This window comes from Paraburkholderia sp. DD10 (assembly GCF_049177125.1).
Classification (GTDB): domain Bacteria; phylum Pseudomonadota; class Gammaproteobacteria; order Burkholderiales; family Burkholderiaceae; genus Paraburkholderia; species Paraburkholderia terricola.
Genome location: NZ_CP185393.1, coordinates 1,719,238 through 1,834,580 on the forward strand (window position 1 = coordinate 1,719,238; position 115,343 = coordinate 1,834,580).

Below are 115,343 nucleotides of genomic sequence, written 5' to 3' on the forward strand. Positions count from 1 at the left end.
AGATCTCCACGCTCCGAACTGGATGACGCCGCTGCTCAAGCTGTTCTTCGTGCTGTCGTACGTCGTTCTTGCCGCTTTCGTGGGCGCCTTCGCCGACTCGCGTCCCAAAGGGCACGTGATGTTCATCACCAACACCATCAAGGTGGTCGGCTGTCTCACGATGCTGGCGGGCGCGCATCCGCTGCTCGCCTATGGCATCGTCGGCTTTGGCGCGGCGGCCTATTCGCCGGCCAAATACGGCATTCTCACCGAACTGCTGCCGCCTGACCGGCTGGTCGCCGCGAACGGCTGGATCGAAGGCACCACGGTCGGCTCGATCATTCTCGGCACCGTGCTCGGCGGCGCGCTGATCAGCCCGCACATTGCAGCACCGATCCTCAGGCACCACATTCCCACCGTCAACACGCCAGCCGAAGCGGCCATGCTGATCATCATGGGAATCTACGTGATCGCCGCGCTGTTCAATCTGCGCATTCCCGACACCGGCGCGCGCTATCCGAAACAGGAACGCGGCCCGATCAAACTGGTCACCGATTTCGCCGACTGTTTCGTCGTGCTGTGGCGTGACAAGCTCGGCCAGATTTCGCTCGCCGTGACGACGCTGTTCTGGGGCGCGGGCGCAACGCTGCAATTCATCGTGCTGAAGTGGGCCGAAGTGTCGCTCAACATGTCGCTCTCGGAAGCGGCGGTCCTGCAGGCGGTGGTCGCCGTCGGCGTGGCGGCGGGCGCAATCTTCGCGGCCTCGCGCGTGCCGTTGAAGAAGTCGCTCTCGGTGCTGCCGGTCGGGATCATCATGGGCGCCGCCGTGATGCTGATGGCGTTCTATACGCGCGATCTGTTCCCCGCGCATTGGGGGCTGTATTTTGGCCGCATGCACGTGCCGGGCTACCTGATCGTCGCGTACATCTTCCTGATGATCGTCGGCGGCCTCTCGGGCTTTTTTGTCGTGCCGATGAATGCGCTGCTGCAGCATCGCGGCCATGTGCTGTTGTCGGCGGGTCACTCCATCGCCGTGCAGAACTTCAACGAAAATCTCTCGGTGCTCGTCATGCTGTGCCTGTACGCGGTGCTGGTGTGGCTCGACGTGCCGGTCGCGGCGGTGATCGTGCTGTTCGGCACCTTCGTCTGCCTGATGATGTGGGTCGTGATGCGCCGTCACCAGGCGAATCAGCGCGCGTTCGACTCCGTCGCGCTGATCGGCGAAGTCAAGCATTGACCCGCGGCGGGGGCCCCGCTCCCGTCATGTCCGCGCCCTCCACCTTCCCCGCCTTGCCATGACTCAACCGATTCCGAATGTGCTGACGATCGCCGGTTCCGATTCCGGCGGCGGCGCCGGCATTCAGGCCGATCTGAAGACCTTCTCGGCGCTCGGCGCCTACGGCGCGAGCGTGATCACCGCGCTCACCGCGCAGAACACGCGTGGCGTCACGGCGATTCACGCGCCGGACTCCGCGTTCGTTACCGCGCAACTCGACGCGGTGTTCGACGATATCCGTATCGACGCCGTGAAGATCGGCATGCTCGCGAATGCGCCGATCGCGCGCGTGGTCGCCGATGCGCTGCGCCGGCACAAGCCGAAGCACATCGTGCTGGACACGGTGATGATCTCGAAGAGCAATCACGCGCTGCTGCTGCCCGATGCGGTCGCGGTGGTGCGCGACGAACTGCTGCCGCTCGCCGACCTGCTCACGCCCAATCTGCCGGAAGCCGCCGCCTTGCTCGGCGTGCAGCCCGCGGCCGACGAAGCCGGCATGGTCGCGCAAGGCGAAGCGCTGCGCGCGCTCGGGGCGCGCGCGGTGCTGATGAAGGGCGGTCATTTGAACGCGGCGGATAGTCCCGACTGGCTCATCGAGGAGCACGGCTCGCTGCGTCTTGGCGGCCCACGCGTGCCGGTGAAGAACACGCACGGCACGGGCTGCACGCTGTCGTCGGCGATCGCGGCGCTGATTCCGCAACGCGGCGACCTGGCGAGCGCCGTGGCCGACGCCAAGCAGTATCTGACAGGCGCGTTGCAGGCGAGCGATCAGCTCGACGTCGGCAGCGGCGTCGGGCCGGTGCATCATTTTTATCGGTGGTGGTAAGGCGACTGGCGACATGGCGCGCGTCGGCGCCGAGCGCGCCTTGCGCGGGTGCTGTCGCTATCGCTATTGCCGCGCGTAGTTCCGCGCCTGCTCCGGCCACTCGTCCGGCACGATGAATCCACGCGAGCGCTCGATCGACGCGCCCGTGCCGTCGGAGACAAACGCGGCGACCATCGTCGGTCCAGGCTGATGCGAGATTTGCGCCGCGAGTGATTCGGCGTCGACGAAAGCAGCACCCGCGGACCGCGCCTCATCTCGTTCGTGATGCCGCGGCGCGAGCCATTCGAGCCGCGACAACACACGCCAGCTTTGTCCATGCGCGGCCGCGAAAGCCGGCCAATTGCTACGCGTCACCCACCAGCCGCGTCCATGCGCCGGATCGAGCTCCACGGGATCGGATGGCGTCTCGCCATGCCGGTAAAACAGCCAGCCTTTGATGAACATGCGCGGCGCCCACGGCCCTTCGTGGCCGACCGACGCGAACTCTTCGCGCGCGCTCAGCGGCAACTGATGATTGAGCACATGCGCCAGCTTCAGATCGAAGCGGTCTTTCAGATTCGGGCCGACGTAATCCGCGAGGCGCGCGCGCCCTTCGCCGGCGTGCAGATAGCACTTCACGGCCAGTTCCCAATGCTGCCGCGCGCCCTGTTGCGTCTGCACGAGGAAATCGCATTCGCCGAGCGTGACGCCCGCGCGCCGCAGCGGCACACTCGCCGCGACCAGCCGCGCCGCCGGTCCATGCTGCAAAAACCAGGCGAGCAGGCGTTCGGCGTAGCGGCCCAGACGCGTGACGCGCGTCGCCGCGAGGTCGCGATGCAAGGGTTCTGGCGCGACGTCGAGCGCGCGCAGCCAGTCGACGGTGGCAGCGGCTTCGAGCGGCGTTTCGAAAGGATTCGCGAGCACGCCCACTGGCGGCTGTGCGCGCAACAGATCGGCGCTCAGCAGCAGCCACGCGAGATCGCGCACCGCCGCATCACGCAACGAAGCGAGCAACGGATCGAGCAGCGCGGCATAAGCGCCGGGCGCGGCGGCGGGGGCCGCCGTCGGCCCGTCCGAGGCCATCACTGCGCCACGTTCGACGACGCGCCGCCGGCCGCGCGCCACGTATCGCGCGCGAGGCACAGGTCGGCCCACGCCTTCGCCTTGTCGGGCAGGCTGCGCAGCAGATACGCCGGGTGATAGGTGACGATGACCGGCACGCCCTCGTATTCGTGCACGCGGCCGCGCAGCGACGAAATGCTCGCGTCGGTTTTCAGCAGACTTTGCGCGGCAAAGCGGCCCAGCGCGACGATCAGCTTCGGCTTGACCAGCGCCACCTGGCGTTGCAGATACGGCTCGCAACGCGCGACCTCGTCCGGCTCGGGATTGCGGTTGCCGGGCGGGCGGCACTTGATCACGTTCGCGATATAGACGTTGGCGTCGCGCGCGAGCGTGAGCGATCGCAGCATGTTGTCGAGCAGCTTGCCGGCCTGGCCGACGAACGGCTCACCGAGGCGGTCTTCGTTTTCACCGGGCGCTTCGCCGATCAGCATCCAGTCGGCGTTGCGATCGCCGACACCGAACACCGTGTTCGTGCGCTTCTCGCACAGCCGGCAGCGTTGACAGCCGGCGACGCGCTCGCTCAACGCGTCCCAGTCGAGCGTGTGGATCGCGGGCGGTTCGGGGGTTTCATGGCGGGCTTCGGCGGCGACGTGCGCGTCGGTGGGCAGATCGTCGAACCACGCGAAATCGTCGTCGGGCGGCGCGTCGAATTGCGCCCGCTCGGCAGCGCCGGACCGCGGTGATTGCGGCTGACGCGGTTCCGCCAACGGCGCGCGACGCTCGGCCTGCCCGCCAGCCTGCGTCGGCGGCGCCGACTCGCTTGTGCGTGCCGGAGCCTCGCGGTCCAACCGACCGCGCGGTTCGCCCGACTGCGACGACGGCTCCGCACGATTCGCCCCGCGCCGCTCGACCTCCGCTTGCGCGGAGCCGACGGGCCGAGTTTCGCCCGCGCGCATCACGGGACGCTCGGCGTTCTCCGTGCGAGCGGACTGGCTGCCGCCCTGCTCGCGCCCAACCGAAGCCGGCTCGCGCGCCGCGAAGCGTTCATCGTCACCGCGCGCGCCGTGCTCCGCTAACGCCGCGGCATCCGGCTCGACGCCGGCCTCGGCGACCGCTTCCCGCGCCGCCGCCATTCCGCGCCGCACCCACAGCGGCGTCAGCCCACACTCTTCCAATACCGATTCATGCAGCGCCATCTGCGCCCTCCGTGGCAAACGAGTAACGCATCACGATGGCGTCCTCCCGGCTGCGATGCCGCGCCGGATAATAATTCTTGCGCCGGCCGATCGACGCAAAGCCAAAACGTTCGTAAAGCCGGATCGCCCGATGATTCGACGGCCGCACTTCGAGCAGCAGGCCTTCGAGTTTCTCGGCGCGCGTGATGCGCACCGCCTCGCGCAGCAGCGCGAGCCCGGCGCCGGCGCCCTGCGCGGCGGGCGTCACACATAAGTTGAGCAGATGCATTTCGTCGACCACCGGCATCAATACGCAATAGCCGATCAGCGTACCCGTGACGTGCCGCAGACAGACGCCGAAATAGCCGTTGCGCAGCGAATCGCCGAAATTGCCGCGGCTCCAGGGGAATTCATAAGCAAGCTTTTCGATGGCCGCGACCTCGTCGAGATCGCCCTCGGTCATCGGCGACATATAGCGGTCCGCCAGCAACACGCCGCTCATTGCCCGGCCTCGCCCTGCCGCGCTTCGTGCGCGAGCCTCGCGGCTTGCCCGGCTTTGGCCGCTTTATCGGCGACGCGCTCCGCCGTGGTTTGCGCGACCTTGTCGCGCACGTATTCCGGCGCGGCCTGATCCGCGGGCACCGTGCGACCGGCGCGCAACGCGCGCAGCGCCGCGTGCGCCAGAGGCACGGCGTGCGGCAGTGCTTCGCCGTCGACGGTTCGCGCGGCGGCAACGGCGGGTAGCCGCGCGCCGAAGGCCGCCGCGGCATTGCCCGCGAGTGTGAAGGGGACGTCGGGCAAGACCAGCCGGTCCGGCGTATCCAGCGAAGCCGCCTGAAGCGTGCGCCATTCGCCTTGCGCGTCGTCCCACGCGTAGTCGGCCCAATAGATTTCGTCCATGCGGGCGTCGAGCGCGGCCAGCACGCGCGTGGCCGACGGGTCGCGCAGCCTTGCGCTCTCCGCGCAGGCCAGCAGCGTGCCGATCGGCACCACCGGCAGGTTCAGGCCGAATGCGAGACCTTGAGCGACGCCGGTCGCCGTGCGCAAACCCGTGAACGAGCCGGGACCGGAGCCGAACGCAATGGCGTGGCAATCGGCCAGCTTAAGGCCCGCTTCGTCGAACAGTTCGCGGATGGCGGGCAGCAGACGCGTGCTCGAGACCGCGCCGGTCTGCTCATGGCGCAACCAGATGTGAGGCTGCGCGGACGAGTGGCCCGGCGCGCCGGCGGCGGCCGATAACAGCGCCACCGAGCAGAATTCGGTCGAGGTATCGAGGGCGAGGAGCACAGTTTGAGTCATGGACGGTATTGTAATCGGCACCGCGCACGCGGATGCGGTTTTGGGACGCCCACGCGCGCCTGGCATCGGCCGGTGTTTGGAGTGCGCCCTCGGGCACGCGGCGGTATCCAGTTGTTATGATCGTCAGCCCAACCTACCCCCCAACCCGCCCCGGAGGCAAAACAACAATGGCCGACATCAACGCGCAATTCACTCAAGCCCAGGAAGACGTCAAGCAACTGCCCGAGCGTCCTGGCAATCTCACGCTGCTGCGTCTCTATGCACTCTTCAAGCAGGCCACCGAAGGCGACGTGCACGGCGACAAACCGGGCTTTACCGATATCGTCGGCAAATACAAGTACGAAGCCTGGGCGGCGCTCAAGGGCACCGATCAGGACGCCGCGAAGCAGCAATACGTCGAACTCGTCGAATCGCTCAAAAACGGCGCATCGGCGTAAGCCGGCCGCATCGACAGAACGGCGTCGTGTGATCAGCCCGCTCTGACGGGCCGATTCGCCAGCCAATCGGCGTCAGGCGACAACCCGCTAGCAGCCCGAGCAAACTTTTTCAGTAAGAAACGTCCTAACAGTGGCGCGGTGCAACAAAAGTCGATACAATGCCGCCTGCGCTTCACTGCTTTGCCCGGCTTTCTCCTAGCGGCCCTTGCGGCGCAGCGCCTCGTAGCGTTTAGCTCCAATCCAGTTTAGAACCTGTCCCCTCCTGCCTAGCCCCCTACGGGCGATCATGTCCCAGGCTGGCGGCACGCCGTGTTGGCATGTCGCATCCGATACAGCTTCTAACGAAAAGCTCGCCTTCATTGCTGCGAGCTGCCCCCGTTTTTCGATTTGCTCGCTGCTTCTTTGCTCGCTGAATCCGACGACTTGGGTATGCCGATTGGCGCCGACGTTTTAATTCCCTGTGTTTTAAGGATTCACATGACTTCGAGCAATACCTCCAGCAGCCCGTTGAACGCCATCGCCGATCAAGCCCTCGGTCTCGCCGACGCACCCGTGCAAGCCGCAGCCGCTGCTGCCGCTCCGGAAGCCGTCGCGGCTGTCGCGGCTGAGCCCACCGGCCCGACGTTCGCGTCGCTCGGTCTGTCCGCGGACGTCGTCTCCGCGCTGACCGCCGCTGGCTATCAGAACCCGACGCCGGTTCAGCAACGCGCCATCCCGGCCGCTATCGCCGGCCGCGACCTGATGGTTTCGAGCCCGACCGGTTCGGGCAAGACCGCCGCGTTCATGCTGCCCGCCATCGAGCGTTTCTCGCAACTGCAAAAGGCGCAAGCCAGCCAGCCGCGCGAACCGCGTCCGGCTGACGGCGCCCGCACGCGCCGTCCGCAACCGGTTGCCCGTCCGACCATGCTGGTGCTGACGCCGACTCGCGAACTGGCGATGCAGGTCACGACCGCCGCCGCCACGTACGGCAAGCACCTCAAGCGTCTGCGCACCGTCAGCATTCTGGGCGGCGTCGCTTACGGCCAACAGTTGATGCTGCTGGCGAAGAACCCGGAAATCCTGGTCGCCACGCCGGGCCGTCTGATCGACCACCTGGAGCGCGGCCGCATCGATCTGTCGCAACTGCAGATCCTCGTGCTCGACGAAGCCGACCGCATGCTCGACATGGGCTTCATCGAAGACATCGAAACGATCGTCGCGGCCACGCCGGCCACGCGTCAAACCATGTTGTTCTCGGCCACGCTCGACGGCAAGATCGGCTCGCTGACCGGCCGCCTGCTGAAAGATCCGGAGCGTATCGAGATCGTTCAGCGCCTCGAACAGCGCACCAACATCGCGCAAACCGTCCACTACGTGGATGACCGCGATCACAAGGATCGCCTGCTGGACCATCTGCTGCGCGACGCCGGCCTCGATCAGGCTATCGTCTTCACGGCAACCAAGATGGACGCCGACCAGTTGGCCGGCCGTCTGGCCGACGCCGGTTTCGAATCGGCCGCGCTGCACGGCGACCTGCCGCAAGGCGCACGCAACCGCACGATCCGCGCGCTGCGCGAGCGCCGGGTGCGCGTGCTGGTGGCAACGGACGTCGCCGCTCGCGGCATCGACATTCCGGGCATCACGCACGTGTTCAACTACGATCTGCCGAAGTTCGCTGAAGACTACGTGCACCGTATCGGCCGTACCGGCCGTGCGGGCCGCTCGGGTATCGCGGTGAGCCTCGTGCATCACGCGGAACAGGGCGCGTTGAAGCGCATCGAGCGCTTCGTGCGCACCCCGCTGGCGGTCAACGTCGTCGAGGGTTTCGAGCCGCGCAAGTCGGCTCCGTCGGGCACGGGTCGTCCGGGCTTTGGCGGCCGCGGCCGTCCGGGCGGCGGCAACGGCGGCGGCCGTCGCTTCGGTAGCGGCAGCGGCGCGGGCAAGCCGGCCGGCAACGGCGGCGGTGCACGCAGCGGTAGCGGCAACGGCGGCGGCTGGGCCGGCAAGTCGGCTGGCGGCGGTTCGCGTGAAGGCTACGGCGGTTCGCGCGACGGCGGCTTCGGCGCACGCCGCAGCGACGGCCCGCGCACGGCGCGTCGCGGCAGCTAATGGCATGAGGCCGGGCGCCTTCGGGCAACCGGCCATTGCATGGCCCTGCGGAAAGCAGCATGAGAAAACCCGGACGGCCCCGCGCCTTCCGAGGAGTCAAAAGAAACCGGTGCTCAGGCGCCGGTTTTTTTTCGTCCGCGTTTGGGTGGGCGCCCGAATTTCACGATGTGGAAAATTTTTTTGCGTCGTAAAAAATCGTGCTGCAAAGCACAAGACAGGCTATTGCAAGATGGAAAAAGACGTTTCTTAATGCGGAACGATTCGTGCAAGCCGTTGATTTTAATCATAAACAAATATTCCAAAAACACTTCACCGCGACTGTCGCGCGACCAGCGGTTTGCCTAGACTCTTATATAAGACTTCACGAAACGGAATGGCGGAACGTCCCCGCCTCCGGCCAGCCGCTTCGAGAAGACAGAGTCACCCATCCATTACAGGCAACCAAGGAGCACACCATGTCCCGTGAAGAACAAGCCAGGCAACTTCAACAGCAATGGGCCACCGATCCGCGCTGGAAGGGCGTCAAGCGCACCTACACCGCTGAAGACGTGGTCCGCCTGCGCGGTTCGGTTCAAGTGGAGCACACGCTTGCCAAGCGCGGCGCGGAAAAGCTGTGGGAAAGCGTCAATAACGAGCCGTTCGTGAACTCGCTCGGCGCGCTGACCGGCAACCAGGCGATGCAGCAGGTCAAGGCGGGCCTGAAGGCAATTTATCTGTCGGGCTGGCAAGTGGCGGGCGACGCGAACGTCGCCGGCGAAATGTACCCGGACCAGTCGCTGTATCCGGCGAACTCGGTGCCGCTCGTCGTGAAGCGCATCAACAATACCTTGACGCGCGCCGACCAGATCCAGTGGTCGGAAGGCAAGAATCCGGGCGACGAAGGCTACATCGACTACTTCGCGCCGATCGTGGCCGACGCTGAAGCCGGTTTCGGCGGCGTGCTCAACGCCTTCGAACTGATGAAGGCGATGATCGAAGCAGGCGCCGCGGGCGTGCACTTCGAGGACCAGCTTGCGTCGGTCAAGAAGTGCGGCCACATGGGCGGCAAGGTGCTCGTGCCGACCCGCGAGAACATCGCCAAGCTGACCGCCGCGCGGCTCGCCGCCGACGTCTCCGGCGTGCCGACCGTGCTGCTCGCGCGCACCGACGCGGAAGCCGCCGATCTGATCACCTCGGACGTCGATGAAAACGACAAGCCGTTCCTGACTGGCGAGCGCACGGTCGAAGGTTTCTATCGCACCAAGCCGGGTCTCGAGCAGGCGATTTCGCGTGGCCTCGCCTACGCGCCGTTTGCCGACATGATCTGGTGCGAAACCGGCAAGCCCGACCTCGAATTCGCGAAGAAATTCGCCGACGCGATCCACAAGGAGTTTCCGGACCAGCTCCTGTCGTACAACTGCTCGCCGTCGTTCAACTGGAAGAAGAATCTCGACGACGCCACCATCGCCAAATTCCAGCGCGAGCTCGGCGCGATGGGCTACAAGTTCCAGTTCATCACGCTGGCCGGCTTCCACGCGCTGAATTACTCGATGTTCAACCTCGCGCACGGCTATGCCCGCAACCAGATGACCGCGTTCGTCGAAATGCAGCAGGCCGAATTCGCCGCGGCCGAAAAGGGCTTCACCGCGGTCAAGCATCAGCGCGAAGTCGGCACCGGCTACTTCGACGCCGTCACGCAAACGGTCGAACGCGATGCCTCGACCACCGCGCTGCACGGCTCGACCGAAGACGAGCAGTTCTTCGACAAGAAAGTCGCGTGATCGGACACCGCGTCTGATCGCGGCAACGGCAAGGCAAAGACGAAAAAGCGGCCCCGTCAGAGGGCCGCCGTCAGGGAGGAAAAGCCACGAGGCGTGAACGGATCGCGCCTTGTGACTGAAATCTGGGAACGTTGGGAAGAGCGGAGACCAAGCCGGCACGGCGCATCGTGCGGCGACCAGGGGCGCGCCGGCCTGGACGGCCGGCGCGTTTCCTTCAGGCCGCGGAAAGCGGACCTCGCCCAAGCCATTCAGCGATACACGATCACCGGAATCTTGGTATGCGTGAGCACCCGCTGTGTTTCGCTGCCAATCAGCAGACTGCCGAGACCGCGACGCCCGTGCGACGCCATGAAAATCACGTCGCAGCGGCCCTGCTCGGCCGCCTCGATGATGCCGAGATACGGCGCCGGGTGCACGCTGGTGCGGCTGTCGAATGCGACGCCGACCCGCCGCGCCGCCAGTTCCACCTCGCGCAAATGCGCCTGCGCTTCGCGCTCGCTGCGCTGCAGGAACTCGGACGGCGGCTCGACCACCACATCGGCGAAAGGCGAGTACGGATATTGCGGCAGACACGCGTAGGCCGTGATGCGCGCGCCGACCGCCTGCGCGAGATCGATCGCGCCGTCGATCGCCTTGCGTGACAGATCGGAACCATCGGTCGGAACCAGGATGTGCCTGAACATGATGCCCTCCGTCGCCGGCTGCGCGCAGCGCGGCGTCAGCGCCAAACGAAGCGCGGCAGACGAACCGCTTCAATCGATTGTAGTGCGCGGAAACGCGCACACGCGTTGGGTTCAGGGTCTGTTCGCATATCGGAAACCCCTGCGCGGGTATGCCAGGTGCGCGACACGCCGCCCGGCGTCAGCCCCAGTAATCGGGATGGCCGTATGTATGCTTGAGAAAATCCAGAAACAGCCGGACCCGCAGCGGCAGATGGCGACGCTGCGGAAACACGGCGTGGATGCCGATCGGCGGGGCGGCGAATTCGTCGAGCACGCTCACGAGGCGCCCGGCGGCGATGTCCGTGCCGACCTCCCACCACGAACGCCACGCGAGCCCATGGCCTTCGAGGCACCAGTCGTGCAGCACCGCGCCGTCCGAGCATTCCATCGTGCCGGACACCTTGATCGACACCACCTTGTCGCCCTGCTGGAACATCCAGCCGCGCTGCTGATTGGCGCTCGCGCCGAGCGCGAGACAGTTGTGATGCGCGAGATCGGCCAGTGTGTGCGGCGCGCCGCGCCGGCTCAGATACGACGGCGAAGCCACACAGACGCGGCGGTTTTCACCCAACTTGAGCGACACCAGCGACGAATCCGGCAATTCGCCCAGACGCACCGCGCAATCGAAGCCCTCGTTGACGAGATCCACCAGCCGGTCGGAGAGATCGAGCGTGATCGAGACGTCGGGATGCGCGACGGTGAAAGCCGGCACCAGCGGCGCCACGTGCTTGCGCCCGAACCCGGCCGGCGCCGACAGCCGCAAATGGCCGCTCGCCTTCACCCCGCCCGCCGACACGCTCGCCTCGGCGTTCTGCATATCGTGAATGATGCGCTGGCAGTCCTCGAGAAAGGCGGAGCCTTCGAAGGTCAGCGTGATCTTGCGGGTGGTGCGCACCAGCAATTTGACGCCGAGGCGCTCTTCGAGCGCGTCGATGCGGCGGCCGATGATCGCCGGCGCGACGCCTTCGGCCGACGCCGCGGCGGAGAGGCTGCCCTTGGCCGCGACGGCGGCGAAAGTTTCGATCTGCTTGAAACGGTCCATGAGGGCTGGGTGCAGCGGTGTGGAAAGTGGTCGATGCGCGTGAGATTAGGTGGGTGAAAGTAAAAGATCAAGCGATATTCCGCCTCTTTCTTAGCGCGGAGCATCACTAATACAATCCGTCTCGACCTCTGACAGGAGTGCACGGCAATGTCGGCCACAACGACACTCTCCCCAAAAGCAGTGATTTTCGACGCCTACGGCACGCTTTTCGACGTGCATTCGGTGATCGCCGCCGCGGAGCAACTATTCCCCGGCCACGGCGACGCGCTTTCGCAGTTGTGGCGACAAAAGCAGATCGAATACACGCAGTTGCGCACGCTGGCCGCTCCGGCCGACGCACCCGGTGCGCACTACCGGCCGTTCTGGGACATCACGCTCGATGCGTTGCGCTTTTCCGCGCGCAAGCTTCAGCTCACGCTGGGGCGCGCGGCCGAAAAGCGTCTGATGGACGAATACGCGTGCCTGTCCGCCTTCCCCGATGCGATGCCCGCGTTGCGTCAGTTGCGCGACGCGGCTTCGGCATCCGTATCGCCGCCGACCCCGGGCGCGCAAGCCGGCTCACGCGCCGGGCTCGCGATCCTTTCGAACGGCAACCCGCAAATGCTCGACATCGCGTTGAAGAGCGCCGGCATGACGGGCTTGTTCGATCACGTTCTTTCCGTCGACGCCGTGCGCGCCTACAAACCCTCGCCCGCCGCTTATGGCCTTGCCACGCAAGCGTTCGGCGCGCAGCCGCGCGAGATCGTCTTCGTATCGTCGAACGGGTGGGACGTGGCGGGCGCGGCGTGGTTCGGCTTCACCGCGTTCTGGCTCAACCGCCAGAACGCGCCCGCTGAGGAGTTGGGCGTCACGCCGCATGGCGTCGGCGCGGGCATGAACGATCTGCTCGCTTTTCTGGCGACGCTCGCGCCGCCCGCTCGCACGAGCGGCAGTGGCAACCCCGGCACCCGCACGCGCCACGGCCCTGGCGCATGACGGGCGCCACCCGGACCCACGACACCCGCATTTCAAACGCACGCAACCGCATCTGAACATCCGCATTTTTGCAATCTGACCGACCAAGGAGAAATCATGGCGAATCCGCTGTCATCGTTGTCGCTGCCCCAGGGCATGGAAATCACGGCTGAAATCAAGCCGGGCTATGAAGCGATTCTCACGCGCGAGGCGCTCGAACTCGTCGCCGCGCTGCATCGCACGTTCGAACCGCGCCGCCAGCAGTTGTTGCAGGCGCGCGCGGAGCGCACCAAGCGGCTCGACGCCGGCGAGCGTCCGGACTTCCTCGCCGAAACCCGAAGCGTGCGCGACGGCGACTGGACCATCGCGCCGCTGCCGCAAGACCTGCAATGCCGGCGCGTGGAAATCACCGGGCCGGTGGAGCGCAAGATGATCATCAACGCGCTGAACTCGGGCGCCGATTCATACATGACCGATTTCGAGGATTCGAATGCGCCGAGCTGGGATAACCAGATCACCGGTCACATCAATCTGCGGGATGCGGTGCGCCGCACGATCTCGCTCGAACAGAACGGCAAGTCATACAGGCTGAACGACAAGGTCGCCACGTTGATCGTGCGTCCGCGCGGCTGGCATCTGCACGAGAAGCACGTGAAGGTGGACGGCAAGCGCGTGTCGGGCGGCATCTTCGATTTCGCGCTGTTCATGGTGCACAACGCGAAGGAACTGATCGCGCGCGGCTCCGGCCCCTACTTCTATCTGCCGAAGATGGAAAGCCATCTGGAAGCGCGTCTGTGGAACGACATCTTCGTCGCGGCGCAGGAAGCGGTCGGCGTGCCGCGCGGCACGATCCGCGCGACCGTGCTGATCGAAACGATCCTCGCCGCGTTCGAAATGGACGAGATCCTGTACGAACTGCGCGAGCATAGCTCGGGGCTGAACGCCGGGCGCTGGGACTACATCTTCTCGGCGATCAAGAAGTTCAGAAGCGACAAGGACTTCTGCCTCGCCGACCGCTCGCGGATCACGATGACCGCGCCGTTCATGCGCGCGTATGCGCTGCTGTTGCTGAAGACCTGCCATCGCCGCAATGCGCCGGCCATCGGCGGCATGAGCGCGCTGATCCCGATCAAGAACGATCCGGCGGCGAACGACAAGGCCATGGCCGGCGTGCGCTCCGACAAGGCGCGCGACGCCGGCGACGGTTACGACGGCGGCTGGGTCGCGCATCCGGGTCTCGTGCCGATCGCGATGGAGGAATTCGTCAAGGTGCTCGGCGACAAGCCCAATCAGATCGGCAAGCAACGCGACGACGTGCTCGTCACGGCGACCGACCTGATGGACTTCCGTCCCGAAGCGCCGATCACCGAAGGCGGTCTGCGCAACAACATCAATGTCGGTATTCACTACCTGGGCTCGTGGCTCGCGGGCAATGGCTGCGTGCCGATTCACAATCTGATGGAAGACGCCGCCACCGCGGAAATCTCGCGCTCGCAGGTATGGCAATGGATTCGCTCGCCGAAGGGCAAGCTCGACGACGGCCGCAACGTGACGGTCGAACTGGTGCGTGAGCTGTCGGCTGAGGAGCTCGACAAGGTGAAGCAGGCGGTGGGCGGCGACACGAAGCCCTATGAACGCGCCGCGCAGATCTTCGAGCAGATGTCGACGTCGGAGCAGTTCACCGACTTCCTGACGCTGCCGCTGTACGAGGAAATTTGAGGCGGTTCTCGAACTTCGGCAGTAAGCCCGCTTTCGCCATCGGGTACGACATGAAAGCGGCTTGAGCCGTGAGACCGACCCGCCGACGGCCCGCCAGGCGCATGCCTGTCGGGCCGTTTTTTAACTTGCCATGCACGCGTCGTGCGCCCGCGCTATCGCGTGTTGCGGTACTCGACCCAATCACCCGATCTGATTTCGGGAAGCCCCTTCACCGCATTGGGCGCGACCGGATAGAAGCGGCAGTTCACCACATTGCCGTCCACTTTCACCATCACGTCGCGCGCGACGAAACGCTCTTCCACACCGGGATAGACCGCTTCGATTTCGTCGAGCACGGCGATGAGCTCATCGTCGATTTCGTAGACGTCGCCCTTGACCTCCACGCCCGCTTCGTCGACGACGAGGCCGGGATACAAACCAAAGTCGAACAGATGGCCACGGACCGTGGCGCTGCCGAGCAGATTCGGCTCGGCAATGTCGTTACGCGCGGCGGCGGCGCGGATGTCGTTCACCTCACCGGCCCGCAACGTGCCGTATACGAAGACAGTCTGCATCGTCGTGTGCTCTCCTTGAATGGTTCGGGTGGTTTGCGTTGGGCGGCGACCCATGCAATCGGCACATTATGCAACGGCGGGCCGCGAGCAACACCTACAATGAGAAGCTCGCACGGTTCCGGGTTTGCATTCGCTCACGCTTCGATGGGTGTCGCGCTTGCTGATTTCGCGCTTCTTGAGTTTCGTCATCTGGATCGATCTTTGTCATGACTTCGTCCGCCGACTCCGGTCCGTCGAGCCTCGTGCACTTCGCCGACATTCCGCCCGAATTCCAGCCGACGCCAACGCATCCGATCCGCGTGCGCTCGCGGCTGATGCCCGCGGGCTCGCTCTTCGCGCGTCATACGCATGCGTGGGCGCAGGTGGCCTATGCGTCGCGCGGCGTGCTGCGGGTCGCGACGACCGGCACGACATGGATGGTGCCGCCCTCGCGGGCCATCTGGGTGCCGCCGCACGTGACCCATGAAGTCGTCGCCGTCGAAGACGCCTTCTTGCGCACGCTCTACATCACCGACAGCACGGTGCCCGCCGGGCTCGACACGCCGCGCGTGGTGGAAGTGTCGAATCTGCTGCGTGAAGTGATTGCCGCGCTCGACGCGCCCGATATTTCGGCAACGCGCGAGCAGTTGCTCGGCGCCCTCGCTCTGGACGAGCTAACGCGTTCGGAGCCGCTGCCGCTTTCCGTGCCGATGCCCAACGAAAAGCGTCTGCGTGCGCTGTGCGAGGCGGTGATCGCAGACCCGACTCACGGCGAATCGCTCGAGTATTGGGCGTCCAGCGTGGGCGCGAGTACGCGCACGATCGCGCGGCTGTTTCGCCAGGAACTCGGCGTGAGCTTTTCGCAGTGGCGTCAGCAGGCGATCCTGGCGCGGGCGATTCCGCTGCTGAGCCAGGGGCGGCCGCTCTCGCATGTCGCGCTGGAGTTGGGCTATCAAAGCCAAAGCGCGTTTTCGGCGATGTTCCGGCGCGCGTTCGGCGCGAGTCCGCGCGCGTTCATCGAGCGTGGCTCGGAACATCGCTTGAAAAATGGCGAGCACGACGAAACGGAAGAAGACGACGAGGCCGCGCAAGACCGCGCGGATGCGTCAAACGGTTTCGCCCGCTGAGCACAGGCGTCGAATCATCTGCCTTAAACCCGCCGCGCCAGATGACGGATGGCGCCGAGTTGCGCGAGACGCGGGCCGGTCAGCTTGTAGCCCTTGCGCTGATAGAGCCGCGCAGCGGGATTGTCGACGAACACGCGCAGCTGCAACTCGCGCAAGCCTCGCTCGCGCGCCCATTGATGTGACATATCGAGCAGATAGGTGCCGGCACCGAGCCGCCGATGCCCTTCGGCGATCTGCACGTCGCGGATATGCAGCGAATCGCCTTCTTGCGTGATACGCAGCACGCCGATCGGCGTACCGTCCACTTCGAGAATGAAATTCTCCGATTCGCGCCAACTGCCCAGAAACAGATCGCCACGCCAGACAAGATGATGACGGCGATAGTAGCCGCCCATGTTGTTGCGCGTCAGCGCCTCGGCGAACTCGAAATCGTCCATGCTGGCCTGGCGCAAATGAAACGGCGACGGAGCTTCGGTGGGATCGAACATGGCGGAACGACGAAGAGGAGTCGGGTCAACGGTAAAACAGGCCGCGCGCGCTGGCAATGGCTGTTTGTCCCGAGCATACCCAGGCCAGGCAGCGGAAATAAAAAAAGCCCACTTCTTGCGAAGTGGGCTTTCCTGAATCTGGCGGAGCGGACGGGACTCGAACCCGCGACCCCCGGCGTGACAGGCCGGTATTCTAACCAACTGAACTACCGCTCCAGATTTCCGCACCGTTCAGATTTTCAACCGAACGACGCCGATGACTTGGCGTCCCCTAGGGGATTCGAACCCCTGTACTCACCGTGAAAGGGTGATGTCCTAGGCCTCTAGACGAAGGGGACAACGTACTGCTTACACCTTTAATGAAAAAGCCCGTTCAAGTTTGCATGAACGGGCTTTGTCTGGCGGAGTGGACGGGACTCGAACCCGCGACCCCCGGCGTGACAGGCCGGTATTCTAACCGACTGAACTACCACTCCAGTCTTTACACCCTAGCTTGCGAGCGTCGGTTATTTCTCTGCAAGCCGCATTGCTTTACTGTTACTTCGAACACTAAAGCGACGCTGATGTTTGGCGTCCCCTAGGGGATTCGAACCCCTGTACTCACCGTGAAAGGGTGATGTCCTAGGCCTCTAGACGAAGGGGACATAATCTTTTCAAATCATGTCTGACTCGCTGCCAACTCACGATAACTTGCTAGTTATTCGTTTCATCAACTGCGAAGTCCGCTATTTTAACTACGTCGCAACTGTTTGTGAAGTCTTTTTTGCTACAAGTTCCAAGCTTCAGAACGACTTCACCTGGCTACCCGGCTTCAGCATATCTGGCTCATAAAACAGCTTCTTGAACCTGCGCCGAAGCGCCCAGCAGCGAAGAACGAAATTATACGCACGCCTCTTCGCAGCGCGCAAGAATTTTCTATCACTGCGCTGCCTCACTGCTGTGTCACTGCCTTGTCACTGCAACAGCGCGGCGGCGGCGCGAACGATATCGTCTATGACGGGCGCGCAGGCCCGCTGCCCTTGCGAATTCCTGCTTGCCGCGGATCCGAATCGCGTCGGCCGGGCTCATCGGCTGCGACGTTCTCGCGACGCAGTTGCGCATTGGGACTCGATGTGCGCGCCTTGCCGCGATCGGGCTCCGCCTCGGTGTTGGTGCCGGTCTTGCCGTTGCTTCTGTTGACGACTTCGCCGGTCCGATCAAGCTCGTCGTCGAGATCGTCGCTGTCCAGATCGTCGTCGGGGTTCATCGCTCGGCCTCCGTCAGATCATGTGCCAACACATAGGTCAGCAACGCGCGGGCCCGCTAGTTTCGACTACCCCGACGCCGACATCTTTCAGTCCGGCTTGCGCGCCACGACAGTCGGAAACATGCGGGCACGATCGTCGACGAACGTGATGTCCGTAAAACCCGCGCGCTCGAGTTGCTCGCGCGTTTGCGCGTGGGTACGGAAAGCACTCCACTTCGCCTCTATCACCCGCACGAACAGCACATGCTGAAGCGCGAGCGCAGCCGTGGACACCGCGCTCATATCCCACGGCGATTCGGGCGACAGCACCGGCGGCGGCGTCAGAAAGCTCGTCACCAATTGCCCGCCCGGTTTCAACGCATCGAGGAACTTGCGATAGAGCGCGACCACGCGCTCATCGTCGGGCTCGTAGATATTGAGGCCGTTGCTCGTCAGCACGTCCGCCTCGGCATTCAGATCCATCGCCCATGCGTCGGCCTGGCGAAGCGACAGCCGCTCAGTCAACCCACGCTCGGCCGCGAGCGCACGCGCGCCGTCCAGAGCCCGCTGATCGAGATCGACGCCGACCAGCCTGACATCGGCACACGCGGTGTAATCGAGCAGCAGCAAATCGCCCATCAATCCGCACGGCACCGATGCAAGCACGAAACCGGGCTTGAGCCGCGCCTGCACTTCGCGACGAAACAGCCCGAAGCGCTCGCGCGTGGCAAGCACGGCCGGCATCTCCTCGAAGACCCGATATTCGAGTTCGGACACCGCGCCACGCTGCAAGGTGCCCGGCTCATAGGTCACGAGGCGGTGCGTCCAGTACGCATCGAGTCCGCGATTGGCGAGCAGGAAGCGGCCAAGCTCGAACGCGGACAACTGATCGACGAGCGCGACCTGCTGCTCGATCGTCGCGCCAGGAAGATCGGCGCCGGCGCGCAGCCGCGCTTTGGTGGTCTCGACGGTGTGTTCGTGCGAGAGGTCGGGACGGCTATCGTGCGAAACATGCGAAATCAGTCGATCGGAATCATTCATCAGGAATGTCGATGGGTTGGTGAAATGGAAGCGTGATCATAGCCCGCTTATCCAGCTCGGACCAACGCGTAACGCCGCGTTCCCGATCGCAAGAAGCCTTCTCGAAGCGAGCGCGGCAGCGGCGCGCGCAAGCCACCGCCACGCCGCCGCCCCGCCCTGCCGACGAATCGCTACGTGCGCGCCAAAGCCTGCGCCACCAACCGCTGCTGCTCCTGCAAATGCGCCTGCATCGACGAATGCGCGCCCGATGCCGTCGCGTTCCTGCATACATTGCCGAGCCGGCAACGCGCCGGCATCGCTTCGTCGATCTCGTCCCGCACGAAGTGCCACGCGCCGTGGTTCTTTTCCTCTTCCTGGGCCCAGACCACTTCCGCGACGTTCGGGAATCCGGCCAGCGCATCCGCGAGTTCCCGCGTCGGGAACGGATACAACTGTTCGATGCGGATCAGCGCCGTGCGCGTATCGCCGGACGCGTCGCGCGCGGCCTGCAAGTCGTAAAAGAACTTGCCGCTGCACAGTACGACGCGGCTCACCGCATCCGCCGACGCGATCCCGGCATCGCTCAGCAACGGCGCGAACGAGCCGCCGATCAATTCGTCCAGCGCGGCGTGCGAACGCGGATTGCCGTGCAGTTGCCCTTTCGGCGACATCACGACGAGCGGTTTGGGATCGTCGCTCAGCGCCTGCTCGCGCAGCATGTGAAACCACTGCGACGACGTGGAAGGCATCACGACCTTCATGTTGCCGTCGGCGCACAGTTGCAGGAAACGCCCGAGGTAGGCGCTCGAATGCTCGGGGCCGAAGCCTTCGTGACCGTGCGGCAAGAGCAGCGTCAGCGCGGACGGATAGCCCCATTTGTCATGGCCCGCCGCGATGTACTGATCGATGAAGACCTGCGCGCCGTTCACGAAGTCGCCGAACTGCGCTTCCCAGATCGTGAGCCGTGTCGTCGACTGCACGCTGTAGCCGTATTCGAAGCCGAGCACGGCTTCCTCGGTGAGCGGCGAGTTGACGATGTCGAAGTCCCCTTGATGCGCCCCGATGTTTTGCAGCGGCACGTAGCGCTCGCCGGGATCCGCCGTATCGGTCTGCGAATGCCATACGGCATGCCGATGCATGAACGTGCCGCGGCCAACGTCCATGCCCGAAATCCGCACGCTGCCGCCGTCGTCGAGCAGGCTCGCATAGGCGAGATTCTCGGCGAAACACCAGTCGATCGTTTGGCGTTCGTCGGCCACCGCCGCCTGCCATTTCGCGATCAGGCCGCGGACGAAATCGTGCACCTGCAAGCCCGCCGGCGTGCGCGTCAGCGCCGCCGTGAGCGACTGCAAGCGCGCGAGCGACAACGGCCGGCCGGGCCTTGCCGTGACCGCGCGGTGTGGCGTCGGCGTCGGCGTGGGCTTGGCACGCGTTTGCAGGTTCCTCAGCGCCTGGGCGCGCAATTCCGCAAGCGGCGTCTCGTCCGCGAGCGCCGCGTGATACATCTCGGTGACCGTCGGGTGCGAGGCGATCGTCGCTTGCTGAAACGGCTGCGTGATGGCGGGCACGTCATGCTCCGAGTGACCGAGACGCCGGTAGCCGATCAGATCGATGACGACATCCGCGCCGTATTTCATCCGGTATTCGAAGGCGATTTTCGCGGCCCGCACGACCGCGTCGGGGTGATCCGCGTTGACGCGGATCACGGGCGCGTCGATCATCCGCGCGATGTCGGTGCAGTACGCATTCGCTTCGACGTCCATCCGGTTCGGCGTCGTGAAGCCGATCTGATTGTTCACGATCACGTGGATCGTGCCGCCCAGCGCATAGCCCTCCTTGCGCGTGAGGTTGAGCGTCTCCATCACGATGCCCTGGCCGGCGAACGCCGCGTCGCCGTGCATGACGAGAGGCAGGCAGCGGATGTCGGGATGCTCGTCCTGGTAAGCGCGCGCCATGCCGCTGACCACGGGATGAACACTCTGCAGATGCGAGGGATTGTGCGCAAGCACGAGCGCCACGTCGCCGTCCGGCGTCTCCTTCGCCACCGCGCCGCCGAAGTGATACGGCAGGTCGCGCTGAAGCGCCGAGAACCGCGATTGCTGGTCGAGACAGTCCACGATTTGCGCGGGATCGAAACCCATCACGTTGACGAGCATGTTCAGCCGGCCGCGATGCGGCATGCCGGCGAAAATCTGCCGCACGCCATGCTGGCCGGCCTGCTCGACGATGGCTTCGATCAGCGGTATCAGGCTCTCGCAACCTTCCAGCGAAAAACGCTTGGCATGCTCGAAACGCGCGGCGACGTGGCGCTCCCACATTTCCGCGGCCAGCAGGCGCTGCAACACCTTGTGCCGCTGATCGTGGGCCGGCAGCGGCGCGAGTTGCGCGGACTTCAGGCGCGCGCATAACCAGGCGCGCGGCGCCTCGTCGCGGATGCCCGTCACGTCGAGCCCGATCGCCCCGCAGTAGACGTGCCGCAGTTGCCGTTCCAGTTCGTGCACGGTGGCCGATGGCGGCAGCAATGCGTTATCGGCGGCGATCTGCTGCGTCGGCTCGAGGCCGTGAAACTGCGGCTGCAACTGCGGCACCTCGGGCAGCGGCGTCAGATGCAGCGGGTCGAGCTGCGCCTGACGATGACCATGCAGGCGGTACGCCTCGATGAAATGCTTGATCCGCAGGGAGCCCGCTGTCGTCGGCGCATGGGCAGCCGGCTCGAGAGGTGCGCTAAAGGGCTGGCGAGAAAGGGTAATCGGCTCGGAGTAGGCGTGTGACATGTTGATTAGGCATCCGGGGAGAAACCGTCAATCGGATCTCGCAGTCCGCATTCCGATGCGCGAGCGTGGCCCCTGCAACGGCAGTACGACGATGTGCCACGATCTGGCGGCAGACGGCGAGACAGGAAGCAACGCAATGCGGTACGGGCTTGCATTGCATGCCGCGTTTTGTTTCATCGAGCCGGCCTGTCGGCAGGCTCGTGTCTCCGTCCGTTTGCTGCTTCACCTCTTGTTGTTGGGTCGATAGATGCGGGGCGGCTAGGCGGCCACCCAGGCGCCTTGCGCGCTCATGTCGCCGGCGTGGCGCGCGTGCGTTTCGCGCACGCTGCCGCGCTGTTCCTGCGACACGTCGCCGTGCAGCGTGAATGCGCTGACCGTTTCCGTGAGCTGGCGTGCCTGATCCTGCAGCGCCTGGGCCGCCGCGGCGCTTTGCTCGACGAGCGCGGCGTTTTCCTGCGTGACCTTGTCCATCTGCGTGACGGCCTGGTTGATCTGCTCGATGCCTTCGCTCTGCTCCTGGCTCGACGAACTGATTTCAGCGACGATGTCGGTCACGTGCTTGATGCTCTGCACCACCTGGCCGATGATCTGCCCGGCTTCCTCGACCATCTTGCCGCCGGTGCCGACCTGATTGACGGAGTCGGCGATCAGCTCCTTGATCTCCTTCGCGGCGACCGCGCTGCGCTGCGCGAGACCGCGCACCTCGCTCGCCACCACCGCGAAGCCGCGGCCGTGCTCGCCGGCGCGCGCGGCTTCCACCGCCGCGTTCAACGCGAGAATGTTGGTCTGGAATGCGATGCCGTCGATCACGCCGATGATGTCGACGATCTTGCGCGACGAGACATTGATCGCGTTCATCGTGCTGACGACCTGATTGACCGCCTCGCCGCCTCTCGAAGCGACCATCGACGCGTTCGACGCAAGCTGGTTGGCTTCGCGCGCGTTATCCGCGTTCTGTTTCACCGTGGAGGTCAACTGCTCCATCGCGGCCGCGGTTTCTTCGAGCGAGCTCGCCTGGTGTTCGGTGCGGCTCGACAGGTCCATGTTGCCGCTCGCCACCTCGCGCGATGCGTGAGTGATCGTGTCCGTGCCCTGCCGTACCTGCGCGACGATGCCATGCAGGTTTTCGATCATGCGTTTCAACGCGGTCAGCAGCCGGCCGACTTCGTCGGTCGTGTCCACTTCCAGACGATGCGTGAGGTTGCCGCTCGCGACCGCTTCCGCGAGACTCACCGCGCGATTGATCGGCCGCGTGATGGTGCGGGTAATGAACAGGCCGGTGGCGATCGCGATCAATGCCGCGCAGAAGGCGAGCACGATCATCTGGATCTTCGCGTAGTGCGCTTCGCCGACGGCGTCGGCGACGTCGCGCTCCATTTGCGCGGCCTGATAGTCGACCATCTTGTCGACCAGCACGTAGTAGCTGTCCTGCAAGCGCGCCATGTCGCCCTGATAGAGCGCGCGCGCCTGCTGCTGATCCGTCTTGACCAGTTCGAAGAATTTCCTGACGCTCACGCCGTACGCGGCGCGCGCATCGAACTGCTCCTTGAAGAGCGCCTTGCTCTGCTCGTTCAGCAGATGCTTTTCGAGTTGCGCGTAGGCGTCCGCGTTGAGCTTGCGGATCGCCGTGTAGTCGCTCATGTACTTCGCCGCTTCATCGGGCGACGTGGCCAGCAGCAGATTGCTGAGAATCCCGTTCGCCTTGTAGCCGTTACCCTTGATCGTGTTGCTCAGCGCGATCAGCGTATAGCGCTCGCTGACGATCTGATCCATTTTCGCGTTGCTGGAGTCGAGGTGGCGGATGCCCACCACGGCGGTGCCGATCAATAGCGCCACGACCAGGGCGAACGCGGAACCGAGACGAACCCCGATTCGCAAGTTGGAAATCTTCATGTTTTGCAATTCCTGTGTATCAACGCCGCAGTAAAAAGCTGTCGTGAAGCGGGCGACCGCGCGCTGTGCGTCGGGCAAGCACACCGCTCGGCGCGCCTGCCTTTCTCGAGGCGGCGCATCGCTTCACGACCATCGCCACTTGAACCTGGCAGACGTAGAGCCCTCGCAAACCTTTGCGTACGCGGGCGCGCGCCAATCTTCATACGATATGTCGGCCACGATTTGGGAATCTTGAGTGCTCGACCGTCGAAAATTGCGAAGCGTCGCGGGAGGGGCGTTTCTGGCGGGGGCTGAGACCACGAGACGAGATGGGCGTGGCCGGCAGGAGACGAACACCGCGGGGTGCTGCGCCACCCGCGGGTTGTTTATTACGTTTTGCTTTCTTGGCGAAGACGGGTGACGCCCGGCATTTTCGATTCGCGTCTAGTCACCATCGGCGTCGGAAACCGCATTGCGCTGCGCATTGGGCGGTTTCCCGTTCCTCGATGCATGACGACGCCCGCTCTCGCATCAACGCTTCACGACATTGAAGATCTTCACGGCGTTCGCGAGCGTCTGCGACTGTTCCTGCAACGAGCCCGCCGCCGCGGACGCCTGCTCCACCAGCGCCGCGTTCTGCTGGGTGACGCTGTCGATCTGCGCGATAGCCTCGTGAACCTGTTCGATGCCGGCGCGTTGATCGGCGCTGGCCGTGCTGATCTCGCCCATGATGTGCGTGACCTGCTCGACGCTTTTGAGAATTTCGTCCATCGTGCTGCCGGCCACGTCGACCAGCCGCACGCCGGTTTCGACTTTCGTCACCGACTGGCTGATCAGCGCCTTGATTTCCTTGGCGGCTGCCGCGCTGCGCTGCGCGAGTCCGCGCACCTCGGTCGCCACCACCGCGAAGCCTCGTCCCTGCTCGCCCGCGCGGGCGGCTTCCACCGCCGCGTTCAGCGCGAGGATGTTGGTCTGAAAAGCGATGCTGTCGATCACGCCGATGATGTCGACGATCTTGCTCGCGCTGCCGTTGATCTCGCTCATCGTCGTGACGACTTCGTTCATCACCTGGCCGCCCTTGACCGCGACGTCGCTGGCCTTCGCCGCCAGGCGGTTGGCCTCGTGCGCGTGGTCGGCATTGTGCTTGACGGTGTTGGTCAGCGAGTCCATCGAATGCGACGTGCGCTGCAGGCTGATCGCCTGCTGTTCGGTGCGCACGCTGAGGTCGTTGTTGCCGGACGCGATTTCGCTCGATGCCTGCGCGACCATCTCCGCCGACTGCCGCACGTTCGAGATGGTCGTCTGCAGTTGCTTGCGCATCTGATTGAGCTCGTAGTTCAGCCACGCGATTTCGTCGCGGCCATGCGATTCGATCTTGCTCGCCAGATCACCGCCGGCAATGCGTCCGACCGACGCCACGACGCGCTCCACCGGCAATTTGATGCTGCGCTGGATCGCCCAGCCCAGCACGATGCCGATCGCCGCCGCGACCGCCGACGCGGCGCCCACGGACCACACCATCCTGTCGATCCATGCGTGCAATTCCGGCGACGCGTGAACGTCGACCGAACTGCGCATGGCCCAGATGGCGACGGTGCCCACCGCGATCACCAGCGCCACCATGACCGCGAAGCCGGCCGTGATCCGGGTCGTCAACCGGAAATTTGAAAGTTTGATCATAGTCACCACGCTTGGCCTGCTGCCTCTGGAATTCATACCGATGAACCCGCCGGCTGACTGCCGGAACGATTCATGTCGACGAGGCGTGCGCGCCCGCATGGCGAGCGGCCTGGATATCCGGTCCGATATCTGTCGCCTCTGCCGGTGTTTACGGCTTTTCGCGCGGTGCGCTTTAAGGGGGTTTACGCGATTCCAGCCATGTTTTTTAAGGGTTTTTCCGGGCCGGAAATAAACGATCCGTTAACTAACCAGGCCCAGCATCAGCCCGTCTCACGCTCGACGAGATGAAAACCCACGTCGGTCACCCTCGCCTTGTCGATGCCGGCCAGCCGGTCCAGCAGGCAGCGCGCGGCGCTCAGGCCGATGCGCGTGCCGTCGACGCGCACGGTGGTCAGTTGCGGCGTCGTTTCCGTCGCGAACTCGAGGTCGCCGAAACCGCAGATCGCCAACTGCGACGGCACGGCGAGGCCCATGCGTTTGGCCGCGCCGAGCACGCCGATCGCGAGCAGGTCGGAGCCGCAGAACACCGCGTCGAGAGCGGGCGCCTGCCCGATCAGCGTCGGCAACGCGGCCTTGCCGACGGCCACCGAACTCGGCGGCGCGACGAGCACCTCGGCGATCTCGCGGATGCCCGCCTGCGCGAGCCGCTCGCGAAAGCCGTCGCGGCGCGCGAGCGCGCGGTCGTCGTTCGCGGACACGAGACCCGGCGCGCGCACCTTGCGCCGCAGAAAATGCTCGGCCACCGCCGCGCCGATCTGATGATGCGAAAAGCCCACCAGCATGTCGATCGGCGTCGCGGTCATGTCCCACGTTTCGACGATCGGCATGCCGACGTTGCGCAAGCGCTCACGCAAGGACTCCGTGTGCGCGACGCCCGTGAGCAGCACGCCTTCCGGGCGGCGGCTCAGCACCGCGTCGAGCAGCGTCTCTTCGTTCGAATCGCTGTAGCCGCTCAATGCCAGCAACACCTGATAACCGGCGCGCGACATGGTCTCGCTGAACACCTGGACCGTTTCGGAGAAAAGCGAATGCGCGATGGTCGGCACGATCGCCGCGATCAAGCGCGAGCGTGACGACGACAGGCCGCCTGCGAGACGATTGGGCACATAGCCGAGCTTCTGCACGACTTGCCGCACGCGTTCGAGCGTTTCCGGCGCGACCGTCTCGGGGCTATTGAATACGCGCGACACCGTGATCGGCGCGACGCCCGCCAGCGCGGCGACGTCGGTGATGCGCAAGCCTTTGGGGCCGCCGCGCATGCGCCTCGCGGGCGTGGCCGCTTCCGGCGCCTCGGGGCTCGCGGCGGCGCTCGGCTCGTCATTCGGCATGATTCAGTCAGGGAAGTAACGTATCGCGCTCATTGTAGTCCGGGCCTCGTCACGAGCGCGGCCGGAGCACCCGCGGTTCACGCGCCAATGGCGCTTCATTCGGTCACCGGCACGCGGCTCGACGCGACGCGAGCGCCCCGCTCGCGACGCAGGAGCAGCAACGTGACGGTGGCGAAAATCAGCAGACAGGTCGCCGGAATCAGCATCGGCGCCTTCACGCTGCCGGAGGTTTGACGGACCCACGGCACCAGATTCTGCGCGATGAATCCGCCGATGTTGCCGAGCGAATTAATCGCCGCAATGCCCGCCGCGGCACGCGCGCCGACGAGGAACTTCGGCGGCAGCGTCCAGAAACAAGGCAGCAGCAAATACATGCACGGCGCACCGAAACACAGCGCGATGAAACGCAGCGTGTTGGTCGGCAGAAACACGGCGCTGAGAAAACACGCGACGCCGAGCAAGGCGGCCACCAGCATCGCGACGAGCGCGCGATTGCCGCCGCGCAGCTTCGAGGGCAGCCACGCCAGCACGAGCGTCGCCATCAGCCACGGAACGATGTTGAGCAAACCGTTCGTCGTATTGCTGACGCCGAAGCCTTTCACCAGCGTCGGCAGCCAGTAGCTCACGCCGTAGACGGACATCGACAGCATCATGTAGTAGAGCGCCATGCCGATCACGCGCGGCTCGGTGAGCACGCGCAGCAGCGACGAATGCGCGCCGACGCTGGACTGAATCCGCGCGCGCTCGGCGTCGAGCGTGTGCGTGAGCCAGCTTTTCTCGTCGGCGGACAGGAAGCGCGCCTGTTTCGGCGACGCGGGCAGCAGGAACAACACGACGACGGTCAGCAGAATCGACGGCAGCCCGGTCACGATGAACACCAGTTGCCAGCCCTCCAGACCGGCGAGTCCGCCCTTGTCGAGCAGCCACCCGCAGATCGGCGCGCCGAGCATGTTGCCGAGACTGCTGCCGAGCGTGAAATAGCCGAGCATGCGCACGCGGTGCCGTGACGGAAACCACAAGGTCAGGTAATAGATCACGCCGGGATACAAGCCCGCTTCCGATGCGCCGAGCAGGAAACGCAGCACGTAGAACGTCGTCGCGTTCTGCGTGAAAGCAAGCAGCACCGTGACCACGCCCCACGTGAACATGATGCGCGCTATCCAGCGCGGCGCGCCGTACTTGTGCAGCAGCACGTTGCTCGGCACTTCGAAAATCAGATAGCCGATGAAGAACAGCGACGCGCCCAGCCCATAAGCGACCTCGGACAAACCGAGGCTGCCGAGCATCTGCAGTTTGGCGAAACTGATATTCGAGCGGTCGATGTAGGCGACCAGATAGAGCAGCCCGAGCAGCGGCATCAGGCGCAGGGCGAGGCGGTTGATCAGACGCGATTCGTCGATCGCGGGGGGCGTCGCTGGTGTCGTACCTGGTGTGGTGATGGTCACGGTGTCTCCTGCGCTCGCGTCGAATGCGCGAGCTGTGGGTGTGCGATGGATCGAAACCGCTTCAGCGCATTATTGTTTTTGTGCGCGCCACTGCGTGTAAGCCGCCAGGGTTTCCTCGTTCGGCGGATAGGTGCCGCGCAACGGACGGCCTTCCTCGATACGCTGCGTGATGAACGCTTCGAGCTGTTCCTGCTCGGCGGCGTCGCGCGCGACCTCTTCCGCCATCTCGCGCGGCACGATCACGACGCCGTCGACATCGGCGACGACGATGTCGCCCGGATAGACCGGCACGCCGCCGCACGCGATCGGCACGTTCATATCGACCGCATGGTGTTTCGCCAGATTCAGCGGCGCGCTCGCGCCGGCGCACCAGATCGGCAAGCCCAGTTCCGCGATCGTGCCGCTGTCGCGCACGGGACCGTCCGACACCATGCCGGCCACACGGCGTTTCGCGAGACGCAGCGCGAGGATCGAGCCGACCGATGCGACCGCGCGCTCGCCGCGGCAGTCCTGCACCAGCACGCTGCCAGGCGGCGCCGTCTCGACGGCTTTACGCTGCGGATGGTCCGGGTCCTGGAACACGCCCACGTGATCGAGGTCCTCGCGCGCCGGAATGTTGCGCAGCGTGAACGCCGGGCCCACGACATTGGGTGCGCCCGGCACGGGTTTGACGAGCGGCGCGACGCCTTGCAGAAAGACATTGCGCAACCCGCGCTTGAAGAGTTGCGTGGTCAGCGTCGCCGTGCTGACGTGGCGGAGTTGTTCGAGTGTCGCGTCGCTGACGCTGATTTCGGATGCGGTCATGACAGGGTTCTGGTTGAGTTAGTGGATCTCGGGCTCGCTGCGCGGCGTGAGCGGCGCGCCGTCCGGCGCTTGGCCGCCCGGCGTGACTGGTGTTTGATTCTGCTGTTGCACGGCCTGGTTCAGCGGCTCTTCGAGGAAATCGAAGTCGCAGCCCTTGTTCGCCTGCGTGACGTGCAATTGGTGCATCACGCCGAAGCCGCGCTCGAACGGAAGCTTCGGCGCTTGCCACGCGGCCTTGCGCGCGCCGAGTTCCGCGTCGCTGACGTCGAGATGCAGCCGGCGCGCGGGCACGTCCAGTTCGATCAGGTCGCCGTCCTTCACCAGCGCGAGCGGGCCGCCGACAAACGACTCCGGCGCAACGTGCAGCACGCAGGCGCCGTAGCTGGTGCCGCTCATGCGCGCGTCGGAAATGCGCACCATGTCGCGCACGCCCTGCTTCAGCAGCTTTTGCGGAATCGGCAACTGGCCCCACTCGGGCATGCCGGGCGCGCCGACGGGACCGGCGTGCTGCAGCACGATCACCGAATCGGCGGTGACGTTCAGTGCCTCGCTGTCGATGCGCGCGGCCATGTCCGCGTAATCCTTGAACACGACGGCCGGACCGCGATGCTTGAGCAGATGCGCTTCCATGGCGGCCGGCTTGATCACGGCGCCGTCCGGCGCGAGATTGCCGGTGAGGACCGCAAGCCCGTCGCTGGCGACGAGCGGATTGCCGCGTCGGCGGATCACGTCGTCGTTGAAAATCTCCGCGCCGGCGATGTTCTCGCCGAGGGTCGAGCCGTTGACCGTCAATTGCGAACCGTCGATCAGTTCGCCCAGTTCGAGCAGCAACGCGCGCAGGCCACCCGCGTAGAAAAAATCTTCCATCAGATACTGGCCGGCCGGACGCAGATTGCCGAGCACCGGCGTGATGCGCGCGAGTTCGTCGAAGCGCGCGGTCGTCAGATCGATGCCGGCGCGCCGCGCCACCGCCACGAGGTGGACGATCGCATTGGTCGAGCCGGACATCGCCAGCACGGTGGTCACCGCGTTATCGAAGGACTTCGCGCTCAGGATGTCCAGCGGCTTGAGATCGGTCCACACCATCTCGACGATGCGCTGGCCGGTCAGCGACGCGAACTGCGCATGCCGCGAGTCCACCGCGGGAATCGACGAAAAGCCGGGCAACGTGAGGCCGAGCGCTTCGGCGGCGCTCGTCATCGTCGAGGCGGTGCCCATCGTCATGCAATGGCCGGGCGAGCGCGCGATGCCGCTTTCAATGCCCTTCCACTCCTCTTCCGTAATCTTGCCCGCGCGCAATTCGGCCCAGTATTTCCACGTGTCCGACCCGCTGCCGAGCGTGCGGCCGTTCCAGTTGCCGCGCAGCATCGGGCCCGCCGGCAGATAGATCGCCGGCAGATTCATGCTGATCGCGCCCATCAGCAAACCGGGCGTGGTCTTGTCGCAACCGCCCATCAGCACGCAGCCGTCGAACGGATAGGACTTGAGCAGCTCCTCCGTTTCCATCGCGAGGAAGTTGCGGTACAGCATGGTGGTCGGTTTCTGGAAAGGCTCGGCCAGCGTCATCACCGGCATCTCGACCGGAAAACCGCCGGCCTGCCAGATGCCCCGCTTCACTTCCTCCACGCGCTGCTTGAAATGCGTATGGCACGAGTTGATCTCGCTCCATGTGTTGACAACCGCGATGACCGGCTTGCCCATGTAATCCGACGCGTGATAGCCCATTTGCGCGGTGCGCGAACGATGGCCGAACGAACGCAGGTCGTTCACGCCATACCAGCGATAGCTGCGAAGCTCTTCGGGTGTTTTGCGGTTCGATGACACTGACGTCTCCGTGGTAGCGCTACCATGCCGGCCCAAGCGTTTGGGCCGTCGGTAGCTTTCTCAATGGATGCGATGGTAGCGATACCATTGCGCGAGGTCAGCCAGGGTTTACCTCTCAAAGAACCTGACCGGGGATTATTGGCGGCGCAGCAGCCACATCAGATACGGCCCGCCGACGAGCGTCGCGATCACGCCGGCCGGCATCTGCTGCGGAAAGATCATGTTCCGTCCGAGCCAGTCCGACAGCACCATCAGCAAGCCGCCGATGAGCGCCGCGACGAGCATCTGCGAACGCGCGCGCGGGAAGCCGACGAGCCGCGCGAGGTGCGGCGCCATCAGCCCGACGAACGACATCGGGCCGATCACGACCGTGGCGCCCGCCGTCAGGATCGCCGCCACCACGAGCAGCATGAGCCGCGCGCGTTTCGCGCCGACGCCGAGCGCATTCGCCACGTTCGCGCCGAGCGGCAGGATCTCCAGCCAGCGCGCGCCGAGACCGGCGACGAACACGGCGGCGACCGTGCAGAGTGCGACGGCGATCGCCGTCGCGGGCAGGATCATGTAGGTCGAGCCGTACAGCAGCGGGCGCAGCAAGTTGCCGTAGGCGCCGCCGCTCGACGTCGCGAGCATGACGACCGCCTGCGAGAACGCGCTGATCGCGATGCCCGCGAGCAGCACGTGGTCCGGCGCGAAACCGCTGCGGCGACCGAGCGCGACGATCGTCAGCAGACACGCCAGCGCGCCCGCCGACGAGCCCGCGAGCAACACGGGCGTCGAAGGCGTGCTTGCGACGACGGCCGCGGCCAGCATGCCGAGCATCGCCCCGCCGCTCACGCCGAGCAGATCGGGGCTGGCCATCGGATTGCCCGTCACGCGTTGCAGGATCGTCCCGGCGAGCGCGACCATCACGCCGGCGCCCAGCGACGCGACGAGCCGCGGCACGCGCCAGAACCACACGTCGTTCCATTGCGCGGCGTTGGTCCATTGCCAGCCGTGCAGCGTGACAGAAAAGCGCAGCGATACGACGACGCCGACGATAAGCAAACCGCCGAGCAGCAGCGCCGGCACGGCCAGCGCGCGGCGCGGCGGCGCGCTTTCCGCCGACGCCGGACGCGGCGCCTCGATATGCATGCGGCGCAGCATCCACAGCAGCAGCGGACCGCCGCAGAGCGCCACCGCGGCGCCCGTCGGCAGAAGCTCGCCCAGTACGCCGGGCAAGCTCTGCACGGCCTGATCCGCGATCGCGAGCAGCAGCGCGCCGACGAGCGGCGCCCACAGCAACTGATCCTTCAGCCGGCGCGCGCCCATCAGGCGCGCGAGCACCGGGCCGCCGAGCCCGATGAAGCCGATCACGCCGACCGCGCTCGCCACGAACGCGCTCAGGATCACCGCGATGCCGAGCGCGACGGGCCGCGTCCATGCGAGCGACACGCCGAGCTGGCTCGCGCTGCCGTCGTCGAGGGAAAACAGCGTGAGCGGGCGCACCAGCAGCGCCGCGGCGACGCCGCACGCGAGCACGCGCGGCAGCAGCCAGACGACGCTCGCCCAGCCGTTCTGCACCAGCGAGCCGCCGCCCCAGATGAACACGGACGTGAGCGAGCGCTCGAAGACGATCGTCAGCAGCACCGACAGCGCGCCGCAATACAGATTCACGATCATGCCGGCCAGCACGATGGAGACGGCGGCGAAGCCCTTGCGCCAGGTCATCGCCAGCGTGGCGAGCATCGCCAGCGCGGCGCCGGCCAGCGCGACCGTGAAGCGCATGTCGGCGACGAGCGCGGGCGCGACCACCGCGGCGATCGTCAGCGCGAGATACGCGCCCGCCGACACGCCGAGCGTGAGCGGTTCCGCGAGCGGATTGCGCAGCACCTGCTGGAACACGACGCCGGCGAGCGACAACGCCGCGCCGGCGATCAGCGCGATCGCGACGCGCGGCAGCCAGCCATAACGCACGACCAGTTGCGGCAGCGTCGCGTCGGCGCCCGACAGTATGACGCCGGGCCATTGCGCGACGGGCAGCCGCGCCGACAGCGTGTGATAAACGAGCCACGCGGCCAGCATCAGCAGCAGCGCGGGTAGCCGCCAGGCGCGCGGCGCGGCGGTGGCGGCGACGGTCGCCGTCGAGCGGTTCATACGGTGACTCCTTGCAGCGCCTGCGCGAGATGGTCGGCGAAGCGCATCGACGCGACGACGCCGCCGAGCGGCGGCAGCGGACGGATGTGCTGCACGCGGTTCTGCCTGACGAACGGCAGCGCGCGCCACAACGGGCTTCGCGCGAGTTGCGTGGCCACGGCGGGCGGCACGCCGATCGTGACGACCTGCGCGTCGGCATGTTTCGCGAGCGCGCCGAGGTCCGCTTCCGTCATGCCTTGCGGATCGGCGTAGTCCTGCCACGCGTTGTCGATTCCGAGCGCGTTCAGCACGCCGCCGAACAGGCTGTTTCTGCCGAATACCGCGATGTGCCGGTCGTCGATCGGGCGAAGCAGATAGACAGGACGCCGTGTCGCGCGAAAGCCCGCGAGACGCGCGGACGCGTCGGCCAGCCGCGCGTTCGCGCGCGCGAACAGCGCATCGGCCGCGGGGCCGCGGTCGAGCGCATCGGCGAGCTTGCGGGTGGCGGCGTGAACCGCCGGATAGACGTCGATACCGGGGCCGAACAGTTGCACCGTGAGCGTCGGCGCGATCCGTTCGAGCAAGGCGCGCAGCGGCGCGTGCCACGGCGTGATGACGATGAGATCGGGCTTGAGCGCCGCCAGTACCTCGAAGTTCGGCTGGTACAGCAGGCCCGTGTCGACGACCGAAGGCGGCAGCGGCGGATCGCCGTCGAGCTTCGCATACCACGAGGGACGCGACACGCCCACGGGCGTCACGCCGAGCGACAGTACGACTTCGGTCAGCGGCCAGTCGAGCACGACGACGCGCGCGAGCGAAGCCGCGGCGCGCCCCGCCGCCGGGTCCGCGAGCGGCGCGGCAGCGAACGCCGGGCGGGCCAACGAAGCGCCCGATGCCGCGAGCGCCGCCGTGCTCAAACCGGCGAGCGCGAGACGCCGCCGCCTGTTGCTAAACCGCGTGCCTGCCGTCATGACGACGTGTGCCGCGTGCCATCCGCCCGGCCCTTCCTCATCCGCATCACCATTGGTAGCGTGCCGTCCCGAGCACCGTACGCGTCGCGCCCCAGTAGCAAACGGCCGCCGTCGTGCAGTACGAGATGTACTCGCGGTTGAACAGGTTGTTCACGTTGAGCGACAGGCGCCAGTTCTGGATGTCGTAATGCGCGCCGAGATCGACGAGGACGCGCCCCGGCACCGTGAACGTGTTGGCCGCGTCGCCCGCCGAGCTGCTCATGTAGCGCACGCCCGAACCCATGCCGAAGTTGCGCAGCGGTCCGCGGTGGAACGTGTAATCCGCCCACAACGACGCGGAGTTGCGCGGCGCGATGGTCGGCCGCTTGCCGAGGCTGCTGGACGCCGTGTTCCGCGTCACCTCCTGGTTGACGAACGTGTACGACGCGATCAGCTTCACGTTCTCGCTCACGTTCGCATGCGCTTCCAGTTCGACGCCGCGCGAGCGGACCTGGCCGGTCTGGATCGCGTAGCCCAGGTGTTGCGGGTCGGTCACGGAGACGTTGTCCTGCGTCAGGCTGAACGCGGCGAGCGAGAAGAAGCCGTCGAACCACTTGGGCTGATAGCGCACGCCGGCTTCGACCTGCTTGCCCCTGGTCGGCGAGAACGCGGCGCCCGAGTACGACGCGCCGAGCACGGGCTGGAACGAACGCGAATAGCCGATATACGGCGCGATGCCGTTGTCGAACTCATAGGCGAGACCGGCGCGCCAGGTGAACGCGTGGTCGTTCGAGTGGTAGGTCGTGCTGCTTCCCGTGGTGAGCGATCTGGTCTGCTGGTTGCCGCCCGTCCAGTCCTCGCGAACGCCGAACGTCAGCACCCAGTTGCGCCAGCGCGCCTCGTCCTGCGCGTACACGCCGACCGTGCTCAACGAATAGTCGAGACGCGTGTTGGCCCGCTGCGTGGGCAGCGACGAGAAGTTCGGGTTGTACAGGTCGACCGTGCCGAGGACGGAGTTGCCCTCCGTGTCGCCGAGCATCGAGCGCTGATAGTCGAGACCGAACAGCAAGGTGTGCTGGACGGAGCCCGTCGTCACCTTGGCCTGCGCGTGGGTATCGACCTGGAACTGCGAGTAGTGCTCGTTGTCGACGTTGCCCCACATCGACACCGTGCGCTTATCGGCGCCGAGCGCGCTCGTCACCGAGGTCTGGTAGTAATGCTGGTCGATGTGCAGGTAGCGCAGGTTCTGCGAGATGCTGACCTTGTCGTTGATCGCGTGATCGAACTGATAACCGAACCAGTACTGGGTGCGGTGCATGCCGTCGCGGTCCGGATCGCCGAAGTATTTATCGGGGCCGAGCTGGCCGTTCGGATTGGCGAACAGCGTCGCGCCGGCCGGCACGGGATTGAACATGCCGCCGTTCGGATCGCGCTGGAAGCTGCCTTGCAGCGTAAAGGTCGTATCGCGGTTCGGGCGGATCGTGACCGACGGCGCGATGGCGAGCCGCTGGTCCTTGATCTCGCTGACCTGCGTCTCGGCGGTGCGGGCCACGCCCGTCAACCGGTAGAGCACGGTGCCGTTCTTGTCGACGGGGCCGCTCAGGTCGAAGCCCAACTGATAGTTGTTGTGGTTGCCGATCTGCATCATCACTTCGTGGTACGGCTGCTCCATCGGCAGCTTGCTCACGTAGTTGACGAGGCCGCCAGGGCTGCCTTGTCCGTAGAGCACCGAGGCCGGACCATGCAGCACTTCCATCCGCTCCATGAAATACGGATCGATGCGCGGCGTCGCGAAGCGCGGCGACTGATACAGATGCAGGCCGTCCAGATAGGAGTCGAGCGGGAAGCCGCGGCCGTAGAGCTGATCGAAACGGATGTCGGTGCCGTCCTGCGAATAGACGCCGGACGAGTAGCGCAACGCCTGGTCGACAGTCTGCGCGCCCTGGTCGTCCATCTGCTGACGCGTGACGACGGACACGCTCTGCGGATTCGTGAGCAACGCGGAATCCGTCTTGGTGCCGGTCATCGACCGTTTCGCGACGTAACCGACGCCAGGTCCCAGCGGATCTTCAGCGGCGCTGCGCACCTGGACGGCAGGCAATTCCTTCGCGGCATCAGCGCCGGAGGCGGGTGCCGGCGACTCTTGCGCGTGCGCGCCGAAGCCGGCCAAACCTAGCATCAACGCGACGTAAATCGGACGCAGGTGCGGCAAGCCGCGCTCCTGCAGAGAACTGCGCTTCCCTGCTTGCTCAACCTTCATTCTTCTTGTTCCCCTTTCTTGTATCCCCGAGTCAAGGCCGGCGATCGGGCGCCAGCCTTGGTGCCCGCTGATTCTCTCAAGACGCGATATTAATGTAAACAATAATCAATCGCATTCAATGACCGAATTGCTCGGTACACGGGACAGAAAGCTCCGCTCGGGCGCGCGCAGAACGCGCCCGAAACGGAGATCGAAGATGAACGATGGTCACGACTTGAACAGCAACGGCTCGGCCATGTCGACGACGGGTCGAGCGAGCAACTCCCCGAGCTGCGTAGCGAGAACCGGATGGTGGACGATGCTGGAGTGACTCGCGTCGACCTCGAACGCGTGCAGCCGCCCAAGCGTGTGATGCGCCCAGGCCATCCTGCGTCGCGGGTCGGCGATACGCAGCGCGCGCCACACGTGCAGATCGGCGACGATGCGCGGCAGCGTATGCCGCGCCATCAGCGCCGCGTGCAGCGAGTCGGCGGCGAGCGCCTGTCGAAGCAGCGACGGCTCCGCCTGCTCCAGCAATATCAACTGGGGCGCCGCAGTGTCCGCATTTTCGGCCACCGGTTCGGGGCCGTCCTCGCGATGCGTCGCCGTATCGACGATGCCGACGAACGACACGCGCTTGCCGCGCCGCTCGAAATAATCCGCGATGGCGATGGCGAGCCGGCCGCCGAACGACCAGCCGAGCAGCGCGTAGTCCCCGTCAGGCTGTAGCGTCTCGATGCACTGCGCGTAGTGCGCGGCGAGCGCCTCGAACGTGTCGCCTTGCCACGGCTCGCCCCGCACCGCGGGCGCCTGTATCGCGATCAGGCTGACGCGGCCGTTGAGCGCCTGCGCGAGCGTCCGATACTCGCCGACCATGCCGTAGCCCGGATGCAGACAGAACAGCGTGGCGGCCGTCCCAAGCGCGTTCAACGGCACGGCCGGCAACAGCGCGGCACGCGACGGCGCATCACCGGCGCAAGCGCTCGCGCCATGCGACCGGCGCCGCGCGAACCAGCTCAGGAGCGCGTCGGAAGGCGGCACCGGCAGGCTTGCCTCGTAGGCGGCGCGCGCGGTCCAGCTTGCGGCGACAGCATCGTGCCGGGCCAAGGTTTCGAGCGATTCAGGCACGGACCGCAACCGCGCCGGAGCGTCGGGCAGCGGCGCGGCGGCACGCAGATGCTCGAGCAACTCGACGAGCGCACGCTCGAACGACGCGGCGAGATTGTCGGCCAGCGCAGCGGGCACGCACTGCGGCGCGTAGCCCCAGTTGAACGTCAGCGAGTCGCCGGCAATCCAGCCGTTGATGTCCAGCGCGCGATCGGGAAGCCGCGCGCGAGGCGCGATCGCGTCGCCCGACGACTCGCTCGCGAAGCCGAAGCGGCTGGCGTCGTCGAACGTCTGGTCGAAGCGGCCCAGGTAGTTGAAGCCGATCTCGGACACCGGCAGCGCGCGCATCGTCGAGCGGCTCGCCGCGTCCGCGCAGCAGGCGAGCAGTCCCCAGCCGAGGCCGCGCAGCGGCACGTCCGCGAGCCGCTCGCGCACGCGCAGCAGCGCGTCGGCGGGCGTCGTGCCGCGCGGCAGCGCGAGCGGGTATTGCGTGGTGAACCAGCCGACCGTGCGGCTCAGGTCCGCGCCGTCGATCACGTCCTCGCGGCCGTGGCCTTCGAGTTCGATCAGCACTTCGTCGCGCGAGACCGCCTCGCCGATGGCGAGCGCCAGCGCCGCAAGCAGCACTTCGTCGACACGCATCCGGTACGCGCGCGGCGCTTCGCGCAGCAGGACGGCGGTCAGTTCGGGCGAGAGTTTTTTCAGCAGCGTCTTTTGCGGCTCGGGATGCGGACTGCGTGCCGGAAAGAGCGGACCGGCGCGCAGCGCGGGGACGTCGAGCGTGGTTTGCCACCACGCCAGTTCGGCGATGCGGTCCGATGATTCCGCGTATTGATGGAGCGCGCGCACCCAGGCGCGCCAGGACATCGACGGCGGGGGCAGCGCGATGGGCTCGTCCTGCTCGGCCTGGGCGTAGGCGGTTTGCAGTTCCTCGAGCAGCACGCGCCAGGAGACGCCGTCCACCGACAGATGGTGGATCGCGATCAGCACGCGCGTTTCGTCCGGGGTCTCGAAGTGGCCGATGCGCCATAGCGGGCCGCGCCCGATGTCGAGGCTCGACTGGAGGCGCTCGCAGGCCGCGGTGAGCGCTGACAGTGAGGACAGGTGTTCGTGGTGGACGATGGCTGTCTGTGTTGCCTGCGTTGCCTGTGTTGCCTGCGTTGCGTGTGTTGGCTGTGTTGGCTGTGTTGGCTGTGTTGCCTGCGTTGCCTGCGAGCCCGCCAATGCTTGCGTCACGTGTGCCGCGTCAGCCACTTCAACCGCCCCTGCCGCCTTCACCGCCACCTGTTTCCATCCCCCCGTCTCCTTCACGAACCGCAGCCGCAACGCGTCGTGCCGCGCCTCCAGCGCCCGCGCCGCGCGCTCCAGCGCCGCGGGTTCCAGACGCCCCCGCACCTTCAGCAGCACCGCCTGGTTCCAGTGCGACTCGCCCTGCGGATAGCGCTCGAAGAACAGCCGCTGGATCGGCGTCAGCGCCAGCGCCGCGCCATCGTCGACCTCCTGCGCACCGCCCGCTTCGAGCCGCTGCGCGCGCTGCGCCAGGCCCGCCACCGTCGGATGCTCGAACACCTGTCTCGGCGTCAGCCGCCATCCCGCCTCGCGCGCCCGCGCGATGATCTGCAGGCTCTGGATCGAGTCGCCTCCCGCCTCGAAGAAGTTGTCCGTCACGCCCAGATCGTCGCGCCCGAGCACCGCCGTCCAGATCGACAGCAACGCCGACTCCACCTCGCCCGACGCCGCCACCCGTTCGCGCGCGCCCGCCTGCGGCGCCGGCAGCGACCCGCGGTCGAGCTTGCCGTTGGGCATCCACGGCAGCCGCGCGAGCACCGTCACCGACGACGGCACCATGTAGCCCGGCAGCTTCTGCTCCAGTTCGCGCTGCAGATGCGCGGCGTCGAGCGTGGTTTGCGCCGCGCCCTGCGCCGGGCGAGGACCGTTGCCTCGTTCGTCGCGTGATCGATCGCCCGGCACATCGCCTGGTGCCTCGCGTGATTGATCACGAGACGCCCGGCCTTTCAGCTCGCCGGACACATCGCCGGATACGCCGTCGTCATTCCCCGACTGGTTGCGGGATGCATTAGCCGATATGTCACCTGACAAGCCGTCGCCTGACACGCGACCCAGCGCATCGCCAGAAACATTCCCCGTCATTTCACCGGATACATCAGCGAGCACATCACCTGATACATACGCCGCGAGCCGCTGCTTCTGCCCCTCGCCCACCACGATCACCGCCGCCTCGCGCACGCCCCCGCACTGCCGCAGCACCGCCTCGATCTCGCCCAGCTCGATGCGCTGGCCGCGCAGCTTCACCTGCTGGTCCAGCCGACCGAGGAACTCCACCGTGCCGTCCCCGCGCATCCGGCACAGGTCGCCGCTGCGGTACATCCGCGCGCCCGGCGCACCGGACGGGTCCGGCACGAACCGCTCCGCCGTCAGGCCCGGTCGCCCCAGGTACCCGCGCGCCACCGTCGGCCCGCCGATGCACAGCTCGCCCAGCCCGCCCACCGGCGCCTCGTCGCCGAACGCGTCGAGCACGCGCGCGGTGCGCCCCGGATACGGATGGCCGATCGGCACCGTCACCTGCCGTGCGTCGTCCGCCTCGGTGCGACGGTACAGCGCCGCCACCGTCGTCTCGGTCGGCCCGTACAGGTTGTCCAGCCGGATGTCCGCGAGCGGCCCCGCGCGCCAGTGCGCGAGCGCGTCGCCCGGCAGCGCCTCGCCGCCCACCGTCACCTGACGCAGCGCGAGCCGCGCGCGCGGCGGCGCATGATGCTGCCACTGCTGCCACAGCGCGGTCGGAATGCGCGCGAACGTCACGCGCCGGTTCACGAGGCGCTCGCTCAGGCTCTGCAGGTCCCACGGCTGCACGCCGCGCATCTCCACCGTCGCGCCGCGCAGCAGCGCCGGCAGCGTCTCGTGCAGCGCGACGTCGAAGCTGATCGTCGACGAGTGCAGCACCGTGTCGCGGCCGTCGATGGCGTAGGTCGCGAGGAAGTCCTGAAGATGGGTCCACAGCGCGCCGTGGCTCACGCCGACGCCTTTCGGGCGGCCCGTCGAGCCGGAGGTGTACAGCACGTAGGCGAGCTGGTCCGGGTGCAGCGGGGCGTCGATGTGGGCGGTGAGGTTGTTGTGGTGTGCTGCGTCGCTCCGGCCTGCTGCATCGTTCTGACCTGCTGCTTCGTTCTGACCTGCCGCTTCGTTCTGACCTGCCGCTTCGTTCTGATCTGCCGCTTCGTTTCCGCCTGCTGCTTTGCTCCAGCCTGCTGCGTCGCTCCAGCCTGCTGCGTCGCTCCAGCCTGCTGCGTCGCTCCAGCCTGCCTGACCCCGATCGCTCGCACCGTTCTGCATCGCCAGGCCGATACGGCGCTGGGCATCGCTGTCGTTCGCCGCATCAGCACGGCTTGCCGCACCAGGTTGGCTGGCCGCATCGATGCCGCCAGCCACCTCGCCCTGCCTGACTCCATCCGTGACAGCCAGCGGCACCGAACCCACCTCAACCACCTCACACCCCGCGAGCACCTCCCCAACCTGCTCCGCACTCGCCCGATCCGCCACCACCTCGGCAATCCCCGCATCCCCGATCATCTGCGCGAGACGCGCCACCGGATACCCCGGATCCAGCGGCACGAACGCCCCGCCCGAGCGGATGATCCCCAGCAGCGCCGCGACCAGCGCCGGCCCGCGCGTCACGCACAAGCCCACGCGCCGCTCCGCGCCCACCCCGCGCGCGACCAGCTTCGCGGCCAGCGCCGCCGACCACGCATCCAGTTGCGCATAGGTGAGCGACGCGTCCTCGCAGCGCAGCGCCACCGCCTCCGGCGTGCGCCGCGCCTGCGCCGCCAGCGCCGCGCCGAGCGACTCGAACGGATACCGCCGCAACGCCACCTCAGGACACCCCGCCGGCAACGTCAGCGACCCCACCCGCCGCTCGATACCCTCCGCCATCTGCGCGAGCACCGCTTCATACTGCGACGCGATCCGCTCCACCGTCCCGGCATCGAACACATCGGCCGCATAGTTGAACATCAGCCGCAACCCGCGCCCATCGTCGACCACGTTCAGCACCAGATCGAACCGCGCCGTATCCGTGCCGCCCGCCTCCGGCTCCACGACGAGACCCGGCATCGCCACCGCCGCCTCGCTCGTCGCCTGCTCCAGATTGAACATCACCTGGAACAGCGGCGAGCGGCCGAGATCGCGCTCGATGCGCAACGCGTCGAGGACACGCCCGAACGGCGCCGCCTGATGCGCATGCGCTTCGAGCACGCGCGCATGCAGCCCGGCCAGCAGCGCGCCGCACGGCATGCCGCCGTCGACGTCCACATCGATCACGAGCGTATTGACGAAAAAGCCGATCAGCCCTTCCGTCTCGCCGCGCTGTCGTCCCGCCGACGGCACGCCGATGCGCACGCCCGGCTGTCCGCCATAGCGGTACATCAACGCGGCATAGGCGCCGAGCAGCACCGTGAACAGCGTCGTGCGCCGCGCGCGCGCGAGTTCGCGCAAGCGGCCGGCGAGTTGCGCGTCGACATCGCGCCGGCAGCGTCCGCCCTCGATGCCGCGCACCGCCGCACGTGGCCGGTCCAACGGTAATTCCAGCGCGGGACGCTCGACACCCAGTCGCTGGGTCCAGTACGCGAGATCGTCGGCGAGCGCGCCGTCCCGCCACTCGTTCTGCCACGCGGCGACATCGCCGAAATGAATCGTCAAAGGCGGCAATGCGCGCGACAACGCCGCGCCTTCGCCCGCGAGCGCCGCGCGATACAGCGCCGCGAGTTCGCGAACGAGCAGCGACTGCGACCAGCCGTCCGACACGATGTGATGCACGACGATCGACAGCGCGTGACGCTCCGCATCGAGCGCGATCAGATCGACGCGCAACAGCGGCCCTTGCGTGAGATCGAACGGCTCGCGCGCGGCGGCACGCAGCGTGTCGCGCAATTGCGCGGGATCGTCGAGCGTGCGTTCACGCCAGAAATAGCCCGCCTCGTCCGCGATACGTTGAACCGCGATGCCGCGCGTCTCGACGAAACGCACACGCAATGCGCCATGCCGGGCGACGAGCGCATCGAACGCGCGGCGCAGCGCGTGAACGTCGAGGCGGCCCGTCAGACGGATCGCGCGCGACAGGTTGTACGCGGGGTTCCGCGGATCGAGTTTCCATAGGAACCACAACCGCTCCTGCGCGGGCGCGAGCGGATAACACGCCGAAGCATCGACCAAGCCGCCGGCTTCATCCGCTTCTGCCGCATCACGCGACAACGGCACGATCGGCAAACGCGCGGGATCGACGCCCTGCTCGCGCGCCTTCTCGCGAAAGCGTCGTCGGCGTTCCGGCGACAGGGCGGCGTATTTGCGCGAGATCGCGAGCGCCTGGTTCGCCGCATCGGTGGAGGCATTGGTATTGCCACCGGCGTTGGCATCGACATTGGCATCGACATTGGCACCGACATTGGCACCGACATTGGCACCGGCATTGGCACCGGCATTCACACCGGTATTGGCACTGGCATTCACACCGGTATTGGCACCGGTATTGGCACCGGTATTGGCACCTGCACCTGCACCGGTAGCGGCATTCGCACCGGCATCGGCACCGGCATTGACACCGGCACCGACATCAGCACCGGCTACTGATGAACCCGGCACGGCGGCCGGTCCGTTAGAGGTCGTGGTCAGCATGTTTTCAATTTGCATAGATAGGCATAGGCACGCGGTTCAATCCAGCGCATCGAACAAGCCATCGAGCGCTTGCAGTTCATCGTTCGCGGCCGCGCGCGGCGACGCGTCGCCATCCGCGCCGGACGTAAGCAGCGCGGCCAGCAGCGCCGGCGTCGGGCTATCGAACAGCGCGCCGAGCGCGACCTTGCGGCCCAGCCGCTCCGACAGCCGCGCGATCAACCGCACCGCCGCTAGCGAATGTCCGCCGAGCGCGAAGAAGTCATCATTCGCGCCGACCCGCGCGAGTCCGAGCACGTCGCCGAACAGCCGCGCGATCAACGTTTCGGTCTCGCCCGACGGCTCGACCCACGCCGCGTCGCTTGCCGGCGCCGCCTCGAAGCGCGCGAGCGCGTTGCGGTCCAGCTTGCCGTTCGCGGTGCGCGGCAACGCCTCAAGCTCATAAAGCGCCGCCGGAATCATGTAGCCGGGCAGGCGCGCGGCGAGCGTCTGCCGCCAGCCGGCCGGCACCGCACGCGACGCGCCGACCACATACGCCACGAGCCGCGCCTCGGCATCGCCCGCGCCGGGCACGAGCGCGACGGCCGCGTCGAGCACGCCGTCGCAGGCGCGCAGCGCCGCCTCGATTTCGCCGAGTTCGATCCGGTAGCCGCGCAGCTTCACCTGCTGGTCGATCCGGCCGAGGCATTCGAATTCGCCGTCGGGCCGCTCGCGGCACAGGTCGCCGGTGCGGTACATCCGCGCGCCGGGCGGCCCGTACGGGTCCGGCACGAAGCGCTCGGCGGTGAGGCCGGCGCGGCCGAGATAACCGCGCGCGAGGTTGTCGCCGCCGATGCACAACTCGCCGACGCCGCCTTGCGGCGTCAACTGCCCGCTCGCGTCGACGATGCGCAGCGCGTTCGCATGCAATGCGCGACCCACGGTGACAGGGCCGCCCTCGGCCACGCGCGCGCAGCTCGACCAGATCGTCGTCTCGGTCGGGCCGTACAGGTTCCACAAATCGACGCCGCGTTGCGCGAGTTGTGTCGCCAGGTCGGCAGGCAACGGCTCGCCGCCCGCGATGCCGACGAGCCTTCCGCGCGACGGACCTTGCCAGCCCGATTCGATCAGCAGGCGCCAGCCGCTCGGCGTGGCCTGCATGAAGCTCGCGCCGCTGTCGTCGATCAAACGCGCCAGGGCGGCGCCGTCCGCGACCGTCGACGCGTCGGCCATCTCGATGCAAGCGCCTCGCGTGAGCGGCAGACAGAATTCGAGCAGCGAGATGTCGAACGACGGCGTCGTGACCGACAACAGCACGTCATCGCGATGCAGTCCCGGCGCGATGCCCACGCTTGCGAGCAGCCGCGCGAGCGCGCCGTGCGAGACCGCGACGCCCTTCGGCCGGCCGGTCGAGCCGGACGTGTAGATCACGTAGGCGAGTTGCGCGTCGCTGCACGGCAACGCGGGCGGCAGGATTGCTGGTGCGTCGCTGGCGTCGGCGGCATCGCGTGTGGCGGCGCGCCGAGCGTCGGGTCCGACGTCACGTGTGGCGTCGAGTCGCGCGTCGCGTCCGACGTCGTTTGTGGTGGCGAGCCGCACGTCACGTTCGACGTCACGCGTGGCGTCGGGTCGCGCGTCGGGTCCGACGTCGCCTGTAGCGTCGAGCCGCGCGTCACCTCCAACGTCGCCTGTGGCGTCGAGCCTTGCGTCGATCGCGATACGGCCGTCCAGCCAGTTGCCGAGCCGCGCGCGACCCTCCGCATCGGCGATGACCCGCGTGATGCCCGCGTCGTCCAGCATGCCGCGCAGGCGTTCGGCCGGGAACGACGGATCGAGCGGCACATACGCCGCGCCGCTGCGCCACACGCCGAGCATGCTCGCGATCAGTGCCGGCGAGCGGCGCATGCAGACCGCCACGCGCTCCTCACGCGCGACGCCGCTCGCGCGCAACCGTGCGTCGATCACAGCGGACCAGCGCGCGAGCGTCGCGTAATCGAAGGCTTCACCGTTTTGCCTGACCGCGATGCGTTGCGGCGCGCGTGCGGCCTCTGCTGCAAAGCGCTCGTGACACGCGCGCAACACGGGCCCGGTCAAGAGTTCGGTCAAGGGCTGGGTCAAGGGTTCGTCCAAAGGCTCGGTCACGCGCTCGGTCAAAGGCTCGGCCAAAGGCTCGTCCAAAGGCGCAGTCAAGGTGTCAGGCAAGGACAACGTCAAGGACACTGGCAACGGCTCCGCGCGCGCCGCACCGCGCCGCGCAGCGAGTTCCCCGACAAAGCGCGGCGCACGCTCGCCGTCGTCGGCCAGTTGATCGAGCAGCGCCAGGTATTGCCGCTGCAATTGCTCGACCTGCGCGCGCGCGAGTCGTCGGCTGTCCCAGTTCCATTGCAGTTCGATGCGCGTCGCCGGCAGGATCGTCAGCGTCAGCGGATAGTGCGTGCGCTCGAACGAATCCACGCGATCGACGCGCAACGCGTCGGCCTCCGTGGATGCCGCGCGAGCCGCGACCGGATAGTTCTCGAACACGATCAGACTGTCGAACAGCGCATCGCCGCTGCGTCCCGCCCACTGCTGCAACGACGACAGCGGCGTGTGCTCGACCTCGCGCATGTGCAGGTTGTACGCCTGCAATTCGTCGAGCCAGGCCGATACCGTCATGTCGCCGGGCACGGCCGCGAACACCGGCAGGCTGTTGATGAAAAGGCCGAACATGTCCTCCGATCCGGCCAGCGACGCGGGCCGCCCCGACACGGTGACGCCGAACGCCACCGACCGCTTGCCGCTCAGCCGCGCGAGCAGCACGGCCCACGCGCCCTGCATCAACGTGTTGAGCGTCACGCGATGACGTTGCGCGGCGCGGCGCACGCGCGCGTCGAGGGGCGCATCGAGTTCGACCGCGAGCTTGCGCGGCACATTCGCGGATGCGTCGTGCGGCGCGGCGAGGCTCGCGGTGAGCGTGCCCGCATCGTCGGCGGCGGCGAGCCGCTCGCGCCACCAGTCGCGCGGATCGGGCTGCGCCGCGAGCCATTCGACGTAGCGCCGGTACGGCGGCGGCACGCCCGCCGCGCCGCGCGCCGCATCACGGGGCGTCAGGCCGAGCGCGCGCTCGTAGTCGTCGAACACTTCGGCGAGGAGCCGCGCGCCGCTCCAGCCGTCCGTCAGCACGTGATGATGCGTGCGCACGAGATCGAAGCGGCCGTCGGGACGGCGGAATACGTTCACGCGCATCAGCGGCGCGCGCGACGCATCGATGCCGGCGGCGAGGTCGGCCGAACGCCAGGCGGCGAGGCGCGCATCGTAGTCCGGCGCATCGCGCCAGTCGCGCACCGCGAACGGCAGCACGGCTTCGCGCTGGACGATCTGCAAGGCCGCTTCGCCATGACGCCACTCGAAGCGCGTGCGCAACATGTCGTGCCGCGCGATGGCGGCCTGCCAGGCGGCGCGCAACGCCGTGTCGTCGAGGCGGCCGTCGAGCGTCAGTTGCAACTGGTTCACGTAGACGCCCTCGCCCTGCTGCAACTCGCTGTGATACAGCAGGCCCTGTTGCAAGGGCGTGGCCGGATAGATGTCGGCGACGCCGCCAAGCGGCAAGCCGAGCGCGCGCAAGCGCGCCTGATCGAGGCCGGACAACGGGAAGTCCGACGCGGTCGCGCCCGGCGGCGCGGCCACGCAGTGCGCGACCAGCGCGTCGACCTGCTGGTCGAACGCGGCGACGATGCGCTCGACGGTTTCGCGGTCGATTCGCGCCGGGTCGAAGCGCCAGCGCAGCAGCAAGGTTTCGCCCGTGACGATGCCGTTCAGGTCGAGCGCATAGTCGAGGCGCGCGCCCGCTCCGTGGCTGCTGCCCGCATCCTCGGAACTGAAGGCGAAGCGCGAGGCCGGATCGAACGACTGATCGAAGCGCCCGAGATAGTTGAAGCTGACGGCCGGGCGTGGCCGTGTGCGGCTCGCGTCGAGCAGGCCCCAGTGCAGACCCTTGTTCGGCACCGCGCGGATGCGCTCCTTCACGGCGATGAGCGCATCGCCCGGCGCGGCCGATGCGGCGGGCAGCGCGACCGGGAAGCGCGTCGTGAACCAGCCGACCGTGCGGCTCAGGTCCGCGCCGTCGATCACGTCCTCGCGGCCGTGGCCTTCGAGTTCGACGGCGATTTCGCTTGCGCCGCTCCATGCGCCGAGCGCCTGCGCGAGCGCGGCGAGCAGCAACTCGTCGACGCGCGTGCGATAGGCGCGCGACGCGTTCTGCAACAGGTCGCGCGTGCGGCCGGCGTCGAGCGTCCAGTCGATCGTTGCGCTTTCGACGACGCGCGTGCCCGCGGCGGGGCGCAGCGGGAGTGCCGGAGCGGTGTCGAGCACGCTGAGGGCTTGCTGCCACCAGTTGGCTTCCGACTGGACCGCGTCGGAGGCGGCATACCGGTGGAGCGCGCGGACCCAGGCGCGCCAGGACATCGACGGCGCGGGCAGCGCGATGGGCTCGCCTTGCTCGGCCTGGGCGTAGGCGGTTTGCAGTTCCTCCAGCAGCACGCGCCAGGAGACGCCGTCCACCGACAGATGGTGGATCGCGATCAGCAGGCGCGTTTCGTCCGGGGTCTCGAAGTGACCGATGCGCCATAGCGGGCCGCGCCCGATGTCGAGGCTCGACTGGAGACGCTCGCAGGCCGCGGTGAGCGCTGACAGTGAGGACAGGTGTTCGTGGTGGACGATGGCTGGCTGTGTTGCCTGTGTTGCCTGTGTTGCCTGTGTTGCCTGTGTTGCCTGTGTTGCCTGTGTTGCCTGTGTTGCCTGCGATGTCTGCGAGCCCCGCAATGCTTGCGTTGCTTGCGTTGCTTGCGTTGCTTGCGTTGCTTGCGTTGCTTGCGTTGCTTGTGCCACTCCAGCCACTTCAACCACCCCTGCCGCCTTCACCGCCACCTGTTTCCATCCCCCCGTCTCCTTCACGAACCGCAGCCGCAACGCGTCGTGCCGCGCCTCCAGCGCCCGCGCCGCGCGCTCCAGCGCCGCGGGTTCCAGACGCCCCCGCACCTTCAGCAGCACCGCCTGGTTCCAGTGCGACTCGCCCTGCGGATAGCGCTCGAAGAACAGCCGCTGGATCGGCGTCAGCGCCAGCGCCGCGCCATCGTCGACCTCCTGCGCACCGCCCGCTTCGAGCCGCTGCGCGCGCTGCGCCAGGCCCGCCACCGTCGGATGCTCGAACACCTGTCTCGGCGTCAGCCGCCATCCCGCCTCGCGCGCCCGCGCGATGATCTGCAGGCTCTGGATCGAGTCGCCTCCCGCCTCGAAGAAGTTGTCCGTCACGCCCAGATCGTCGCGCCCGAGCACCGCCGTCCAGATCGACAGCAACGCCGACTCCACCTCGCCCGACGCCGCCACCCGTTCGCGCGCGCCCGCCTGCGGCGCCGGCAGCGACCCGCGGTCGAGCTTGCCGTTGGGCATCCACGGCAGCCGCGCGAGCACCGTCACCGACGACGGCACCATGTAGCCCGGCAGCTTCTGCTCCAGTTCGCGCTGCAGATGCGCGGCGTCGAGCGTGGTTTGCGCCGCGCCCTGCGCCGGGCGAGGACCGTTGCCTCGTTCGTCGCGTGATCGATCGCCCGGCACATCGCCTGGTGCCTCGCGTGATTGATCACGAGACGCCCGGCCTTTCAGCTCGCCGGACACATCGCCGGATACGCCGTCGTCATTCCCCGACTGGTTGCGGGATGCATTAGCCGATATGTCACCTGACAAGCCGTCGCCTGACACGCGACCCAGCGCATCGCCAGAAACATTCCCCGTCATTTCACCGGATACATCAGCGAGCACATCACCTGATACATACGCCGCGAGCCGCTGCTTCTGCCCCTCGCCCACCACGATCACCGCCGCCTCGCGCACGCCCCCGCACTGCCGCAGCACCGCCTCGATCTCGCCCAGCTCGATGCGCTGGCCGCGCAGCTTCACCTGCTGGTCCAGCCGACCGAGGAACTCCACCGTGCCGTCCCCGCGCATCCGGCACAGGTCGCCGCTGCGGTACATCCGCGCGCCCGGCGCACCGGACGGGTCCGGCACGAACCGCTCCGCCGTCAGGCCCGGTCGCCCCAGGTACCCGCGCGCCACCGTCGGCCCGCCGATGCACAGCTCGCCCAGCCCGCCCACCGGCGCCTCGTCGCCGAACGCGTCGAGCACGCGCGCGGTGCGCCCCGGATACGGATGGCCGATCGGCACCGTCACCTGCCGTGCGTCGTCCGCCTCGGTGCGGCGGTACAGCGCCGCCACCGTCGTCTCGGTCGGCCCGTACAGGTTGTCCAGCCGGATGTCCGCGAGCGGCCCCGCGCGCCAGTGCGCGAGCGCGTCGCCCGGCAGCGCCTCACCGCCCACCGTCACCTGGCGCAGCGCGAGCCGCGCGCGTGGCGGCGCATGATGCTGCCACTGCTGCCACAGCGCGGTCGGAATGCGCGCGAACGTCACGCGCCGGTTCACCAGCCGCTCGCTCAGGCTCTGCAGATCCCACGGCTGCACGCCGCGCATCTCCACCGTCGCGCCGCGCAGCAGCGCGGGCAGCGTCTCGTGCAGCGCGACGTCGAAGCTGATCGTCGACGAGTGCAGCACCGTGTCGCGGCCGTCGATGGCGTAGGTCGCGAGGAAGTCCTGCAGATGGGTCCACAGCGCGCCGTGGCTCACGCCGACGCCTTTCGGGCGGCCCGTCGAGCCGGAGGTGTACAGCACGTAGGCGAGCTGGTCCGGGTGCAGCGGGGCGTCGATGTGGGCGGTGAGGTTGTTGTGGTGTGCTGCGTCGCTCCGGCCTGCTGCTTCGTTCTGACCTGCCGCTTCGTTCTGACCTGCCGCTTCGTTTCCGCCTGCTGCGTCGCTCCAGCCTGCCTGACCCCGATCGCTCGCACCGTTCTGCATCGCCAGGCCGATACGGCGCTGGGCATCGCTGTCGTTCGCCGCATCAGCACGGCTTGCCGCACCAGGTTGGCTTGCCGCGTCGATGCCGCCAGCCACCTCGCCCTGCCTGACTCCCTCCGTGACAGCCTCCGGCACCGAATCCACCTCAACCACCTCACACCCCGCGAGCACCTCCCCCACCTGCTCCGCACTCGCCCGATCCGCCACCACCTCGGCAATCCCCGCATCCCCGATCATCTGCGTCAGACGCGCCACCGGATACCCCGGATCCAGCGGCACGAACGCCCCGCCCGAGCGGATGATCCCCAGCAGCGCCGCGACCAGCGCCGGCCCGCGCGTCACGCACAGCCCCACGCGCCGCTCCGCGCCCACCCAGCGCGCGACCAGCTTCGCGGCGAGCGCCGCCGACCACGCATCCAGTTGCGCATAGGTGAGCGACGCGTCCTCGCAGCGCAGCGCCACCGCCTCCGGCGTGCGCCGCGCCTGCGCCGCCAGCGCCGCGCCGAGCGACTCGAACGGATACCGCCGCAACGCCACCTCAGGACACCCCGCCGGCAACGTCAACGCCCCCACCCGCCGCTCGATACCCTCCGCCATCTGCGCCAGCACCGCTTCATACTGCGACGCGATCCGCTCCACCGTCTCGCGATCGATCCGCTCGCCGTCCCACGCCCATTCGAGCGCAACCGTCTGCCTGCGCGGAATGATCGCGAGCGCGAGCGGGTAATGCGTCGGGTCGACCGAGTCGATCGCCTCGACCTTCAGGCTCGCATCGCCATCGCGCGCGGCTTCGACGGGATAGTTTTCGAACACGACGATGCTGTCGAACAGCGCGTCGCCGCTGCGCCCGCTCCACTGCTGCACGCGCGCGAGCGGCGTGTGCTCGTACTGCCGCAGTTCGGTCAGCTCGCCTTGCAGCTTGCGCAGCCATGCGCCGAGGTCCGCGCTCGCGTCCACGTCGACACACACCGGCAGCGTATTGATGAACAGCCCCAGCATCCGCTCGACGCCCGGCAGATGCGCCGGCCGTCCCGCGACCGTCGTGCCGTAGGCGACGCCGCGCCGATGTCCATAGCGCGCGAGCAGCACGGCCCATGCGCCCTGCATCAGCGTATTGAGCGTGATCTCGTGACGACGCGCCGTCGCCTGCAAGCGCGCGACGAGCGTGTCGTCGAGCGCGCGGCGGCGCGCATGCGCGCCGGGCTCGGCGGCGCGCGGTGCGCCGAGGCTCGCGGTCAGCGTCGCCGGATCGTCGACGCGCGCGGCCCACGCGCGCCACCATGCTTGCGTCGCGGGATCGTCAGCCGCCTCGCGAATCCAGTCGACGTAACCGCGATACGGCGGCGCCGCTTCGAACGTCGCGGCCGCGCCGCTCGTGCGCGCCCGGTAGTCGCGCAGAATTTCGGCGAACAGCAGCGACACGCTCCAGCCGTCGAGCAAAAGATGGTGGTGCGTCCACACGAGATCGGCCGTCCGCGCATCGCGAATGAAAAGCGCGATGCGCATCAGCGGCGCGGCGTCGGGCGCGATGCCATCGGCGAGATCGCGCGCGCGCCAGTCGGCGAGACGCGCGTCGTAATCCGGCGCGGCGGACCAGTCGTGTGTCTGGAACGGCAACGCGATCTTGCGATGGACGATCTGCATCACCGCGCCGCCGTGCTGCCACGCGAAACCCGTGCGCAGAATCGCGTGACGTTCGAGCGCGGCCTGCCACGCGGCTTGCATCGCGGCGACGTCGAGCGAACCGGACAGCGTCGCGCGCATCTGGTTGAGATACGCGCCCTGCCCCGGTTCGGCGAGCGTGTGATAGAGCAGGCCGCCTTGCAGCGGCGTCGCGGGATAAACGTCCTCGATATGCTCGGGCGTGAGGCCGAGCGCGCGCCACAGATCCGACGATGCCGGGCCGCTCGTCTCCGTTAGCGGTTCCGTTACGGCGGACGATGTCGAGGTCGAGGTCGATACCGGCCGCGCCGCGCGCGCGAGCTGCTGCACGGTCGGCGCTTCGAACACCATGCGCGGCGTGACGTGCAGGCCGGCATCGCGCGCCTTCGAGACGATTTGCAGACTCAGGATCGAGTCGCCGCCGATCACGAAAAAGTTGTCGGTCACGCCGATGTCGTCACGTCGCAGCACGGCGCGCCACACAGCGAGCAACGTGGCCTCGGCGGGCGTCGACGGCGCGACGGCCAGCGTGGCGTTCGCCACGGCTTCAGGCGCCGGCAACGCGCGACGGTCGAGCTTGCCGTTCGGCGTCAGCGGAAAACGCGCGAGTTCCACATACGACGAGGGCACCATGTGTGCGGGCAGACGGGCGCTCAGCCAGGTCTGCCAGCGGGCCGCGTCGCCGGCATCCGCTTGGCCCCGCGGCACCACGTAGGCCACGAGACGCCGGTCACCGGTTTCACTATCCGACACCAGCACCGCCGCATCGCGCACCTCGGGATGACCCAGCAGCGCCGCCTGGATCTCGCCCAGTTCGATGCGGAAACCGCGGATCTTCACCTGATCGTCGTTGCGGCCCAGGTATTCGAGGTCGCCGTCCTTCAGCCGTCGCGCGAGATCGCCCGAGCGGTACAGGCGCGCACCCGGCGCGCCATGCGGGTCCGGCACGAAGCGTTGCGCCGTGAGAGCCGGGCGTCCCAGATACCCGCGCGCGAGACCCGCGCCGCCGACATACAGCTCACCCACCGCGCCCGCCGGCACGCGGTTCAGGTCCGCGTCCAGCACGTGCAGCGTGAGGTCGTCGAGCGGCGCGCCGATCACGCTGCGCGCATCGCGCAGCGCGGGTTCATCGAGTGCGCGATGCGTCACGTGGACCGTCGTTTCGGTGATGCCGTACATGTTCACCAGCGCCGGCAACACGCCCCTGCGGCGTGCGCCGTCCGCCCATCGGGCAAGCGACGCCGGCTCCAGCCGTTCGCCGCCGAAGATCACCGCGCGCAGCGCGTCGAGCGTGTTCTCGCCATCGGCCTGCGTGAGTTGCGCGAACGCCGAGGGTGTCTGGTTCAGCACCGTCACGCGTTCGTCGCGCAATAGCGCATGGAACGCCGACGGTTCGCGCGCGGTCCAGTGCGGCACGATCACGAGCCGTGCGCCATGCACCAGCGCGCCGAAGATTTCCCATACCGAGAAGTCGAATGCGTAGGAGTGGAACAGCGTCCAGACGTCCTGCACATTGAACGCAAAGCGCGACCGGGTCGCATCGAACAGCCGCGCGACGTTCTCATGCGTGACGCCGACGCCCTTCGGCGTTCCCGTCGAACCGGACGTATAGATCACGTAGGCAAGCTGCTGCGGATGCGGTTGTTGCACCTCCGCATCGCTCGCCGCGGCGGGCACGGTGTCACGCAACGCAGCAGCATCGAGCGTGGTCCGCGACCCGAACAGCGCCGCATGCTGCGCGACGCTTGCCGCATCCGTCACGATCAGACCAAGCTGCGAATCCGCGACGATATGTTCAAGGCGTTCCGCCGGATACGACGGATCGAGCGGCACATAAGCCGCGCCCGCGCGCAGCACGCCGACGAGCGATGCAACCAGCGCCGCCGAGCGCTGCATCGCGACGCCGACCCGCATTTCCGCCGTCGCGCCGAGCCGTCGCAGTTCACGCGCGATCGCACGCGACCACGCATCCAGTTGCGCATACGTCACCCGCTCCTCGCCATCGACCAGCGCAATCGCGTCAGGACGCGCACTCGCCTGCGCGGCGATGCGAGCCGTCACCGGCTCGTAGGCAAACGCGGCAGGCAAACGCCGCACCGCTTCATCGCGGATCTCGGGCAATTCGAACGACGCGATCCGCGCATCCGGCGCCGCGCTCCATTGCTCCAGCAGCCCCGTGAAATTGCGGGCAAGCCGTTCGATGGTCGACGCGTCGAAGACATCGGTCGCGTAGGTGAGCGTCAGATCGAGCGCGTCGCCGGCCGTTTCCGCGATGTTCAGCATCAGGTCGAATTGAGCCTCGCCGTTGTCGACGTCCTGCACCGTCACGCTCAACCCTTCTCCGAACGATGCGCCGAGGTCGTGGCGCTGCTGCTGGTTGACGAGCACCTGGAACAGCGGCGTCTGCGTCGGATCGCGCTCGGGCTGCACCGCCTTGACGACGCTCGCGAACGGCACGTCCTGATTCGCGTAGGCGCACAGCAATCGTTCGCGCACGTCGTCGATCAGTTGCGCCGCGCGCATCTCGCCGTGCGGCGCGGTGCGAATCACGACGGTGTTGACGAAGAAACCGGCGACGTCCGCGGCGCCCGGCAGATCGCGGCCCGCGAGCGGCACGCCCAGGCGGATGTCGGATTGCCCCGAGTATCGGTAGAGCAACGCGTCGAAGGCGGCGAGGAGCGTCATGAACAGTGTCGCGTGACGCGCGCCCGCGAGCGCACGCAGCGCGTTCACGGTGACGGCCGGCACGCGGGCGCGATGGCGCGCGCCCGGTGCCCGGCGCGTGCCGGTACGTGCGCGGTCGTAGGGCAGCGCGAGCGTCGCGGCGGAGTCGCTGTCGCTGGCGAGCGCGGCGCGCCACCAGTCGAGTTGCGCGGACTCGCGCTCGGGCGTCAGTTGCGCGGCGCGCGCCGCGATCAGTTCGCGATAAGCCGCCGCCGATGCGGTGGCGAGGTTCGCATCGCGGGTGCGATCGTCGATCGACGCGGCGTGGTCCGATGCGCAATATTCGCGATACAGGCGCGAGAAGTCCGCGAACAGCAGGCCGACCGACCAGTCGTCGCTGATGATGTGATGCAGCACCAGATGCAGCACGTGGCGATCGGCGGCGACGCGGATCAGCGTCGCGCGCACGGGCGGCTCGGCGGTGAGGTCGAACGGTGCGCGCACGAGCGCGGCGAGACATGCGGCGAGGGCTTCGTCGTGGGGCGTGGTTTCGGTCGTGGTTTCTGTGCGCGGCAGGTCGAGTAGGCGGATGTCGTTGCGACTCGCGGCTTCGATGCGCTGATAGGGCACGCCCGCGACTTCGGCAAAACGCATGCGCAGCGCCGGATGCCGATCGCCGAGCGCGGTGAATGCGGCGCGCAGAGCGTTAACGTCGAGTCGGCCGTCGAAACGCAGCGCACCGTTCACATGGTACGCAGCGCTCTCGGGATCGAGTTTCCACAGGAACCAGAGGCTTTGCTGGGACGCGGATAGGGGGATGGGTTCGGCTTGTGTGGCTTGTGTGGCTTGTGTGGCTTGTGTGGCTTGCGTGCCTTGCGTGTCTTGCGTGTCTTGCGTGTCTTGCGTGTCTTGCGTGTCTTGCGTGGCTTGCGTGGCTTGCGTGCCTTGCGTGCCTTGCGTGCCTTGCGTGGCTTGTGTGGCTTGTGTGGCTTGTGTGGCTTGTGTGGCTTGTGTGGCTTGTGTGGCTTGTGTGGCTTGTGTGGCTTGTGTGGCTTGCGTGCCTTGTTCAACCAGCGCCGCTTGTCCGACTTGCGCAGCCCGCGTGGCTTGGGCGACTTGTCCAACTTGTGCAGATGGCGCAGCAGCTACAGCAGCGTCAGCGTTCGCGATAACCGCGGCAGTACCCGGCACACGCATACCGCCAGCAGCCGATTGCGCCCCACGCAACAACCCCGCGAAGTCTTCGAGCAGCGGATGTTCGAACACCGCGCGCAGCCCCGGAGCGTCGCCGAAAACCGTCCGCACGGCTGACATCACCCGCACCGCCAGCAGCGAATGACCGCCCAGCAGGAAGAAATCATCGCGTGCGCCGACACGTTCGACGCCGAGCACGTCTTGCCAGATCGTCGCGAGCCGGGTCTCGATTTCATCGCGCGGGGCAACGTAGGCCGCGCGGCCCGATGCCTTCGCCACGGCTTCAGGCGCGGGCAACGCGCGACGGTCGAGCTTGCCGTTCGGCGTCAGCGGAAAACGCGCGAGTTCCACATACGACGACGGCACCATGTGCGCGGGCAGACGGGCGCTCAGCCAGGTCTGCCAGCGGGCCGCGTCGCCGGCATCCGGTTCGCCCCGCGGCACCACGTAGGCCACGAGCCGCCGGTCGCCGGCTTCACTGTCCGACACCAGCACCGCCGCATCGCGCACCTCGGGATGACCCAGCAGCGCAGCCTGGATCTCGCCCAGTTCGATGCGGAAACCGCGGATCTTCACCTGATCGTCGTTACGGCCCAGGTATTCGAGGTCGCCGTCCTTCAGCCGTCGCGCGAGATCGCCCGAGCGGTACAGGCGCGCACCCGGCGCGCCATACGGGTCCGGCACGAAGCGTTGCGCCGTGAGAGCCGGGCGTCCCAGATACCCGCGCGCGAGACCCGCGCCGCCGACATACAGCTCACCCACCGCGCCCACCGGCACGCGGTTCAGGTCCGCGTCCAGCACATGCAGCGTGAGGTCGTCGAGCGGCGCGCCGATCACGCTGCGCGCATCGCGCAGCGCGGCTTCATCGAGTGCGCGATGCGTCACGTGGACCGTCGTTTCGGTGATGCCGTACATGTTCACCAGCGCCGGCAATACGCCCCTGCGGCGTGCGCCGTCCGCCCATCGCGCAAGCGACGCCGGCTCCAGCCGTTCGCCGCCGAAGATCACCGCGCGCAGCGCGTCGAGCGTGTTCTCGCCATCGGCCTGCGTGAGCTGCACGAACGCCGAGGGTGTCTGGTTCAGCACCGTCACACGTTCGTCGCGCAATAGCGCATGGAACGCCGATGGTTCGCGCGCGGTCCAGTGCGGCACGATCACGAGCCGTGCGCCATGCACCAGCGCGCCGAAGATTTCCCATACCGAGAAATCGAATGCGTAGGAGTGGAACAGCGTCCAGACGTCGCTTGTACCGAACGCAAAGCGCGACTGCGTCGCATCGAACAGCCGCGCGACGTTCTCATGCGTGACGCCGACGCCCTTCGGCGTTCCCGTCGAACCGGACGTATAGATCACGTAGGCAAGCTGCTGCGGATGCGGTTGTTGCACGTCCGCATCGTTCGCCGCGGCGGGCACCGTGTCACGCAACGCAGCAGCATCCAGCGTGGTCCGCGATCCGAACAGCGCCGCATGCTGCGTGACGCTTGCCGCATCCGTCACGATCAGACCAAGCTGCGAATCCGCGACGATATGTTCAAGGCGTTCCGCCGGATACGACGGATCGAGCGGCACATAAGCCGCGCCCGCGCGCAGCACGCCGACGAGCGACGCAACCAGCGCCGCCGAGCGCTGCATCGCGACGCCGACCCGCATTTCCGCCGTCGCGCCGAGCCGTCGCAGTTCATGCGCGATCGCACGCGACCACGCATCCAGTTGCGCATACGTCACCTGCTCCTCGCCATCGACCAGCGCAATCGCGTCAGGACGCGCATTCGCCTGCGCGGCGATGCGCGCCGTCACCGGTTCGTAGGCAAACGCGGCCACGGCCGTCGCCGCATCTTCCGCGGCGTCGTCGCCTGCAATCTCACGCAAGCTCACGTCCGCATCGCCCGCTTCCACCAGCGCCCTCGCGAGACGATCCAGCGTCCGCTCGAAATAGTCGGCGACGCACGCCACGCCATCCGCGGACACCCGCGCCGCATGCCGATGCCACTCCAGCCTGAGCCTGTCGCCGCCGCCCACATGGCGCGGCGCGACCACCAGCATCAGCGGCAAGTGACTCCGGTTATAAGCCTCGACGGCGCGCACCCGCGGCACGCCGCCGAGCGCGCCCAGCGCATCGTCGAGCGGATAGTTCTCGAACACGATGAGGCTGTCGAACAACGCGTCGACGCTCGAATTCGCCCATTGCTGCAAGTTCGCGAGCGGCGTGTGCTCGACCTCGCGCAACTCCGCGTTATGCCGCTGCAACGCGGCGAGCCACGCGCGCACCGTCGCGGCGGATTTAACATCGACCCACAGCGGCAGGCTGTTGATGAACAGACCGACGATCGCTTCCGCGTCGGGCAGATCGACCGGCCGGCCCGACACCGTCATGCCGAACGCCACCTGCGAGCGCCCGGAAAAACGCGCGAGCACGAGCGCCCACGCGCCTTGCACGAGCGTGTTCAGCGTGACTTGCGCGCGCTGCGCGGCGTGCCGCAGCCGCGCGTGCGACGCGCCGTCGAGTTCGCGGACCATCACGTGCGCCGGCCCGCTGTCGGCAGCGTTCGCGGACGACGGCCGGAACGCGTTGCCGAGCGCATCGGCGAGGCGCGCCGGCTGGTCGAGCGTTGCGAGGCGCGCGCGCCAGAACGCGCCCGTGTCGGGTTGATGCCGCAGCCAGCGGACATAATCCGCGTAGCGCGCGCCCGGCGTCGTCTCGGGCATGCCGCCGGCCGCGAGCGCCGCATATGCGCGCGTCACTTCGGTCACGACCTGCGCGGTGCTCCACCCATCGGTGAGCGCGTGATGGTGGGTCCACAGCAGATCGTGCGCGCCATCGGGACGCTCGAAAACATCGACGCGCATCAGCGGCGCGACGCCTGCATCGAAGCCACGCGCAACGAGCGCTTCGCGCGCGGCTTCGTAGGCCGCTGCGTATTCGTCGTGCGTGTCCTGCGCGTCCTGCGCGTCCTGCGCATCCTGTGCGTCCTGCGCCGAGGCGATGCGCGCATGCGACTCGAACGGCATCCGCACCTGCCGCTCGACGATCTGCAACGGCTCGCCGCCGGCCGGCCACACGAAGCGCGTGCGCAAAACCGGATGCCGCGCGATGACCGCGTCCCACGACGCGCGCATCGTCTCGACGTGCAGCGCGTCGATCGTGAGGCGCAATTGCGAAACGTACATGCCGGGCTCGCCGTCGAGCATGCCGTGAAACAGCAGGCCCTGCTGCATCGGCGTCGCTGGATAAACTGCTTCGACGGTGTCGCGCGAGACATTGGCTTGGGCGAACCATTGATCGTCGTCGGTGGTTTGCGTTGCCGCTGCTGTTCCCGCTGCTGATGCCGTTGCCGGTTCTGTGGTCGCTGGTGTTGTCGCTGGTGTTGTCGCTGCTGTTGTCGCTGCTGTTGTCGCTGCTGTTGTCGCTGCTGTTGTCGCTGCTGTTGTCGCTGCTGTTGTCGCTGCTGTTGTCGCTGCTGTTGTCGCTGCTGTCGTCGCTGCTGTCGTCGCTGCTGTCGTCGCTGCTGTCGTCGCTGCTGTCGCTGTCGTCGCCGCTGCCATCGCCGCGCTGACGCTCGTCGCTCGCTGAATCGCGCTCGCGCCCGCACGCGCCGGTGATGCCGCCACTGCCACCGCCACCGCGACCCGCGCCGCCGCCTCGATCGTCGGGTAGTCGAACATCTGCTTCGGCGTGAGCTTGAGTCCCGCGCCGCGCGCTTTCGCGATGATCTGCAAGCTAAGGATCGAATCCCCGCCGATTTCGAAGTAGTTATCCGTCACGCCGATGTCGTCGCGCTTGAGCACCCGCTTCCAGATTTCCGCGAGCGCGCGCTCGGTGTCGTCGCGCGGCTCGACGCGCGTCGCGTGCGCCACGTCGTCCAAGCGCGGCGCGGGCAGCGCCGCGCGGTCGATCTTGCCGTTCGGCGTGAGCGGCAGCGCGGCCAGCACCTGCAACGACGACGGCACCATGTAGTCCGGCAATTCCGCGGCAAGATGCGCGCGGATCGCGTCGACGTCGAGCGGTTCGGCGGCCGTCAGATAAGCGGCGAGACGCAGCGCGGCGCCCTCGCCGTCCGCATGCGCGATCACCACCGCGTCACGCACGCCGTGCTCGGCGCGCAGGCGCGCGGCGATTTCCTCCAGCTCGACGCGAAAGCCGCGAATCTTCACCTGGTCATCGAGACGGCCGAGGAACGCGAACTCGCCGTCCGGCAGACGGCGGCTCTTGTCGCCCGTCCGGTAGAGCCGCGCGCCGTGACCGTCGGGATCGGGCACGAAGCGCTCGGCCGTGAGCGAAGGCCGGTTCAGATAGCCATACGCGACGCTCGGGCCGCCGATGCACAACTCGCCCGCCGCGCCCTTGGGCACGGCGTTGCCATCGGCGTCGACGATGCGCGCGTCCACATGCGCGAGCGGCTTGCCGAGCGGCAGCGTCGCGGCGCGGCTTTGCGCGCCGGCGCGCGTCAGCACGCCGACTGCCGTCTCGGTCGGGCCGTAGTGGTTGATCAACCGGCACTCGGGCCGCAGCGCCGCGATACGCTCGGCCAGCCGCGTCGGCGCGGGCTCGCCGCCCATCAGCAGGCAGCGGCGCGGCAGCACCCGTTCGGGCGACTGCGCCTGCAAGAGCGCATCGAGATGGCTCGGCACGATCTTCAGCAAATCGACCGAGTGGTCGTGCATGTAGGCGGCGAATGCGTCGGGGTCGGCGGCGATCCGCGCGTCGATCAAATGCAGCGTCCAGCCGTGCCACAGCGCGCCGAACAGCGACGTGTGGCCGAGGTCGGCGGCGGGCGTCGACAGATACGCCGCGCTCGCGACGCCTTCGGGCAGCCGTTCGGATACGCCGCGCAGATACGCGGCGAGCGCCATGTGGCTGAGGACGACGCCCTTGGGTCTGCCGGTCGAGCCGGACGTGTAGATCACATAGGCGGGCCACGCGAAGATGCGATCGTCGGATTGCGGTGTCGGGCCGGCGTTAGGGATGCCGTCGATGTTGTCGGCGGCATCTATCGCTGCGCGCGACGCGTAGGGATCGAGCGTGGATACGCCGTGGGGGAGCCAGAGCGTGGATGATTCGGTTGTTGCATTGGACGCCGCGTCGGCTACTACACCGCTCTTCACGTTAGACGCTGCATCGGCCAGCACGCCGCTCCCCGCATTGGCCGCTGCATCGGCCGCTACACCGCTCTCCGCGTTAGGCGCTGCATCGACCCGCACGCCACTCCGCGCGTTGGCCACTGCGTCGACCCGCACACCGCTCCACACATTGGCCGCTGCGTCCGCGACCGCGCTGCCCACCCCTCCCTCCATCACGACCACACGCGCCCCGCAGTCCTCCGCCTGCCAGCGCAGCCGCGCGGCGGGCAACGCCGGGTCGAGCGGCACGTAACACGCGCGCAGCCGCCAAACGGCGAGGATCGTCGCGACGAGCGCCGCGGAGCGCGGCAACGCGAGCACCACGTGATCGCCGGGCCGCACGCCCTCGGCGGCGAGCGCCGCCGCGAGGCGGCCGGACCATGCCCACAGTTCGCGCCAGGCGAGCGGCCCCGTGCTGTCGACGAGCGCAACGGCGTTCGGCCGTTCGATGGCAAACCGCGCGACGCGGGCAGGCAGAAAATCGGTGTCGAAATGAATGGCTTGCATGGTGTCCGTGATCTGATCCGGGTGTCGGGCGCCCGCGCGGCAAGCGCGGGCTCGATGCATCTGGTGGATGAAGTCAGGTGGAGGAAGGCGCTGTGCTCAAGGCGCGTAGGCGCTCGCGACGGGCGCTATTTCGTCCACCGCTTCGTCGTCGAGGATGAATTCGCCGAGCGCGCGCTGCGGAGTGTCGGCGAGCTGTTCGAGCAGATCCACGTAGTGCCGCGCGAATTGCGCGGCGAATGCATCGTCGTAGAGTTCGGCGGCGTAAGCGAACACGCAGCGCAGTCCGTGCGCGCCCTCGCGCCATACGTCGAGCGCGAGTTCGAAACGCGCGTCGCTCGCGTCGGCGTCGATCAGCGCGCAACGCACGCCGTCGATATCGAGCGCGGTGTCGAATTCGTCGTGCAGCACGAACTTGAGCTGCGCGAGCGGCGTGCCGCCCGCGCGGCGCGCGGACGGCAACGCGGCGACGACGCGCTCGAACGGCACATCGGCGTTCGCCTGTGCGTCGATGCTGTCGTCGCGCACTTCGCGCAGCAGCGCCGCGAACGGCTTCGCGCCCTTCACGGACGCGCGCATCGCCAGCGTGTTGACGAAAAAGCCGATGAGCTCTTCGGTCTCCAGCCGGTCGCGGCCCGCGACGGGCACCGCGATCACCACATCCTGCGCGCCGCTGTAGCGGGACAGCAGCGCGGCGAACGCGGCGAGCAACACCATGAAAAGCGTGGCGTTTTCCGAGCGCGCGAGCGTCTCCAATCGAACAGCGAGCGCGGCGGGAATTTGCGCGGCGATGCGCGCGGCGTGCGGGTCGTAGGGACGGCCGCGCTCGTGCAGGGTCGGCAGATCGAGCGGCGTGTCGTAGCCCGCGAGACGGCTGCGCCAGTAGTCGAGTTGCGCATCGAGTTGCGCGGCGCCGGCGCCGCTGAACCGCTCGCGCTGCCAGGCGGCGTAGTCGGCGTATTGGACGGCCGGCGCGGGCAGCGTGGGTCGCGATGAAGTGCCGCTGCGCAGCGCCGCGCGATAACCGGCCGCGAAATCGCGCAGCAACACGTTGATCGACCAACCGTCGGAGACGATGTGATGCATGACGAAATGCAGCACATGACGTCTGGTGTCATGTTTATCGCATTCACCGCGTGCGCCATGTTCACCGTCTGCACCGCATTCACCACGTGTGCCATGTTCACCGTGTGCATCGTATTCACCACGTGCACCGTGTTCACCGCGTGCATCGTATTCGCCACGCGCACCGTGTTCACCGCGTGCATCGCATTCACCGCGCTCACCACGCTCACCACGCTCACCGCATTCAAACAGCGTCGCTCGAAACAGCGGGCCGCGCGTCAGATCGAAAGGCTCGCGAGCGCGTCGGCGCAACTGCGCATCGAATTCCGCGGGGGTGGCGTCGCGCGCGTCCACGGTTTCCCAACGCCATGCATCGGCGGCCTGCGCAGCAGGCGCGATGATCTGGCGCGGCGCGTCACCCATATCGTCGAAGCGCGTGCGCAGCATCTCGTGACGACGCACCAGCGCATCCAGCGCGCTTTTCGCGGCGGCGGCGTCGAGCGGGCCGGTCAACGAGAGCGCGGCGGAAATGTTGTAGGCCGGGCTGTTCGGTTCGAGTTGCCAGAGCACCCACAGACGTTCTTGCGGCAGTGAGAGCGGCGCGGCGCTTTCCTCACGCCGCGTCAGCGCCGCGACCGGCCCGGCGGCATGCGACGGCGCGGCCCACCAGGCATCGAGCGCGGCGGCGAGACTCGCGAGCGTCGGATGGCTGAACAGCAGGCCGACCGGCACGTCGCGCCCCAAACGCGCGCGTAAGCGCGACGCGACCTTCAGCGCCAGCAGCGAACGGCCGCCGAGCGCGAAAAAGTCATCCGACGCGCGCGCCGCGGGCGCGTCGAGCACTTCGCTCCACACTCGCGCGATGGCTTGCGCGGTCGGCGTCGAGGTGTCGCCGGAAGCGGCCGTCGCCGGTGCGTTCGCGACGCCGGCTTGCGGCTGCGACGATCTTGCGTCGCGTATCGCGAAGGGCACGATCGCGCCGCTTTGCCACGCGCTCACGCAGGCGCTGCGCTGCAATTTTCCACTCGACGTGCGCGGCAGATCGCCGGGCTCCAGCAACAGGATCAACGCCGCTTCGTATTGAAACGCCTCGCCGAGCGCCGCGGCGATCGCGGCGAAAATCGTTTCGGGCGCCACCTGGCGCGCCCTGCCGCGCGGCACTTCAGCGGCCACGCCGATCGCCTCGGCGCCATCGGCGGTCTCCACCGCGAACGCGGTGACGCGGCCACGGCGCAGCCATTCGACGCGATCCGCCAACACCGTTTCGAGATCCTGCGGATACACGTTCTCGCCGCGCAGCACGATCATGTCCTTGCGGCGTCCGCAGAAAAATAGCTGGCCGCCGTCGACAAAAGCCAGGTCGCCGGTACGCAGCCAGCGCCCCGGAAAACCGGGCGCGTCGTCGAGAAACACGGCGGCCGTCGCCTCGGGGTTGCGCCAGTAGCCTTGCGTGATGCTCGGGCCGCCGCACCAGACCTCGCCGACGCGGCGCTCCGGCAAACGCTCGCACGTATCGGGGTCGACGACGGCGAGCGCATGGCCCAACGCAATCGCGCCGCAACCGACCACTGCCTTGCCGTCGTCATCGCCATCGTTGGCAGGCCGCGCGACAGGCGAGCGCTGCGCGAGCGCGGCTGCCGAAAAGCGTGTTTCGGGCGCGCCCGCGCCGACCTCGACGCCCGTGAGGAACAGCGTCGCCTCGGCCAGCCCGTAGCACGCGTACATCGCGCGCGGATCGAGGCCGTGCTTGCCAAAGCGCGTGGCGAATCCATCGAGCGTGGTCTGCCGGATCGGCTCGGAACCGCAGAACGCCACGCGCAACGAGGAGAGATCGAGTCCCGCGAGTTGCGCGTCGCGCACGCGGTCGGTGCAGAGGCGATAAGCGAAGTCCGGGCCGCCCGTCACGGTCGCGCGTTCGCGTGCGATGCCCGCGAGCCAGCGCGCCGGGCGTTCGAGAAAATGCAGCGGCGACATCAGCGTGACCGGAAAGCCGCACAGCACCGGCATCAGCACGCTGCCGATCAGCCCCATGTCGTGATAGAGCGGCAGCCAGGAAAACATACGGCCGCCGATGCGGCAACCCATGCCGCGCGACATCGCGCTGACGTTCGCGCACACGTTCTCGTGGCTCACCATCACGCCCTTCGGCGACGAGGTCGAACCGGAGGTGTATTGCAGAAATGAAATCGCGTCGGGGTTCGCGTGGTCGATGCAAAAACCGGCGGCGTCGCCGGCCTCGTCGGGCGACACGAGCGTCGCGCCGTTGAGCGGCAACTCGGATCCGGCATCGGCATCGGCACCGGCATCGCCGCAAAAAGCGTGCGACGCCTGGTCGAGCACCGCGATGCGCGCCATGCAATCCTGCGACATGCGCCGCAACCGTTCGATGTGCCCGCTTTGCAGCGCTTCCGGTGGATAAGCGGGGACCGCGATCATCCCCGCGTATTGGCAAGCGAAGAACGACACGATGTAATCGAGCCCGCTCGGCAGCATCAGCAATACGCGGTCGTTCGGCGCGCCGTGCCGGCGCAGCACGGCTGCGAAGCGGCGCGCGCGCGCGTCGAGCGCCGCATACGTCAGCTCGCGCGCGTCGGCGTCGCCGTCGGCCAGGAAACGCACCGCCAGTTGGTGCGGGCGCTGGGCGACATGCAGCTTCATCACCGACACGAGGTCGGTCGCGGGCGCCACGGCGATGTTGGCCGCGTTGGGCGCATTGGCCGTCCGCGCGTTGCTTGCGGCACGGGCCGTCGCATCGTCCTGAGCAACCCGGTTCGCCGCATGTGACTCCGCGCCATCGTGGCGCGGCGTATTGATAACAGACATCCTCGCCTCCCGAGATTTGCCGCGCGCTGCGCGGCCATCATCGCCGTGCGGCGCCTTTGAACGCGGCGCACGGCAAGCCGTCGCCGTCGCATGCGCTGCGCCGGCGGCGTCAATTTCGTCATTGCGGGGAAAGCAAGGCGTCTCTTGGGAACGCCGTTAGGTCTGTGTCGTATCGATCGCGGCGCGCCGCCGGCCTTGCATCGTGTGGATGCGCGGAGCCCGACGACGCCTGCCGGTCAATACGCGAAGCTGATCGGCGTGCCGCCGCGCGGATGCGCGACGGTGCCCATCGGCACGCCGTAGATCGCGCCCAGCATCTGTTCCTCGATCAGTTCCGGCGCGGCGCCGCTTGCGAGCAGGCGGCCGCCCTTCAGCGCGATCAGGTCGTCGCAGAAACGCGCCGCCATGTTGACGTCGTGCAGCACCACCACGACGCCCAGACCGCGCCGCTGACTCAGGCCGCGCACGAGATCCAGCACCTCGATCTGATGCGCGATATCGAGCGCGGAGATGGGCTCGTCGAGCAGCAGGCACTGGCTGTCCTGCGCGACGAGCATCGCGATCCACGCGCGTTGCCGCTCGCCGCCCGACAGGCTGTCCACGGCGCGGTCCGCGAAACGCGTGATGTCGGTCAACTGCATCGCCTCGTGAACCTTTTCAGCGTCGACGCCGGTGAAGCGGCCCAGCGCGCCGTGCCACGGATAGCGGCCGAGCGCGACCAGTTCGCGCACCGTCATGCCGCTCGCGGCGGGCTGCTGCTGCGGCAGATAGGCGACCTGACGGGCGAACTCGCGGTTCTCCCAGTCGCGCAACGGGCGGCCCGCGAAACGCAGCGTGCCGGCCGTGGGCGGCTGTTGACGCGCGAGCAGTTTGAGCAGCGTCGACTTGCCCGAGCCGTTATGGCCGATCAGGCCGCATACGCGCCCCTTCGGGAGCGCGAGCGCGAGCGGATGCAGCAGCACGCGCTCGCCGATGCTAAACGACACGCCGTCGAGTTCGTACATGGGTTCGCCGTGCGCGACGTGAGCGGAAAAAACGGACGGGTTGGCGTTCATGTGAATTGAAATCCTGATCAGGAATAAGCGGACGTGAGGCTGCCCGCATGCGCGGCGCCGGAGCCGTCCTCGACGATCTGGCCGACATCGAGCTTGATGAAGCGCTCGGCAAGATGGAAATAGCGGTCGTCGTGCGTGATGACGAGCACGGTCTTGCCCTTCGCCCTCAGTTCGGGCAAGAGGCGCTTGTAGAACACGTCCTTGAAGAGCGGGTCCTGGTCGGCGGCCCATTCGTCGAACACGTAGAACGGCCGGTCCTCCAGATACGCGACGACGAGCGCGAGCCGCTTGCGCTGCCCTTGCGAGAGATCCAGCGTCGAAAACGCGCCGTCCTTCACGGTGACCTTGTGGTCGAGGTGGAGGTCGACGAGCAACTGCTGCGCGAGCGCGTCGAGTCCGTCGCCGTGCATGCCGAGCAGCGTGTCGAACAGGAAGAAATCGCTGAACACGACCGAGAAATGCTGGCGGTAGGCGTCGCGCCGCGCCTCGTCGACGGGTTCGCCGTTCAGCAGCACGCGGCCGCTCTCCGACACGTACAGGCCGACCAGCATCTTCGCGAGCGTGGTCTTGCCGCTGCCGTTGCCGCCGATCAGATAGACGAGCTCGCCGCGCCGGAACGTGAGGTCGATCGGCCCGAGCGTGAACACCTCGTTTTCCTTCTCGCGGAAATAACGGTGCGTGGCGCCGTCGAGCGCGATGGTGTCGAACGACGCCGCGACGGGCGGCTCGAGCATGACTTCCGGCGGCAACTCCGCGTTGACCTGCTCGATGCGCTCGAGCGCGACGCGCGCCGAACTGAGGCCCGGAATCGCGGACAGCACCGCTTCGATCGGCATGATCATGTAGACGAACACGATCGCATAGCCCGACATCACGTGCGAATCGACCTTGATGTAGCGCGCGAATACGAACAGCGTGAGGCCGATGAACGCGAACAGAATGAAGTTGCCCCAGCTCGTCGCCGCCGCGTACAGCATGTAGCCGCGCGTGCGCTGCACGCGCACCGCCTCGACGTTGGTGGCGAGCGTGTCCTCGACGAACGCGCGCCTGCGGGCGCGATGCAGCTTGAGTTCCTTCGCGCCGTCGAAGAGCGCGCGGAAGTGCTTGACCAGATCGTCCTCGCGCTTGCGGGACGCGCGCAGATGAAACATCGCGCGACTGTGAGCGTAGCGAAAGCCCGTCATGCCGAGCACGATGGTGACGATCGCGACCGCGAGAATCGGCCACGACATATAGCCGAGATACGCGAGGCAGCCGACGATCACCGCGCTTTGCATCGCGAGCGACGGCAGGCTGACGAAGAACACGACGATCGTGTCGAGGTCCTGGGTCAGCACCGCGAGCGACCTGGCCGCGCCCTGCTTTTCCAGATGCGCAAACGCCGCGTCGCCGATGCGGCGGATCGTGCGCATGCGCAGCGTCGCCTTCGCCTGCTGGCCGAGCCACATGAAGAGCGACTGCGCGAGAGCGCGCATCGCGAGCACGGCGAGGCCGACCATGAGGAACTGCCAGCCGAGCCGCGCGAGTTCCGCCGACGACGCGACCAGCGCCTGATTGATGAGGGCCAGCAGCGCGGCATTGCCGAGGCCGCCGAGCACGCTTGCAACGAGCGCGGCGGCGAGCATCCAGCGGGACTTGCTGACCAGTTGCAAAAGTACGGACATGAAGCTCCTTTCGTTGCGGCGTCGGTGCGGGAGGACCGCGGGCCGGCTCATGGTAGCGAATGCCACCGGCGCCAGCAAACATCCTCGCGCGCCGGCCGCGTCAGTTATCGTCGCCTCGCGCGGCGCCCGCATGCGCGAAGGGTCTTTCGTGTTCGTTGCGCCCGTCGTGCGGCGGGTGCGGCACGTGCGGCTCATGCGGCCTGTGCGCGACAGGCGCCATGTGCGCGCCCGAAGCCTCGTCCCGCGACGCATGCCGCCAGGCTGTCTGCGCCGGCTGTGCGTCGGCGGGCGACGCCTGCTGTGCCTGCCTGCGCCGTTTCAGGAACGGGCAGCGGTCGTCGATGGGCGCGTTGGCGTCGTCGAGGAAATACTGCTTCCATTCGAGATTGCCGGGATCGCCGTAAAAGCCGAGATCGGGATGCGCGGGAATCTCGTCCCACGTTTCCAGACGCTTGCGCACCTGATTGCGCGCCTCGCGGCCGATGACCTTGTTCGTGATCGTGTCGACGAACACGGAGCGCGGCTGAAACAGCAGCACCATGCCGGGACCGAGGTTGCGGCTATGGCGCGCGCGAAACGACGGGCACGCGCACACCACGAACATCTGCACGCCGGCATATGAAAACTCCCAGGCTTCGTCCATCGGGTCCGGCTGCTGGTCCGCCGCCGGGTCCGGGTCGACGTCGTGCAACCGCTGCAGGATGCGCCAGAAAAGCGCCTGGTACGCCTCGTGCGCAAGCGGCTCGGGATCGGGCTCGAAGAACACGGCGATGTTGTTTCTCCTGTATTCCGGTTGCAGCGCGAGCTCCGCGAAGGTTTGCATCGTCGCGGGCAGATCGCGCAGATCGCGGCCGTCGACGAACGAGTAGAACATCTCGCCGCGCCGCTCGGCCATCGTGCCGAAGAAGCACGGATAAGCCGGATCGAGCACCTGCTCGCGCAGCGTTGCATATGAAGCGTCCAGCCACGCGGGCGCGGACACCGCCGCACCCGTCGCCCTGCCGGCGATGATCCGGCTTTTCCAGTCGCTGACCTCGAATCGATCGGCCTGCGCGATAGCACTATTGCCTGCTTCCATCGTTCGCTCTCTCTTCCTGACCCACTGTTGCGCGCGTCGAACGCGCGAGGCATCCCAGGCCGATCGGCCGGGACGTCGATACTGCTGTCGTGGGGAAGAGGCGCCTTTGTTGTCGATCTCCGTCGTGAGCGCCCGCGTTGTGCCGCGTTGTGCAACTTGCAACCAAACCGCGCCTGCTATCAGGTCGAGGCTGCCACCGGTTCGTCCAGCTCGGCGACGAGCGCCTCGATCCAGTCGTCGGGAATGATCGGCTGGTGATACGTGCATTCGCCCGAGACCACCGTCGAGCCGTGCAGACGACCATCGGGAATCAGCACCATGTCGCCTTTGTGCATCGCGAGCTGCATGCCGACGTTGCCCCAGAAGAGCATGTCGCCCTCCTCGATCGTGACGAGACGGTGATCGTTGTGAACGTGCGTCGTCGAGCACATTTCGTGCGGCTCGACGAAGGTCTCGCGGTCGATGCCGGGACACTCCGCGTCGATGCGCGAGCTGATGCGGTGCGCGAAAGCCACGTAGTCGCGAATCGACGAGAGCCAGCGCAGTTGCTCGCCGAGATCCCAGCGCCCGCGTTCGGCAAGCCGCCCGCCCGCGACGATGCCTTGCACGCACTGAGCGCGCGCGGCGTCGCCGGAACCGTCGGCAATGCGCCGCAACGCGCGCGCACAGCGCTGTTCGAGCGCGGCTTTCAGTGCTGACGGATCAGCCGGGGCTCGGCCGGCCGGTTGCAGATGCGCGCAGGCGCGCTCCAGCGCGAGGCCGAACGCGAGCCACTCGGCCTCGGCCGCGAAGGCCGCGCCGATCAGGCCGAACGCGCGATCCGGACGGCGCGCGAGCGCATACAGCAGGTTGCATTTCGCGGTGCTGGTCGGCAGATAGAACTGCCAGTAGGCGTGCTGCCGGCGCGTGACGCCGACCGCCGCCGCGACGCGTTCGAGCAGCGCGTCGTCCGGCGCCTCGCGGTGCAGGCTCGGGCGTTCGTCGGGCGCGAGCATGTCGAAAAAGCCGCTCGCAGCGGCGCGTGCGAGCGCGCGCCGCTTCGACACGGCGAGCGACCAGCGCTGCACCATGCTGAAACGCAGCCCTTCCTCGAGGTAGTCGTTGCGCATCAGCCGCTCGAATGTGGCGGACCAGAAAGCGAGTTCCTCGTCGACGATGTGCGCGAGACGCGCGCTCACCGCATCGACGCTTTCGTTGGTGTCGATGTCGTTCGTCAGATATTCGAACGCGTAGGCTTCAAGGAACGGCGCGATCTGCGCGCCGAGCACGCGCGTCGCTTCACGATAGAAATCGGCGAAGCGTTGCCATTCGGCCGGCTCGCCGCTCGCGGGGGCACGCGCGACGTCGAGCTCGTAGATCGACATCAGCGTGCGGCCCGACGCGAGCGCCGGAAGACGGCTCACGTTGTGCCGGCGCACGGGCTTCATGAACTTGAGGAACTCGAAGTCCTCGGGACGCAGCGGGCGGCGATGGAAATCGTCGTCGAGCAGCAGTTCGTCGACGGTCGCGCTGCGGAACGGCTCCGCGGCGGCGAACTGCTTGATGAGCGCCACGTAGCGCTCGCTCTGGCCAACGAACGGTGAGAAATCGAAGATCGGCAGCGAAGCCTGGCTCATGGTGCTCATGGTCATTCGGTCCTTATCCGGGTTGCCTCAATACTGCGAGTGATGGTTGCGAAGCGGCTCGCGCGAGGAACTCACGCGCATGCGCCGGTCAACGGTTTCGTCATGATCGGCGCTCGGCGTATGTCGTACATGTTGCGCGAGCGCGTTTGCAACGACGGCGAGTACGGCTTCGCGCGCTGTGTCGATGAAGAAATGCCCGCCGTCGAACTCGTGCACCGCGCATGCGCCGCGCGTCTGTTGCGCCCATGCGCCGACGTCTGTGGCGTTGGACGTGGCGGGGTCGTCGCGGCCAACGAATACGTCGATGGGACAGTCGAGCGCGGCTGATGCGCAGGCCTCTGCGACGACGCGCCCGGCGAGCCGCGCCGGATGCGCGCCGCACAAGTGAAAGTCGGCGCGCAGCAGCGGCAGCATGAAGTCGATGAAATCGGCGTCGTCGAGCAGTTCGGCGGGCGTGCCGCCGCGCTCGCGCAGGCAGTCGATCATTTCGGTTCGCGAACAGGTGAGCCAGTGTGTTTCGTGCTTGCGCCGCGCCGGCGATACGGTGGCCGATGCGCCGAACCAGACGGGAGCACGCGCGCCGCGTTGCCGCAGCGCATGCATCAGTTCGAGTCCGACGAGCGCGCCCATGCTGTGACCGAACAACGCGAACGGCGCGCCGCCGGCCACGAGCGCGAGCAGTTCATCCGCGAGTTGCGCGATGAGCGCGGGCCATTCGGTATGCGGCGGCGCCGAACGGCGCATGCCGTGGCCGGGCAATTCGAGCGTGCGCACCTGCACGAACGGCGGCAGCCGACGCTGCCAGTCCCGATACAGCGCCACGCTGCCGCCGGCGTGCGCGAGGCACACCAGGTTTAGCGCGCTCGGCGCGTGCGTTGGACGATTCGGCGTGGTCATCGGCTGGATGCGCGCGGCTCACGCATTAGTGACGCCTTGCGCCGCGCTGTCGGCCAGCGCCTCGCGCAAGCTCAGCGGACGCATATCCGTCCATACCTCGTCGATCCATTGCAGGCATTCGTCCTTCTTGCCGGACTTCCCCGCCTCGCGCCAGCCGGCCGGAATGGCCTTGTAGTCCGGCCAGATCGAATACTGTTCTTCATGATTTACAACGACAACGAAATTGCTGTTTTCGTCACCCCAGCTCATTGCGCCTCCGAGTGGAAATTGTCTGCGTCTGGTTGATGGATGAAGGCACTTCAGCCGCCTTTTTGCCGCTCCGCTTTGCGCAAGCGCCACCGATTCGCCACCGGTTCGCGTTGATTCACGCGTCATTCAACACGCATGCAAATGCGGATCTTTTGTGCCTGCCGCAATCGAAAACGAAGCTTAAGACAAAATCTTTCGTCAGACAAGCAAATAAGAATCATTTGCATTATCGCGGGTTTGTCGTCATGATTTCGCTGATCGAAACTCGGAGCCGACCGTTATGGATACCTCGCAGATCCGCCCTAGCGGCGACACCGCTTCACCATCGCAGCAAGCTTTCTTCGACACCTTGCTCTCGCGCCAGTCATACTGGCCGCTGGCCGAACCGGGCCCGAACGATACCGAACTGGATCTGATCTTCGATGCCGCGATGCGCGCCCCGGATCATGGCGCGCTGCGTCCGTGGCGCTTCGCGCTGATACGCGACGACGCGCGCGCCGAGTTCGGCGATGTGCTCGTCGATGTGGCGGCACGCCGCGAGCCCGGCAAACCCCGCGCGGAGCACGAGCATCGTCGGCAGCTCGCATATACGGCGCCGCTCGTGATCGTTATTGCCGCGGCGCCTTCGGCGCACTCGCACATTCCGGAAACGGAGCAGTTGCTTTCGGTCGGCGCGGCCGCGATGAACATGCTCAACGCGATTCACGCGCTCGGCTATGGGGGCTTCTGGGCAACGGGCGCCGATGCTTATGACGCGAACTTGCAGGCCGCGCTCGACTTCGAACCGTCGGAGCGCGTGCTGGGCTTTCTATTCGTCGGCAAGCCGAAGTCTCGCGAGCACGCGGCGGTGCGGCCGCCGCACTCCCGCTACGTTCGCGAGTGGCTTGGCCGAACGTCAGTCTGAACGCCTATTTGATTTTTTGTCGGCTCAGGTGGTCGCAAACAAACCTTGAGCGATCGCTCAGGTTTCACTCCAGGCCCGCAAAAGATTGTGATAGCAACCGACGAGACTGCGGCGCGCAATGTCGTCGGCCTGAGTGGCATTCAGGCGTTGAATCGCCGTGTCCATATCGAACAGCAACGCGCGCTGCGTATCGCTGCGCACGAGGCTCTGCACCCAGAAAAAGCTCGCGACGCGCACGCCGCGCGTCACCGGAGTGACCTGATGCAGGCTCGTGGCCGGATAGACGATCATGTCGCCGGCCGGCAATTTCACTTGCTGCACACCGTAGGTATCCTCGATCACCAGTTCGCCGCCGTCGTATTCATCGGGGGCGGAAATGAAGAGCGTGACCGATACGTCGGTGCGCAGCTTCACGCCGTTGGGCAGCACCCGCACCGCACCATCGACGTGGCTGCCGAACTGCATGCCGCCTTCATAACGGTTAAAGAGCGGCGGGTACACCTGGTTGGGCAGCACCGCGCTGATGAATAGCGGATTGCGTTCGATCGACGCGACGATCACGTCGCCAAGTTCACGCGCCACCGGGGAGTGCTCGGCGATCTGCTGGTTGCGCTTGACCGGCGCGCCCTGATAACCCGCCGTCGCGCGGCCGTCGACCCACGCGTCGCCCGCCGTGTCGAGCCGCTCGCGCAGAAAGCGCAATCGCCCGGCATCCAGCACATTCGGTATATGCAGCAGCATCTTGAGTGTCCTGTATGCGGGCTTGCCCATGCAGCGGCGCAAGCCCGCGGTTTCAATCGAGCCGGGTCAGAACCGGTAGTCGAACGTCGCCAGTAACGTGCGCCCGATGCCCGGCACCGAACGGCCGCCATCCGATGGAATCAGTGCGTCGTAGTATTGCTTGTTGGTCAGGTTCAGCAGATTCAGCCTGACGTCGAATTTCTTCGCATGATAAGCGGCGGTCGCGTCCCAGCGCGTATAGCCGGGAACCCGCACGTAGTTCGTGTTCGACGCATAACGCGGCGACATATAAATCGGCCCGCCGCCGATCTCCCAATGCGGCGTCAATGCATACGTGGTCCAGAACGTCAGCGTATTGCGCGGCGTGTTCGCCGGGACATGACCTTGGTTGCCGTCGCGCGCCTTGAGAATGATCGCGTCCATGTACGTATAGCCGCCGAACACTTGCCACTTGTCGGTGAGGTGCCCCGTGACGCCCGCCTGGAATCCGTCGACGCGCACATTGCCGTCGAGCTCGTATTCGGTCGGCGAGACCTGGGTGCGCGCGTTGGTCTTTTCCTCGCGGAAGAACGCGGACGTCACCGAGATATTGCCGCCGAGCAGATCCCATTTCGCACCGACTTCATATGACCGGGTCGACTCGGGCGCGAGGTTCTGCGTCAGATTGGTCACCGTCAGCGCCTCGAGCGACGGATTGAACGACGTGCCATACGACACGTAATACGACTGCCAGTCGGTCGGCTGATAAATCGCGCCGGCGCGCACGCTGGTGAAGAAATTGGTTTGCGTCGCGTAGCCCGGCAAGCTGACCGTGTTGTGAATCTGCGCCTGAAAGCGATCCCAACGCAGCCCGCCGATCAGCTTCCAGTCGTGGCCGATCGAAACGGTGTCGTTGAGATAGGCGCCGATCTCGTTCGATCCCGAGTCGGCGTGGTTGGCGGTGATCGTGGTCACGCCGGCGGGCGACGACAGATACGCCGGATTCACCATCGACACGACCGGCAAATTGTTGCGCGTATACGCCTGGTTCGAATAGCTGTCGTGGCCGAGTTCGAAGCCGGCGATCAGATCGTGTTTGAGCGGGCCGGTGTCGAACTTGTATTCGAGCATCGTGTCGTTGTACACCGAGCGGTTCTGGATCACGCGATCATGGCTCTGCAACTTGATGAACAGTTGCGACGGCGACAACGTCGTGTAATTGCCCTTGCTCAGCGCGGGGCTGGTGGCGAGCGGACCGGTCAACACCGCTTGCGGCGCGGTTTCGCGCGCGTCGGTCGTCGAATGCGAGAACTGCGTCTGGTTGCTCAGCGTGAGACTGTCCGAGAACTTGTGCTTGATGCCGGCGGTGAAGATCTGCACGTCTTGAACGGTGCGGTCGGTGGTCAGGCCGTAGAAGGTGTTTTTCGGCACCGGCGCCGGATGGCCGTTCAACGCCTGCACGCCGTAATCGGGCATGTCGCGGTTGTGCTGGATCAGCGCGGACAGCGTGATTTCGGTCGGCGTGCCGATGCCGAAACGCACTTGCGGCGCGATGCCATAGTCCTTGTTCTTCATCGCGTCGCGCGTCGAACCCAGGCTTTGACCGAATGCGTTGACGCGAATCGCCGCGGTGTCCGTCAGCTTGTGATTCACGTCGACGGTCGTGCGATAGCGCTCGTCGGTGCCGATCATGGCCGACACTTCCGCCGAGTCCTTGAGATTCGCCTTCTTGCTCACCTGATTGATCACGCCACCGGTCGAGCCGCGGCCGAACAGCATCGACGACGGACCGTACAGCACTTCGAGTTGTTCGAGATCGAACGTGTCGCGGTAGTACTGGTTGCGATCGCGAAAGCCGTCCAGGTAGATGTCGTTCTGCGCGGTAAAGCCTCGCAGATTGACGTTGTTGCCGATCTGCCCGCCTTCGGCCGCGCCGATGGTCACGCCCGGCGCATTGCGCAGCGCATCCTGGAACGAGGTGGCGCCTTGCGATTGCAGCACGGCTTTGTTGATCACGGTGACGGTTTGCGGAATATCGCGCAAGGCCGTCGGCGTCTTCGCGCCCACGGTCGAGCGTTCCGCCTGGAAATCCTGTTGTTCGGCTTGGGCGGCGACGCCGATGGCGGGCAGCGTCGTAGTGTCAGCCGCCTTGGTGGACGGAGACGATTGCACGGGAGAGGGTGAAGCGGTCTGTGCGAGTACAGGCGAGGCGAATGGAACGGCAAAAGCTAGCGCTAACGCAGTCGCGAGCGGCGTGTGGTTGAACATTGGAAATCCCGTCAGATGTGTGCTTGCCAGATCCGCATGAAAAGCACGGTATCGATGACAAGTCGGCAGTTTGGCTGGCTGCCGGTCTTCCACAAAGTTGAGGACGACGGGATGGCTGGCTGGTGTCTAAATGAGAGCCGCTATCATTCCATACGCATAACGGCGCATCAATTGCGCGTTGCGTTACTGGCCGTAATAAATTTGTTTCTGAATATTACCGATGAAGGGCAAACGTAAACAACTCGCGCCTCGGTCAAGGATTAGGTGAACGCACGTCATGCGCCAAGGCGCCCTTCGCAAATAATGGCCGCAATAATCGGATGATTATCAAACGAGGCGCAAGGTCCCGCATCCAATCGTTAGTTCGGGCAACGCAATGAAACGTGAGCGAGTCGATACGATTGATCGAGCCTTTGGGCGCGAGGCATACGCCACATCGCAAGTGCGTTCAAGCGCTCCGCTCAAGCTTTCTAAAAGCCGACACAGCGCGAGCGCACGGCCTCGGTAATCGGCGAGAAGTCACGGCACGCGAACCTTTTTACAACACATCGGCTTTCATTAGACACGCCAACGACCGGCAAGGCACTTCCCCGCTCAACCAGGATTGCTTTCGCAGTCCGTCCATAACCGCAGCGGATCGCGATGAAGCGGATAGTGCGAGTCGAGCCATGCGGAGAGCCTCGCCCAGTCCGGATGATGGGTGCCGGTCTGCGCCGACCACTGCGACGACCGTTCGAGAATCTGCCCAGTCTCGCGGTCGCGAACAAGCAAACTGCCGAGCCCGCTCGAACTGTTCTCCTGCGATTCCACCCGATACCTCGGCAAGATCCTGAGTTCGGCGTCTTCCGCCCAACCATGGACGCCTCGAACGATACCGGCCGGATCGCGCAACTCCACGGGTCCGCTTTTCGGACGAACGGCGGACCAACCCTCGGGGAAATCCGCAACGACTTCATTGCTGGTTTCCCTAAGCCATTTCACCCGCCATACGCGCGCCATCACGTCGCGCACATGAGACACCGACTTATAGCCAGGGGGCAACTCGATCGCCATGGGCAGCGTGATGAGATTGTCTTTCCAGAGTGAGGCCTCGTCACGATCGGTGCGAGCGGCCCGCTGCAAAGTTTCAGTTCCGAACGGGTTATCAGGGCGGCTCGCCCGATTGGCGCCGCTCTGTTGCAAGTCGGGGAACAGATCGTCCGCATCCCGACGAGTCCGTTTTGGTTTCCCTGTTTTCATTGACCTCTCCGCTGAAAGGCGCTCTCGCGAACGCCTGATCGCTATGACTCGCTATATGACTTGTAAACGGGAAGCCGAAGCGCGCGGCGTGAGCATGGCCGCGTCGACGTCTTCTGTCGTGCTCGGCGCGGTCCTTCCGCATTGCCGTGCCCGAACCACAACCCGGTGTTTTGCAGCGCAAACGTATCGACACGGCCCCCCAGCCAGGTGCTTACCACCAGCAATGCCTCCGCATTCCTTGGCGGGCGCAACTCAACTGTCCTGCTGGCGAAGTAGCGTTGCGTCAGATCGTGCGCCGAGATACGACGTGAATCGCGGGTCCCTCTCTGCGCGGCTGCGCCAGTCCTCGTCCGGTGACAGCAACGCGAGGCCGATCCGGTCTTCCAGCACATGCGGCGGCGGATCGGCCTCGACATGCAGCGCGCGCCACAACGCGACGCGCGCTGCCGTGCTGTCCGGCGCCACATCTCGCTTGTCGTGCATCACTTTCAATCCTGTGTTGGCGTTCGCCTTCGCTTCGAGTCGACGCATCGCGCCGTGCCGCGCCATGCGGAAAAGAATGAGGATGTCGCGCCTCGCGAGCGACTGACGAAGGGATGTTCCACACAGCATCCACATGTGGAAACGCGGTGAGCAGAAAGAATATCACCTGCCCGAACCCGGCGCCGGACCGCATCCGTCTCAGGTCCGCCGACAGCGCTCGAGCGGATCTTCATGCGCGAGGCCGATCGACACGCAAGTGTCGCTATCTGACGGTCTGCTTTTTCGCCACCACCAATGCAATGCCGCCGAGGACGGCGGCCGAACCGACCAGCAAGCGCGGCGTCAAGGGTTCGCCGAGCAACGCGATACCGCCCATCGCCGTGATGACCGGTACGCTCAATTGCACGGTGGCCGCGGTAGCCGCTTTCAATTCCCGCAAGGCGGTGTACCAGACGACATAGCCGACGCCGGAGGTGACTGCCCCAGAAAGGATCGCGTACATCAGTCCGGATTGTTCGAACGAGGTGTGCGCGAGCGTGAACACACTCACCGCCGCCGCGAACGGCACGGCGCGCAGGAAGTTCCCGGCGGTCGTGGTTGTCGGATCGCAGGACCGTCTGCCGCGCAGCGAATAAACGCCCCACGCGACGCCCGCGCCCAGCATCAACAGGGACGAACCCAGAGGCGGCGCCGAGATGCCCGGCAGAACGAGCCCGACCAGACCGCCAAGCGCCAACACCAACCCGGCCCACTGCGGCACGCGCAGGTGCTCTCCCGTCCAAAGGCCGTAGCCGATCATCGTCGCCTGCACGGCGCCGAATAGCAGCAACGCGCCGGTGCCGGCCGGCAGGCCGAGGTATGCGAACGAAAATCCGCCTGCATAGACAAAAAGTGCAAATGCCGAATACCAGTTGCCTGCGATGCCGCGCGGCGCACCACGTATTCGCAGGATCAACCAGAGCGTGAGCGCGGCGGATACCACCCGCACCAACGTGAACGTCGCCGCATCGATCCCGGCGCCTTTCAGCGCCAGGCGGCACAGCAACGAGTTCCCCGCAAACGCGATCATGGCGAGCGTCGTGAGCGCGGCGATTCGTGTACGCGGCATGGACCGCTTCACTGTCAACAGGCCGTCAATAGGTCTTGTAAGGCAGGAATTTGCCGGACAGCAGCACCTTCACGCGATCGCCCTTCGGATCGGCTTCGCGCTGGATGTCCATCGAGAAATCGATCGCGCTCATGATGCCGTCGCCGAATTCCTCGTGGATCAATTCCTTGATCGTCGTGCCGTAGACGTTGACGATTTCATACCACCGGTAGATGAGCGGATCGGTCGGCACGGCGGTCGGCAACGCGCCCTTGTACGGCACGATCTGCAGCCACGCCACCGCCTCGTCGGACAAACCGAAGATCTCGCCGGCGATCTCCGCTTGCTGCTTCGTGAACGTCATCTGCCCGAGACACGCGGCCGTCGTCCATTCCTTGCTCGCGCCGATGCGCTCCGCGATCCCGCTCCATTTGAGACCTCGCGCGACTTTCGCCGAAACGATCATCTGCGTCACTTCACTGCGGCTGGAAATCATGGCGTGCTCCTGTTGAACATATCGGACGGTTGTCTTCATTGCCGGCACGGTCGTGCCGATTACCTCGTCTGTCGTCACGCTTCGGGCGCACCTACGTCGATTCGAGTATGACACCCCGCAATCACGATATCAGCGGCAAGGTCACACTAACCTGCAATCCTCCGCATTCCCGGTTGCGAAGCGCGATATCGCCGCCATGAGCGCGGATGACGGCGCGCGCCGATGTCAGTCCCAGGCCCATCCCTCCGGTGCTGCGGTTTCGCGATTGCTCGAGGCGGAAGAACGGCGCGAATACCTGCTCGAGCGCGTGAGGCGGAATGCCGGCGCCTCGATCGCTGATCTCGACCACGATTTCCGTCGCGGAATGGTTCAGTTGCAGTTCCGCCCTATTGCCGTATTTCAGCGCATTGTCGACGAGGTTCATGCACGCCCGCCGCAGTGAGAACGGCCGCCCGTTGAACGCGAGGCGATCGGGGCCGGCATAAGAGACGGGCTGCCCCTGGTCGCCATAATCGTCGGTGATGGTGCGCAGAAGTCCCGCGAAATCGAAAACCGTGGTCTCCTCGTCCTTGTAGTCGTCCCTGAAAAAGGACAGGGCCGAGTCCGCCATCGCCTGCAAGTCGTCGACGTCGCGAAAGAGGCGCGCCCGTTGCTCGTCGTCCTCGATGAACTCGCCGCGAAGCCGGATCTTCGTGAGCGGCGTGCGCAGATCATGCGACATGGCGGCGAGCATCACCGTTCGGTCCTCGACGAATTTGCGCACTTGCGCCTGCAATGCGTTGAACGCCGCGATCGCCGCGCGCAGTTCTCCCGGCCCGGTTTCGCGGACGGGACCGGCGCGCGGATCGCCGCCGATGCGGCGCAGTTCGTCCGCGAACTGCCGGATCGGCTTCGAGAGAAAGTAAGTCGCAAGCACCGACGCCGCGAGAATCGACAACCCGACACATCCCAGTGCCACGGCGATCTGGCGGGGTTGCAGCAACCCCCAATCACGCTGTGTGGCGATGAAGACAACCCAGCTTTCGTCGCGCAGTTCAACGGCAAGAAAATAGGCGCGGGAATGTTGACCGCGATCAAACTGGATGCCGGCGGAGAGCGGATCGTCCGAGCTGAAAAATACGCGAGGACGCTGGCGACCCTCGATCAGAAACCACCTGGACAGATCGGAATCCGCATCGGGCGGTTGCGCCACGGCCAGGCGGCGAGCGACCGTCGAGTTGGCCGCATACCATTCGGCCCGGTTGGATTCGATCTGCACGGCGCGGGCCAGTCGCGGGCGATCGATCGCCGACGCCGCATCGATCATGCGGACCGTGTCGTCGGCCCGGTCGAGCAACGCGGTCTCTCGGGCCGTCGGACCGGCAAGCTGGTTAAAGAGCACGGTGAGCCCGAGCACGCCGATGATGGCCGCGCCGACCGTGAGCGCAATCCGCCACGCGATGGTGTCCGGCGGACGCAACCGGATGCTCATCCGCGTCGAACCGCTGGCGTGAACATATAGCCGCCGCCGCGAACCGTGCGAATGACGGAAGGCGTTTCGGCGTCGGCGTCGAGTTTTCGGCGCAGACGGCCGACCTGCACGTCGATGCTCCGATCGTAGACCTCGTGCGACGACCCGCGCGTGAGGTCGAGCAGTTGATCGCGCGTCAGCACCCGCTGAGCATGCTCGGCAAACACGAGCAGCAGATCGAATTCGCTGCTGGAAAGAATGATCAGTGTGTTGTCGGCCGAGCGCAGTTCGCGCCGGGCGATATCCAGACGCCACCCGCCAAACGACAGTACCGGTCTGGTATGGGTGCCCACCACCGCGGCCCCGGTTTGCGTCGTCCTGCGCAGCACGGCCTTGACTCGCGCGAGCAGTTCCCTTGCATCGAATGGCTTGACCAGGTAATCGTCGGCGCCCATCTCGAGACCCACTACCCGATCGACGTGATCCGCCACCGCGGTGAGCATGATGACCGGCACTTTCGAGGTTGCGCGTATCCGCCGGCACAGGCTGAAGCCGTCCTCGCCCGGCAGCATGACATCCAGAATGACGATATCGACGTGCTGGACATCGAGTGCCGCGAACAGGCTGTGTCCGTCGGTCGCGATGCTCACCTCGTGGCCATGCTTGCGAAAAAAGCCCGTCAGCAAGGACCGGATGTCCTCCTCGTCGTCAACCACCAGTACGTGCGGCATATCAGTCATTCCCAAATGCTAACCGGAGCGGCCCGACGATTGATGTCAGCCGTTCATCCCCAGTATTTCAGGGGCGACACATTGTATCGGCGCCGTAAAAAACCGCACATCATGCCGTTGAATCTCCTGCGTAATCTCGGGCTCCCCGACTGGAGGTTCCTGAATGGCAATTTCATCGAAAACGGCGCGGCGTGAAGGCGCCGCATTGGCGCATGCCGCGAGAAAAAATCGTCGCCGCGAATACCGGGCACTGCTGGCCGCCGCCTCGCTTATGCTGGGTTCCGGCAGCGTCCGGGCGCAGAACGCGACCAACCCCGACGATTCCGGCTTCACCGTCCTGAGCAATGCCACCAACGTCACCCACTGGGGACTGGGCGCGGGCGTCGGTATCGAACCCTCGCCGTACAAAGGCGACAGCGCGAGGATCACGCCGATTCCGCTTTTCTACGTCGATAACAAATGGATCAGCGCGTTCGCCACGACGCTCGATCTGAAAGTCGGGCAATGGAACGGCGTCACCTTGGCCCTGCGGGGCAAAGTGGGCATTCTGGAGGGCTACAAGGGCTCCGACGCGCCGATCCTCAACGGCATGGAGAACCGGAAGAGCGTCACCTTCTGGTACGGCCCGGCACTCGGGTGGCAGAGCGGATTCGGCACGCTGACCGCCAGCTACCTCGTCGGCGGAAACAAAGGGCAGCAGGCCGCCGTCGACTTTAGAAAAGCCTTCGAATTCGGCAAATGGACCGTCGAACCGCATGTCGACACCAAGTGGCTGAGCGACAAATACGTCGACTACTACTATGGCGTGACGCAGTCGGAGGCGCGTGCGGGACGGCCGGCTTACGACGGGACATCCACGCTGAACACCACCATCGGGACGCGGGTCGCTTACCGGCTCACGCAGCAGCAGTCCGTCAGCCTCGATCTGCAGGTCACCCATCTCGGCGGCGGCATTTCCGATAGCCCGCTCGTCGGCAAGCGTTTCATTCCCGCGGCCCGGCTGGGCTACATGTATCAATTCAAGTAAAGCCGGTCATGTCGCGTGGTCCGGCGCTTGGGCCGCCGGAGCACGCTCGTTATCGACTCAAACCCGCTCAGACTCGCTCAAACCCGGCCAAACGCAGCCGCTTGCCTTTAGCGGCCTCGCGCCTGGCTTCGCATTTCACAGGAGCAGCTCGATGCTGTTTGGTCCGTCTCGCTCAGCACAGCGTTGCCACGCCACCTTCGACGCGAGCGCGGAAAGCGACCGCATGGACAGCCGGAATGTTGCTCGCGGGGGCTTGCGGCCCAACGAAGTCCCTGGCTCGGGTTCGGCGGGCAGCGTCCTCTCCGGCTGGAAAGCGTGGACGTCGAACCTGGACCAAACAGATGCGCTGCGGAGCAACGATCTGGCCGAGAGTATGAATCTATTGGAAGCGCTTCAACAGAATCGGCTGCTTCGCAAGAAGCTCGATGAAACACGGCAGGAAGTCGAGGTGCTGGTCGAGGCGCTGGAATACGCGCGAAGCATTGCCCCCTGCCAAAAGCTCAGGTCAGCCTTACCGGAATAGCTGGCGACACCCCAAAGAAATACATTACAAAAACCAAACTAGAATTCAACGCCATTAATACGATAATTACATCTCTCCGACATTCACCCTGCATTGAGATTGTGTAAGTCAATTGCGCTGCGATTAATCCGGATATTCGCCTGTTCGATTCAATGCAAGCGCTTGACAGTCGGCGTACACTCGCTCGAAGCCAATGCCACAGGCATACGGCCCGCATAGCCGCCCGCGGTTGAACGGGTATCTGGGGGACTCTGGAGAACAATCAATGAGTTGGACACGGGAACAAAGAAACGTCACGATCGCCGCCTATCTCGGCTGGACACTCGACGCATTCGATTTCTTTCTCATGGTGTTCGTATTGAAAGATATCGCGGCGGAATTCAATACGAATATCCCGGCGGTCGCGTTCGGCATCATGCTGACCTTGATGATGCGTCCCGTCGGCGCATTGATCTTCGGCTGGCTCGCCGATAAGTATGGCCGTCGCCCCACGCTGATGGTCAACATCGCGTGCTTCTCGCTGCTGGAATTGCTGTCCGGCTTCTCGCCGAATCTCATCACCCTGCTGGTGCTGCGCGCGCTGTTCGGTATCGCGATGGGCGGCGAGTGGGGCGTGGGCGGCGCACTGACCATGGAGACCGTGCCGCCGAAGTCGCGCGGCGTGGTCTCCGGCCTGTTGCAAGCCGGTTATCCGAGCGGCTATCTGCTCGCGTCGGTCGTGTTCGGCGTTTTCTATCAATACATCGGCTGGCGCGGCATGTTCTTCGTCGGCGTGCTGCCCGCGCTGCTCGTGCTGTACGTGCGCGCGCACGTGCCGGAGTCGCCGGCCTTCCAGACGCTCGAAAAGCGGGCGCGCCCGGGCCTCGTCGCCACGCTCAAGCGCAATGTCGGGCTGTCGCTCTATGCGATCGTCCTCATGACCGCGTTCAACTTCTTCTCGCACGGCTCGCAGGACCTGTATCCGACCTTCCTGCGCGTGCAGCATCAGTTCGACGCGCATACCGTGTCGTGGATCACGATCACGCTGAACGTCGGCGCGATTATCGGCGGATTGTTCTTCGGTTTCGCGTCGGAGAGGATCGGCCGCAAGCGCGCGATCCTCATCGCGGCGCTGATCGCGCTGCCGGTGCTGCCGCTGTGGGCTTTCTCGAGCACGCCGGTTCTGCTCGCGGCAGGCGCCTTTCTCATGCAGATTTCGGTGCAAGGCGCATGGGGTGTTATTCCGGTGCACCTGAACGAAATCTCGCCCGACGAAATTCGCGCGACGTTCCCGGGCCTCGTGTATCAACTCGGCAATCTGATCGCCTCGGTCAACGGCCCGCTGCAAGCCAGCGCCGCCGAAGCGCACGGCAACAACTACGCGCTCGTGATGGCGGTGGTGATCGGCATCGTGGCGCTGGTGATCGCCGCGCTGATTCCGTTCAGCCGCGAGCGCCGCGGCATCGACATGACGCAGTCGGCACGACAGGTCGCGGCACGCGTCACCTGAAACAGTCCGCCTGGGAGAAGCAAGCCCCATGAGGCCGTTCCGATTACGATCGGAACGGCCTTTTTATTTCCGCGCGCTCCGACGCGCCGCGCGTCACGACAAGACCGGCCTTCGTCGGGTCCTCTAGAGGAGTTAGTCCACGGACGGCCTTGATCGCCATCGTCATCCTTCTTATCCTCAAAAAAACGCCTGTTTCAAATTCGCACTTGAATCGCTTGTTCGCGGGCCGCACGGCCGGCAACCAGGAGACGCCCATGGCAGTTCGCACGACAGGCCGGCATGCCGGCGACACGAAGTCCCGCATCCTCGACGCCGCCGAAACGCTCTTCATCGAATGCGGTTATGAGGCGATGTCGCTGCGTCAGATCACTTCGCGTGCCGAAGTCAATCTCGCGGCGGTCAACTATCACTTCGGCAGCAAGGAATCGCTGATTCACGCGATGCTGTCGCGCCGGCTCGACCGGCTCAACCAGGAGCGGCTCAAGCTGCTCGACCGCTTCGACCAGATGCTCGGCGCGCGGCTCACCTGCGAGCACGTGCTCGGCGCGATGTTCATTCCGGCGCTGCGGCTCTCACGCGATCCGCGCGCCGGCGGCAAGGCGTTTCTACGGCTGCTGGGGCGCGCTTATACCGATCCGTCGGCGTTCATCCGCGACTTTCTGAAGGCGCACTACGAGTCGGTGGCCGTGCGCTTTTTCGATGCGTTCCAGCGCGCGTTGCCGCATCTGCCGCGCGAGGAACTCGGCTGGCGTCTGCACTTCGCGATTGGCGCGCTCTCCGGCGTGCTGGCGGGCGCCGATACCGACGACCTGATTGCCGAGTTCTCGCAGCGCAAGTCGATGAACGACCTGCAACTGATCGCGCGCCTCGCCTCGCTGATGGTCGCCGCGCTGAAGGCGCCGTTGCCGGACAGCACGCAACTGGCCGCGTTCGCGGCGGTGCTGGGCGACGCCACCGAAAGCGGCCTGACGGATACAGGCGAATGCCCGATTGCGGGTGCGGCGGGTGCGGGTGCGGGTGCGGGTGCGGGTGCGGGTGCGGGTGCGGGTGCGGGTGCGGATGCGGATGCGGATGCTGGTGCTGGTGCTGGTGCGGATGCCGCCGCTGCGGCTGCGGCGGCAGACGCGCAGCAGACGCAAGGCGGTAAGCAACCGCCACCTGCTTCCATGCCGGAAGCCGAGCGCCCTGGCGGCAATCTTCCGGCGAACTCGTTTCATCATGCGTCGCAAGGGGCGGCTTAGCGAGGAAGCGGCACGGAGAATGCGGGCGATATACCTTAAGGAACCCGCCGGTCCACAGCCGAACGCCGTGAGCGCCATCTACCCGCGCCGCACATCCAGGTCCCGCATCTCAGCGATGTCACGCTGCCGAACTGGTGATTGGACGCGAAGCGCAAGCAGGCGCGACCCGAAGCCGCGAGCAGGCCGCCCGGCAAAGTCGTCGCCCAGGCGTCCAGGCGAAGCAGCCGAACCGAAGCGTCAGCTTTAAAAAAACAACATGACGGCGAACACATCCGCGCCCGTCGATGCGTTCGCACGCAGCGAAAAGACCCAGCGAAAAGGGAGGAAACGTCATGCCGTGGTTCATCCTGGTGCTCGTCATTGCGGCGCTCGCGCTCGTCTACGTTCAGGCGCGCGCGTCATGGTGGCTCGCCTGCATGCTCGTCTGGGTAGCGGCCGCGCAGGTCAGCGGAGCCGCGGGTCCGGCCGCGACGGTCTTGCTTGCCGTTCTGTTCGTCCTCCCCGCCCTCGTGCTGACCATCAAACCGCTGCGCCGCGCATGGCTCGCGAAGCCGCTGCTCGAGCTCTTCCGCAAGATCCTGCCGGAGATGTCGCCGACCGAGCGCGACGCGATCGAAGCCGGCACCGTCTGGTGGGACGCCGAACTGTTCTCGGGGCGCCCGCATTGGGACACGCTGCTCGGCTACGGCCCGGCCACGCTCACCGCCGAGGAGCAAGCGTTTCTCGACGTCGAATGCGAGCATTTGTGCGACCTCGCGAACGACTGGGAAACCACGATGGTGTGGCAGGACCTCTCGCCGCAAAGCTGGCAATACATCAAGGAGCGCGGCTTTCTCGGCATGATCATTCCGAGGCAGTACGGCGGCAAGCAGTTCTCCGCCTACGCGCATTCGCAGGTCATCATGAAGCTCGCCACGCGCTGCTCGGCCGCCGCCGTCTCGGTGATGGTGCCGAACTCGCTCGGCCCCGCCGAACTGCTGATGCACTACGGCACCGAAGCACAAAAGAACCACTACCTGCCGCGCCTCGCGCGCGGCGAGGACATCCCCTGCTTCGCGTTGACCAGCCCCTACGCGGGCTCGGATGCCGCGGCGATTCCCGACGTGGGCATCGTCTGCAAGGGCGCCTTCGAAGGCCGCGAAACGCTCGGTTTTCGTGTGACGTGGGACAAGCGCTATATCACGCTCGGCCCGATCGCGACCGTGCTCGGCCTCGCATTTCGCGCGCTCGATCCCGACCATCTGCTCGGCGCCGATGACGAACCCGGCATCACCTGCGCGCTGATTCCGACCCGCCACCCCGGCGTCAATATCGGCCGCCGTCACTGGCCGCTGAACGCGGTGTTCCAGAACGGCCCGAACTCGGGCAAGGACGTCTTCATTCCCATCGACTGGGTGATCGGCGGACGCGCGCAGGTCGGCAACGGCTGGCGCATGCTGATGGAATGTCTCGCGGCGGGCCGGGCGATTTCGCTGCCCTCGTCGAACGTGGGGATGGCGAAGATCGCCGTGCGCGGCACCGGCGCCTACGCCGCGATGCGCCGCCAGTTCCGCACCGCCGTCGGCAAATTCGAGGGCGTGCAGGAAGCGCTCGGCCGCATGGGCGGCAATCTGTACGTGATGGATGCCGCGCGCCGCCTGTCCGCGCAGGCGGTGGACCTCGGCGAGAAGCCCTCGGTGATTTCGGCGATCGCCAAGTATCACATCACCGAACGCGCGCGCACGGTCATCAACGACGGCATGGATGTCGTCGCCGGCAAGGGCGTTTGCATGGGGCCGTCGAACTTTCTCGCGCGCGCCTATCAGCAGGTGCCGATCTCGATCACCGTCGAAGGCGCGAACATTCTGACGCGCTGCCTGATCATCTTCGGCCAGGGGGCGATTCGCTGCCATCCGTATGTGCTGAAGGAAATGGCCGCGACGCGCGAAACGGATCGCGCCCGCGCGCTGCGCGATTTCGACGCGGCGTTCTTCGGCCATGCGGGCTTCACGCTCTCCAACGTGGTGCGCGGTTTCGTCCACGGCGTGACGGGCGGCGCGTTCATCGCGAGGCCGCGCGCGGCGCACGGTCCGCTGCTGCCGTATTACCGCGCGGCGACCCGCCTCTCGACCGTGTTCGCGTTGCTCGCCGACGTCTCCATGTTCGTGCTCGGCGCCGATCTGAAACGGCGCGAACGCATTTCCGCGCGTCTCGGCGACGTGCTCTCGCAGCTCTACCTGATCTCGGCGACGCTCAAGCGTTTCGAGGACGAAGGCCGTCAGGAAGAAGACTTGCCGCTGGTGCGCTGGGGCGTCGAGGATTCGCTGTACAAAGCGCAGCACGCGCTCGACGGCGTGCTCGCGAACTACCCGAACCGCTTCGCCGCCGGCCTCGTGCGCGCGCTGGCATTTCCATTCGGCCTGCCGTACCGCGAGCCGTCCGACCGGCTCGGCAGCGACATCGCCGAATTGATGCAGACGCCCGGCGCGGCGCGCGAACGTCTCGTGGCCGATTCGTATGTACCGCGTCCCGATGTGGATGCGCTCGGCTACGGCGAGCTGGCGTTCCAGTTGAACCCGCGCTTCATGCGGATCGAGCAGAAGCTGCGTGAAGCGGTCAAGCAAGGGCTGCTCGAACCGATGCCGCAGAGCTTCGTGCAACTGCCCGGGTGGACCGCGTCCGCCGAGCAGAAAGGCTTGCTCGACGCCGACGAGCGCCGCGTGCTCGACGACTATGCGCGTTACGGCGCGGAAGTCGTGAAGGTCGACGATTTCGCGGCCGACTTCGACATGCTCGCCGGTCTGCAACAACGCAAGGAGGCGCTCGACAAGGCGTTGGAAGCCGCAGCCTGACAAGGTTGCGAGCGTCTTGACGAGCGCCTGCAAAAAACATCCCGGCGAGGCACCCCGGATGCGTCCAACTCAGTGCACACTGACACACGTCCGACGCCCGCAAGGGGCACTTCCCGCGGCGCGCTGTCAGCGGAGCAACGACCGATATGAACGACTCTTATCTGAACTTCGTCAACTCGCCGCTCGGCGCGCGCCTCGCGCGCTCGCTCGGCTTGCCGAAGCCCGAGGTGCTGCGCCGCCATCGCGCGGACGAGCCCGAGTTCGGCGGCGTGGTGGCGATCGGCGCGGGACGTGAACCGCAGTTGCTCGATGCGCTCGCGAATCTGGTGGCGAGCATCGGCGTGACGAGCGTCGCGCATGAAAGCGCCGGGCTGTGGGTGCCGCTCGCGACTCGCCACGGCTTGATGACGGGCCGTTTCGAACCGGCGGATTCCGGCTCGCCCGGCAGGCTCGCCGCACTGCTGTTCGATGCAAGCGGCATCGACGACAGCAGCCAGCTCGAACCGCTGCACGGATTCTTCCACGACACCTTGCGCTCGCTCGGCAAGTGCGGGCGCATCGTCGTGTTGGGGCGTCCGCCGGAAAGCTGCGCGAGCCCGCGCCAATGGACCGCGCAGCGCGCGCTCGAAGGTTTCACGCGTTCGCTCGGCAAGGAAGCGCGGCGCGGCATCACCGCGAATCTCGTCTATGTCGAGCAAGGCGCGGAAAGCGGCGTCGAAACCTCGCTGCGATTCTTTCTGTCGCCGCGTTCCGCGTATGTGTCGGGCCAGGTCGTGCGCATCGGCAGCACTGCCGGCGCGGACCCGCAAGCCGCCGCACCCGCGTTCGACTGGAAAGCGCCGCTCGCGGGCCGGCGCGCGGTCGTGACGGGCGCCGCGCGCGGCATCGGCGCGTCGATTGCGAGCGTGCTGGCCGCCGAGGGCGCGCATGTGATCGGCATCGACATTCCCGCCGCGCGCGACGCGCTCGATCTGACCATGCGTCAGTTGAGCGGCACGGCCCTCGCCTTCGACATCGCAGCGCCCGAAGCGCCCGCGCAAATCGCGGCGGCGCTCGACGAACAGGGTGTGGATATCGTCGTGCACAACGCCGGCATCACCCGCGACAAAACCATCGCGAAGATGACCGCCTCCGTGTGGCAAAGCGTGATCGACATCAACCTGTGCGCGCAGGAACGGATCGACGACGCGCTGCTCGCCGCCGGCATCGTGCGAGACGACGGGCGCATCATCGGCGTGTCGTCGATCAGCGGCATCGCGGGCAATCTCGGGCAAACCAATTACGCGACCTCGAAGGCCGGCGTGATCGGCCGCGTGCAAGGCATGGCGCCGCATCTTCGCGCACGCGGCATCACGATCAACGCGGTCGCGCCGGGCTTCATCGAAACGCAGATGACCGCCAGGATGCCGTTCACGCTGCGCGAGGCCGGCCGCCGCATGAACGCGATGAGCCAGGGCGGCCAGCCGGTCGACGTCGCGCAAACCATCGCATGGCTCGCGCATCCGGGCTCGGCGGGCATCACCGGCCAGGTCGTGCGCGTGTGCGGACAAAGCCTGATTGGAGCGTGACCATGCGTGAGCCGGGTGATCCGTTCGGGGGCGGTCTTACCGTGAGCGCGGCGCGCCCGAAAACCGTGGTCGTCGAACCCTTGCCCGCGCCGGCCAAGCTCTATGCGCGCGCGTTGACCGGCATCGTCAAGCGCGCTCGGGCCACGCAACTGCCCGCGCTGCGCCTCGTGCGCCCCGCCGTCGCGCTCGACCCCGGGCCGATCTGGCGTTACGCGCGCGTGTGCGGCTTCATCCCCGAGCACGGCGTACCGCTCACCTATCCGCATCTGCTTGCGTTTCCGTTGCATCTGCTGATGCTGACCGACCCGGCGTTTCCCTGGCCCGCGCTCGGCCTCGTGCATCTGGCCAATCATGTGCGGCTGCGCCGGCCGCTCGCGTACAAGGACGTATTGCGCGTCGAGGTGGAATTCGGCGCGCTGCTGCGGCACGACAAGGGCCAGGCGTTCGTGCTGCATACGCGCATGTATCGCCGCGGCGAAGCGGTGTGGGACGGCGACAGCGTCTATCTGAAACGCGGCGTGCCGGCGACCGGCAATCCGCTCGATCCGCTCGAACTCGGCCCCGCCGCGCTGGAGCGCATCGCGCGCTGGCAACTCGCGCCGCAACTCGGCCGCGACTATGCGGGCGTGTCCGGCGACTACAACCCGATTCACCTCACCGCGCTATCCGCGAAGGCGTTCGGCTTTCCGCGCGCGATCGCGCACGGCATGTGGACGCTCGCGCGCGCGGCCTCCGCGCTGCAACCGCCGAAGCCGCTCGCCGAGGCCACGCTGAGCGCCGAATTCAAGGTGCCGATGCTGCTGCCGGGCGAAGCGTCGCTGTGGAGCGCGTCGCCCTCGCTGATCGAACGCGACATCGAGGTGCGGGATATCGCCGGAGACAAACCGCATTTGCGCGGCCGCATGCAGTGGCGGCTGCAATGACGCACGCAGGCGTGCGCGGGATTTCATCCATGCATGGAATTCGCGCCGCCGCGAATCGTTGTTGAATCAGGACGCCTTGAACCGATCGCCGTTCGCATCATCGAACCACCCGGGCACGACCCAAAGGAGCCGAGCATGTCCAACCCGCTGCCAGCCGTGCGCCGCGTCGCCATCGTGGGGGCCAACCGGATTCCGTTCGCCCGCTCGAACACCGCTTACGCGAGCGCGTCGAATCAGGACATGCTGACCTTCACGCTGCAAGGCCTGGTCGACCGCTACGACCTGCATGGCGAACGTCTGGGCGAAGTCGCGGCGGGCGCGGTCATCAAGCATTCGCGCGACTTCAATCTGACGCGCGAGTCCGTGCTGTCCACCACGCTTGCGAAGGAAACGCCCGCCTACGACGTGCAGCAGGCCTGCGGCACGGGACTCGAAGCAGCGATTCTGGTCGCTAACAAGATCGCGCTCGGGCAGATCGACGCGGGCATCGCGGGCGGTGTCGACACGACCTCCGATGCGCCGATCGCCGTCAACGAACGGATGCGCCAGATCCTGCTCGAAGCGAATCGCGGCAAGAGCGCCGGGCAGCGCATCGGCGCGCTGGCGAAGCTGCGTCCCGGCATGTTTTTCAAGCCGCTGCTGCCGCGCAACGGCGAGCCGCGCACCCGGCTTTCGATGGGCGAGCATTGCGAACTGATGGCCAAACGCTGGAACATCTCGCGCGAAGCCCAGGACGTGCTTGCTTACGAGAGTCACCGCAAGCTCAGCGACGCGTATGCGCGCGGCTTCGTCAACGATCTGATGACGCCGTACCGGGGCCTCGCGCGCGACAACAATCTGCGCCCTGACCTGACGCTCGAAAAACTCAGCGGCCTGAAGCCGGCATTCGACCGCGACGCCGGCACGCTCACCGCGGGCAACTCCACGCCGCTCACCGACGGCGCCTCGGCCGTGCTGCTCGCGAGCGATGAATGGGCCGCGCAACACGGCTTGCCGGTGCTCGCCTATCTGAGCTGGTCGGAGACCGCCGCGGTCGACTATTTCGACAAGCAGGAAGGGCTGCTGATGGCGCCCGCCTACGCGGTGCCGCGCATGCTGGCGCGCGCCGGGCTCCGGTTGCAGGACTTCGATCTGTACGAAATCCACGAAGCGTTCGCGGCGCAGGTGTTGTGCACGCTCGCGGCGTGGCAGGATGATGAATATTGCCGCACGCAGCTCGGTTTGCCGGGTCCGCTCGGCGCGATCGACCGGACGAAACTGAACGTGAACGGCGGTTCGCTCGCCACGGGTCATCCGTTTGCCGCGACGGGCGGGCGCATCGTCGCCGGCCTGGCGAAAATGCTCGCGCAACTCGACAAGCCGGCCGGCGCCGCGCGCGGGCTGATCTCGATCTGCGCGGCGGGCGGCCAGGGTGTGGTGGCGATTCTCGAACGCTGAGCGTCGCTCCGTTTCAACCTTGTTTTAGCACTTGTTTCACCGCATGTTTTCGCTTCGAACGCTATCACGAGATTTGCCTTGATTGCTTCAATGACTGGCCGCGAGACCAGCACACGAATAGACGAAGCCACCGCTTCAGGAGACGACCGATGACCCAGCCCAACCCAGCCCCGCCCTCGACGCCGACCAAGTCCGCGTCATCGGCCAACGCGGCGAGCGAGGTTCCCCCTCAGGCGCCGAATCCGGCATCGGCCAACGCGCCCGCCCAGGCGCCCAACACCGACGGCATCTGGTACGCGTCCTACCCCGCCGACGTGCCGCACGAAATCGACGTCACGCAATACGAGTCGCTCGTGCAGTTCTTCGACGAATGCATCGCGAAGTTCCGCGAGCGCGTGGCGTATGTGAGCGTGGGCGCGAGCCTGACCTACGGCGAACTCGGCCGCAAGGCGACCGCGTTCGCCGCGTATCTGCAAAGTATCGGCGTGAAGCCGGGCGAGCGCGTCGCGATCATGCTGCCGAATACGTTCCAGTATCCGGTGTCGCTGTTCGGCGTGTTGAAGGCCGGCGCGGTGGTGGTGAACGTGAATCCGCTCTACACGGTGCGCGAGCTCGCGCATCAACTGAAGGACAGCGGCGCGCAAACCATCGTCGTGTTCGAGAACTTCGCGAAGGTGGTCGAGGAGGCGCTGCCGGGCACGAAGGTGCGGAACGTCATCGTGACGGGTCTCGGCGATCTGCTCGCCGACGGGCTGAATCTGAAGGGACGTCTGCTCAATTTCATGCTGCGTCACGTGAAAAAGATGGTGCCCGCGTATAACCTGCCGAAAGCGGTGCCGCTGCTCGAAGCGCTCGCGATCGGCTACTCGCGGCCCTTGACGCCCGTGCGCCCCACGCATGACGACATCGCCTTCCTGCAATACACCGGCGGCACGACCGGCGTCGCCAAGGGCGCGATGCTCACGCACAGGAACATCGTCGCCAATCTGCTGCAGGCGAAGGCGTGGGCCGAGGGGCAATTGAGCGGCGACGCGGAAACGGTGCTCACGCCGCTGCCGCTCTATCACATCTATTCGCTCACCGTGAACGCGCTGATTTTCATGGGACTCGGCGGGCGCAACATCCTGATCGCCAATCCGCGCGACATGAAGCGCGTGATGATGATCATCCGTCACGAGAAGTTCACCGGCATGACGGCGGTGAACACGCTCTACAACGCGTTCCTCGAAAACGAGGAGTTTCGCCAGCGCGATTTCTCCAACCTGAAGCTCGCGATGGCGGGCGGCATGGCGACGCAAAAGTCGGTGGCCGAGCGCTTCAAGGCGGTGACGGGCAAACCGATCATCGAAGGCTACGGGCTCACCGAATGCTCGCCGATCGTCTCGATGAATCCCGTCGACCTCATCCATCTGCGCGACTTCGAAGGTTCGATCGGCTTGCCCGCGCCCTCCACCCAGGTGCGCTTCAGGAAGGACGACGGCACGTGGGCGAACATCGGCGAAGCGGGCGAATTGTGCGTGAAGGGTCCGCAGGTGATGAAAGGCTACTGGAACCGCCCGGAAGAAACCGCGAGGACGATCGACAGCGACGGCTGGCTCGCCACCGGCGACATCGGCGTGATGGATTCGCGCGGCTACATTCGTCTGATCGACCGGAAGAAAGACATGATCCTGGTGTCGGGCTTCAACGTCTATCCGAACGAGATCGAAGACGTGATCGCGGCGCATCCCGACGTGCGCGAAGTCGCGGCGATCGGCGTGCCCGACGCGGCGCAAGGCGAGCGGGTGAAGGTGTTCATCGTCAAACGCAACCCGTCGTTGACCGAGGAACAGGTGATCGCCCATTGCCGCAAGAATCTGACGGGCTACAAGATACCGAAGCAGGTGGAGTTCCGCGATGAGTTGCCGCAAACCAACGTCGGCAAGATTCTGCGCCGCGCGCTGCGAGACGAGGAACTCGCGAAGCAAAAACCTGCCTGACAGGTAAGGCGCTGCTTGCACAAGCTTCATGCACATTGGCGCTCTATTCGTGGAGAGAGACTCGTGAAGCAGAGTATGTCCGTGAGCTTGCGCCGATTGAGCAACATGCGTTCATGGCGGCCGTTGCTTGCCGGCTTGTCGCGGCAATGTTTGCTCGGCGCGCTGGGGGCCTGCCTCGCGGCGTTGGCCATGCCGCCGGCCCTCGCGCAAAACGACGACACGCCGCCCCCGCTGGAAACCGCGAGCGCCGTCAAGGCGCCGGCCACGCCGGCTTCGCAGGTCGGCAAGCTCACGCTGGATCAGCAGGTCAAATGGCTGCGCGCCGCGCAACAAAGCGGCGCGCTCGCAGCGCTTGACGACGCGCAACTGGTCGCGCTGTTCCAGTCGCTCGATCCGCTCGCGTTGCCGCGCTACATCAAGGCGGGGCCGAACGGCTATGCGTCCTACGAGTTCACGATGTCGCGCTCGGAACGCATTCGCGGTCAATGGCCCGATAAGCCCGATCACATGCTCGTGCGCCTCGCGCGCGACCCGCTGCGAATCTACGCGAAGTGGCTGCCCGACGGCGCGCACGCGGGCCAGGAGATCATCTACGACGAGTCCAAACGCGCCGACGAAATGTATGGGCACCTCGGCGGCATGCTGAACGTCATGCCGCTGTGGACCTCGCTGAACGGCGCCCTCGCCCGTTCGCAATCGAATCATCACGTGCGCGATCTCGGCACCGAGTACATCGCCAGGCAGTACCTTGCCGAGGGCAAGAAATACATCGAGGCCGGCTTGCCGCGCTCGGTTCAGCTCGAAGTCAAAACGATCGAAGGCGTGCGCGTGGTGGCCTTCACGTTCGAAACGCCGATCGGCCAGCCGCGCTTCTACGCGAAGAAAGAGACGCTCGGGCTCGATCTGCGGCATCCGTATTTCCGCAGCGTCGAGTCTTACGACAACGACGGCAAGATCTTCGAACGAATCGTTTTCGAAACCATCACGCCGAAGACTTTCGACGACTCGACCTTCGATCCGAAGAACAAGGCGTACAAGTTCTAGCGGATCGCGCGCGGGGCCAGCACGAATGCGACGTGGGGTGCTTGCGCGCCGCCTGCCCGATGGTCTACCCGTTGGTCCACATCACGCCCCGCGCTCTGTTCATGGCTGTGCTCCACCATCTGCCCGGCGCGCACGGCGAGTTCCTTGAGCACGAAGTAATCCGACGCGCGCGTGAGGCCGATCAGCGATGCGGGCGCCGGCGCGAGCGTGCGGCTGAGAAGCGGCGCCAGTGTCGTGTACCAGAGCGCGCCGATGTCGTCGCCGGTGTCGAACGCGGGCAGCTTCATGCGCGCGGCGTATGCGGCGAACGCGGGGCCGCACGCCAGCGTCGAATCGACCACCGCCAGCGTGTTGATGCGCGCGGCCGCCTGCGCGAGCCACGGCCATGCGCCACCCGCCGTGGTGGACAGCCATGCGCCTGTCAATACGAACGTGCGTCGGTCCATTGTTCGATCCGCTTGCCGTTTCAGGCCGCGCGTGCGTTGTGCCACGCGCGGACGCGCCTCACGTATAACCGCGCCGGTCGCGCCACGCCGCCGGCCAGATGCCCTGCTTGCCGGGCGCGAGAATGCCGTTCGGGTCGAGCGCGTCCTTGATCGTTTCCGAGAGCCGCAGCAACGCGCCGTCGTTGAAACTGTACTGCGCCGCGGCCAGATCCATGTACGCGAGATGCGCGCGATATTCGCCGTAGCCGGCCGCGCGCGCGTCGCTCATCAGCGAGCGCAGCAGCAAGCCGGCCTGCTCGACCTGGCTGGCGTCGTCGCGGTCGAAGATCGCCGCGAAAATATGATGCAGATGACGCACGCCCGCCGTGAAGCCGCCGTAGTAATCGAAGCCGTATTCCGCGGCGCGCGCCTTGACCATCGTGTATTGGCGCAGCGCGTCGCGGCCGGTCGCCGGACAGATCGGCGCGAAGTCCACATGCGCGCCCGCGCCGCCGCGCCAGTCGAGCATGCGAAACGCGCTCATCGCCGGAATGCCGGCGAGGTTGCGATCGCCGCCCGCGGTGGGCTCGGCGTCGCCCGCGTAACGCGCGGCGAAGAGCCTTGCCTGCGGCACGCGAGCGAACGCGCGCTGCACGATCGCATAGCGCGCGTCGATCAGTTCGGGCGTGCCGTACAGCGCGAAATGCAGGTTCCAGCGGCCGACGTTCAGCTTCTCCAGCATCGCCGTCACCGCGCTCTCGGGCATCGCGCCCTTGCCCTCGTACCAGTGCGCGCGCGCCGACAATCCGGCGGCACGGCGCACGCCGCCCTCGATCACCGCGTGATTGCGGATCGTGTCATCGAGCCGCAAGGGCCGCAGGATGTCCACGATCGCTTCGAGATCCGCTTCGTGGCGAAACTGGATCTCGCCGAGCAGATACGCGGGCGGCGCGGGCATCAGCCAGACGCCCAGCTTGGTGACGATGCCGTAGTTCGACTGCATGAACATCGCGTCGAACGACGGCCCATAGCCCGGCTGATACAACTGCCATGCCGTGCCGATGTCGATCCCGCCCATGCCGGTGCGCAACACGTCGCCGTTGGCGAGCACCACTTCCATGCCGCATTGCGTCGCCGCGTGATCGCCGTAAGCGGTGTAACCGAAGCCGCGCTCGAGCGTATTGCCGACCACGCTGCCCCAACCCGCCGCCGGCGGATCGACCCACAGCCTGTAGCCCTTCTCGCGCAGATGCACGTGCAGCTCGAAGTAGCTGACGCCCGGCTCCACCAGCGCGTAGGCCAGCGTCTCGTTCACCTCGATGATGCGGTTCATCCGCTGCAGATCGAGCACCACCGAACCCGGCAGCCGTGGCGCGGCGCCGCCATAGGCGAAGTTGCGTCCGGTCGAGACCGTCCACAACGGAATGCGGGATTCGTTGGCGATCCGTAGCACCGCGCGAATCTCGTCGACGGAGGCGGGCAACACCGCGGCGCTCGCCGAAAACGCGGCGGGCTCGCCAGGCGCGAACGGATCGAGATACGCGGCAAGTCCGGCCGCGGAGCTCACCACCTGCGCTTCGCCGACGATCGCGCGCCAGCCGGCGAGCGCGCGGTCGAACTGAGCGGCGGAGACGTTCGGCGGCAGGCTGCGGGTCAAGGTGTGTCCCTCGTGAGATGTCGACGATGCATTGGCGTGCGCCTCACTGCCACGCCTCCGGCTTGCCGCCGAGCGCGCTGCATACCTCGACGGCGATCGAGCGCAGCTTGCCTTCCGCGATCGGCCCGGACAACGCGTAGCCCATGCCGTCGTTGACCCAGTAGAAGGTGCGCCGGTTGCCGTCGCGCAACAGGCGGAACGCGGTTTCGTCGCGCGCGCTGCCGGTCACGTACAGCGTGAGCCGCGCGCCGCTCTGATTCTCGTACATGAATTGCGCGGCCGGTCCCGCTTCGCCGGGCAACAGACGCCCGCCCACCAGCGAATAGCCGTACTCCTGCAACGACGGCACCGAGAGCGGCCGGTTCAGGCGTTTGGACAGCCAGCTAATCAGATGTTCTTCCTCGCTCGCGGCCACTTCCACCGGATGACGCCGCTCCGGCGTGTACACCGCGTAGGCGATATCGGCGCGCTCGGCGAAGCTCGGCGGCTGCCCGCCCAAGCCGCTCCACGCGCCGCCCGTCAGGCGCGGCGCGAGCGGCCCCAAGGCAAGCGCAAGCCCCGCGCCGGCCGCGAGCCAGCATGCCGCGATGCCGGCGCGCTGCCACCACGGCGCAGGCCGGCGCACCACGATGAAGGCCGGCTCGTCGGCCTCGTTGCGCTCTTGGCGCGCGTCGGCTTCGCTGTGCCGCGGCGCGCCGCACAGCGCCCGCAACGCGGCTTTCTGCGCGCGCCACGCGGCCACGCGCGCGGCGGCCTGCGGGTGCTCCCGCAGTTGCGCCTCGACCGCGGCACGCTCCGCGTCCGGCAATTCGCCGTCGATAAACGCCGACAGCGCTCGCAGATCGAGCCCGCCGGGCAAGCTGGAATCGTGGTCGTCGTTATTCATCACGGATTTCTCACTACTTTTAACGGCGCGCTCTTACGCGCCGTTCCCGCGGCCGCCCCGTCGGCCGGCCCCACCGTCAGCAACACGCGCATGTGCTCGCGCGCGCGCGAAAGACGCGACATCACCGTGCCGATCGGCACGCCGAGCGCCTTCGACGCTTCCTGATAAGACAGTTCCTCCACGCACACCAGCAACAGCACTTCACGCTGCTCGACCGGCAGGCAATACAGCGCGCGCTGCAGATCGCGCAGCACCAGACCGTCGACTTCGCCATGCGGCGCTTCGAGATTGCGCCACGGCGCGCTTTCGTCGTCGACGGCGATCTCGCGGCGGCCGCGCAACTGATCGATATACAGATGCCGCAGGATCGTCAGAAGCCAGGCGCGCAGATTGCTGTCGGGCCGGAACGCCGACCAGCGCGCGAGCGCGCGCTCCGCCGTGTCCTGCACGAGGTCGTCGGCCCACGCGCGGTCGCCCGTCAGTGCGCGCGCATAGCGGCGCAACTGCGGGAGCCACGCAACCACTTCCGCTTCGAAGCTCACCCGGCGCGCAAACGCTCAGTAGCCGCCGCTACTGCTGCCGCCGCTGGTGCTCGACGCGCTGTTGTCCGCCGTCGTGCACGCGCTCGTCGCGAGCGTGCCGAGTGCGAGCGCCATCATCACGAAGAGGGTGGAAAAAATGCGGGATGCGTTCATATGAGTCTCCTGATGAGCGCCCGGCTCGAGGCGGGCGCGTGAAGGGAGTGTGGGCCGCCGGCTGCAATCCGTCCGATTGCGTGCGGGATGCGAAATGCGTTATGCGTTATGTGCGATGTAACGCCGCCATGCCTGACTTAACGCTGGCACGTGGTGATTTATTCCGCGCGAACGTCACGCCGGCTATCTTTTTCCGCCACACCTATTCCGCCGGCCCGCGCATGGCGGAAGAAAGCGCGATTCGTCGGCAGATTCGTAACTCAACGTTACAGTCAATAGTTATCAGGTGCTTCCCTGCGCACAAGCCGTTATAGTGGTCGCAGTTCGCCCGCCGACGCGTTCCACCCTCATACAGGGTAGAATCGCGGCGAACAACCGTCTTTCTAACCTGAATTGTCCATGGCTTCCGCAGAATCGCATCCGCAAAACGACTTCATGAACGCTGCGCGCAAAGAACGAAAGCGCGTCGAGATCTATCTGGTCAACGGCATTCGCCTGACCGGGTGCATCGAGTCGTTCGATCAGTATCTGGTGATGCTGCGCACGCCTGTCGGCCTGCAAGGCATCTACAAGCGCGCGATCTCGACGATCCAGCTCGACACCGGCACGCGTCCGGCACCGCGCGCGGGGCGGCCTTCGCACGGCGAGCACACCACGCGTGGTCCGCATGGATCGCGCGAACCACGCGATCATCGTGAGCCGCGCGAACCGCGTGAACCGCGCGAGTCGTATGGCGCGCCGTCTTCGGAGCGTTCGTCGTCCGAGCGCGGCAACAGCACGTCCGACGGCCCCGTGGTCGTCACGCGCCGTCGGCGTCTGTTCGGCACCGGCGGCGACGGTAATCACGGCGGCGGCAATCATGGTGGTAACGGCGGCAATGGTGGGAACGGCGGTAACGGCGCCAACGAATAAACGGCCGCCGCGGCGGCCCGCTAGTCCGCCGGATGACCGAGCCGCTGCAAGATCTTCTCCAGACGCATCACCTGTCGTTCCGTCAACTCAAATCCGCTTTTAACCGCCAGCACGCGGCGCCGCCAGTAACCGGCGCTCAGCATGCGCAGCGCCGGTTGTCTCGTTGCCCACTCCAGGTGTTCCAACTCAGCTTCCACGACGTGTGACGCGTTAAAGCGCCGCGTGCGTGCGGGGTCCTTTCGATTCATGCTGTTCGCTGCCTTGTCGTTCGCTGGTCCTTTCCTGCTCCCTTCCCGACTGGACAACCCCGGGTTCACGGCATGCGGCGGATGTATAGGTCTTCCCGCTCTGCTTTCCCGCGACACTCGGAGAACGAGTCAATGCAGCATGCTTTTAACTCGCCGCGACTCGCTTTGCGTTATGCTGAAATCATTGACTCGCGTCCAACGGAGCATGTCATGACCAGGCAGAAACAGCCCGTACCCCGCAATCCCATGAAAGCGCGGCCGTCCGCCGAGCCGGTTCAGTCCGCCGAGAGCCGGCTTGACGAAGCACTCGAGGAAAGCTTTCCCGCCAGCGATCCGATCGCCGTCGATATGACGGATCCGCATCACGTGTCGGTGAAAGAGGTGTCGTCGGCGGGCAAGAAGCGGCATTAGAGTCGGCGAGTCGGCGAGTCGCCGCCTCTCGCGCACAGCGTGTGCGCGCTGGCGAGACGAGCACGAACCCGGAAGATGATCCGCCGTAAGTTGAGGGGAATTATTCGGAGCCGCAGCGGAAAACCAGCGGCTCACGCTCACGCGCTATCGTTCATCCGGCAAACCTGCCGCGCCGATTCGTTGTGGGATGTGTGCCGCGGAAAACAGCGGCGGTAGCCGCTTATGGACCCGCGATTCGAGCGCGGCTAGAAACAGCCCGCGCGAAGTGCATCCGCGGTGACTCGAGCGGCGGCGATCGATGCCGCCGCCTTACCTCTGGCAGCCTTCAAACCATCGCGCTCAGTGCGAGGGCAAGCCGCTTTCCAATTGACGTTGCAGATCGCGCACCTGGCGTTGCGCGGCGCGCAGTTGCTCCTGCGCGGCGGCCTTTTGCTGCGCGAGCGCCGTTGCTTCGGCGCGGGTCTGCTGTTGCTGGCTCGCGACGATGGTCTGCTGCCGGTGCGCCACGTCGAGGTCGGCTTGCAGGCGGTTCGCGCGGTCTTGCGACAATGCGATCATCCGGTCCGTGAACGCCTTCTGCGCCTCGAGTTGCGTGCGGCGAATCTCGACGTCCGACAGTTGCAGCGTCTGACGCACGAAATCCTTGTAGATCATGTCGGCGCGCGTCGCGTCCTGCGTCTTGATGACGCGCCAGAAATTCTTCTGCTGGAACAAGGCTACGTAGTACGTCATCTCCTTGCCGTGAAACAGCAAGCTCGCGCCGTAACTGCCGTTGTATGTCGTGCGCAATTCGCTCACGTCCGAGCCACGGATCATCTGCTGCAATTCCGCAACGTTCCCCGCGGCGGATTGCTTCGCTTCGTCCGGCGTCAGCGCGGTGGTCTGCGCTTGTCCAGACTGAGCAGGCTGGTCAGCCTGTGCGGTGCCCGGCTGGGAAACGACGCCAGCGCTCGCGCCGTTATCCGTCATCGCCTGCGCGGCGACGCCTTGCACGGCCCCCATCGTGACCAGTGCGGCCAAGGCAATCTGTCGTAGTTTCGACTTGTGGTCCATGTAAATCCTGCTTAAACAGTTTTTGTTTTAGTACAACCGTCTCATTATTACTCAGTTTCGCGTGTTTCGGGCTCTTCGTCAAAAATTTGGTACTTGCGCATTTTTCCCCACAACATCTTGCGGCTGATGCCCAGATTGAGCGCTGTATCCTGGCGGCGCCAGCCGTTGCGTCGAGCGGCGCAAGCACGCGGTTGGGCTCCGCCATGTCCCATTTGCCGCGGTCCACCCACGCTTGCGCGGCGCTTTCGGCCGGCACCGGCTGGCTTGCGCTCGCAAGCGCGGGCGATGCAATTGCAGGCCGACTACATCAGTGTGCAATCGGGTTACGTGCGCCTGAGAGTTTCAATGTGGCGAAGGCGTTCGATATTCCGAGGGCGTCGAATCCGACGACTCGAACGTTCCGGACTTGGCGGGTCATCAATCCGGCGTCGATCGACTTCGTGCGTACAGGTGCAAGCTTTTCGCTAACCAACGAGTGGCCGCTGAAAATCGGCACCGCCATCGCACTCACCGGTCAATACAGCGCGGTCCCGCTCGCGACCTTTGAACAGATGTCGTTCGGCGCGCAGCGTTTTGCGCAAGGCCATCAACCGGGCGAAGCGTCAGGCGATTCCGATTGGGAGCGATGTTCGCAGGCAACCGTTCGTTCACGCCGAGCTTCACGTATCGGTGCACATTCACGCCCTATGTTTCGTTCGACACGGCGCGTGTCGGTGTGCATGCGAGTACCACTTCGCGGTCGAGGCTTGCGTCGATTGCGCTCGGTTTAAGGATCTCGGACGCGAAGTACTACAGCCTGGGATCTTGCAGTGGCCAAAGCGATCGGCGACGCGTCTTTGGAAGGCGCATCGCGCAGCCCGCGCATCAACGCGACCTTCTCGTACCAACTGAATCGATGCGCACGGCGCGGCGTGCTGATTAGAGGTTCCACTATCAAACGACGCACGCGCTTTCACGTATTCTGCGCAAACGCTCTCGACCGGCGGCGTGCAAGCCGCGAGTCGCGAGTTGCAAGTGGCAAGTCAATACCCCTGAAGCAAAAACCCAAGCGCCATATCAGGCATCACGGCGGCGAGTGACTCAAGTCCGCCCGAGATGCCAATCACGCCGCGCGCTCATGATCGCGCCGTCTTTTATCAAGGAGGAAGACAATGACGCAGTTCACCCAACGCACCCGTGCAATCGCGCTTCGCGCAGCCAGGCATGCGGCGCTCGCCGGCGTACTGCTCGCCGGCGCCGTCACGGCAATGGCGCAGACCGACAGCCCGGTCGGCACCTGGCAAACCATCGACGATCACACCGGTCAGCCCAAAGCGCTCGTGCAGATCGCTCAGGACGGCGACGGTTCGCTCAACGGCAAGGTGATCAAGGGACTAGGCCCGAACGACCAGCCGGGTCGCCGGTGCACCGCATGCACGGACGCGCGCAAGGATCAGCCGATTCTCGGCATGACGATCATCAACGATATGAAAAAGGACGGCGACGGCTGGGACCACGGCCAGATTCTCGATCCGGAAAACGGCAAGGTCTACAAGTGCAAGATGCACCTGGAAGATGGCGGGAACAAGTTGGTGGTGCGCGGCTATATCGGCGTTTCGCTGCTGGGCCGCTCGCAGACCTGGGTACGTCAGCAATAGCCCACGGACAATCCAGGCGCCGACGCCTGATCGCCTGTTAAGACGGATTGGCAGCCAGTTGGACGTTGGAGCCGCCTACGTGCCGCAGCCCCGATAGAAAAGAAAACGGCCGACGATCATTATCGTTCGGCCGTTTTTTGTGCCTGAAATCGGCTAGGTATAGTTGTCATGCAGCGTGCTTGAAGGGCGACGCATACGCGAACGGCGAGGACGGCTGTGGTTTGGACGGTGCCGGACTGTACCCCGCGGGGGCCGCAATCTGGGTCGTAGCCTCTTGTGCTTCAACGCTCTTCTGTTCCGCGCTCGCGTGGGTACGCATGCGGGCTTCCATCAAATTGCAGAGTTCTTCGCTTGCCGCGCCGAACAGTTGCTCCATTACACGCTTGAGCACGCCGGATTCGTGCCAGGCCTTGAAGCGGCGATGACAGGTTTGATACGACGGGTACTTGCGCGGCATGGCCGACCAGGTAGCGCCACTCCGTCTGGCGCGGGTTACAGCTTCCCGCGCCCTCCTGTATTACCCACAGCTTTCGACGCCGAAAGGCGCTGCAATCGGTCTCTGTACCAAATCTGTACCAATTGGAGACCGTATGGCCACGATTACGAAACGAGAAGACATGCGGCATGAGCGTCGCTGGCAGGCCCGAGTGCGGCGCACCGGCTTCCCAACGCAGACCAAGTCATTTCCGACGAAGTCAGCAGCCGAGGCATGGGCACGCGACGTTGAGGTCGAGTACGACAAGGGCCACGCCATCGACCAACGCGACGCCCGCGAGATGATGCTCGGCGATGCGTTGCGGCGTTATCTCGCTGAGGTCACTCCACTGCACAAGGGCGCTGAGACTGAGGGCTACCGCATCCGCCAGCTACTCACGCATCCGATCTGCGGCTACTCTCTGGCGAACCTCACCCGCACCGCTGTCACCGGCTATCGGGAAGAGCGTCTGCGGACTGTTAGCGGCTCGTCGGCCCGGAAGGAGATGCAGCTACTCGCCCTCGTCATCGACCACGCACGGCGCGACTGGGGCGTGTACCTCGCTGAGAATCCACTGCGGTCGGTCCGGCTACCGAAGGAGAACGCCGCACGCGAGCGGCGCCTACATCCCGGTGAGGAGGCCATCCTGTTGACCAAGTGCCGCGCTGCCAGAGCGCCCTATCTGGAGCACGCAGTCATCGTCGCCATTGAGACGGGCATGAGGCAGTCCGAGATGCTGGCTCTTACGTGGGATCGCATCGACTTGGATAAGCGCGTGGCTAGGCTCACGGACACGAAGAACGGGGACGCTCGCGCAGTGCCGCTTACCCGGCGCGCTGTCGCATCCCTAGAGGCCATGAAGCAGGTACGCGTGTACGAGTGGACGAAGCACACGACGGAAGGCCCGTTCCACTGGGTCGGGGCGACGGTTATCCGCCATGCCTTCATGCGGGCCAGAAACAAGGCCGGGATGCCCGATCTGCGATTCCACGATCTGCGCCATGAAGCCACGTCGCGGCTGTTCGAGAAGGGATTGAACACGATGGAAGTTGCTTCGATCACAGGGCACAAGACACTCGCGATGCTGCGGCGGTACTCGCACCTGTCGATGGATCACCTGCTCGCCAAGCTCGCCTGAGGTTCGCACGGCTCGCGTCGGCTTCACCTCGCTCGGCTGACGCCCGTGCGCAACAGATGGCATTTACACTCCCTGCCGCTTGCCGAAGCCGGGTCAGTGAAGGAACAACTTCACGACCGTAGCAATGCCGATCACGAGCGCACAGGCCGCGCCGAACAGGGCCGCGCCGTAGGTGACGGGTATCCAGTGGTTCTCGCGATTCGTCTTATAAACGTCGGCCAAGAGCTTGCTGATCTCGACGCGCATCTTCTCGATCTCGACTTCCATCTTGATTGTGTCCACGGTCGGCCCCCGTCAGCGAAGTGTCTCGTGAGAGCATTCTACGCCGTGAGATTCGGCACGACAGCGGCTCCATCTACCGGCCCTGTCCGACCCTACAGCGTTAGCTTGAGAGCCTTGCCTGCCTTCAGTAGCTCGCCTGACGGGAACAAGCAGCAGATGAGAGATACCTATCATGGCATACTGCTCGCTCCTGAGGAACGGCGGCCCTGATCGCCCAGTACCTGTGATTCCGTTATGGAGGTACAGGTATGGGCAGCATCCAATTGCGCGACGACAATCGCGGCGCAGCCATGTATCAAGCGAGGATTCGGATAAAGGGTTTTCCGACTCTGTCGCGCACATTTCTGACCCGTGCCGAAGCAGAGGCGTGGGTTCATGAGCAAGAAGGGCTGATGCGAGCCCGGAGACACGCTGCTAAGAAGGAAGCCGAGCGGCTTCGAATAGCGACCGAATGCGCGCCCGAGTACCACACGCTGGGCGACCTGATGCGTCGCTACCTTAGTGCTGTCACGCCGCATAAACGCTCCGCAGCACAAGAAACACTGCGACTGAAGGGACTGCTAAAGCACGAAATCGCAGACTGCCCTCTCATTGGCCTTAATCCACAACGGGTGGCGGAGTGGCGTGATGCCCGTCTACAGACGGTTAGCGGCTCGACCGTCAAACGCGACATGACCGTGCTTGCGCACGTCCTGAAAATCGCAACTGATGAATGGGGCGAATCTTTCGCGCAGAACCCCTTCCGCCTTGTACGCCGCCCCAAAGAGTCCTCTCCTCGAAACAGACGGCTCAACGCCGGAGAAGAACCGGCTTTACTCGCCGCATGCGATGAAGCCAGAGCGCCATACTTGCGACCTGTGGTTGAACTCGCGCTAGAGACAGCGATGAGACAGTCAGAGATAGTCGGGCTTGAATGGGAAAACATCAACCTAGCCGGTCGCGCTGCGCTCCTTCCCATGACGAAGAATGGCACGTCACGCGGTGTGCCCCTGTCGTCCCGCGCCATCGAGATTCTTGAAGGGACGGCCGCCAGTCGTGACATCGCAGGCAACCGGATCGGCTTTGTGTTCTCAGGAGTGACCGCCGAAGCGGTAAAGCGCTCGTTCATCCGCGCTGTCAGACGTGCAAAATTGGCAGACCTCCGCTTCCACGACCTGAGACATGAAGCCACATCCCGGTTCTTCGAGCGTAAACTGACGGTTCCCGAAGTCGCCCGGATCACCGGGCATAAGACGTGGACAATGCTTGAACGGTACACCCATCTGCAACTGGAGGATGTGGCCCGACGTCTAGACGGGCCGATAGACGGCGCAATCAACGCAGGGGCAATTGAACACCTGACCGATGAACTACGGCGACTAATCGAGCGTGCGATCCGACATACCCCGACGCCCCCCCCGTCCTGACGACACAGCTACGGACAAGCGCGTACGCGCTACCGTTCAGTCAACGGACCAGCCCGCCCGTCGCATGATCTCGACTAGCTCCGGATTTGCCATGCCTAGCTCGAACAGTCGAGCTTTCGGAACCGTACGCAAATCCGGCGTCTCGATGTGCAATCTAGGGCAATGTACCGCCAGCCTGCCGGTCGGATACACCTGTGCCGACCAGTCGCCCGCATCAATGCAGTAAGACTCGCCAGCGGTCTCCCTGCGCTTGGCGTCCAGGATAGCCGCGTGGCCGTCCCGAGAGCGTACCGACAGCCACCCCTTCGCCAGCCGATTCCTGTAGTCCAGCACAATCGGTCGCATCGCCTGTTTGCATGACCAGCATCCGCAATCGAACACACGGCGCTTGACGCTGCTACACCGTTCGCATGGCTTGCCGATGAAATACGTACCGCCTGCAATCAGCGCGTCAATCCGCTGCGGATAATGCGTCTGCGCCCGTAACGCCTGCTCGAAAACCGTATCAGCCCGCGCCGCGTCCCTGTGCCTGCGTGTCAGCTTCTTGGCGAATGGCGATAGATGCCACGCCCCGCCCTGCAATCCCTTCTTGTAACCTGTTGGGCCTGCCACTATCGCCACTCCCGATCAAGCGTTAAAGGCTCCCGGTACCCACTGCGCCCGGTCAAAGACTCTGCGAATGGTGCGTTCGTCATTCTGCACTCGCCTCGAATTCGTCTGTGTCACCGTAGGGATTGGCGTACACGTCGATCTTGGTCAGCGCGCCGTCGTGCCCATCGACGTAAGCGCCGCCCCTCTTCGCCGGTTGCAAGATTTCGGCATGCCACGCGGTCTGACGCTCCGCCCACACGTCTAACCAGCGCGCCGCATCCGCTGCCGTTTCCCGGTCGCCCGATTGCGAGCGGAGGTAATGCGCCATGTCCCAGAATCCAGCGGTGGACTTCTTCGCGGGGCTCAACTCGTGCCACCAAATTCGCGCCAGCGCGATCAATCCTGATGCGTCCGTCGGCACCGGCTCGATGCGTGACGGCGCGGCCTGCGCTGCGCGCTGGAGTGCATTCCGGCGAGCCAGCGAGTCAGGATCGGCATTCGCAAGCGCCATCTCGTCAGCGGCCTGGAATTCACCAATCGACACAGCACGCATGCGCAGCAGCACCGTCAGGCTAACCAAATCACCGGCGATTTTTACGCAGAAGTCCTGCCACGCGTTGCCAGTGCAAGTCGCACGCGGTCGCAGCATGTAAGACAGCTTGGACCTGTCGATCCGCACACCGTCTGCATAGAATTCAGTGTTGCCCGCGAATGGAATCTCAGCCGACTTCCTGATCCCGGCCACGGCGCGCTTGATGTCGGTTCCTAGCTGCACGTTGGAGCCGTCATAACCTGCATCGGTCAGTTTGCGTGACACGACGGTGCGAACCCGATTCGGCAGTTTGCGCGACAAGCGCTGTTTATCGAACGCGACGCCTAGCTTCTGACCGACAAGCATGCAAAGCGTGGCGTTGTCCTTTGAAGCCAACTCCGGCGACTCAATCAGCAATTCCGTCAACACGAACTGCCAATTCTCGGAACCATCCAGCAACTTCACAAACTGCCGGACCTTGATCCTCGTACCTTTGTCGGCTGCTGACTCACGCTCGATGCGCCCCGCTTCTACGAGATTGGCGGCAGCGATTGCCGCGACCCATTTATCGCCCTCGCTACCGGCTGCGGCTTGCTCAATCACCGATCGAGAATTCCACGATTGCTCCATAAACCTCCTACGATCAAAATGCCTAAATTGACTCAGCTAAACAGATAACCACTGCACATTTTTTGGGGCTACCCCTAAAACACGGGTAGTTACCGTAAATGAAAGGGGTATGCCCGCAGTCACCCAGTACAGGTGGGCAGGTCGCGCTTCATACAGACAACTCTCGCACTGCCATGCGTGCCAGCTTCTGCTGCTCGCGCATCCAAGCCTGCAGCTCGGCGCGAAACAGATCAGCCACCCTCTCAGGCGTCGGCGCCTGCATCCGGCTTACACGGCGCTTCAACCGAGCAAGTTCCTGCGTTAACTCTCTGCCAATGCGAGCGGTTGCTCGATGCTCGCCTTCGGCCATCGACTCAATACAAAATTCCAATGCAATCTCCTCTCGGTTGAGACAACACCCGGCCCGATGCTGGATGCTGTCAGAACCGGGCACCGTCGTTACTCCGCGCAATGCCTCGGACTGCTTATTACCGTCACGACCTCGGCTTAACGTGGCAACAGGGTTAAAGATCGTGCGTTCCTGCGTTCCTCAGTCGGTCTGAGCCCGGCGCGGCGATGCGTCTTCAACCCACCCGACCCGCCACCGGTAGATGCTTGCCCGCCCCTTGACGTGATCTCAGAACGTACCTGCACCGTACCAACTTCAACCCGCAACCGCTGACCGGACGCCATGCCAATCAACTCCGCTTACTGCACTCCTGCGAACCAATGCAAAAAGCCCGCCACAGTGGTGGACACTCGCACCCGTTACGGGCGGCTTGAATGTTCACTACTGTGCGGGCTTCAAATCCAATCATCGCAGAGTAATGGTGCGATGGCGGGCCATGACGGGCGCACGGTCTGCGGCTAGTTCAGTACGTTCGCTATTGGCCAACTCGGTGGCTACCCGGCGAATCGCTACCGCTCTACCTGCTGCATTCCTTCCGTCACAACACCGTCGATACTATCGGAGCCGTAAATCACAGTCAACAACTATTTCGCTATACTGCACTCATAGCGATTTATCGAACCTGATTCCGACATAGCGAACACGGTGACTTGGGAGGCGTCCGGGTTTCTTTTCACGTCACGTGACCATACGGCCTGTCGTGACGCTGCCTCAACATTTCAGAAGCGGTCACGCCCGACGTGCCGTGCTGTACCGCACCGCGTCTGCGGCTCAAACGCGTCTGCTCGATGAGCACACGTCTGTTCATGTGAGGCCGCCGTCCCGCCTGCTGCTCCGTCTTCTATGAAGCTTCATCGGCAGGCGTTTCTGCGGGCGCGGGCAACTCTGTCGGCGGTCTCTCTCCCCGCTCATTCGGAACTCGCGCACCTCGGTTCCCACTTCCTGTGGTCGGCTTCCATGTGCCAGACATAACCGGCTTGCCTGCTGGATTTTTCCCGCCCCATGTGGCGGGCTTCTCTGGCTTGATGTACATGCGCGTCATGCAGCTGTCCCTGCCGCGCATGCCCGCTTGACTGCTGCGATGCTGATCCCGAACTGCGCAGCCGTCTGCGCGATGCTTGCGCCGTGCTCGGCCCGCCACGCCTTAACCTCCGCATAGTCGGCCTTCCGTTTGCGTCCGACCGTTGCGTAGCTTCCGTCCTGCTTCGCTACGGCAATGCCCCGCGCCTGCATCTCGCGTCTATTCAGATAGTCCGCTTCGCCCTGTGCCGCCATGAATGCAAGTACCGCATCCCGCGTGGCCTTACTGATCACATCCGTAGCGGTGCCGTCGAAGACCATGCCGTTAAGGGTGCACTCCACCCTAACGCCTCCGGCCATTAATCGCCGCATGGTGGCGTGTAACTCGTCGTACCGGCGGCTGATCCGATCCAGCCAGCGCACTACCAGCGTGCCGCCATGCCGTAGATCGCGCTCCACGTGCTGCCACTGCGGACGGTCCATAGGCGCGACGTGATACCCGCTGATCCCCTCGTCAATGAAAACGTCTCGCGGGTCAATACCTCGCGCCTCTGCGTCGGCGTACTGGCTCGCGCTGCTCTGGCCGTCTGTCGTGCTGATCCGTCCGTAGTAGATGCGTCGCATGCTTGCTCCTAGCTGGCTCGAAATGGCTGACGGCTCGAATCTTGCCTTAGCTCGAAACATCCGTCAACTATTTCGAGCCATCTTTTCGAGATGCCGCACCTAGCTCGATTTTGTACACCTTTTCGGACCAGCACCGGCTGTCGGCGTCGCATCGTGACGAATCAAATCCCACTCTCGTCGGCCCGCTTGTTCGCACTTCGCAAATGACACCTATCGCACTCAAGTCAGCGGCATCGCCGTTTGATTTTTACGGAGGGCGGCAGGGGGAGATGCGAGCGCGGGCGTGCCGCGTAGTGCCCCGTAAAAATTCAGATCAAAATTAGCTCCGGTGCACGAGAGTGCATAGCGCCATAAACAAAAGGTCTGAAATGCGTTTGCCGAGCCATAAGATGACGCGGCGGCAACGCGAAGCCTCCGATCCCAAATGCGTTTCGTATCTCGGCTGTGGGCCAAGATTAAGGCTGCGGTCACCGCCCTACAGTTCTTGCGCCCGCTGGCAAGTTTGAAGACACATCATGCGAGATCTACCTCGGCGCCGAATTGCTCGGTTTGAAGAGGGAATCAAACTTAGAAAGACCGCTCCGGATTTAGGCCGCTCAACTTATTCGTAAAGATCTCGTCCGGCAAGGCGAACGCAGTAAGCGTAAATCTCGGGATACTGCCCCACTTGCGCCACGCCGCTTGAATACGCGGGGTGATAGGCCCGTGGCTGCGTGTAGAAGACCGTTGAGTGTGGGCGAGTCGCTGGAGCCGTTGCATAAAGACACATCGCAAGGGACAGGCTCTTCGGTCCGAACGGTGCCAGCACTGCGTAACGTTCGCCATGGTTGGCAAGGCGGCGAATGTATTGAAAGGTTTCCGACACGTCGCGGGCATCGACGCGCTCAACTGTTGAAGCCGTATTATTGACGTACGCTGACAATTCGCGAACGAACTCCCAGTTTCTTTCGACGCCGGACGGCTGCGATGGAAATGGCAGCAGCATCTTGATGTCGGAGTTCCGGAAACCGCCGGATTCGAAGATGGTAGTGAGCCCTAGAGACTCATAGCCAATGCCAATGATCACAAGCGGATTCTCCGGCTCGGGATCAGCTTGCATGAAACCGGGTAGATGTCTCCACGGTTCCGGATCTTCCGCTAATGGTTTGCCATCCGTCGCGTAGCGACTAGGCATTGAGCATGTCACGACGATGTTCGGCGCGGTGCAGCGCTCGCGAAGAAACCGTATGAACGCAAAGAAGAAGCGCTTTGGCAGACTCGAAATGTCTACTATCAGGTTGTCTCCGCCATTTGCCGCAAAGTCCTGCGCAATCTCTACGACATCTCCGAAACGGGCAAATAGACTTAACTGGATTCGGCTGTCTAATGATCCGCCCTCCCGTACAAATCGTTCGCTCATAGCGGCAGTCTTGGCCGCGACTTCAGCTTGGTAAGCAGACTTATCGTCGTCAATTTGCAGCATCCGGCAGTAGCCCAAGCTGCCGCTATCCCGCAAGAATTCCCACGCAGCAAGGCAGCGGTCCTCTGTCGAGATTGCTCCCAATAACGACCAATTTAGAGGGCCGATCTTCGGAAGGAGGGCAGGCAAAATGCCCCAAGGGCGGTATTCAATAGTTGGCACCAGTGTTACTCGCCGAAAAGGTCTTGTTGACGGCCATTCTTAGCCACATTCGATTTTTCGGATGGCGTCTTCTCCCCGACGATCGCATGCGATTCCTGCAGCAACACTACAATCTCCGATACATCAGCGTAATAAGGCTCTTTGGTATGGCTGACTGGCAATTGAAAGTATGGGCTAAGGATCGGGTTGAGATACCATTTGGTACTCTCTCCTCGCGACTTCGTCTTGGACGTATGCCGACGATCATACAGAGCGCCAAACGCAGCCGCCTCATTGAGAAACTTCGCGACTTGCGGGTGATGATCAAGCTCCTTTCGCGATAGCGAAAAACCATTCTGTCCCGGATTGCTCATCTTTCTGTCGTTCAGCATTCGATCACGAAGCATCGTCGCAAGAGCCGAAACAAATCGCTGCCGGCTGTCGCCGCTGGGGTCCGCTCTCAGCTTGCGATACCAATAACTACTTGCCTGTTGAATGCCTTCGTCTTGAATGTAAATGTCTTCAATCGATGGCACAGGCAACGGCTGCTCGTCCCCAGATGAAATCGCCGCTTCCGGGCTTGTTCGCAGCCACGCGTCCCAAATGTATTGGCAGATACTCACAAACACGAGGATGTTAGCCCCGGAGAGATTCAGGACGTCAGCCGCGCCCGCCCAAAGCAATTTTTGTTTCTTCGATGCCGCGATTTGCATCAACGCCTGGTCAATCCGCTCTTTTACCCAATAACGTTTAGACAGGCTCGACCATCCGCCTAAATCGAACACCTCCGCTCCCGAAGCAAACTTCTGCCGGATCCAAGCTTCAGCCAACCGTCCTTCCAGCGGACTCTCAGCGGCCAGTGCCGAAAGGTAGACGGAGAACTGCATCGGCCAACCGGGGTCTATGCGAAGCGTACCCTCAGGATTACTCTTTACATAGAGGTTCGCCAAGTCGTCAGGCGTCGGGCTCTTTCCGAAGAATGTCTTCAGGTAATCGCTGCCCTTGCCATTCAAAACGTACTTAAACGAATTGACGCGTCGCTTAAAGACATCTTCAGCAAATGCAGGAAACATCCACGGCCGATTTTCCTTTCGGCGCAGAAGTTCATCAATATCTATGATTCTAAAATTACGCAACTCCTCAATGACAGTTGCAGTGCCATAAACTTGCGGCGCGTCATCCCAAGCGTGTCTACGCGTCCCGATTCTGTATGAAACGTGCGGATCTCGGGACCCAAGCATTTTATTTACGACGCCTTTGTAACTTTGATACAGACCTTTGCCGCTGCTCCAGTCTTCCAGCCTATCGAGTTCTTCGTATTGGTCGATTCGAACGAATACCTGCAAATCGCTTGGTATCAACTTGCATCGCTTCATCGTTTCCGCGAAAACCGAGATCGGAATTCCAGCACTGGTCTTCGTTCGCTTTACGAAAGGATCTAGTTGATCAATGTTGTAATTGAGAAAATCCCGGTATTGTCTTATGCGGTAATCAATTCTTTTAGAGAATTCGGCAATTGACTCAACGCCATCGAGATAGCCACCCCAACAGTCCTTACTCGAAACCGTACGAGCAAATTCATCTAAGAGCGCCTCATTGTCATTCGCCGCCAAGCCCAATTCGACTCGTGCAAGGTCGTTAGCGACGAGAGTAGTGTATGACCGGTAAACGTCACGAACAATCCAATAATTTAGAAAGTCGGAGAAATAAGCCGGAACGCGGGCCTCCTCGGACTCCCCTTCATCTTCGATTGATCGCTGACCAAAATCAATCGCACCACTTCGAGTGAGATTTATCCCGCCACAGATAAATTTTGAGAATGGAGCCGGGACTGGAAAGGGATTACCTGCATCACCAGCCTCCAGATACGCAATGCGTTGTTCCGGCTTTAATAAATTCAGTAAGGCACTTTTCCCCGTACCCTGAATTCCCATAAGTACGACGTTGCCCGGCTGAAACAGCGCAAGCGCATCACCCACCAGAGCCGGGCTGAAGACTTTAATAAACCCTTCAGGCGTCGCATTCTCAGTTAAGTAGATTTCGTGAAAAGGATTTTGACGAGTAATCATGTCAATTCCTCGCTGATCGTGGGAAAAGCGCAGCCCATGGGCCATCGGACGTGCGGTGAATTGCAGGAATTGTGTTATCCGGACAATTTGTATGCATAACTACGAGCCCCCCCATAACGGGTTGATTTGGCTGTGCAAAACCAAATGGGCCGTAATTGTGCTTCGGATTAGTGCCCTGTACTTTTGCATTGAGGCGAACTATGAGTTCCCGAAGCGCCGAGATCAATTGCGACTCGTGAGGATCCGCTGCATCGTGGACAAATGAGTCACGTGACAGTCTTAAAACTGGCGAAAACTGAAAGCGCGGCTCAACGGCCGCAATCCTTTCCGCAACCTCCGCGCCCGCCGGACAAATTATCAGCGGACAAAACAGAATTGGCGGAGCAGCAGGAAGGGTGAACGCGGGAGTGATGGATTCAAGCAGTTGCGTTCCTGATCCAACAAAATCTTCGATTACAACGATCGAAGACAGCCCGTTCTGTGCCATGCGATGCGCAATCACCTGCGGATCAGTCTGCGCGTGTACAAGCCCACGCCAATCAGGCCGCCAATCAACGCCTTCCACATTGTTGACGTGATAAAAACGAGTGAGTGGCGCGCTATCTGTTAGTGCGGTAAACCAAACGCTGCGAACTTCCCGCTCAATTTCTTCATTCAGGGTCGGAGATGTCAGTGCGAGATTTCGGGTCGAAACGATCCATTGGACGACGTGTTGTCGAAACGCCGAAACGAGCAGAGCCTCCATGTCCTTAGATCCCGCAAAAAAGATCCTAAGAACGGCGCGAAGCAAAGTTTGTTGATCAGCATCTGACGCGGCGTTATTGACCCAATCCTCTAAACGATCATTGAATGTCTTATGTGGTGGGGTTCGCGTTGGTTCGAATTCGTCGAACAGCATCGTTTGCAGAAACCGGATCCGCGATTCGATGTCAATTAGCTCCGGGTCAAGGTCCACTTGTCGCCCCCAGTCGCGCAACTTTTCGTTAAGGCTTTGCGGCATGATTAAAACTCACTATCCCGAATACTGCGCGCAACCGAGGCGGCCAACGGCGGCGGGACTGCATTCCCAACCATCCGAAATTGCGATTCAACCGAGCCCTCGAATTCGAAGTCATCCGGAAACCCTTGTATGCGCGCTGCCTCGCGAACGGAAAAACCGCGATGGTGCTCGGGGTGCAGAAAGAAGCGCGGTTGTCCGAATCGGGTATCCACGGTTGGCGCCAAATCAGTCCACGAAAGACGGCGGTATTTGCCGTTGAACGAGTTCGTCAAGTCGTACAAGTCTCCGACTCGGCGCACAAAGTTTTTCCTCACCAAACTGTTCAGATGGCGTTTGCACGGCCGGTTTAAGGCTTCAGAAAGCGCTTCCGCCGATACAGGGTCGGCGTCTCCGAACGTACGGACGCGAAGTTGCCTGCGAAGGCGCATCAGCGTTTGCAAAACTTCCCGCTCCACGTCACTGACGTGACCAAACACTTCTGGAATGTGCCAAGTATGCACGGAACGTTCGCCACCCCGGACGTTGCACAATTTCTGGCCCTGCCCAATCCGTTTCGCAATTTCTAGTGCCGCCGACCCGGGTTGAAGCACCGATGGGTGATGGTTCGAGAAAGACTCCGCTCCATGAAGGATGTCTCGAAGGGTCGGTGCTGCGCCACCATGCAAGGGGATGTGCAATTCAGCGCCAGAAAGCGTGCCGATAAGCATCACCCGCACGCGAGTCTGCGGCACGCCAAAATCGGACGCGGCAAACCTAATTGTCTTGCATGTGTATCCCGCCCGACGGAGACGAGACTCTAATTGACGCCAATACCGATCGTGCGGGGGAGATAACACGCCCGCAACGTTCTCAACGACAACCACTTTGGGCTTGGCCACCGACGCGACATCGGCAACGAATAACAGCAGGGAGTTGCGCGGGTCGTTCAACGCACGCTTTCCAATGGTTGAAAAGCCCTGACAAGGCGGTCCTGCAACTAGTACATCCGCCTGCGAGACTGCTGTCACCACCTGATCGCTGTTCTGCGTTACATCTAGGCAATACACATTGCCACCCAGATTCTTGCGATGAGTTGCCACAGCCTCGGCATCATAGTCAAACGCCGCAACGCAATGAAAACCGGCTTGGACGAATCCGAGATCGAATCCGCCGCATCCCGAAAACAAGCCGACAAAGCTCGGGCGAGTTCGTTTAGTAATTGTTCGCTTCATTTATTTGCTGCAAAAGGCGCACCGGG

Annotated in this window: 77 protein-coding genes, 4 tRNA genes and 3 pseudogenes (1 of these 84 running past the window's edge); 24 read left to right on the forward strand and 60 right to left on the reverse strand. The window is 65.3% G+C overall.

Annotated elements, in window-relative coordinates; all coding sequences use genetic code 11:
* Positions 1–1,216, forward strand: partial view of a lysophospholipid transporter LplT gene (lplT, locus tag ACOCG7_RS23090; RefSeq protein WP_083083863.1) — the 3' portion only. 92 nt of this gene lie to the left of the window's left edge; the window shows 1,216 of its 1,308 coding nt (coding positions 93–1,308); its start codon lies beyond the left edge, outside the window; it ends in the stop codon at positions 1,214–1,216.
* 58 nt (positions 1,217–1,274) lie between these two features.
* Positions 1,275–2,081 (forward strand): bifunctional hydroxymethylpyrimidine kinase/phosphomethylpyrimidine kinase, encoded by an 807-nt coding sequence (gene thiD / locus ACOCG7_RS23095; protein ID WP_083083864.1) that lies wholly within the window; start codon positions 1,275–1,277, stop codon positions 2,079–2,081.
* Positions 2,082–2,144: 63 nt separating this feature from the next.
* Here thiD and ACOCG7_RS23100 read toward each other — a convergent pair whose 3' ends face one another.
* The 4 genes from ACOCG7_RS23100 to tsaB are packed head-to-tail and all read right to left on the reverse strand — an operon-like array spanning position 2,145 to position 5,596.
* On the reverse strand, positions 2,145–3,143 hold the full coding sequence (locus ACOCG7_RS23100; RefSeq protein WP_083084322.1) for a DUF1853 family protein: 999 nt from the start codon (positions 3,141–3,143) through the stop codon (positions 2,145–2,147).
* Positions 3,143–4,318: a uracil-DNA glycosylase gene (locus ACOCG7_RS23105; RefSeq protein ID WP_143326614.1), complete on the reverse strand. Its 1,176-nt coding sequence runs from the start codon at positions 4,316–4,318 to the stop codon at positions 3,143–3,145. The genes ACOCG7_RS23100 and ACOCG7_RS23105 overlap by 1 nt, the downstream gene beginning before the upstream one ends.
* Positions 4,305–4,799 (reverse strand): ribosomal protein S18-alanine N-acetyltransferase, encoded by a 495-nt coding sequence (gene rimI, locus ACOCG7_RS23110; RefSeq protein WP_073427958.1) that lies wholly within the window; start codon positions 4,797–4,799, stop codon positions 4,305–4,307. Before rimI ends, ACOCG7_RS23105 begins: the two co-directional genes overlap by 14 nt.
* Entirely contained in the window at positions 4,796–5,596 is an 801-nt protein-coding gene (gene tsaB / locus ACOCG7_RS23115; protein WP_083083865.1) for a tRNA (adenosine(37)-N6)-threonylcarbamoyltransferase complex dimerization subunit type 1 TsaB, read from the reverse strand. The genes rimI and tsaB overlap by 4 nt, the downstream gene beginning before the upstream one ends.
* A gap of 167 nt (positions 5,597–5,763) precedes the next feature.
* On the opposite strand from tsaB, the gene ACOCG7_RS23120 reads away from it, so the two are divergent.
* The 3 genes from ACOCG7_RS23120 to aceA all read left to right on the forward strand — a co-directional run bounded on the left by ACOCG7_RS23120 (position 5,764) and on the right by aceA (position 9,881).
* Positions 5,764–6,033 carry an acyl-CoA-binding protein gene (locus tag ACOCG7_RS23120; protein ID WP_083083866.1) on the forward strand — a complete coding sequence of 90 codons (270 nt, stop codon included), beginning with the start codon at positions 5,764–5,766 and terminating at the stop codon, positions 6,031–6,033.
* Between the two features lie 477 nt (positions 6,034–6,510).
* A complete protein-coding gene (locus ACOCG7_RS23125; RefSeq protein WP_073427955.1) occupies positions 6,511–8,121 on the forward strand; it encodes a DEAD/DEAH box helicase in 1,611 nt (536 codons plus the stop codon).
* 455 nt (positions 8,122–8,576) lie between these two features.
* Entirely contained in the window at positions 8,577–9,881 is a 1,305-nt protein-coding gene (gene aceA / locus ACOCG7_RS23130) for an isocitrate lyase (protein WP_083083867.1), read from the forward strand.
* A gap of 248 nt (positions 9,882–10,129) precedes the next feature.
* On the opposite strand, the gene ACOCG7_RS23135 is transcribed toward aceA, so the two are convergent.
* Positions 10,130–10,564, reverse strand: a complete 435-nt coding sequence (locus ACOCG7_RS23135) for a universal stress protein (protein WP_073428103.1) — start codon at positions 10,562–10,564, stop codon at positions 10,130–10,132.
* A gap of 178 nt (positions 10,565–10,742) precedes the next feature.
* Entirely contained in the window at positions 10,743–11,645 is a 903-nt protein-coding gene (locus ACOCG7_RS23140; protein WP_073427953.1) for a LysR family transcriptional regulator, read from the reverse strand.
* Positions 11,646–11,792: 147 nt separating this feature from the next.
* On the opposite strand from ACOCG7_RS23140, the gene ACOCG7_RS23145 reads away from it, so the two are divergent.
* Both ACOCG7_RS23145 and aceB read left to right on the forward strand, forming a co-directional pair.
* Positions 11,793–12,620 (forward strand): (S)-2-haloacid dehalogenase, encoded by an 828-nt coding sequence (locus tag ACOCG7_RS23145; protein WP_083083868.1) that lies wholly within the window; start codon positions 11,793–11,795, stop codon positions 12,618–12,620.
* Positions 12,621–12,716: 96 nt separating this feature from the next.
* Positions 12,717–14,318: a malate synthase A gene (gene aceB / locus ACOCG7_RS23150; RefSeq protein ID WP_083083869.1), complete on the forward strand. Its 1,602-nt coding sequence runs from the start codon at positions 12,717–12,719 to the stop codon at positions 14,316–14,318.
* Positions 14,319–14,470: 152 nt separating this feature from the next.
* Here the strand turns inward: aceB and ACOCG7_RS23155 are convergent, their stop codons facing one another.
* Complete coding sequence (locus tag ACOCG7_RS23155) at positions 14,471–14,872, reverse strand: gamma-glutamylcyclotransferase family protein (RefSeq protein ID WP_073427950.1); 402 nt, start codon at positions 14,870–14,872, stop codon at positions 14,471–14,473.
* 206 nt (positions 14,873–15,078) lie between these two features.
* On the opposite strand from ACOCG7_RS23155, the gene ACOCG7_RS23160 reads away from it, so the two are divergent.
* Complete coding sequence (locus ACOCG7_RS23160; protein WP_244744952.1) at positions 15,079–15,978, forward strand: AraC family transcriptional regulator; 900 nt, start codon at positions 15,079–15,081, stop codon at positions 15,976–15,978.
* A gap of 23 nt (positions 15,979–16,001) precedes the next feature.
* On the opposite strand, the gene ACOCG7_RS23165 is transcribed toward ACOCG7_RS23160, so the two are convergent.
* The 26 genes from ACOCG7_RS23165 to ACOCG7_RS23290 form a co-directional block, all read right to left on the reverse strand.
* The gene (locus ACOCG7_RS23165) at positions 16,002–16,466 is read right to left on the reverse strand and encodes a GNAT family N-acetyltransferase (RefSeq protein ID WP_083083871.1); all 465 of its coding nucleotides are present in this window, start codon (positions 16,464–16,466) and stop codon (positions 16,002–16,004) included.
* Between the two features lie 139 nt (positions 16,467–16,605).
* Positions 16,606–16,682 (reverse strand) — tRNA-Asp (locus ACOCG7_RS23170).
* A gap of 46 nt (positions 16,683–16,728) precedes the next feature.
* Positions 16,729–16,804: transfer RNA gene (locus ACOCG7_RS23175), tRNA-Glu, on the reverse strand.
* Between the two features lie 61 nt (positions 16,805–16,865).
* A tRNA-Asp gene (locus ACOCG7_RS23180) sits at positions 16,866–16,942 on the reverse strand.
* Between the two features lie 92 nt (positions 16,943–17,034).
* Positions 17,035–17,110 (reverse strand) — tRNA-Glu (locus tag ACOCG7_RS23185).
* A 347-nt stretch (positions 17,111–17,457) separates the two neighbouring features.
* Positions 17,458–17,712, reverse strand: a complete 255-nt coding sequence (locus tag ACOCG7_RS23190; protein WP_083083872.1) for a hypothetical protein — start codon at positions 17,710–17,712, stop codon at positions 17,458–17,460.
* An 87-nt stretch (positions 17,713–17,799) separates the two neighbouring features.
* Positions 17,800–18,732 carry an SAM-dependent methyltransferase gene (locus ACOCG7_RS23195; RefSeq protein ID WP_083083873.1) on the reverse strand — a complete coding sequence of 311 codons (933 nt, stop codon included), beginning with the start codon at positions 18,730–18,732 and terminating at the stop codon, positions 17,800–17,802.
* Positions 18,733–18,902: 170 nt separating this feature from the next.
* Positions 18,903–21,485: a 2-oxoglutarate dehydrogenase E1 component gene (locus tag ACOCG7_RS23200; protein ID WP_083083874.1), complete on the reverse strand. Its 2,583-nt coding sequence runs from the start codon at positions 21,483–21,485 to the stop codon at positions 18,903–18,905.
* Positions 21,486–21,743: 258 nt separating this feature from the next.
* Complete coding sequence (locus ACOCG7_RS23205; protein ID WP_083083875.1) at positions 21,744–23,378, reverse strand: methyl-accepting chemotaxis protein; 1,635 nt, start codon at positions 23,376–23,378, stop codon at positions 21,744–21,746.
* A gap of 510 nt (positions 23,379–23,888) precedes the next feature.
* On the reverse strand, positions 23,889–25,037 hold the full coding sequence (locus ACOCG7_RS23210; RefSeq protein ID WP_083083876.1) for a methyl-accepting chemotaxis protein: 1,149 nt from the start codon (positions 25,035–25,037) through the stop codon (positions 23,889–23,891).
* Between the two features lie 260 nt (positions 25,038–25,297).
* Positions 25,298–26,365, reverse strand: coding sequence for a LacI family DNA-binding transcriptional regulator (locus tag ACOCG7_RS23215; protein ID WP_083083877.1), 1,068 nt, complete (start codon positions 26,363–26,365; stop codon positions 25,298–25,300).
* Between the two features lie 95 nt (positions 26,366–26,460).
* Positions 26,461–27,723: an MFS transporter gene (locus tag ACOCG7_RS23220; protein ID WP_374709859.1), complete on the reverse strand. Its 1,263-nt coding sequence runs from the start codon at positions 27,721–27,723 to the stop codon at positions 26,461–26,463.
* Positions 27,724–27,879: 156 nt separating this feature from the next.
* Entirely contained in the window at positions 27,880–28,614 is a 735-nt protein-coding gene (locus tag ACOCG7_RS23225; RefSeq protein WP_083083878.1) for a ribonuclease activity regulator RraA, read from the reverse strand.
* A gap of 18 nt (positions 28,615–28,632) precedes the next feature.
* Positions 28,633–30,438 (reverse strand): L-arabinonate dehydratase, encoded by a 1,806-nt coding sequence (gene araD / locus ACOCG7_RS23230; RefSeq protein WP_244744951.1) that lies wholly within the window; start codon positions 30,436–30,438, stop codon positions 28,633–28,635.
* A gap of 135 nt (positions 30,439–30,573) precedes the next feature.
* The gene (gene fhuB, locus ACOCG7_RS23235) at positions 30,574–32,571 is read right to left on the reverse strand and encodes a Fe(3+)-hydroxamate ABC transporter permease FhuB (RefSeq protein WP_083083879.1); all 1,998 of its coding nucleotides are present in this window, start codon (positions 32,569–32,571) and stop codon (positions 30,574–30,576) included.
* On the reverse strand, positions 32,568–33,521 hold the full coding sequence (locus ACOCG7_RS23240) for an iron-siderophore ABC transporter substrate-binding protein (protein WP_083083880.1): 954 nt from the start codon (positions 33,519–33,521) through the stop codon (positions 32,568–32,570). The genes fhuB and ACOCG7_RS23240 overlap by 4 nt, the downstream gene beginning before the upstream one ends.
* 46 nt (positions 33,522–33,567) lie before the next feature.
* Complete coding sequence (locus ACOCG7_RS23245) at positions 33,568–35,760, reverse strand: TonB-dependent siderophore receptor (RefSeq protein ID WP_083083881.1); 2,193 nt, start codon at positions 35,758–35,760, stop codon at positions 33,568–33,570.
* A 207-nt stretch (positions 35,761–35,967) separates the two neighbouring features.
* Positions 35,968–42,531, reverse strand: a complete 6,564-nt coding sequence (locus ACOCG7_RS23250) for a condensation domain-containing protein (RefSeq protein WP_421380185.1) — start codon at positions 42,529–42,531, stop codon at positions 35,968–35,970.
* 36 nt (positions 42,532–42,567) lie between these two features.
* Positions 42,568–60,534 (reverse strand): amino acid adenylation domain-containing protein, encoded by a 17,967-nt coding sequence (locus tag ACOCG7_RS23255; RefSeq protein ID WP_421380188.1) that lies wholly within the window; start codon positions 60,532–60,534, stop codon positions 42,568–42,570.
* Positions 60,535–60,630: 96 nt separating this feature from the next.
* Positions 60,631–64,419, reverse strand: coding sequence for a condensation domain-containing protein (locus tag ACOCG7_RS23260; RefSeq protein ID WP_083083884.1), 3,789 nt, complete (start codon positions 64,417–64,419; stop codon positions 60,631–60,633).
* Positions 64,420–64,655: 236 nt separating this feature from the next.
* Entirely contained in the window at positions 64,656–65,474 is an 819-nt protein-coding gene (locus tag ACOCG7_RS23265; RefSeq protein ID WP_083083885.1) for an ATP-binding cassette domain-containing protein, read from the reverse strand.
* Positions 65,475–65,491: 17 nt separating this feature from the next.
* A complete protein-coding gene (locus tag ACOCG7_RS23270) occupies positions 65,492–67,138 on the reverse strand; it encodes a cyclic peptide export ABC transporter (RefSeq protein WP_421380193.1) in 1,647 nt (548 codons plus the stop codon).
* A gap of 100 nt (positions 67,139–67,238) precedes the next feature.
* A complete protein-coding gene (locus tag ACOCG7_RS23275) occupies positions 67,239–68,216 on the reverse strand; it encodes a YqcI/YcgG family protein (RefSeq protein WP_083083887.1) in 978 nt (325 codons plus the stop codon).
* Between the two features lie 179 nt (positions 68,217–68,395).
* Entirely contained in the window at positions 68,396–69,832 is a 1,437-nt protein-coding gene (locus tag ACOCG7_RS23280; protein ID WP_083084324.1) for a peptide synthetase, read from the reverse strand.
* A gap of 36 nt (positions 69,833–69,868) precedes the next feature.
* Positions 69,869–70,738: a thioesterase II family protein gene (locus ACOCG7_RS23285; RefSeq protein ID WP_083083888.1), complete on the reverse strand. Its 870-nt coding sequence runs from the start codon at positions 70,736–70,738 to the stop codon at positions 69,869–69,871.
* Positions 70,739–70,756: 18 nt separating this feature from the next.
* Positions 70,757–70,987: an MbtH family protein gene (locus ACOCG7_RS23290; RefSeq protein ID WP_073429904.1), complete on the reverse strand. Its 231-nt coding sequence runs from the start codon at positions 70,985–70,987 to the stop codon at positions 70,757–70,759.
* A 280-nt stretch (positions 70,988–71,267) separates the two neighbouring features.
* Between ACOCG7_RS23290 and ACOCG7_RS23295 the strand changes: the two genes are divergently transcribed.
* A complete protein-coding gene (locus ACOCG7_RS23295) occupies positions 71,268–71,891 on the forward strand; it encodes a nitroreductase family protein (protein WP_083083889.1) in 624 nt (207 codons plus the stop codon).
* Between the two features lie 57 nt (positions 71,892–71,948).
* Here the strand turns inward: ACOCG7_RS23295 and ACOCG7_RS23300 are convergent, their stop codons facing one another.
* The 8 genes and pseudogenes from ACOCG7_RS23300 to ACOCG7_RS23335 form a co-directional block, all read right to left on the reverse strand.
* On the reverse strand, positions 71,949–72,632 hold the full coding sequence (locus ACOCG7_RS23300) for a Fe2+-dependent dioxygenase (protein ID WP_083084325.1): 684 nt from the start codon (positions 72,630–72,632) through the stop codon (positions 71,949–71,951).
* 66 nt (positions 72,633–72,698) lie between these two features.
* Positions 72,699–74,879 (reverse strand): TonB-dependent receptor, encoded by a 2,181-nt coding sequence (locus ACOCG7_RS23305; RefSeq protein WP_083083890.1) that lies wholly within the window; start codon positions 74,877–74,879, stop codon positions 72,699–72,701.
* 594 nt (positions 74,880–75,473) lie between these two features.
* A complete protein-coding gene (locus ACOCG7_RS23310) occupies positions 75,474–76,118 on the reverse strand; it encodes a hypothetical protein (protein WP_083083892.1) in 645 nt (214 codons plus the stop codon).
* A 306-nt stretch (positions 76,119–76,424) separates the two neighbouring features.
* A pseudogene (locus ACOCG7_RS23315) lies at positions 76,425–76,601 on the reverse strand (SAM-dependent methyltransferase); the annotation flags it as partial.
* A 262-nt stretch (positions 76,602–76,863) separates the two neighbouring features.
* Positions 76,864–77,709 carry a DMT family transporter gene (locus ACOCG7_RS23320; protein ID WP_083083893.1) on the reverse strand — a complete coding sequence of 282 codons (846 nt, stop codon included), beginning with the start codon at positions 77,707–77,709 and terminating at the stop codon, positions 76,864–76,866.
* Between the two features lie 25 nt (positions 77,710–77,734).
* A complete protein-coding gene (cynS, locus tag ACOCG7_RS23325; RefSeq protein WP_083083894.1) occupies positions 77,735–78,184 on the reverse strand; it encodes a cyanase in 450 nt (149 codons plus the stop codon).
* A gap of 121 nt (positions 78,185–78,305) precedes the next feature.
* The gene (locus tag ACOCG7_RS23330; protein ID WP_083083895.1) at positions 78,306–79,655 is read right to left on the reverse strand and encodes a sensor histidine kinase; all 1,350 of its coding nucleotides are present in this window, start codon (positions 79,653–79,655) and stop codon (positions 78,306–78,308) included.
* Positions 79,652–80,374: a response regulator gene (locus ACOCG7_RS23335; RefSeq protein WP_083083896.1), complete on the reverse strand. Its 723-nt coding sequence runs from the start codon at positions 80,372–80,374 to the stop codon at positions 79,652–79,654. Before ACOCG7_RS23335 ends, ACOCG7_RS23330 begins: the two co-directional genes overlap by 4 nt.
* A 154-nt stretch (positions 80,375–80,528) precedes the next feature.
* Here ACOCG7_RS23335 and ACOCG7_RS23340 point away from each other — a divergent pair, with 154 nt between their 5' ends.
* The 10 genes from ACOCG7_RS23340 to ACOCG7_RS23385 all read left to right on the forward strand — a co-directional run bounded on the left by ACOCG7_RS23340 (position 80,529) and on the right by ACOCG7_RS23385 (position 94,427).
* Complete coding sequence (locus ACOCG7_RS23340; protein WP_083083897.1) at positions 80,529–81,392, forward strand: MipA/OmpV family protein; 864 nt, start codon at positions 80,529–80,531, stop codon at positions 81,390–81,392.
* Between the two features lie 151 nt (positions 81,393–81,543).
* Positions 81,544–81,915, forward strand: coding sequence for a hypothetical protein (locus ACOCG7_RS23345; RefSeq protein WP_083083898.1), 372 nt, complete (start codon positions 81,544–81,546; stop codon positions 81,913–81,915).
* A gap of 265 nt (positions 81,916–82,180) precedes the next feature.
* On the forward strand, positions 82,181–83,404 hold the full coding sequence (locus tag ACOCG7_RS23350) for an MFS transporter (protein ID WP_073429894.1): 1,224 nt from the start codon (positions 82,181–82,183) through the stop codon (positions 83,402–83,404).
* A 254-nt stretch (positions 83,405–83,658) separates the two neighbouring features.
* The gene (locus ACOCG7_RS23355) at positions 83,659–84,645 is read left to right on the forward strand and encodes a TetR/AcrR family transcriptional regulator (protein WP_421380206.1); all 987 of its coding nucleotides are present in this window, start codon (positions 83,659–83,661) and stop codon (positions 84,643–84,645) included.
* Between the two features lie 332 nt (positions 84,646–84,977).
* Complete coding sequence (locus ACOCG7_RS23360; protein ID WP_083083899.1) at positions 84,978–87,476, forward strand: acyl-CoA dehydrogenase; 2,499 nt, start codon at positions 84,978–84,980, stop codon at positions 87,474–87,476.
* A 146-nt stretch (positions 87,477–87,622) separates the two neighbouring features.
* Entirely contained in the window at positions 87,623–89,044 is a 1,422-nt protein-coding gene (locus ACOCG7_RS23365) for a 3-oxoacyl-ACP reductase (protein ID WP_244744947.1), read from the forward strand.
* A 2-nt stretch (positions 89,045–89,046) separates the two neighbouring features.
* Positions 89,047–89,967 carry a MaoC/PaaZ C-terminal domain-containing protein gene (locus ACOCG7_RS23370; RefSeq protein ID WP_083083901.1) on the forward strand — a complete coding sequence of 307 codons (921 nt, stop codon included), beginning with the start codon at positions 89,047–89,049 and terminating at the stop codon, positions 89,965–89,967.
* A gap of 135 nt (positions 89,968–90,102) precedes the next feature.
* Positions 90,103–91,404 (forward strand): acetyl-CoA C-acetyltransferase, encoded by a 1,302-nt coding sequence (locus ACOCG7_RS23375; RefSeq protein WP_083083902.1) that lies wholly within the window; start codon positions 90,103–90,105, stop codon positions 91,402–91,404.
* A 149-nt stretch (positions 91,405–91,553) separates the two neighbouring features.
* Positions 91,554–93,383 (forward strand): AMP-binding protein, encoded by a 1,830-nt coding sequence (locus ACOCG7_RS23380; protein ID WP_083083903.1) that lies wholly within the window; start codon positions 91,554–91,556, stop codon positions 93,381–93,383.
* A gap of 105 nt (positions 93,384–93,488) precedes the next feature.
* Positions 93,489–94,427 carry a DUF1571 domain-containing protein gene (locus tag ACOCG7_RS23385; RefSeq protein ID WP_143326639.1) on the forward strand — a complete coding sequence of 313 codons (939 nt, stop codon included), beginning with the start codon at positions 93,489–93,491 and terminating at the stop codon, positions 94,425–94,427.
* On the opposite strand, the gene ACOCG7_RS23390 is transcribed toward ACOCG7_RS23385, so the two are convergent.
* Genes ACOCG7_RS23390 through ACOCG7_RS23410 form a run of 5 tightly spaced genes read right to left on the reverse strand, consistent with a single transcriptional unit; the run spans position 94,424 to position 98,090 of the window.
* Positions 94,424–94,873 carry a hypothetical protein gene (locus tag ACOCG7_RS23390; protein WP_083083905.1) on the reverse strand — a complete coding sequence of 150 codons (450 nt, stop codon included), beginning with the start codon at positions 94,871–94,873 and terminating at the stop codon, positions 94,424–94,426. The genes ACOCG7_RS23385 and ACOCG7_RS23390 overlap by 4 nt on opposite strands.
* Positions 94,874–94,931: 58 nt before the next feature.
* The gene (locus ACOCG7_RS23395) at positions 94,932–96,509 is read right to left on the reverse strand and encodes an FAD-binding oxidoreductase (protein ID WP_083083906.1); all 1,578 of its coding nucleotides are present in this window, start codon (positions 96,507–96,509) and stop codon (positions 94,932–94,934) included.
* Between the two features lie 43 nt (positions 96,510–96,552).
* The gene (locus tag ACOCG7_RS23400) at positions 96,553–97,395 is read right to left on the reverse strand and encodes an anti-sigma factor family protein (RefSeq protein ID WP_083083907.1); all 843 of its coding nucleotides are present in this window, start codon (positions 97,393–97,395) and stop codon (positions 96,553–96,555) included.
* On the reverse strand, positions 97,395–97,937 hold the full coding sequence (locus ACOCG7_RS23405) for an RNA polymerase sigma factor (RefSeq protein ID WP_083083908.1): 543 nt from the start codon (positions 97,935–97,937) through the stop codon (positions 97,395–97,397). The genes ACOCG7_RS23400 and ACOCG7_RS23405 overlap by 1 nt, the downstream gene beginning before the upstream one ends.
* A 15-nt stretch (positions 97,938–97,952) precedes the next feature.
* Positions 97,953–98,090: a hypothetical protein gene (locus ACOCG7_RS23410; RefSeq protein WP_167363286.1), complete on the reverse strand. Its 138-nt coding sequence runs from the start codon at positions 98,088–98,090 to the stop codon at positions 97,953–97,955.
* A gap of 399 nt (positions 98,091–98,489) precedes the next feature.
* Between ACOCG7_RS23410 and hfq the strand changes: the two genes are divergently transcribed.
* Positions 98,490–99,002: an RNA chaperone Hfq gene (hfq, locus tag ACOCG7_RS23415; RefSeq protein ID WP_083083909.1), complete on the forward strand. Its 513-nt coding sequence runs from the start codon at positions 98,490–98,492 to the stop codon at positions 99,000–99,002.
* Positions 99,003–99,022: 20 nt separating this feature from the next.
* Here hfq and ACOCG7_RS23420 read toward each other — a convergent pair whose 3' ends face one another.
* Positions 99,023–99,250, reverse strand: a complete 228-nt coding sequence (locus tag ACOCG7_RS23420) for a hypothetical protein (RefSeq protein WP_073429882.1) — start codon at positions 99,248–99,250, stop codon at positions 99,023–99,025.
* A 210-nt stretch (positions 99,251–99,460) separates the two neighbouring features.
* On the opposite strand from ACOCG7_RS23420, the gene ACOCG7_RS23425 reads away from it, so the two are divergent.
* Positions 99,461–99,661, forward strand: coding sequence for a hypothetical protein (locus ACOCG7_RS23425; protein ID WP_083084329.1), 201 nt, complete (start codon positions 99,461–99,463; stop codon positions 99,659–99,661).
* Between the two features lie 339 nt (positions 99,662–100,000).
* Here the strand turns inward: ACOCG7_RS23425 and ACOCG7_RS23430 are convergent, their stop codons facing one another.
* Positions 100,001–100,714: a DUF2968 domain-containing protein gene (locus tag ACOCG7_RS23430; protein ID WP_083083910.1), complete on the reverse strand. Its 714-nt coding sequence runs from the start codon at positions 100,712–100,714 to the stop codon at positions 100,001–100,003.
* Positions 100,715–100,761: 47 nt separating this feature from the next.
* A pseudogene (locus tag ACOCG7_RS23435) lies at positions 100,762–100,985 on the reverse strand (helix-turn-helix domain-containing protein); the annotation flags it as partial.
* A gap of 880 nt (positions 100,986–101,865) precedes the next feature.
* Between ACOCG7_RS23435 and ACOCG7_RS23440 the strand changes: the two are divergent.
* The gene (locus ACOCG7_RS23440; protein WP_083083911.1) at positions 101,866–102,351 is read left to right on the forward strand and encodes a DUF2147 domain-containing protein; all 486 of its coding nucleotides are present in this window, start codon (positions 101,866–101,868) and stop codon (positions 102,349–102,351) included.
* Between the two features lie 166 nt (positions 102,352–102,517).
* On the opposite strand, the pseudogene ACOCG7_RS23445 reads toward ACOCG7_RS23440, so the two are convergent.
* Positions 102,518–102,853 (reverse strand): annotated as a pseudogene (locus ACOCG7_RS23445) (transposase); the annotation flags it as partial.
* Positions 102,854–102,941: 88 nt separating this feature from the next.
* Here ACOCG7_RS23445 and ACOCG7_RS23450 point away from each other — a divergent pair.
* Complete coding sequence (locus tag ACOCG7_RS23450) at positions 102,942–103,964, forward strand: site-specific integrase (protein WP_421380219.1); 1,023 nt, start codon at positions 102,942–102,944, stop codon at positions 103,962–103,964.
* Between the two features lie 93 nt (positions 103,965–104,057).
* Here ACOCG7_RS23450 and ACOCG7_RS23455 read toward each other — a convergent pair whose 3' ends face one another.
* A complete protein-coding gene (locus ACOCG7_RS23455; protein ID WP_421380222.1) occupies positions 104,058–104,246 on the reverse strand; it encodes a hypothetical protein in 189 nt (62 codons plus the stop codon).
* Positions 104,247–104,494: 248 nt separating this feature from the next.
* Between ACOCG7_RS23455 and ACOCG7_RS23460 the strand changes: the two genes are divergently transcribed.
* Positions 104,495–105,652, forward strand: coding sequence for an integrase (locus ACOCG7_RS23460; RefSeq protein WP_421380225.1), 1,158 nt, complete (start codon positions 104,495–104,497; stop codon positions 105,650–105,652).
* 36 nt (positions 105,653–105,688) lie between these two features.
* Here the strand turns inward: ACOCG7_RS23460 and ACOCG7_RS23465 are convergent, their stop codons facing one another.
* From ACOCG7_RS23465 to ACOCG7_RS23505, 9 genes are all read right to left on the reverse strand, one after another.
* Positions 105,689–106,264 (reverse strand): hypothetical protein, encoded by a 576-nt coding sequence (locus tag ACOCG7_RS23465; protein ID WP_421380228.1) that lies wholly within the window; start codon positions 106,262–106,264, stop codon positions 105,689–105,691.
* A 79-nt stretch (positions 106,265–106,343) separates the two neighbouring features.
* A complete protein-coding gene (locus ACOCG7_RS23470) occupies positions 106,344–107,405 on the reverse strand; it encodes a hypothetical protein (RefSeq protein WP_421380231.1) in 1,062 nt (353 codons plus the stop codon).
* Between the two features lie 148 nt (positions 107,406–107,553).
* Positions 107,554–107,775: a hypothetical protein gene (locus tag ACOCG7_RS23475; protein WP_421380234.1), complete on the reverse strand. Its 222-nt coding sequence runs from the start codon at positions 107,773–107,775 to the stop codon at positions 107,554–107,556.
* A gap of 691 nt (positions 107,776–108,466) precedes the next feature.
* Entirely contained in the window at positions 108,467–108,601 is a 135-nt protein-coding gene (locus ACOCG7_RS23480; protein ID WP_421380236.1) for a hypothetical protein, read from the reverse strand.
* 230 nt (positions 108,602–108,831) lie between these two features.
* Positions 108,832–109,437, reverse strand: a complete 606-nt coding sequence (locus ACOCG7_RS23485) for a recombinase family protein (protein WP_421380239.1) — start codon at positions 109,435–109,437, stop codon at positions 108,832–108,834.
* Between the two features lie 601 nt (positions 109,438–110,038).
* Entirely contained in the window at positions 110,039–111,058 is a 1,020-nt protein-coding gene (locus tag ACOCG7_RS23490) for a hypothetical protein (RefSeq protein WP_421380242.1), read from the reverse strand.
* Between the two features lie 5 nt (positions 111,059–111,063).
* Positions 111,064–113,106 carry a hypothetical protein gene (locus ACOCG7_RS23495; protein ID WP_421380245.1) on the reverse strand — a complete coding sequence of 681 codons (2,043 nt, stop codon included), beginning with the start codon at positions 113,104–113,106 and terminating at the stop codon, positions 111,064–111,066.
* A gap of 1 nt (position 113,107) precedes the next feature.
* Entirely contained in the window at positions 113,108–114,106 is a 999-nt protein-coding gene (locus tag ACOCG7_RS23500; protein ID WP_421380249.1) for a phosphoribosyltransferase-like protein, read from the reverse strand.
* Between the two features lie 2 nt (positions 114,107–114,108).
* Positions 114,109–115,317: a DNA cytosine methyltransferase gene (locus ACOCG7_RS23505; RefSeq protein WP_421380252.1), complete on the reverse strand. Its 1,209-nt coding sequence runs from the start codon at positions 115,315–115,317 to the stop codon at positions 114,109–114,111.
* Positions 115,318–115,343: the final 26 nt, after the last annotated feature.

What these genes read in the sequence shown, in the direction of transcription:
- thiD (WP_083083864.1), top strand. Translation starts at nt 1,275, where the DNA reads ATGACTCAACCGATTCCGAATGTGCTGACGATCGCCGGTTCCGATTCC.
- ACOCG7_RS23100 (WP_083084322.1), bottom strand. Translation starts at nt 3,143, where the DNA reads ATGGCCTCGGACGGGCCGACGGCGGCCCCCGCCGCCGCGCCCGGCGCT.
- ACOCG7_RS23105 (WP_143326614.1), bottom strand. Translation starts at nt 4,318, where the DNA reads ATGGCGCTGCATGAATCGGTATTGGAAGAGTGTGGGCTGACGCCGCTG.
- rimI (WP_073427958.1), bottom strand. Translation starts at nt 4,799, where the DNA reads ATGAGCGGCGTGTTGCTGGCGGACCGCTATATGTCGCCGATGACCGAG.
- tsaB (WP_083083865.1), bottom strand. Translation starts at nt 5,596, where the DNA reads ATGACTCAAACTGTGCTCCTCGCCCTCGATACCTCGACCGAATTCTGC.
- ACOCG7_RS23120 (WP_083083866.1), top strand. Translation starts at nt 5,764, where the DNA reads ATGGCCGACATCAACGCGCAATTCACTCAAGCCCAGGAAGACGTCAAG.
- ACOCG7_RS23125 (WP_073427955.1), top strand. Translation starts at nt 6,511, where the DNA reads ATGACTTCGAGCAATACCTCCAGCAGCCCGTTGAACGCCATCGCCGAT.
- aceA (WP_083083867.1), top strand. Translation starts at nt 8,577, where the DNA reads ATGTCCCGTGAAGAACAAGCCAGGCAACTTCAACAGCAATGGGCCACC.
- ACOCG7_RS23135 (WP_073428103.1), bottom strand. Translation starts at nt 10,564, where the DNA reads ATGTTCAGGCACATCCTGGTTCCGACCGATGGTTCCGATCTGTCACGC.
- ACOCG7_RS23140 (WP_073427953.1), bottom strand. Translation starts at nt 11,645, where the DNA reads ATGGACCGTTTCAAGCAGATCGAAACTTTCGCCGCCGTCGCGGCCAAG.
- ACOCG7_RS23145 (WP_083083868.1), top strand. Translation starts at nt 11,793, where the DNA reads ATGTCGGCCACAACGACACTCTCCCCAAAAGCAGTGATTTTCGACGCC.
- aceB (WP_083083869.1), top strand. Translation starts at nt 12,717, where the DNA reads ATGGCGAATCCGCTGTCATCGTTGTCGCTGCCCCAGGGCATGGAAATC.
- ACOCG7_RS23155 (WP_073427950.1), bottom strand. Translation starts at nt 14,872, where the DNA reads ATGCAGACTGTCTTCGTATACGGCACGTTGCGGGCCGGTGAGGTGAAC.
- ACOCG7_RS23160 (WP_244744952.1), top strand. Translation starts at nt 15,079, where the DNA reads ATGACTTCGTCCGCCGACTCCGGTCCGTCGAGCCTCGTGCACTTCGCC.
- ACOCG7_RS23165 (WP_083083871.1), bottom strand. Translation starts at nt 16,466, where the DNA reads ATGTTCGATCCCACCGAAGCTCCGTCGCCGTTTCATTTGCGCCAGGCC.
- ACOCG7_RS23190 (WP_083083872.1), bottom strand. Translation starts at nt 17,712, where the DNA reads ATGAACCCCGACGACGATCTGGACAGCGACGATCTCGACGACGAGCTT.
- ACOCG7_RS23195 (WP_083083873.1), bottom strand. Translation starts at nt 18,732, where the DNA reads ATGAATGATTCCGATCGACTGATTTCGCATGTTTCGCACGATAGCCGT.
- ACOCG7_RS23200 (WP_083083874.1), bottom strand. Translation starts at nt 21,485, where the DNA reads ATGTCACACGCCTACTCCGAGCCGATTACCCTTTCTCGCCAGCCCTTT.
- ACOCG7_RS23205 (WP_083083875.1), bottom strand. Translation starts at nt 23,378, where the DNA reads ATGAAGATTTCCAACTTGCGAATCGGGGTTCGTCTCGGTTCCGCGTTC.
- ACOCG7_RS23210 (WP_083083876.1), bottom strand. Translation starts at nt 25,037, where the DNA reads ATGATCAAACTTTCAAATTTCCGGTTGACGACCCGGATCACGGCCGGC.
- ACOCG7_RS23215 (WP_083083877.1), bottom strand. Translation starts at nt 26,365, where the DNA reads ATGCCGAATGACGAGCCGAGCGCCGCCGCGAGCCCCGAGGCGCCGGAA.
- ACOCG7_RS23220 (WP_374709859.1), bottom strand. Translation starts at nt 27,723, where the DNA reads ATGCCGCTGCTCGGGCTGCTCTATCTGGTCGCCTACATCGACCGCTCG.
- ACOCG7_RS23225 (WP_083083878.1), bottom strand. Translation starts at nt 28,614, where the DNA reads ATGACCGCATCCGAAATCAGCGTCAGCGACGCGACACTCGAACAACTC.
- fhuB (WP_083083879.1), bottom strand. Translation starts at nt 32,571, where the DNA reads ATGAACCGCTCGACGGCGACCGTCGCCGCCACCGCCGCGCCGCGCGCC.
- ACOCG7_RS23240 (WP_083083880.1), bottom strand. Translation starts at nt 33,521, where the DNA reads ATGACGGCAGGCACGCGGTTTAGCAACAGGCGGCGGCGTCTCGCGCTC.
- ACOCG7_RS23245 (WP_083083881.1), bottom strand. Translation starts at nt 35,760, where the DNA reads ATGAAGGTTGAGCAAGCAGGGAAGCGCAGTTCTCTGCAGGAGCGCGGC.
- ACOCG7_RS23250 (WP_421380185.1), bottom strand. Translation starts at nt 42,531, where the DNA reads ATGCTGACCACGACCTCTAACGGACCGGCCGCCGTGCCGGGTTCATCA.
- ACOCG7_RS23255 (WP_421380188.1), bottom strand. Translation starts at nt 60,534, where the DNA reads ATGCAAGCCATTCATTTCGACACCGATTTTCTGCCTGCCCGCGTCGCG.
- ACOCG7_RS23260 (WP_083083884.1), bottom strand. Translation starts at nt 64,419, where the DNA reads ATGTCTGTTATCAATACGCCGCGCCACGATGGCGCGGAGTCACATGCG.
- ACOCG7_RS23265 (WP_083083885.1), bottom strand. Translation starts at nt 65,474, where the DNA reads ATGAACGCCAACCCGTCCGTTTTTTCCGCTCACGTCGCGCACGGCGAA.
- ACOCG7_RS23270 (WP_421380193.1), bottom strand. Translation starts at nt 67,138, where the DNA reads ATGTCCGTACTTTTGCAACTGGTCAGCAAGTCCCGCTGGATGCTCGCC.
- ACOCG7_RS23275 (WP_083083887.1), bottom strand. Translation starts at nt 68,216, where the DNA reads ATGGAAGCAGGCAATAGTGCTATCGCGCAGGCCGATCGATTCGAGGTC.
- ACOCG7_RS23280 (WP_083084324.1), bottom strand. Translation starts at nt 69,832, where the DNA reads ATGAGCCAGGCTTCGCTGCCGATCTTCGATTTCTCACCGTTCGTTGGC.
- ACOCG7_RS23285 (WP_083083888.1), bottom strand. Translation starts at nt 70,738, where the DNA reads ATGACCACGCCGAATCGTCCAACGCACGCGCCGAGCGCGCTAAACCTG.
- ACOCG7_RS23290 (WP_073429904.1), bottom strand. Translation starts at nt 70,987, where the DNA reads ATGAGCTGGGGTGACGAAAACAGCAATTTCGTTGTCGTTGTAAATCAT.
- ACOCG7_RS23295 (WP_083083889.1), top strand. Translation starts at nt 71,268, where the DNA reads ATGGATACCTCGCAGATCCGCCCTAGCGGCGACACCGCTTCACCATCG.
- ACOCG7_RS23300 (WP_083084325.1), bottom strand. Translation starts at nt 72,632, where the DNA reads ATGCTGCTGCATATACCGAATGTGCTGGATGCCGGGCGATTGCGCTTT.
- ACOCG7_RS23305 (WP_083083890.1), bottom strand. Translation starts at nt 74,879, where the DNA reads ATGTTCAACCACACGCCGCTCGCGACTGCGTTAGCGCTAGCTTTTGCC.
- ACOCG7_RS23310 (WP_083083892.1), bottom strand. Translation starts at nt 76,118, where the DNA reads ATGAAAACAGGGAAACCAAAACGGACTCGTCGGGATGCGGACGATCTG.
- ACOCG7_RS23320 (WP_083083893.1), bottom strand. Translation starts at nt 77,709, where the DNA reads ATGCCGCGTACACGAATCGCCGCGCTCACGACGCTCGCCATGATCGCG.
- cynS (WP_083083894.1), bottom strand. Translation starts at nt 78,184, where the DNA reads ATGATTTCCAGCCGCAGTGAAGTGACGCAGATGATCGTTTCGGCGAAA.
- ACOCG7_RS23330 (WP_083083895.1), bottom strand. Translation starts at nt 79,655, where the DNA reads ATGAGCATCCGGTTGCGTCCGCCGGACACCATCGCGTGGCGGATTGCG.
- ACOCG7_RS23335 (WP_083083896.1), bottom strand. Translation starts at nt 80,374, where the DNA reads ATGACTGATATGCCGCACGTACTGGTGGTTGACGACGAGGAGGACATC.
- ACOCG7_RS23340 (WP_083083897.1), top strand. Translation starts at nt 80,529, where the DNA reads ATGGCAATTTCATCGAAAACGGCGCGGCGTGAAGGCGCCGCATTGGCG.
- ACOCG7_RS23345 (WP_083083898.1), top strand. Translation starts at nt 81,544, where the DNA reads ATGCTGTTTGGTCCGTCTCGCTCAGCACAGCGTTGCCACGCCACCTTC.
- ACOCG7_RS23350 (WP_073429894.1), top strand. Translation starts at nt 82,181, where the DNA reads ATGAGTTGGACACGGGAACAAAGAAACGTCACGATCGCCGCCTATCTC.
- ACOCG7_RS23355 (WP_421380206.1), top strand. Translation starts at nt 83,659, where the DNA reads ATGGCAGTTCGCACGACAGGCCGGCATGCCGGCGACACGAAGTCCCGC.
- ACOCG7_RS23360 (WP_083083899.1), top strand. Translation starts at nt 84,978, where the DNA reads ATGCCGTGGTTCATCCTGGTGCTCGTCATTGCGGCGCTCGCGCTCGTC.
- ACOCG7_RS23365 (WP_244744947.1), top strand. Translation starts at nt 87,623, where the DNA reads ATGAACGACTCTTATCTGAACTTCGTCAACTCGCCGCTCGGCGCGCGC.
- ACOCG7_RS23370 (WP_083083901.1), top strand. Translation starts at nt 89,047, where the DNA reads ATGCGTGAGCCGGGTGATCCGTTCGGGGGCGGTCTTACCGTGAGCGCG.
- ACOCG7_RS23375 (WP_083083902.1), top strand. Translation starts at nt 90,103, where the DNA reads ATGTCCAACCCGCTGCCAGCCGTGCGCCGCGTCGCCATCGTGGGGGCC.
- ACOCG7_RS23380 (WP_083083903.1), top strand. Translation starts at nt 91,554, where the DNA reads ATGACCCAGCCCAACCCAGCCCCGCCCTCGACGCCGACCAAGTCCGCG.
- ACOCG7_RS23385 (WP_143326639.1), top strand. Translation starts at nt 93,489, where the DNA reads ATGCGTTCATGGCGGCCGTTGCTTGCCGGCTTGTCGCGGCAATGTTTG.
- ACOCG7_RS23390 (WP_083083905.1), bottom strand. Translation starts at nt 94,873, where the DNA reads ATGGACCGACGCACGTTCGTATTGACAGGCGCATGGCTGTCCACCACG.
- ACOCG7_RS23400 (WP_083083907.1), bottom strand. Translation starts at nt 97,395, where the DNA reads ATGAATAACGACGACCACGATTCCAGCTTGCCCGGCGGGCTCGATCTG.
- ACOCG7_RS23410 (WP_167363286.1), bottom strand. Translation starts at nt 98,090, where the DNA reads ATGAACGCATCCCGCATTTTTTCCACCCTCTTCGTGATGATGGCGCTC.
- hfq (WP_083083909.1), top strand. Translation starts at nt 98,490, where the DNA reads ATGGCTTCCGCAGAATCGCATCCGCAAAACGACTTCATGAACGCTGCG.
- ACOCG7_RS23420 (WP_073429882.1), bottom strand. Translation starts at nt 99,250, where the DNA reads ATGAATCGAAAGGACCCCGCACGCACGCGGCGCTTTAACGCGTCACAC.
- ACOCG7_RS23425 (WP_083084329.1), top strand. Translation starts at nt 99,461, where the DNA reads ATGACCAGGCAGAAACAGCCCGTACCCCGCAATCCCATGAAAGCGCGG.
- ACOCG7_RS23430 (WP_083083910.1), bottom strand. Translation starts at nt 100,714, where the DNA reads ATGGACCACAAGTCGAAACTACGACAGATTGCCTTGGCCGCACTGGTC.
- ACOCG7_RS23440 (WP_083083911.1), top strand. Translation starts at nt 101,866, where the DNA reads ATGACGCAGTTCACCCAACGCACCCGTGCAATCGCGCTTCGCGCAGCC.
- ACOCG7_RS23450 (WP_421380219.1), top strand. Translation starts at nt 102,942, where the DNA reads ATGGCCACGATTACGAAACGAGAAGACATGCGGCATGAGCGTCGCTGG.
- ACOCG7_RS23460 (WP_421380225.1), top strand. Translation starts at nt 104,495, where the DNA reads ATGGGCAGCATCCAATTGCGCGACGACAATCGCGGCGCAGCCATGTAT.
- ACOCG7_RS23470 (WP_421380231.1), bottom strand. Translation starts at nt 107,405, where the DNA reads ATGGAGCAATCGTGGAATTCTCGATCGGTGATTGAGCAAGCCGCAGCC.
- ACOCG7_RS23480 (WP_421380236.1), bottom strand. Translation starts at nt 108,601, where the DNA reads ATGAACAGACGTGTGCTCATCGAGCAGACGCGTTTGAGCCGCAGACGC.
- ACOCG7_RS23485 (WP_421380239.1), bottom strand. Translation starts at nt 109,437, where the DNA reads ATGCGACGCATCTACTACGGACGGATCAGCACGACAGACGGCCAGAGC.
- ACOCG7_RS23495 (WP_421380245.1), bottom strand. Translation starts at nt 113,106, where the DNA reads ATGATTACTCGTCAAAATCCTTTTCACGAAATCTACTTAACTGAGAAT.
- ACOCG7_RS23500 (WP_421380249.1), bottom strand. Translation starts at nt 114,106, where the DNA reads ATGCCGCAAAGCCTTAACGAAAAGTTGCGCGACTGGGGGCGACAAGTG.
- ACOCG7_RS23505 (WP_421380252.1), bottom strand. Translation starts at nt 115,317, where the DNA reads ATGAAGCGAACAATTACTAAACGAACTCGCCCGAGCTTTGTCGGCTTG.